Raw genomic sequence first — 109181 nt, 5'->3', positions numbered from 1 at the left:
GAGGATCATCGCTGTCGCCTCGCCGGGCGTGTTCAGGAGCGGCAGCAGATACTCGATCGGGAACGGCAGCGGCGCGTCAGCGATGACGGAGAGTGCGACCAGCCCGGGAATGAGGACGATTCCCCACGCCATCGCCGTCAGAAGGCCGTGCCACGCTCCGTCGTCAAGCCGCCCGCTGGCGAGGTAGCCCGCGAGCGCGCTGCCGGCCAGGCCCCCAACGAGCGTCACGCGGCCGGTACCGAGAAAGACGAGCGTCTCACTGCAGGCCGCGAGTGCGAACCCGGCCGCGACGGCTCGCCACCGTGTCATACCCGTCGCTCGTTTCTCTCTCTGCATAAACGTACGTATCAAATATTCAACCGTGATAACAGGAGCGGGACCGCAGACGCCTATATCGGGCCGTAGCCGCCCGATTACTCACGACGGTCGCGCATACTCTGTCTGGTGAACTGCGGTTTCGCCCGGATACCGCGTTTCCGCCGGAACGACCGGTAGAGTGCGAAAAGCGGTGGCAGCGTCAGCACTGCGGCGACGGCCGCCGGCAGAACGCTCGTTCCCTCGAACGCGTAGAGGATCGCCGTCGACAGCGCGCCGACGGCGACGAAGAGACCGTAGACGATCCGCCGTGCGAGCCGGTCTAAGACGTCGTTTTCGTCCTCCAGCCGAACGTTGACAGCGAGGTTCCCGTTCTCCACCCGGTCGAGCGTGCGGTTCAGTTTCGGCGGGACCTCGAAGAGGGCACGCGAGGTTTCTCGGACCTGCTGGCCGCCCTCTTGGATCAGTTGCCGCGCGGTCTCCTCGTAGTAGCCTTCCTCCTGCAGGTAGTCGGTCGCGACCGAAATGAAATCGAAGTCGGGATCCAGCGTCACACAGACGCCCTCGACGACGGTGGCGACCCGGAGGATCAAGGCGAGGTTCCGGGGGAGCCGCAGCGGGAACTCGTAGATCGTCGACTCGACCTGCTCTATGATCTGCTGGACGCGGTACTGTTCGATGTCCTCTCCGCGGGCGTCGGCGATGGCCAGTTCCATCACGTCGCCCATCACCTGCCGGTCGGCGTCCGGGGAGAGCGTGCCCATCTCGATGAGCGTGTCCAGGATCGCGTCGATATCCTGGTTGGCGACGGCGAGGTAGAAGTCGATGATCTTGTTCTGGATAAACGAATCGACCGTCCCGGACATTCCGAAGTCGTAGAAAATGATCTTTCCGGCGTCGTTCACCGCGAGGTTCCCCGGATGCGGGTCCGCGTGGAAGACGCCGTCCTCGACGATCATCTGCAGGTAGACCCGCTGGAGCGTCGTCGCGAGCTCCGTGCGGTCGATGCCTTTCCCGTCCAGGGTCTCGATGTCGTTGATCTTCGTGCCCGGGAGGTACTCCATCGTGAGCACCCGCGGGCCCGAGCGGTTGTCGATCGGCTCCGGGATGAGGATGCGCTCGTTGTCCGCGAAGTTCGCTTTGATCTCCTGGAGGATCCGCTTTTCGCGGCTGTAGTCCATCTCCTGGCGGATCGTCTTCGCAAACTCGTCGGCGAGGTTTTCGAGCGAGAACGCGCGTCCCTCGCCGATGAACCGGCGGACGATCGGCAGCGACCAGCGGATCACCCGGAGGTCGGCCTCGACGAGGTCCTCGATCCCCGGCCGGCGGACCTTCACCGCGACGGGATCGCCTTCGTATTCGGCGGTGTACACCTGGCCGAGGCTCGCACCGCTGATCGGGTCGCGATCGAAGTCGTCGAACGCCTCGTCGACCGGACCGAGTTCGTCCTCGATGACCACCCGGGATTCGTCCCAGGGCGCCGGCGGGACGTCGTCCTGGAGGCTCGATAGCACGTCGACGTACTCCGGCGGGAGGATGTCCGGCCGGGTCGAGAGCAACTGCCCCAGCTTGATAAATGTCGGTCCGAGCGTCAAAAGCGTCTCCAGCAGGATCTCCGCCCGTTCGAGTTGCGTCTCGGTGCCGACGCTTCGGCTGCCGCCGAAGAGGATGTACTTCCGGCGGTCCCGCGTGTACGCGACGATCAGCGGGAAGAACTGCCGGACGACGATCAGAAACCGCCAGTACGCACGGAGGTTCACTTGCGTGACCACCCGGCGGTTACTCGTCCTCGCCGGCCGACGAGATCGGAATCGTCTGATCGGGCGCGGCCCCGCGCTTCGGCACGCGGACGGTGAACACGCCGCGATCGACCTCGGCGGACGCGCCGGCACCGGTCGCATCTGGCGGCAGCGGGAGTTCGGCGTCGACGAACAACGGTCGATCCTCCTCGACGTAGTGGAACTCCGCCGGGACGTCCTTCGCGCGCCGTGCCTCGACGACGAGTCGCCCGCGTTCGACTGTGAGGTCGGCAGTATCGGCCGTCACGCCGGGGAGGTCGAGGACGATCAGATACGCCTCCTCGGATTCGAGTAGATCGGCGAACACCGACTCCGGTAGTTCCTGAAGCGCATCCCGCAGTGCAGACATATACGCCGGTACGGGCGGCGGATCGAAAAAGGCCGCGGTTGAACCGTCCGAGATCGGCCACAAGAGATACAATGCGCTGTTCTTCAGGCCGACGATCCGTCCCGGGATTGGGAGATCCCGGCAAAGGAAAGCGCCGCTGATAATGAATACTCTCGTCTCTTCCCGCCGAACGCCGCCAACGGGGGTGGCGCTCGGCGGGAAACAGTGAGAGTAATCATTATGAACGAGGCGGGCCGTGCCGCGGCTCTTTTTGTACTCGCGCGCCACCGTCCGGTATGGACTCCCCGGACGCAGACGAGACACCACCCGATCGGCGAACGGCCGGTTTCAAAGACCGGACGCGTATCGACGCGGCCCGCCGCCGGGTTCTCGACGCGGCAACGCCACACGAACGCATAGAACGACTCTCACTCGTCCCCGCGGACGGCCGGGCGCTCGCGGAAGCGGTCACCTCCCAGCGGGCCGTCCCGGACTACCAGCGCGCGGCGATGGATGGGTGGGCGGTCCGCGCCGAGGACACCTTCGGCGCCTCCGATCGCTCGCCTGGCATCCTCCGCGTCGCCGACGACGAACCCAGTTCGGTTCCGGAGACGTCCGTCGGCCCCGAGCGGGCGGTTCGCGTCCACACCGGAAGCGAACTGCCGGACGGCGCAAACGCCGTCGTGATGATCGAACACGTAGAGCGCGTCGGCGACGATCTGGAGGTGTTCGACGCCGTGACCGACGGGGAGAACGTCGCGCCGGTCGGCGAGGACGTCGCCGAGGGCCAGCGGCTGTTCGATCCGGGTCACCGCCTCCGCCCGTCGGATCTCGGGCTCCTGAAGTCGGTCGGGATCGACCGCGTGCAGGTGTACGAGCGCCCGACGGTCGGCGTGATCCCGACCGGCGAGGAACTGGTCCAGTCCGACCCCGCGCCGGGCGAGGTGATCGAGACGAACGGGCTCACCGTCTCCCGACTCGTCGAGCGCTGGGGCGGCGTCCCGACCTACCGCAACGTCGTCACCGACGACGAGTCGGCGCTCCGGGCGGCGATCCAGCGGGATCTGACGAAGGATATCGTCGTCACAACCGGCGGCTCCTCCGTCGGCGCCCGCGACCTCCTCCCGGAGGTCGTCGACGACCTCGGCGAGGTGTTGGTCCACGGCGTCGCGCTCAAGCCGGGGCACCCCGTCGCTCTCGGGGTCGTCGAGGAGACGCCCGTCGTGATGCTGCCGGGATATCCGGTCGCGGCGATCGTCAACGCCGTCCAGTTCCTCCGACCACTCGTGAAACACATCGGCCATCTCCCGGACGACCCGCCGCCGACCACGACGGCGCGCCTCGACCGGAAGATCCCGAGCGAGCCCGGCGTCCGGACGTTCGCGCGGGTCAAACTGGACGAGGGAGATACCTCCGACGACGGAGAGCGGGGGGACGACGGCGGCGGTCAGGAGGACGGGGAGCAGGACTCGCTCCCAACCGCGACACCGACTCGCGCGTCCGGGTCGGGTGTCCTCTCCTCGGTGGCGCTGGCCGACGGCTGGGTTGCCGTGCCCGAGGACCGTGAGGGGTACGACGCGGGCGAACGCGTCGCGGTCGAACACTGGGAGTGGTCGGCGTGAGTGACCGAAAGCAGTTCCGCGACCTCGTCGCTCCCGAGGTCGCACGCGAGGCCATCGCGTCACTGGACCTCACGCCCGAACCGGAAACCGTCCGACTTGCCGACGCGCGGGGACGCGTGCTCGCCGAGCGGATCGACGCCGACCTCGACGTGCCGGGGTTCGACCGCGCGAGCGTCGACGGTTACGCCGTCCGCGGGCGAGACACCTTCGGCGCCGACGAGGCCGACCCGGTCGAACTGAATCTTGTCGGAACCGTCCACGCGGGCGCCGAACCCGACGTCGCGGTCGGGGACGGCGAGGCGGTCGAGATCTCGACCGGCGCGGTGATGCCGGACGGAGCTGACGCCGTCGTGATGGTCGAGCGGACGGAAACACGTTCTGCGGGGAGCAAAGACACGGAGAACGGTGCGAGCGATGTCGTCGCGGCGCGCACCGCGGTCGCCCCCGGCGACAACGTGATGCTCGCCGGCACGGACGTCGCGGCGGGCGCCCGCGCGCTCGGTCCGGGCACGCGACTGACGCCGCGGGAGATCGGGCTGCTCTCTGCGCTCGGGATCGACGAGATCCCGGTCCGCGGGCGGCCGACGGTCGGGATCGTCTCCACCGGCGACGAACTCGTCCGACCGGGAGAAAAACTCCACAGCGAGCGCGGCGAGATCTACGACGTCAACAGCTACACCATCGCCGCAGGCGTCGAAGAGGCCGGCGGAGAGGCGAAACTCTACCCCCACGCCGGCGACGACTACGAGGAGATGGAGCGGCTCCTGCTGACGGCCGCCGAGGAGTGCGACCTGGTGCTCTCCTCGGGGTCGACCTCCGCGTCGGCGGTCGACGTCATCTACCGCGTCATCGAGGAGCGCGGCGAACTGCTCCTGCACGGCGTCGCAGTCAAGCCAGGCAAGCCGATGCTCGTCGGCGAACTTGGCACGAGCGCCTACATCGGACTACCGGGCTACCCCGTCTCCGCGCTCACCATCTTCCGCACGTTCGTCGCGCCCCCGATCCGCGAGGCGGCCGGGCTCCCGGAGCCGGAGACCGCGACCGTCAGCGGGCGGATGGCCGTCCGCGAGCGCTACGGCGAGGGGCGACTCCGACTGATGCCGGCGGGCCTCGTGACAGATGCCGACGACGAGATGCTGGTGTATCCGGTGGACAAGGGCTCCGGCGCGACGACCTCCCTCGTCGAGGCCGACGGCGTCGTCGCGGTCGATCCCGACACCGAGTACCTCGATCAGGGCGAGACTGTCGAGGTGCAACTGTTCTCTCCCGACGTCCGCGCGCCGACCCTGCTTGCCGTCGGCGAGGACGATCCCGCGCTCTCGCGACTGCTGGACCGCCTCGAAAACCCCCGGTTCCTGCCGGTGGGGAGTCGCGAGGGGCTGCGCCGCCTCGGTGGCGGCGTCCCGGACGTTGCCGTCGTCGCCGGTCCGGTCGAGCGCGACGTCGAGAGCGTCGACCTCGGCGGCTGGACGCGCGAGTGGGGGCTTGTCGTCCCGGACGGCAACCCTGACGGCGTCGAGGGGCTCTCGGACCTGGTCGACCGCGATCTCGCCTTCCTCAACCGCGGCGGTGACGCCGGCGTCCGCCGGAGTCTCGACGTGGCGCTCGACGATCTCGCGGCCGACCGCGACGTCGAACGCCGCGATCTCACGGAGTCGATCCGCGGCTTCGAGGTGGGAACGAAGGGGTTCGAGAGCCCCGCCCGGGCGGTCGCCCGCGGCGAAGCCGATGCCGGACTCGGGCTCCGGGCCACGGCCGTCGAACTGGGACTCGGGTTCGTCCAGGTCGGGACCGAGTCAGTCCGGGTACGCGCGAACCCCGACCGCGCGGCGAAGGCCGGGGTCGAGGAGTTCGCTTCGGTGCTCGGGACGGCAGCGGACGTCTTCGAGGGGCTCGCAGGCTACGACCACGAGCAAGAACAGAATTGAATTCGAGCGGGTCCCAGCGGAACGACTACTTGACGCTGCGGGATTCCGGTGGGATGGCTGCTGGACGCTGCCGGATCCCGGCAGAACGATTACTGGACGCTGCCGCCGTCGGCAGCGACGTTGTGGCCGCTTGGGCCCAGGGGCAGTTCGTCGAACGAGGAGACGCGGTGATCCGCGAGGACGCAGTGCCCGCGCCGCCGCGGCGAGTGCCGCTCCACGTGGATGCCGTCGAGGCCGGCGTTCCACGCGGCGCCGACGTCGCTTGCGCCGTCGCCAGCGAGAATCCCCCGACCGGGATCGGCGGGGTCCAAGCCGAGCCGTTCGATCGCGTGCTGGACCGGTGCGGGATCGGGCTTCCAGCCGAGTTCGGGCGTGCAGGTGACGAACGCGTCGAACCAGTCGCCGACGTCGAGCCGGTCGATCACTGGTTCCGCCAGAAACGCCTGGCAGTGGGTGACGACGCCGACAGGGACGTCCGCGGCGACGAGATCGGAGACGAGCGCCGCGGCGTCGTCGTGGAGATACGTCGCCTCTGCGCGGGCCTGCGGGTCCTCGATCGCGTGGAACGCCGGCCAGAAGGTGTCCGGATCGATCCCCACGCGCGGAGTTGGGCGTCACGCGCGCCGCCGAGGCCGTGCCAGAGAATCTCGGCCTCGCGATCGGTGAACTCCCGGCCGAGTCGCTGGCCGACCCGATCGAAGGTCTCGCGGGTGTACGACCATTCGACGTCGACGAGCGTGCCGTCGAGGTCGAACAGCCAGAAGTCGTAGGGGTCGTCCTGGGACTCGGGGGACATCGGGGGGAGATCTACGCAGGGCCGCCGTAAGTGGGTTTCGGCAGGGGGTGGCATCGGTTCTCGACACCCGCACTTGTCGCCGGGAATCGAGGTCGCTTCGAGGGTCAGTCAGATCCTCACAGTATCAGTATTCGGCGTTGAAGAGGTTCGCGAGGCGGATGTCCTTCTCGGTGATCCCACCCTCCTCGTGGCTGGAGAGTCGGATTTCGACCTCCTCGTAGCGCACGATCATCGTCGGATGGTGGAACTCCTCTTCTGCGACCTCGCCGGCCTGGGTGACGAAAGCGATGCCGCTCAGGTAGTCCCCGAACTCGTAGGTTCGGGTGATCTCGTCGCCGTCGAGCGTCCACCCCTCGGGGAGTTTCGAACGGATCTCGTCGTCGGACAGTAATTCGGCCATACATCAGGACTCGATCGCCTGCCGCATAATATTTCGCCCAGTTCGGGAACGCAGCGACGGTCCCTCGCCGACCTGCGAGAGTGGTCCCTCGAACCTGCGGGATCGATTTCCCGCGACTCTCGACCGCGGCCCTGGCGAAGCCGCACCGGTGACGGACGTCAGTCGTCGGAGACGCTCTCGAAAGCGTGTTTCGGGATGTCCTCGCGATCACCGCGGCATCGGGACTCCCCGTCGTTCTCGCCCTTCTCGTCGCCCCGCTCGGGGGCCTCCGCTTCGGTCGCCGAGACGTGGCCGCCGATGCTGTCCGAGTCGGTGATCGACTCCGCCACCGCCGAGAAGTTCTCGAACTCTGGGTCGAAAAGCGCCATCGCCGTCTGGATCGTCGACCAGTCGTCCTCGACGGCAGCCTCCCGAAGGCTCTGGGTCGGCGCCGAAAGCAACTGTCCGACGAGCGCGTCGGCCATCGACTCGACGACCTCGCGCTGCTCGTCGTTCAACTCGCCTTTCGAATCGAGTCGGGAGAGCGCGGTGTCGACCTCCCGGGATTTGATCCGCTCTGCAGATTCGTACATCGTGCTGATGACCGCGTCGGCCTGCCGCCGTTTGTAGTCCGCGAGCAGCCGTTCGAACTCCGCGTCGATCATCGCCTCGACCTCCTCGGCGGCGGCTTTGCGGGCCGCCTTCGTCTCCTCGGTCACCGATTCTAAGGCGTCCATATCGTGGACGACCGCATCCGCTACCGTCGCGGCCTCGGGGTGGACGTCACGCGGCTGTGCGAGATCGATGACGACCGTCTCGCCGGCGGCGACGAGGTCGACCGGATCGAGCAGATACTCCGAACGGCTCGTCGCGGTCACGACGAGGTCTGCCGACTCCAGCGCGTCCCGCAGCGAGTCCAGCGAAACCGCCCGCGCGTCGGTCTCGACTGTGGTCGCGACGTGTTCTGCGTGCGGGACCGTCCGGTTGGCGACCACCAGTTCGTCGACGGCGGTATCCGCGAGCGCTTCCGCGGCGAGCGTTCCCATCTCGCCGGCGCCGACGACCAAGGCGGTCGCCCCGTCGAGGTCGAGTTCGGTCGACGCGAGTCGCGCGGCCGCCGACCCGATCGAGATGGCGCCCTCGTTGATCCGGGTCTCGGTCCGCGCGCGCTCGCCGACGTGGACGGCCTTCGTCAGCCCGGTCTCCAGCGTCGGGCCGAGCGCGCCGACGCCACGTGCGGTCTCGACCGCGCGCTTGAACTGGCCAAGGATCTGGTCCTCGCCGAGCACCAGCGATTCCAGCCCCGCGGCCACGCGCATCAGGTGCCGGAGACTCTCCTCGTGGGTCATCTCGACGACCGCCTCGGGGCGGACGTCGGCGACGTACTCCGCCAGCGCGCGACGTCCAGCGTCCTCGCTCTCGGCGACGACGTAGGCCTCCGCACGGTTGCACGTCTGGAGCGCGAAGGCTTCGCTGACTCCGTCGGTGTCGAGGAGCGATTCGACGAACGTCCGGACGTCCGCGGCGGCGACGGTCTCGATCTCGTCGACGCTCGCTTGCTCGTGCGACACACGGACCCCACGGATCACTCCTGCGTCCATCGGTCACCCCCCGTTGTGTTGCGTATCACGCGTGTCGCCTCTTGGCGGGGATTGGACGTCCCCGTACGTAAAGCCTTCCAAACCTCCGGGTCGCGAACCACCGCCCGAATTGCATCACGGCGCGTCGACGGATCGAGGTCTGCGGTTCGCAACTCGGCGCGGAGTTCACCCGAGAGCGCCGCCATCGCCTCTGCCCCCTCGATCTCCGCTTCGATCCGTTCGCGCAGATACTTCGCGAGCGCTGGGCTCCGTCCCCCCGTCGATATCGCGACGCGGACGTCGCCGTCGGTGACGGTTGCGGGGACGACCACGTCGGCGACGCCGTCGCCGGCCGTCTCGCTCGCGCCGCTGTCGGCATCCGTCTCGCTCGCGCTGCTGTCGGCGCTATCGCTCGCACTGCTGTCGGCGCGGTTGACCAGCACATCCCGCGCGCTGGCGGCATCGGCGATTGCCTCGTTCACGCGGTCGTCGTCGGTCGCGGCCACCACGAGCGCCGGCGCCGCCCGCTCGATCCACTCCACGACGTCTTCGGGCGTCGGTCGCGCCCGAATCAACTCGGCGCTCCCGAACTCCGCGTCGTCGAACGCCGGACTGACGACGACGACGTCGGCCTCCGCCGCGAACCGGCGGGCCTTCCGTGCGCCGACGGGGCCGCCGCCGAAGACCAGCACCGTCTCGTCCGTGAAGTCGTGATACAGTGGGATCATCGGCCTCGCATCGCCCCCGTCACTCCGTGTTGGCCGCGGCGCGCTCGTCGAGGCGGATCCCCGTCTTCTTCAGGATCGCAGTCGAGAAAAGCGAGTCCCAGTCGTCGTCCCCGACGTCCCAGTACTCCGCCATCGTCTCGCGCACCTGCTCGATGCGGCGGTCGCTCTCGCCCTCGGAGCGGCCGTGCGTCATCGCGAAGAAGTTGTACGGCCAGACGCCCTCGTGGCGCGGGCGCTCGTAGCAGTGCGTCACAAAGGGGAGCGACGCCACCGCGGGACCGACCTCGTCGACGAGGTCGTCGGGGACGTCCCAGACGGTCATCCCGTTTTCGGTGTAGCCGAGCGCGTAGTGGTTCGGAACGACGCCGACGCGGCGGATCTTCCCCTCGCGCTCGAAGCGCTTGATCGTCTCGACCACCCACGCGGGATCGCGGTCGATCGCGGCGGCGACGTCGGCGTACGGCGTCGCGGTGATCGGCAGGCCACCCTGAATCTCGACGACGAGGTCGCGCTCGTCGGGTGTGAGCGTCTGCCGATCTGTCGGTGTCACGTCGGGCCCGAGCCCCGAGAGGTCGACGTCGCCGTCGGAAATCGGCCCGTCGAGGAGGAACTTCGCCTCGACGCGGAACTCCTGCTGTTTGGGCAGGTTGTACGTCTCCTGGCCGGTCTCGGCCTCGATTTCGTCGAGGACGTCCCGAACCCGCTCGTCGTCGGCAACGCTGACGACGAACCACATGTTGAGATGCGGGTGTTCGCGCTCGTAGTTGTGCGCGACCTCCCGGTGGGCGTTGACCGTTTCGGCTACTTCCTCGAAGCGATCCTCGGGGGCGTGCATCGCTACCAGCGTCGCCGTGCCGCCGATCTCCTCGGCGTTGACGAGCGCCCCGAACCGGCTCAGCGTGCCCGCCTCGTCGAGCGCCCGGATGCGTTCGAGCAGTTCCGTCGCCGATACATCGACCCCGCGCTCCCGCAGTTCGGCTGCGGCCGGCTCGAAGGGACGCTCCACGACGGGGAACCCCCCCTGGAAGGCGTTGACGACGGCGCGATCGAGTTCAGTCAGGTCCGCCGTCTCCGCGTCTGCCTCGCTCATACCGTCGAGTCGGGGTTCCGGGAGGATAAGCGTCTCGAAGGGCCGGATCGATCCCCGCCACGGGGCTGCCTGTCGCGCGCCGCTACGTCGACTCCGGCGAGAGATCGGCCACGGCCTCAAGCGGGAGTTCGATCCGGACGCGGCTGCCGGTCTCGGCTGGAGGGAAGGTCAGCCGCCCGTGGGAGTTCTCGGCGATCCACTTCACCATCCAGAGGCCGATCCCCCGGCCGTGCTGAAGCGGCGTCTCCTCGCCGGTCCGGAGCGCGCGCTTGTCGTCTTCCGGAATCGGCTCCCCGGGGTTACTGACTTCCAGAACCACCGCGCGATCGCCCTCTCGTCTGTCGAGCGAAACCGTTACTACCGGCGGCGAACGGTCCTGGTGTCGGACGGCGTTTTCGAGCAGTTCGTCCACGGCCTCACGGAGGTTCCGATCGGCCAGCAATGTGGGCCGGTCAGCTACCGACGTCGTGACGTCGACCGCGGGGTACTTCCGTCTGAGTTGCTCGACCGACGTGGAGACGACCGCCCCGAGATCGATCGGTTCGAGTTCGTCGTCGGTGAGGGTCGCCTCGACGTACCGGGCCTTCTCGGAGGTCCGGGAGATCTTCTCGACGTACTCCCGTGCGATCTCGATCCGGCGTCGTTCCTCCGGGGAGAGTCGATCCGATTCCAGCACCCCTTCAAGGTGGCCCAGAACGATGTTCGTCTCGTTTCTGATGTTGTGTCTGAGCGTCCGGTTGAGGACCTCGATCCGCTGCTCGCGGATGTCGAGATCCCGGCGCGCCTGCGAGAGGCTCCGTGCCTGCTCCAGCATCAGTCGGGCTTCCGACTGGGACGGTTCCGACTCCCGGAACTCCGCGGGCGGGACGTAGAAGGGGTTCTCACAGATCCGCCCGCGGTAGATGATCTGTTCGTGCGTCCACAGCGCCTTCCCGATCGACTCCTGGTCGAACCGGTCGAGACTGTACTGACAGAGGGTGGTGATCGGAAGCTCCGGCGCGTGGGCGTCGAACTGGGACTCGAAGTCGATGATGTGATCGAACGAGAGACTCGTGTGGAAACACCACGTGTTCTCCCCTGCGACGCTCAGCCCGTTGTATCCTGCATCGAGTGCTGCGCCCGTCGCGTCGTCGAGCGATTGGATCATCGAATCCGGGTCGAACTGCCCATTCAGATACACGTCGGCGGCGTCCTCGAGTTTGAGGTCGCCGTCGGCTAGCCGCGTTTCGACGTCGATATCGGCCATCCCCAGCGCCACCCTGACGTCGGCTTCGTCGTTGTCCTCGTACAGATAGAGGAACCGCCGCCCCCGCTGGAGCTCGTGTTTGGCGAAGGCTGCTGAGACGACGAGTTGCATCTCTCGGGAGTCGTAGAAGAGTGCGAGGTGGCGAGAGAGCTCCTTGCTGCGGAACTCCGAGAGGATCCGACTCGACTCGGGGACGCCATCCGGATTCGGCTCTTCCCGTGTCGTCGTCTCAGGATCCATATGCAGTCACACTCGCTGAAGCCGTATTTACCTTTGTTACTCAGATTTGAATGAATGCGATCGCCACCAGCATCGTTGCGGCGGGAGATGGTGTCGTCGCCGGGGGCGTTCCGGCGGCACAGACCTCTAACCGCGGGTCAGGATGGGACGCGGAACAGCGCAGGACGCTACGGGACTGTCGTCACGTCGTCGACCCCGTCGAGCGCAGTCAGGTCCTCCGCGAGCGCCCCCTGGTCGGGGCCGGCCTCGTAGTAGAATACGACGTCGAACGTTCCCTCGCGCAGGAGTTGCTGACACTCCCAGACGAACGCGTCGTCGTCGAGGGTCAGCCCCTGGAACTGGTTCGACGCGAACTCGTCGGTGTCGTTGCCGGCGTAGATGTAGGTCTCGCCCTTCCCGGCGTGGTCGGTGATGACTTCGTTCACGTCGACCGTGAGTTCCTGCAACTCAAGGTCCTCCTCGCTGGAGAGCGTAGTGTGGACGATAGCGCCGACGAGTTCGATATCGCCAGGTTCCAAAAGGTGCAGCGTCCGTTGGTAGAGATCGTCGTCGAGTGTCTCGCTCATACCCGGGAGTCGGCCGCGCCGGATAAACGGGTGGCGGTTTCGTCCGACGACGGCCCGCCGGACGGAACGCTTTTTTCGGCGCGCACCGCCGATCCGCTATGGCTATCGGTGATCTCGCCGCAGTACCGGGAACGGACGACGTCTACTACGTCGACGTTGGAACCCACGGCGTGCCGCGGTACGGCACGGTGTATCTCCTCGATGCGGCCCAGCCGGCGCTCGTCGATACGGGAACGGGCCAGAACCGCGAACTGGTGTTCGATACCCTCGACGAAGTCGGGATCGACCGCGAGGCGGTGCAGCATATCCTCCCGACGCACGTCCACCTCGATCACGCGGGCGGCGCGGGCTATTTCGCCGACGCCTGCCCGAACGCGACGGTCCGGACCCACGAGATCGGCGTCCCCCACCTCGTCGATCCCGACCGACTCGTCGCGGGCACGAAGGATGCTGTCGGCGACCAGTGGGAGTTCTACGCCGATCCCGAGCCCGTCCCGGAAGACCGGATCGAGGGACTCACCGACGGCGACGAGATCGATCTCGGCGACCGCACGCTGTCGGTGATCCACACGCCCGGCCACGCGCCGCATCAGACGGTCTTTCTGGATTCCCGCGATGACCTGCTCTTCACCGGCGACGCCGCGGGTATCTACGTCCCGGAGCGGGACACGATCCGGGAGACGTCGCCGCCGCCGCAGTTCGATCTGGAGGGCTGTCTCGCAGACGTCCGGACGATCGAGGATATCGCGCCGGAGACGCTGTGTTTCGGACACTTCGGGCCGCGGGAGTATGACCCCGAACTGCTCGAGGGGTACAAGCGGACCCTGGTCGAGTGGGTCGAGGCCGTCCGCCAGAAGCGGGCGGAACTCGGCGACGACGAGGCGGTGATCGAGCACTTCGCCGAGAACTCCGATATGATCGAGATCTGGGGCGAGCGGAAGGCCCGCGCCGAGGACACGTTGAATGTCCGTGGCGTGTTGGCCGCGCTGGATCGGGCCGGGAGCGACGACTGACGGGTCGAGGGGAGAGACGAGAAGAGACGGACGACAGGCACCGCTGCCGAGCGAGCGCAAAGAAAATGGGGTTCGTGAAGCCGGAGCGGAATCGGCTGCGTCCTCAGTCGTCGGCCGGGGCAGCGCCCTCGCCGCTTTCGACGCCGGTTCCGGGGCCGACGTCGATGCCGAGTTCGTCGAGCCGGTCGTCGGGGACGACGCCGTCGACCCACTGGCGCCGCTCGTAGTACTCCTCTTTCATCTTGTCGAGCTCACACAGCTCGCCCTCGGAGCCGCCCTGGCCGGGGACCGCCTCTTCGTGGCCTTCCACGAAGCGCCCCGGCAGCGAGTCGTCCTCGCCGTCGAAGCCGGCGAGGTTGTTGTAGTAGCGTTCGAGGGTGTAGATGCGGTCGCCCGCCTCCATCAGTTCGTCCTCGCTGAGGTCGAGCCCGGTCATCCCGTTGTACTGATCGACGTACTCGTCGATGCCCTCCGCGAAGGCGTTGAACTTGCAGATGTCGAAGGAGTCCGAGATGGCGTGGAGGTCCTGGAAGAGCGCGCACAGCTCGCCTTTGCCCTCCCACTCGGTCGGGTCGACCTTCTCCGGGATCCCGAGGATCTCCGCCGACGGCGTGTAGCCGCGGAGGTGACAGGCACCGCGGTTCGAGGTCGCGTAGCCGATGCCCATCCCCTTCATCGAGCGGGGATCGTACGCGGGGATCGTCTGGCCCTTGACGGCCAGGGAGTTGTCGTGGGCGTCGCGCGCCTCGGCGATGCGCCGGGCGCCCTGCGCGAGGAGCTCGCCCAGTTCGGAGCTGTGGTGACCGATCTCGTCGAGGAGATCGATCATATGCTCGGTGTCGCCCCACTCGAGGTCGTCGTCGAGGTCGTCGAGTTTGCCCTGCTCGGTCATCTCCATCGCCATCGCGAGCATATTGCCCGCCTCGATGGTGTCGATCCCGAGGTCGTTGCACTTGTTGATCATCACCGCGATGCTGTCGCGGTCGTCGTTCATCGAGTTCGGGCCGAGCGCGAACGCCGACTCGTACTCGTAGGACTCGCCGCGGACGTTCATCTCCTCGCCTTTGTGCTCGTAGGTGACCTCGGTCTCCTTCTTGCAGGCGACCGGACAGGAGTGACACGTCGGCTCGTCGACGAGGATGTTCTCGCGGACGTTCTCGCCGGAGACGTTCTCGGCGTCGATGTTGGGCTCGCTCGGGTCCTCGTCGGCCTCGGAGTGGGTGGAGGTGTACCGACCGTTCCGGGTCGGAAGCCCGTCCATCTCCTCGGTGAGGTTCATCAGCACGTTCGTGCCGTACATCGAGAGTCCGCCCTCGTTGGGCGCGGTGACGTCGGACTCGCGGATGAGTTGCATCGCCTGCTGGTAGCCCTCGGTGAACCGCTCGGGGTCCGCGGGCTTGGGCATCCGCGTGCCGGACTTCACGACGACCGCCTTCAGGTTCTTCGAGCCCATCACACAGCCGGTGCCGCCGCGACCGGACGCGCGGTCGTCCTCGTTGACGATGCAGGCGTACTTGGTGCCGTTCTCGCCGCCCGGTCCGATCGCCATCGCCGAGAGGTTCTTGCCGAACGCGCCTTCGTGTTCCTCCTCGAGCGCGTCCATCGTGTCGTGGACGCCGTTGCCCCACAGGTCGGAGGCGTCACGGAGTTCGACTTCGCCGTCCTCGACGTACGCGTAGACGGGATCGTCGGCCTGTCCCTCGAACAGCAGGCCGTCGAAGCCCGCCCACTTGAGTCGGGCGCCCGACCAGCCGCCGTGGTGGGAGTCGGTCACTGTCCCCGTGAGCGGGGATTTCGTACAGACCGCGATGCGTCCGCTCATCGGAGCCTGCGTGCCCGTGAGCGGGCCATTCATAAACGCGAGCAGGTTCTCCGGGCCCTCCGGATCGACGTCGGGACCCTGGTCGAACACGTATTTCACGCCGAGGCCGCGCCCACCGATGTACTTCTTCGCGTCCTCGTCGTCGATACTCTCGTATTGCACGTCGCCCTCCGTCAGGTCGATTCGTGCAACGTGGTCGTTGAATCCGCCCAGATCAGTCATAGTTAATATCCGTAGTTTACTACGGACTGAAATCAATTATGCGTTACCACGACTGAGTAACCAGAATAAGTTACGTTCGTCGGATCGTAACCGATTTTCGAAACCGTCAACAAGCGCGTATGTTGCGTCGGACCGGAGCGTGATCGACAGCCGACGGAGATTTACCGGCCCGTGGGTTACATCGGAGCAATGAGTCAACCGAGCCCCGAGAGCTACGAGCGCGGGCGGGGGATGGACGCCCACAATCAGGTGATGCGGGAGATCAGAGCCGAGAAGGACAAACACTACGATCCGCACGAGCCCACCCGCGTGTGGCTCGACGAGGACAACACGCCCGACGGGGTAGTCGACTCGCTGACGATCATCCTCAACACGGGCGGCTGTCGGTGGGCCCGCGCCGGCGGCTGTACGATGTGCGGCTACGTCGCAGAGTCCGTCGAGGGCGGCAGCGTCACCCACGATGCCCTGATGGACCAGATCGACGTGTGTCTCGAACACGAGGCCGAAAACGCCGACGAGCCCGCGGACCTGATCAAGATATACACCTCCGGATCGTTCCTCGACGAGCGCGAGGTGGGCGAAGAGACCAGAAAAGCGATCGCCGAGACGTTCGCCGACCGGGAGCGGATCGTCGTCGAGTCGCTTCCGGACTTCGTCGACCGGGAGAAGCTGGCCGACTTCACCGACGTCGGCCTGTCGACGGACGTCGCCGTCGGACTGGAGACCGCGACCGACCGCGTCCGGCACGACTGCGTGAACAAGTACTTCGACTTCGCGGACTTCGAGGCGGCCTGCGAGGAGGTCGCCGAGGCCGACTTCGACGCCGAAGACGTCGAGGCGGGCGTGAAGGCGTATCTCCTCCTGAAACCGCCGTTTCTCACGGAATCGGAGGCGGTCGAGGATATGATCTCGTCGGTCCGCCGGTGTGCCGCCGTCGACGGCTGTCACACGGTCTCGATGAATCCCACGAACGTCCAGCGGTACACGATGGTCGACGAACTGTTCTTCCGCGGCGGCTACCGCCCGCCGTGGCTCTGGTCGGTCACGCGGGTCCTCGAAGCGACGGCCGACGTCGACGCCATCGTCGTCTCCGACCCCGTCGGTCACGGCTCCGACCGCGGCCCGCACAACTGCGGCGAGTGCGACGATAGAGTACAGAAGGCGATCAAGGACTTCGACCGCCGGCAGGATCCCGCCGTGTTCGAGCAGGTCTCCTGTGAGTGTGAAGCCACCTGGGAGTACGTCCTCGACGAAGAGAGGAGCTACGGGATGCCGCTCGCGCGGTAGCGACCCCCTGTTCGATCCGGGGAGACGACGAACCGACGAGGATGGCCCTGCCAGTGACGGTGGCGACGTCGGCGAGAGGGATCTTGCTGACGAAGGTGACGTCGGCGAGAGGGATCTTGCTGACGAAGGTGACGTCGGCGAGAGGGATCTTGCTGACGATGCGGCGTCTGCGGCGGGGTGCTATCACAGTTCACTACGAGTATATCTCCTCAGCGCGCCTCTGTAGGGGTAGTCAGACGACGCAGGCGCCCGAGGTCGTCGTATCGGAGGCGAGTGCGCGACGATTTGACGAAGGAGTTACAACAATGTCCACATTCGAGCACACGATCGAGATTCACGCACCCGTCGAGACCGTCTTCGCCTTCGACACCGACCCGCAGAACTGGACGCGGACGATGTCCAGCCTGCGCGACCTCGAAATCGTCGAGGAGACGGAGACAGGAGCCCGGATGCACGCCGTCTACAAGATTCTGGGGATCGCCCAGGACGTCGAGATGGAGATGAAGATCGTCGAACCCAACGAGCACCTGCACATCTCGGTGGAAGGGTCCGGAATGGGTAGCGAGATCGATATCCACTACTCGGAGACCGACAACGGGACGCAGATCGCCCACGAGGCGACCTACGAGTTCGGCGATTCCGTCCTCGACAGCGTCCTCGAACCGGTCGCGACGCGCTACACCAACCGCCAGTTCGAGATGCATCTGGCGAACACGAAAGACATCGTGGAAGCAGAAGCAGAGGCAGAGGTGGAAGCAGAGGCAGAGGCAGAAGCCCAAGACGAGGCACGCCCCGCGGCCTGAACCGCGGGCCTCGGGCGTTCGCTACTGAGCCCTCCATTACACGGGGAGTCCCGTTTTTCCGACGGCAGTTGTTCTCTTCGAAAGACAGCGAATCGAGTTTCCGATAGGCCGCAGTCCGGTCAGGCGAACGTCGACAGCACGCCCTGGCCGTCGACGCTCCGACCCAGATCAGGGAGCGTCGCCCGCTCGGGATGCGGCATCATCACCGCGACGTGCTCGCGGTCGCCGAGGATGCCGGCGACGTTTCCGCGGGAGCCGTTGGGGTTGGCCTCGGCCGTGACGTTGCCGTCGGCGTCGCAGTACCGGAAGATGATCCGGTCCTCGGCGACGAGGTCGTCGTAGCGGTCCTCACCGATCTCGAACCGCCCCTCGCCGTGGGCGATCGGGATCTCGACGACGTCGCCCTCGTCGTAGGCGGCCGTCCACGGCGTGTCGGCGTTCTCGACGCGCAGGTGGACCGACTCACACTGGAATCGCGCGCTCGCGTTCGTGGTGAACGCGCCCGGCGTCAGTTTCGCCTCGCAGCCGATCTGGGCGCCGTTGCAGACGCCGAGAACGGGGACGCCGTCGGCGGCGACCTCGCGGACGTCCGCCATAATCGGCGAGTGGGCGGCCATCGCGCCCGCACGGAGGTAGTCGCCGTAGGAGAAGCCGCCAGGGATCACGACCCCCTCGACGTCCGCCGGCAGGCCGTCCTCGTGCCAGACCCGTTCGGCGTCGACGCCGACGTGGGCGAGCGCACGGACGGCGTCGCGGTCGCAGTTCGAGCCGCCGAAGGTGATGACAGCGACCGTCACGGTGATCGACCTCCGTGTCGTGCGAAGACGGTCGGTGTCAGTGAAGCGACCGTCACGGCGATCGACCTCCGTGTCGTGCGAAGACGGTCGGTGTCGGTGAAAGGACGCTCATCAGGCTTCTGCCACCTCGACGTCGTAATCGTGGATGGTCGGGTTCGCGAGTAGGCGTTCGGCCATCTCGTCGGCGCGGTCGGCGGCGGCCTCCGCCGAGGCGGCGTCGAGGTCGACCTCGAACTGGTCCGCCGAGCGGAGCGCATCCAGCTCGAACCCCAGCCGTTCGAGGGCGCGCTTCGTGGTCTCGGCTTCGGGGTCGAGAACGCCCCGTTTCAAGCGGACCGTCACCGTCGCGGTGTACGTCGTCATCGAATCGTAGTGCGCGGTCGTGTGTAAAAGACGTTTTGGACTGCTACGGGTATACACGAACGTGAGTTTCTCTGCGGCGAGCTCCGGAGCCGTCGGGGGCGTTACAGGTCCCGCACGCGGTCGACCGCCTCGTCGATATCGGGCGCATCGAACCACACCGCGCCGGTATAGGCGTTCGTGCCCGCCGCGTAGAGATCGGAGACGGCGTCGAGGACGTCGCTCGGGAGCGGGTCGGGCGAGCGGTCACAGAGGGATCGCCAGTCAGCGACGCCCGACTCGCGCGCTTCCGATTTGGCCGCACCGACGGCCTCGACCCAGTCGGGGTCCGTCCGCTTGTAGTACTGCCGGACGACTTCCTTCGAGACCTCCTGGCCCTGGTAGGAGAAGCGGTTCTCGTCGAAAGTGCCGACGACGTCGGCGACCTTGACCGTCCCGTCGTGGAAGAGACACTCGATCTTGCCGTCCTCGTGGACGAATCCCTGCGCCGCCGCGCGGTCGTTCAGCACGTCGTTCACCGCGAGTGCGAGATCCTCCAGGTCGTCGAGGTCGGCGATCCCGGCGATCCGGTCGGCCTCGGCCCGGGCAAGATAGCGGTCCTGCTCCTCGTACTTCGTGGAGAACTCCACGACTGGATCCGGAAGATCGACGGCCTCGTCGGGCCACTCGGCGATGTCGAGGCCGTACTCCGCGGGCGTGCCGCGGGAGCGGAGACTCGATCCCACCGGAACGGTGTTCCGGAAGACGATCTCCAGTGGGATCAGGTAGTTCTCCCCCGCCGCGTCGTGGTAGGCGTCGTAGTCGTACTCGTCGTCGCCGAGATAGGGGAGATCCGGCACCTGCGTGAGTTCGATCGCCATCTCGCGCGGGGGTTCGGTGCACTCGCCGAGCGTGATCGGACCGCGGTCGTCTTCCTCGGCCGCGTCGTCGCAGTCGCTTCCGTCCCTCTCACTGGGGGGAGACACGCCGGCGTAGTGCGTCGGGATCTCGTTGTCGGCGAGTAACTCGAAGTTGTACGCGCCCATCGTACACAGCGACGCCCCCTTCCGCGGGACGTGATCGGGCATCTCCCCCCAGTCGAAGACGGAGTACTGGTCGGTGAAGACGAACCGTCCGCGACCCAGTTCCGTGGCCGTCGGCTCCGTCTCGATGCCGAACTCTTTGACGCTGGTCATACGCCGAGTGGCGTCGCCGCAGCACAAGAAGGCTTCCACTCCCGGCGTTTGACACACCGGCCGCGAGATCGACCCGACCGGAAGCGACGGCACCGGCTCCGGTACCGCCTCACTTTTTGTCGACGGCCGCCCTGTCGCCAGTATGCGCGAGCCAGCAGGGCCGGCCGACGACGGGTCCGTTCCCGAGTTCGACTTTTCGGTCGTCCCCGAGACGGACCAGTCGTTCGAGAACGCGCTGGCGAAAGCCCGGGCAGGAGAGCGACTCACGGTCCCAGACGGGATCGAACTGCTGACCACGGGCACCGACAGCGAAGGGATCGATCCGGTGCGGAAGGAAGCGGTGCTCGAAGCGGCCGACAGACGGCGCGCAGCGGTCGTCGGCGAGGACGTGACGTTCGTCGCGAACCTGAACAACAACGTCACCACCGCCTGCAACACGGGCTGTCTGTTCTGCAACTTCAAGGACACCGCCCACCAGTTCGAGGCCGCCCACGACGGCGACCACGCCGGGTTCACGAAGACGCCCGCGGAGTCGCGGGCGATCGTCGACGACGCCGTCGAGATGGGAATCTACGAGGTGACGTCGGTTTCGGGGCTGCATCCGGCGTTCGCCCTGAACGAGGAGCACCACGAGATCCTCGCGGGCTACGGCGACCCCGAAAGCGAGGTCGACTACAAGCCCCCCGCGGTCTACGAGACGGATCCGGGAACGTACGTCGAACAGATGCGCGCGATGTCGGTGGGCGACGTCCACCTCCACTCGATGACGCCCGAGGAAGCCCAGCACGCCCGGCGCGGCACCGAGTGGTCCTACGAGGACGTCTACCGCGAGCTTTCGGCCGCCGGCCTCGACTCCGCGCCCGGGACCGCCGCGGAGATCCTCGTCGAGGAGGTCCGGGACGTCATCTGTCCCGGCAAGATCTCGACCGGTGAGTGGGTCGCGGCGATGGAAGGGGCGATCGCTGCCGGCCTCGACGTCACCGCGACGATGATGTACGGGCACGTCGAGAACGAGGCCCACCGCGTCGAGCACCTGAAAGTGATCCGCGACCTCCAAGATCGGACGGGCGGGATCACCGAGTTCGTGCCGCTCTCGTTTATCCACCAAAACACCCCCCTCTACGAGCGCGGCATCGTCGCCGGCGGCGCGAGCGACGCCGAGGACGAACTACTCGTGGCGGTCGCGCGCCTGTTCCTCGACAACGTCGAGAACGTCCAGTCCTCGTGGGTGAAGTTCGGCGACGAGAAGGGGCTGAAGCTGCTCAACTGCGGCGCGAACGACTTTATGGGGACGATCCTGTCCGAGGAGATCACCACGCGGGCCGGCGGCACCTACGGCGAGTTCCGCTCCTTTTCGGACTACGTCGAGATGCTGTCGGCGATCGGCCGGCCGCCGGTCGAGCGCTCGACGGACTACCGGAAAACGCGGCGACTCGATCCCGACGACCCCCCGCACGGGCCGCGACTGGGCCCGCACGCAGACGGGACGCCGCTGCTCGATGAGGCCGAACGCGGATCGAGGCCCGTGGCGAGCGCCGACGACTGATTCCGGCGAGAGACGGGCGTTTTCCCGCCGAGAGTTTCGGCGCAACTGTCCGACCTGACGACGCACCGTTTTCGACGTGACGATACACCGTTTTCCGACGTGACGACGCACCGGGATCGGGGGAAATCCGCTGCACCGATTTTGAGGAAAGTTCGATGCACCGGTTCTGAGGGAAATCCGAGACAGCAGGTCGGACGACCGGACGGAAGACGCTGCCGCTGATACAGCCGACACTTATTGATCTCGGCGGCGAACCTCGAACCGTCAATGAAGATCGCACTTCTGGGCGTCGGGCAGGCCGGCGGCAAGGTCGCCGACGCAATCTTGGACTACGAGGCGGCGAGCAGGGTCGACTTCGTCACCGACGCCGTGGCGATCAACTCCGCCAGGGCGGATCTGCTCGGGCTCAGAATGATCCCGGTGGACAAGCGCGTGCTCATCGGCCAGTCGCGCGTGAAAGGGCACGGGTGCGGGGCCGACAACGAACTCGGCGTGACCGTCGCCGAGGAGGACATCGACGAGGTACGGGGCGCGATCGACGATCTCCCTGTCCACGAAGTCGATGCGTTCCTCGTGATCGCCGGCCTCGGCGGCGGGACGGGCTCGGGTGCCGCACCCGTGATCGCTCGCGAACTCTCCCGGCTCTACACTGAACCCGTCTACGGCCTGGGAATTCTGCCCGGCAGCGACGAGGGTGGTATTTACACACTGAACGCCGCGCGATCGTTCCGGACGTTCGTCCGGGAGGTCGACAACCTCCTCGTCTTCGACAACGACGCCTGGCGGCGCTCGGGCGAGAGCCTCCAGGGCGGCTACGCGACCACCAACGGGGAGATCGCGCGACGCCTCGGCGTCCTGCTGAGTGCCGGCGAGGTGTCGGAGCCTCCGGTCCCGGAGTCGGTCGTCGACGCTTCGGAGATCATCAACACGCTCTCCGGGGGCGGCGTGACGACGATCGGCTACGCAAACTCCCGTCTGGATCGACCCTCCCGCGGGCTGTTTGGCCGGCGCGCCCCGGATCCCGACGAAACGGACGTCGTGAACCGGATCACGACCACCGTGCGCCGGGCGACGCTGGGAAACCTGATGCTCCCGGCGAACGTCGAGAGCACGGAGCGCGCACTCGTCGTCGTCAGCGGTCCACCGCAGTACCTCAGCCGGAAAGGGATCGAGGGATCGCGCCGGTGGCTGGAGGAGGCGACCGGCACGATGGAGGTCCGTGGCGGCGACTATCCGATCCCCGAATCGGACTACGTCGCGGCGCTGGTGGTTCTCTCGGGCGTCACCGACGTCCCGCGGATCAAGGAACTACAGCAGATCGGCGCGGAGACGCAGCGAAACCTCGAAGCCCGGGCAGCGGAGCGCCCGGAGGCCCTCCGTGACCTCATCTGGGGCGGCGACGGGGATATCGAACCGCTGTTCTAGCCCGCTTCGCGCGGTTTCGCTGCCGCTCTCACAGGACGGCGCACCCGACCACACACTCAAATCCGTCGCGCCCCTTCACCAGTTCGATGATGGTCACCACGCACGTGGCCGCCGGTCTCCTGCTCGCGGTGCCAGTCGCAGCCGTCGCACCACACCTCACGCTCCCTGCCGCAGTCGGGGCGATGCTCGGCGGCGTCCTCCCGGATCTGGATCTCTTCGTCGGGGTCCATCGCAAGACGCTGCACTTCCCGATCTACTACTCGATCTTCGGAGTTGGTGCCGCCGCCATCGCGGTAGTAGCTCCGGAACCGATCACTGTCGGGATCGCCCTGTTCCTGCTCGCGGCGGGCCTGCACTCGGCGTCCGACTGGCTCGGTGCGGGCGAGGAACTCCGGCCGTGGGAGCGGACCTCCGATCAGGCGGTCTATCTCCACCCGTGGCGGCGGTGGGTCCGTCCGCGTTACCTCGTCCGCTACGACGGTGCACCCGAGGACCTCCTCCTCACGGTCGTGTTGGCGGCTCCAGCCGCTCTCACGTTCGAGGGGTGGCTGCGCTCGCTCGTCGTCGGCGGGATCCTCCTTGCGGCAGCGTACACGCTCGTCAGAAAGCGGGTGCCCGACTGGATCGACCTGTAGGCTCGTCGATATCGACCATCAGTGTTTCATACTGATTACGCTCACTGTTAGCCGCCGAGTGCCACCTCCGTCGGCGGCGCTCGGCGGGAAGCGACGAGAGTAATCATATCAGTCGGCCGATCCGGACGATGGCTCGACTGCGAGCGGGCCGTCGCGCCGTGCGACACCCCGGTAGCGTTCGCCGTGGACGTCGTCTGCGGTGATCGCCTCGAGAATCTGCTCCGAGACCCACTGTCCCGTGGCTGGGGTACCGTCGAAGTCGTCCCGTCGGATCGGTGCCGGGAGATAGCGGTCGTACACCGGGAGCCGTTCGTAGAGCGGAACGCCGGCCGCGTCGGCGATGCCTTCGAGTTCCGCAAGTGCGGGCCAGGCGTACTCGGGGTTGATGTAGTCTTCGGTGACCGGGGAGACGCCGCCGAGGTCGTCGACGCCGCAGTCCAGGAGGTCTCGGGTCGGCGAGAGGTTCGGCGGAACCTGCACCGATACCGAAGGCGGGAGGGCCGCACGCGCCATCGCGACGGTTCGGCGCATCGTCCGAACGGACGGTCGCTCGAAATCCGAGCGCTCGTTGGGGACGACGTTCTGCACGATCACTTCCTGGACGTGGTCGTACCGATCGTGGAGGGCCACGATGGCAAGCAGGCTCTCGGCGCGGTCGCGCCACGTCTCCCCGATCCCGACGAGGAGACCCGTCGTGAACGGGACGCCGACCTCGCCCGCCGCACGGATGGTGTTCAGCCGTTGACCGGGCGTCTTGCGGCGGGTTCCGGAATGTGCGCGGACGTCTGCTGTCGTCTCCAGCATCACGCCCATACTGGCGTTGACTGGGGCGAGCCGCTCGAAATCCGCGACCGTCAGATCGCCGGGGTTCGCGTGCGGAAGCAGTCCCTCGTCGAGCGCCATCTCACAGCAGTCCCGGAGGTAGCCGAGGATGTCATCGTAGCCCCACTCGGCTAGCTGGTCGTGAATGGCGGTGTACCGTTCGTCGGGTTCGTCCCCGAAGGTGAAAAGCGCCTCCGTACAGCCGGCGTCGGCGCCGACGCGGAGCCGCCGCCGGACCTCCTCGGGTGAAAGCAGCGTCGCCTCGCCGGGCACGTCGTAGTAGGTGCAGTAGGTGCAGGTGTACCGGCAGGCGGTCGTCAGCGGGATGAAGACGTTCCGCGCGAAGGTGAGTTCCCCGGCCGCATCGACATCATCTGGCGTCACCGCCAGCAGCCGCTCGACTGCGGGCTCCGAAACGTCGACGTCGACAGGGTAGTCGTCGGCCGCGGGGAACATCGTGTGTACGTCCGGTGTCAGGGTACAGCTACAAAAACCGTCGTGCTTCCGGCGGCCTGTGCCGGGGTTCTGCGGGGATTCCAACACCGGTGGCTGCTCCCGGTCCGGCGGAGGTTATCATTGACTTCCTCCCCGCGCTGAAGCGCGAGGCTTTCTCCTCGTGCTTTTGTAAATCCCGACAAGAATCATACAATCGGACGTAATTTCGTGGAACATTTCGGCACCTCGTGGTGCCGAGAATTTCCGGATAGTTACGTTCGACAGTATCAGCATCGAGGTCTGATGGGTCGGCGATAGGAAGCCGTCATCGTCATCGTTTGCCATTTATCAGACTCATAATATGTGCTGTCCTTTAGATGTCGTTTACTCGTCTGTTGGTGTTCCTTCAGAAGAGTCGAATTCGTCGTCTGTCGCGGGCGTCACCGTAGACTCTCCGCCGGTCTGTTCAGGTTCGTCGGAATCATCTTTTGTCAGAAGGGAAGATCTTCCTTCACCGCGAGAGACTGATGGCTGATAGGTATAGAGGTAGCCGTCGTGGACCACGTAATATGCGCCGTCGTCCGGATCTTCGATGACGCTATTGTCGGTGTCGATTGCAAAGTCCACGAGTGCGCCAAGTGACGCCGCCTCGGCCCGTGGGAGGTCAAATGCTTCGTCCGGCAGTTTGATCGTCGAAATCCACTCATCAAAGTCCTCGCGCTCGTCTTCGTAGGCGAGCAATTCCTGTTCTGTTGAGGAGAGGGCAAGTCGGCCCCTGCTCCGGACTGCAACAAGACCCCCGAGGACCACGCCTGACCCGAAGAGGAGAGCAGGGCAACCAATAGTGCGTAATGGTCCGTATGTCTGCTGGACCGTTACTGTCCGAGTCGCCTCGTACTGATCGGTTATTCGTCCCTGATTGGCTGGCCGGTAGGTCCCCTGCTCCAGCGCGACTGGTAGCGTGTGCTCTACTACGTGGTCAACCTGCTGGCCGTTGACTGTTCCTTGGATATCGACAGTAGCGCGGATAACTACTTCCGGTTGTCCTGGCGCATTGTCGAGTTGTTCGTCAATTACCTCTGTTCGATTTGTCGTCTCGTTCATATTGACCGAGAACGGCACACGGATCGTCTCTCCGGGCTGGATCGAATCACTGGACGTTGTTTCTAACGATCTATTGGTCTGCCAGACCACAGTCGTGCTTTCCTGATTTTCCTCGACACTCTGCAAGACGAACTGGAGGGCCACTCTCCCGTTCAGGTCGCCACGCTCGCTCGCGTCGTACCTGAATGTGTACGTCCCGTTGAACCACGGCGAAATATCCGTAAAGTAGATCGAGCGGTTGGTGAGCGTGGTGCCGACAGGATACACGGAATTTTTCTCTGTGACAGTTGCGGAATGGTTGAACGAGCCTGTCGTCTGCCAGGAGGAGGCGATGCGCTCTTCAGTGGTGGTATTAGGACTGGCGTGGGTCGTGTAGGTGAGCCATCCGCCCACAAGCGCCAGCACGACGAGTGCAGCCACGACGACCACAAATTGCTCGTCGAGAAGCGCCCGAAGCCGAAGCAGCCAGTTGGCCATCTCGACAGACTACTACGACTCACGTATTTGTAATTGGATTCGTAATTGCTGAAAGAAAGTGTTACTCCGATTAAGGTGACCATATGTTGTAACCCTCTTCTTCCTAAATCGAGCTCTAGAGAGTGTTTGTTGTGCATAACTTTCCGTGTAGAGGGTATCCTCCTCCCGACGGAAAGCCAAAGATGAGGACAATCACTCGTCTCCCAAGTAGACCGCTCCGAAGACGAGACGTCGCTGCACTTGACGACGACCGCTTTCAGGTCAGCACCTATGGCGGTATCGTCGAGGAAGCCGAGATTCGCATCTACGCGATCAAAATCGCCGCGGGCGACACGGCCTATGCACTCTGCTTCGACGACTCACGGGAACAGTGGAAGCATCTCGCATCGGTGGACGCCGGCGACCTCGCTGCGGCCGACGAGCAACTGGACGCCGCGATCGACGACTGGGTGCAGGACAACTACGGTGGACGGTTCGAAGTTCTCAAGCCCCGATGAGGGACCGACGACTGCCGGTGGCCGGGCACCCTCGACATCACCGGTAGAGGCCCCGGACCGCCCGCCGGACGCGCGTGGCTGTGGAGACGTCCCGGTCCCGGGAGCGTCGCCGAATGCGACCCTTCCCGACGAGCGCCACGCCGACGAGGTAGAACGGCACCGCGATCAGCGTGTCGATGACGACGATAGGCGCCCACGGGTGGAACTCGTAGAGCCCCCGTATCAGGGGGAGAGGGAGTACGGCGAGGTACCGGTGTTCGGTCACGAACCGCCGGTAGTAGCCGGTCTCCGGTGGCGCGTGCAGTGTCACCGTCGCGTTTGCCACACTCTGCCCCTCGACGTATAGCTCGCGTGGCTGGACCTCGACGCCCTCGCTCGCGGGTTCGAGGTACGTCACGACCGGGAGGAGCCCGCCGTTCCCGACCGCGTACGGCTGAGTCTTGGATTCGCCGGCCGGGATGACGTTCGGGCGCTCGGAGGAGAACTCCGCGCTCACGACCTCATACTCCTGGGTGCCCGCGGGCGCGACCATCGCCGCCGTCGCCCCCACGACGAGTATCGCTGCGAACGCCCCCATCACGAGTCGGCTGTCGACGCCCGTCACCCGCGACGTGACGCGGTCCCGTTCCCCGTTCCTTCCCGTGCTTGGCACGCCACTCGCCCACGACGTACCAGAGCACCGTCCCCGCGAAGAGAAGATACGCGAGGCCCCGGGTTCCTGCAAGCGCGGATAGGTCCAGAAGGATGGCGAGTTGGCGCTGGACGGTCGAGAGGATTGACTGGATGCCCTCAACGGCGGTCCCGAGAGACGGGATGACGACGACGTGACCATTCACCTGGAAAGCTGTGGCGACTATCTGGGCACGTTTGACCGGTGGTTCCTCATCGCTCTGGTCAGTGAACGGGTTCGCGTCTCCCTTCGTTATGAATCCGCGCTCCGTGTCGTCCACGACGCGGTGGGTCGTGAGACCGCCGCCTTGGAGTTCCTCCGCACGAAACACGATGACGTCACCCGTACTTACGGAGGAATCGATCTGTACGGGGACGGCTATGAATCCGTCTCCGGGTTCCAGCGTCGGGGACATACTGTCTGTCTCAACGTACCCCAAGAGGATTGGTTGGCCGAGAACGGATCCAAGAATCAGGAATAGCACGATGAGAAGGACCGTGAGTTGTAGAACGACAATCCCCACCTTCCGCAGTCCCATATCGAGACAGAAAATGTCACTACAGAGGTTTTGTTATGCGGTTGTTTCGATTATCGGAGTAAATCCCTCTGAGCTTGAAAGTGGAGAAATTCAGAGACAGTTTGAAATGCCCAGTTAGGGAAAGACCCTATCGTCGCTGTGCTAACCAGTTCCGCGCGAACTCCTAGCGTGCCTCCTCTGTAGTCGCAGCCGTGTCAACAAATGTGAATTTACTTCTCTGTCGTGATGTATTACGCCAAAAAATAGAGGAGGACGGTCCAGCCGAGAATTACGCATTCAAGACGTTAGGCGCTTCCGTATGGCCCATCCTCATCCGTGACGGCGAATGTGATTTCGCCACCTTTGAGGCTGGTCTTGTCCCGCGCGTCAATCGCCACACCAACTAGCGTAGAGTTACCCGAGTCAAGACCGCCTCCACTTGCGTTGGTAGATTCGTACCCGCCGAAGTTGTCCCAACTCGGGTAGAAGCTATCTTCGGGGTAGCTTCCACTGTACTCTTCGTACACTTCTTTGGGGACGAAATGCCATCTACCGGGATTATTCAGTCCGGTTTTGTCGATAGTGATGTCGAGGTCGTTCGGGCCGTTATTGGTCATCCGGAAAACGCCATCGAAAGTCGTCACCGAGTCGGGATTGATACCGTTGCCGCCGTTATTGTTGTTAGTGAAGTCCAGAACGAGTTGATCCCCGCTAAACTCCGCGTACGGTGACGTCTCCTCCAGACCGAGATACGCGCTCGCGTCACCTGCCACATTAACGCCGACAGTCCGAGTCGCCTCAACACTGCCAAACGCCCCAGTGCCCATTGCAGCCGCCCCGCCGGCGGCGAGCGATCCGAGTCCGACCACGAATTTGCGTCGTTGCATTGGTTTTCTACCTCGTTTGTCGCGCCAGCGAGCCCGACATCGCCTCTGTAACCTCGTTTTCGTCGGCCGCGGCGCGCACTCATCGCATAGATGGCTAGGGATATCGTATTCCGCCGCGAGAAGCCGTTTCTCGGGGTTAACGACGTTTTTCTTGGAGTCCAAGCGACTTCCGCTACAAGTTTCGTGGAGGCCGAGAACAGTCGTTCGTACTTTTCAATTTACGATTACTATCGCCTTACTAAAAAAGCCTCAAAATAACATTGTACGGGGTACACGAAGGGTCTCTCCGTATGTCCCGGACGGGGGAGGTGGCCAGTTCAAATGTCCCTAGCAAAGCGGAGCCAGATAGTGAGAACCCTTCGACGAATGAACATAGTGAGAATCCTTCGGCTGATGAGTTATACGACATCTTCGCGAACAGACGACGGCGCTACACGCTTCACTATCTGCAGCAAGTGGACGGACGAACCGATTTGGGGGAGATGGCTGAGCAGATCGCAGCCTGGGAGCACAAGAAAGCACGACAGGAGATCACCTCGAACGAGCGGAAGTACGTGTACTCGGCACTCCAGCAACGGCATCTCCCGAAGATGCAGGACGTCGGTCTCGTCGGGTTCAACAAACGTGATGGCACTGTCGAACCCACTCCTACCCTAGACGAGATTGACGTCTATGCGGAAATCGTCGAGAAAGGCAACGTTCCGTGGGGGATATATTTCTCTGGTCTCTCTGCGGTGCATTTCGGTTTGCTCGTTCTCGTCGGCTTCAACGTGGCGCCGCTGACAGCGTTCTCCGACTTCGAATGGGCTCTTTTTTTCGCGGCCTCGTTTCTCGTGTCGTCTCTCGTGTTCCTGTACGACACGAAGCGTATGAAACTCGGCAACAGTGGCGCCCCACCGGAGGTTGAACGTCGATGACGTGGAGGCGATATTTTTTACTTGTCGTCGCGCTGCTTGTTGCAGGATCTCTCGTTGTCCCGGCTACGGCGTTTAGTTCAGTGGCTGCCGATCGGAACGTAGACGTTGCTGTTGTATCCGATGACGAGGCCTATCTTGGCATCCAAAGAGAGTGTAGTGACAATACATTACAGGTGACCGTAACCAATCGGTTTTCCGCCGGGACAACGCTGGATGTCAACATCACCATCAATGGAACAAGCAAAACAATCGACGACCTTACAGCAGGAGAGTCTCAGAGCAAGGCGTTCGATTCGTTCGGTACAAACGACACAGCTACGATTGCTGCGTCCGGTTCGGGGATCTCGGTTCATTTGACGCGGCCACTACCGACGAGATGCTGATTCCGCCCGGGTCTTTCAACCGGTTTCTACAGGCGGTTCATTACCCCCGACACGGTACGTAATGAATCCACTCGGACGGACGGCGTCTAACTTGGAATTCTGATACATCGGCTGAACAAGAATAATCAAAACGGATTATGTGAATGACTGAAAAGAACCCTCGGTAATTATTTCACCTCAAACAATTATACGCCGATACGGAGGTTTATATCCGATCGGGCGGCCAGCGACCGTGTGACGTAGGAACGGCCCCGCGTCGGGTTGCGGTATCGTCGCGTTTGCAAGTCTCCCCGTGATCGATCGCACGGCGGCGTGCAATCGGATCCGTTACCAGTTGCAAACGCGACGGTAGTTCGGCACGTCGGCGCGGGAAGTCGTGATGTGCCGACTGTTCGCCACTCTTCACGCGCTGCTACCGTCGGAACTGCCGCTAACCAACGCTGCTCGACTCACGACCGGGTGATACCGACGCGGCCGTCGTCGTCCGCGTCGATCTCGAATCCGGCGTCGACCAGCCACTCGCGGGCCCGACCGCGGCCGTGCAACAGCACTTCCACCAGATCGGGTGACTCGTCGACGTCGGTCGCGAGTCGCATCGAATCGACGACGTCGGCAGAGAGCCCCGCCGTCGCAGCGATCTCCCGGTGATCCCGGACGGACGCGCCGTGGTAATCCACCGAGAACGCCGGGTCCCGAACCACGAGCGCGTTCGTCCCCCCGCCGCGCCCCGGTGCGATGGCGACGTCGCCACCGGCGGCGAACAGCCGCCGCAGCGCGGTCGGCGTCGCGAGCGCGAGGTCGGCCATCACGACCGCCAGTTCCGACGCTTGGCCTCGATCGAGTCGGTCGAGTGCGGCGTTCACTGCGACAGTCAGCGGCCTGTCGTCGACGGTTTCGGGGACGCCGTCGAGAACGTCCGCCGACCCCCCGTTAGCGACGGGATCGTCCGCGGTGATCACGGGCTCGGGGACGAGGAGTTCGGGGGTCCCGCCGGCCTCACGGACCGCTTCGACGACGTCTCGGAGCATCGCGAGCGAAAACTGGCGGCGCTCGGGGGCTGAGAGAAGCGGAGAGAGTCTACTCTTCGGATCGCGGCCGGTGTAGGGAACCAAAACCAGCATCGAAAGGATGGTCCGGCGATCAGCCGAGTTTGTCGGGTTTGTTCTGCTGGGAGCGCCAGTAGAGGAACCCGCCGACGAGGAGCCCGATTACGACCAGTCCGCCGACGCCGTACAGCGCCAGCCGGAACCGCTGGTTCGATTGTTGGGTCTGTTCTGCCTGCTCTTGGGCCTGTCCGGCCAGGTCGGTCGCGAGGGAGAACTCCTCGCCGTTGTAGGCCTCTTTGGCGTTCTGTAGCCGTCGTTCCGCCTCCTCATCGTCGACCTGCTCGACTGCCGCGGCGGCGTCGTCGATCGCGGTCCGGGCCTCCCGGCTCTCCTCGGTGTAGTGCGTCGCAGACCAGGTGTCGATCTCGTTGGTCGACCCGCCCTCACGCGTCTGTTCGAGCGCGAGGACGGTGAAGGACTGCGCCGGGTCGTACGTGTAGTCGTCGACCGACGGGACGGTGCCGGTGATGCGGATCTCGACCTCGCTGGTACCGTCGTCGGCGACGATCGACGCGCCGGAGAAGGACTGGCCGTCGTAGGACTCCTGGGAGACCTTCGAGCCGGTCTGGTCGTAGTAGACGACCGTCCAGGTGACGTCTGTCAGTTCGGTGTTCCCGGCGAGCGTCCACTCCTCCAGTGAGGGGTTCTGGTACAATTCGGTCAGCGTGACTGTCGCGGTGACCTCGGTTCCGACCTCCGCGTCGCTCGTGACGGTCGAGTCCCCCACGGAGACGGCAGCGGCGGGGACCGTCGCGACGGAGAGGACGAAGAGACAGGCCAGCGCGAGCTTAGAAAAGCGACTCCAACTCGTCTTCGTCATCATTAACTAGATTTTCGAGGTTGTCTTCACTCTCCGATCGGATGTCGTCGATGTTGTCCTGTGCTTCGATGGCGACCTGCTGAAGCTCCTTGATTCGGGGGACGTTCGTCACACCCGAGAGCAGCACGACTGAGGCGACCCGATTCGTGTCTCCCATCGGGTAGTCACCGCCGCGGACTTCCATACTGCCGGTCTGCTCTTCGATCCATTTCCGCCCGCGCTCTATGCCTTTCCGGTTGAGATGCCGCGGGGGACCAGCCAGAACCAGCAGGGCGCGTTCGGAGCCTTCGATCTCGCAGGGAAGCGTCAGCCGGCCGAGTGCGGCCTTCCGGACCAGCGATGTGATCCGGTTGGTCGTGTGAGCGGTATCGAGGTTGTCGTCCTCGTCACTGCCCGTGATCCGCGAAAGTAACCCGCCGCCGGAGGAGTCGGTTTCGACCGTCTCGGAGGCGTAGCCGATCGTCGAGATGCCGCCGCCGGAGAGCGTGTTGATGATCTCCGAGGAGTCGACGACGCTTTCGGCGACCTCGCCACCCTGTCCGACCTCGCCGGCGCCGAAGAGGACGCCGAACCGGGTGACTATCTCCTCGTTGATCTCGTCGTAGCCGCCCTGGACGGACTCGCCGGTCTTCCGCCAGGCGTCGTTGTCGAAGACGAGGAGGTTGTCGACCTCCCGGACGAACGTCTGGAAGGATCGCGCGGCGTTCAGCGTGTAGATGCCGCCCTCGTCGCTGCCGGGCAGGACCCCCAGGCCGTAGACGGGTTCGGTGTAGATCCGCTGGAGGTGTTTCGCGAGCACGGGCGAACCGCCGCTTCCCGTGCCGCCGCCGAGACCGGCGACGATCAGGAAGGCGTCGATCTCGTGGACCGGGATGCTGTCGATTGCGCCCTGTACTTCGTCGATATCCTCCTCTGCGACTTCCGCGCCGAGTTCGTTGTCGGCGCCGACGCCGTGACCCTTCACGCGCGACTGGCCGATGAGGACCCGCTTGTCCTTCGGGATGTGCTCCAGTCCCATCAGGTCGGCCTTCGCCGTGTTGACAGCGATGGCCGCCCGGACGATGTTCGAGTTGTGGCGCTTGTCGTATTCGACAAATTTGTCGACGATCTTTCCCCCGGCCTGCCCGAAACCGATCATTGCAAGCTTCATATAATGGGTCCCCTCGCCATTGGGTGTATACCAGTGCGAAGGCGGACATAAACCTTGTGATGGGGTGAAATCGACGGCTCGGCCCTCAAACCACAGAAAACGCACGACAGCGGCGGCATCTTAATGACACCTTAGGGACGGTTCTGTCCCGTTGGCGACTCTATTTATCAGTCTTCATAATGAGCGAACGAGACACTCGGCAGAGGGCCTCCCTGTGCGGCCGGAACAGCGTCTCTGATTCGGCACGCGGAAACCGCCGCAGTAGGTGGCCGCTGCGAGCAGTACAGATAGTCGGGTGTCGTGTCACTCCGGTTCGATGTTCGAGAGAAACCGCCGTATCATACTGATTGCTCTTGTCTCTTCCCGCCGAAAGCCGTCAACGGGGTGACGCTCGGCGGGAAGACGTGAGAGTAACCAGTATCAGTCTGCCGCCGCGGCGGTGTCGCTTTTTCCCGTTCCGGCCCGACCGTTCAGATACGCGTCAAGCGTCGTGAGTTCGCCGGTGCCGATCCCGAACGCCTCGATATCGTTGTCGTCGGTGACGTTGTCGAACTGCAGCGAGCGGTACTGGTCTTTCCCCATCGGGAAGCCGGGGAGCACGTCGCCGATAGAGAGGCCGATCTTCGCGAGCGCCATCGGAAGCGGGACGACCGTGGTCGACCGTCCGTCCGAGCTGTGGATCAGCCGGGCGATCTCGGCGAGCCTGAGCTGATCCGGCCCGCCGATCTCGTAGATCTCGCCGACGTGATCGTCGCTCTCGATAGCATCAGCGAGCATCGGAACCAGGTCACCGACCCAGATTGGCTGAAAGCGGGTCCGGCCGCCGCCGGGAAGCAGGCTGATGTAGGGGGGCGCCAGCAGTTTCGTAAAGGAGACGAACTCGCCGCCGTCGCCGAACACGACCGAGGGGCGGAAGATCGTGTAGTCCAGGACCGAGTCGGTGACGATCTCCTCGGCTTCGCCCTTCGCGCGGATGTACGCCGTCGAGCCGTCGGGATCGGCGCCGAGTGCACTCATCTGGACGAACCGATCGACGCCGTGTTTCTCCGCCGCGCGTACGACGTTTTCGGTGCCGCGTCTGTGGACTTTGTCGTGCATCTCGTCGCCGCCGCTCGGCTTGAAAAGCGGCGAGAGCGCGACGAGGTTGTAGACGGCCTCTTTGCCCTCGAAGGCACTCTTGATCGTGTCATATTTCCTGATGTTTCCCATCACCTTGTTGACGCCCTTCGGCAGGTCGTCGCTGCTCGGACTGCGCGAAAGCGCCGTCACCTCGTGGTCCCGGTCGAGCAGTTCCCGGCAGAGCGTGCTGCCGATGAAGCCGCTGCCGCCGACGATTAGTACTTTCATACCCGTGATAACTCTCCGGGTGGATGTAAAGGTAATTGCCGGGGTCCGATCAGCGTCGAAACCGGGACCCAATGGGTTTTAACGAACCTGGCCGCCACGTCGAACTATGCTCATCACGCTGGAGGGACTCGACGGGAGCGGCAAAACCACCGTCTGGGAGTCGCTCCGGGAGGGACGGCCCGACGCGGTGTTCACCTGTGAACCGACCGAGTCGTGGTACGGCGACAGCGTTACGCGATCGATGCGGGACGACGACGCCGACCCGCTGGCGGAACTGTTTCTGTTCACCGCCGACCACGCCGATCACCTCTCGCGGGTCGTCCGCCCCGCGTTAGCCAACGGCCGGGTCGTGATCTCCGATCGGTACACCGACTCGCGGTTCGCCTACCAGGCGGCGGCGCTTGCGGACTCGCCACTCGCCGACGAACTGGACCCGCTCGAATACATCCAGTCGATCCACGCGCCCTTCACCCGCCCGCCGGACGCGACAATCTACCTCGATATCGATCCCGAGACGGGGGCCGAGCGAGCGGGCGCGACAAACAAGTTCGAGCGGGCCTCGTACCTCGAAGCAGTTCGAGAAAACTACGAACGCCTGATCGAGGCCGACCCCGAGCGGTTCGTCCGGGTCGATGCCGCCCGGTCGCCATCGGCGGTCGCCGAGACTGTCGAGCGACGCGTCGACGAACTGATCGACGGCGAGCGATCGTAGTCCTCTACGATTGCGACGACGCCGTGTGTTCTCCTACTGCCGGTCGGGAAGGTCGTACTCCTCGGGAGCCGGGACGTAGAGCGTATCGATCGTGAATCCGAGCGCCAGCGGAATGCCGATGGCGGCGCCGAGCAGCGCCGTCGCGCCGAGGTTCAACCCGGCGCCGATCGGGAAGACGCCGAAGAACACGAGCGTCGTCACGAGCAACACCACGGGGATGAGCACGAGCGAGTAGATCACGTACCCCCAGCGCGTCTGCAGGCGGAGGCGGAAGAACCGGGTCAACACCGCCGCAAAGAGCGTCTGGAGGGCAAGCACCGCCCCGAAGAGGACGAGTCCGAGGACCGAAACCATACCGGCGATAGGGGGGCAGAGAACTTTACGCGTTCGGCTCCTGGTCCCGGGGCTCCATTGCAGTCTGCGGTGCTGCCGGCTCACCCGACCGGGGGTAATTAATCGTCCATCGAGATGTAGGTCTTGGTGTCCGTAACGCCCGCCAACCCCTGAATCCCGCTTGCCGAGGCGTCGAGAATCTCGTACACCGCATCCGCACTCACCTCGGCGATGAGATCGTAGGCCCCCGCGACGACGTGTGCCTCGGTCACGTTTGCGAGCTTTCGGACGTCGTCGAGGACCCGTTCGGACTCCCCTGCGCCGGTTTTTACCAGTATGAACGCGTCGACCATACAGTCGCGGTACGTGATACCTTCTCATAGAGTTTGTGCCGTCGGTGGAATCCCGACCGGTCGTTCCGGAGAAACATTATTCACACCTGGCGGCGTACGTCGTTGTATGCGGTTCGTTATCATTGGTGCAGGTCGTGTCGGACTCCGGACCGCCCGGGTCCTCAGAGACGAGGGACACGCCGTCACGCTCGTCGAACGGGACCGCGACAACGCCGAGCGCGCCCGCGATCTGGGGTTCGACGTCGTCGAGGGCGACGGCTCCCGCGAGTCGGTGCTTTTCAATGCCGGCATCGAGGGCGCCGACGGTCTCGGCGCGCTGACGAGCGACCTGAACGTCAACTTCGCGGCGTGTTCGATCGCGAAACACCACCGCACGTGGACGGTTCTCCGGGTCGACGAGGACTACCGCGAGGAGGTCTACCGCGAGTACGCCGACGAGGTCGACGAGGTCGTCTACCCCGAACGCCTCGGTGCGATCGGCGCGAAGAACGCGCTGCTCGGCGGGTCAGTACGGGCGATCGCCGACGTCGCCCAGCACATTCAGGTGGTCCTGATGACGGTCACCGAGGATTCGCCGATGCTGGGCTACACGATCGAGGAGGTAGCGTTACCCGCGAGTGCCCGCGTTCTCGCGTTCGGGAAGGCCGACAATCCGATGGGGTTGCCGCTCTCGGACGACTCCCTGGAGGTCGGCGATCGGCTGGCCGTCATTGCGGACTTCGACGTGTTAGAGGAGGTCAGACAGCTGATCGTCGGTGAAACGCTCGCGCCCGAAGGGGGGACGGCCTGATGGTTATCGCCTACGTGATGGTGAAGGCGGCAACCGGGGAGGTCGACCGGCTGAAATCGGAGATGTCGGAGATCGACGGCGGCATCGAGAGCGTCAGCGTCGTCGCCGGCGACGTCGACTACATCGTCAAAGTCAAGGTCGGGGGCCCGAGCGACGTGAAGTCGATCGCGACGTCGATCCACGAACTGAGGGGGATCGAGGACACCCAGACGTACATCGCGATGGAGTAGCGCCCCACCGTCGACTGGAGCCGCTCATACTGGTTACTCTCACGTTTTCCCGCCGAGCGCCCTCAACGGGGGTGGCGCTCGGCGGGAAGAGACGAGAGTAATCAGTATCAAAGGGGCGTACCGCCCGGACTTCCGCCCGCAGCGTCGGCCGCCTGTTCGATCAGTCCCGTCACTGGCTCCGTGTACTGGTAGCCGGGGATCACCCCCTGGACGTACGTCCCTTCGACGTACTCGACGGCCGCGACGGCGTCATCGACTGCGCGTCGTGCGTCGAGACCGGTGAGCGTGATCCGGACGATCACGGCGTCCGCCGCCCGCTCGACGTCGACGTCCGGATCCGAGCCAGCGATCGCGCTGTCGACGTCCTCGGTCCGGAGCGCGAAGGTGTCGAACCAGCCGTCCTCGACGACGGGCGCGACCCGGTCTTCCGTCACAGCATCGAGCGTCGGAACCCGGACAGTCAGCGAAACGACTGCGGCGCTCCCGTCGCTCCCGAGTTCGATCTCCCCCTCGAAGGCTGTCGTCGTCACCGCGTAGTGGTCCTCCCGGCGCTCGATCGAGTCGTGGCTCCCGGCGGCGCGTTCAGCGCGCGCGAGTGCGTCGTCCTCGTCGCTTTCAGTCATTGTCTGCAACAGACGCCGCGACGACAAAAGGGTCCCGCGTCCGGGTCCCGCCCGGTCCGGTCGGAGGCAGCGGTCGAAAAAGCCGCCTGGAGGTTGTCGCGTCCTCACAGGAGATATTCGCATCACGGCGTCGTAGACGTATCAACCAGCTAATCGTCGTTTCCGAGTGCGGCACGTTTAAGTGTCTACCAGCCATTCGCCAAAACGACGCTTCGTCTGGAGGGCCGAAGCGTCAGCGGGGACCAATTCAGGGCGGCAGCGGCCGTCCGGGCTGTTCCCGGACGGCTGCTCCCTTTTCGAGGAACTACCGACGGAGAGCCGTCAGTGTCGTTCGGTCTGCTGCCACCAGCCCCGCGACGAGACGACAACAACCCGTAGCGGCGCGTGAGGCGACCGACTGCGGCCTCTGCCGGAGGGAGTTCGACACGTCCCCACTTCGAGCGATTGAAGTACTCACCCGGCCAGTTACCCCGTATGCAGGACCAAGGACGTTCCAAGCGGAAGCGAACCGGCGGTCGACGCCGACGCTCGCACGACAAAAAGCGCCACCAACTGGGCCGGCAGCCCGCCGAGACGACCGTCGGCGAGCCGCGGTTCCAGGTCATCGATGCTCGCGGCGACGACCACAAGATCCGGGCGCTCTCGGCGAACGTGGCGCAGGTCGCCATCGACGGCGAGGTGACCGAAGCCTCGATCGAGAACGTCGTCGAGAACCCGGCCAACGTTAACTACGCCCGCCGGAACATCATCACCAAAGGTGCGATCATCGAGACGGACGAAGGGCGCGCCCGCGTGACCTCCCGACCGGGCCAGACGGGACAGGTCAACGCCGTTCTGGTCGAAGAATAGCGTCGTTCGGACGGCGGCGTCAGGGCGACGGCGCGGCTTTCTGGAGCGCGGTCTCGGCGATGTTGCCGCCGTAGTCGGCGCTCCGCGAGACCGAGTCGACGATCAGCCCCAGCAGCTGCGCCCGTGCCGGATCCAGTTCCTGCAGCAGTTCGTCCACGTCGCGCGCCCGTTTGTCGATCCCCTGCACCGACTCCCGGGCGTCGTTCGCGAGCTCCGTCGCCTCGGTGCTATCCTCGGTGAAGAGCGCGTTCATTCCGTCGTCGATAATGGAGTGTGACTCCTCGCGGAGCTTCGTGAGCGCCTCGACGACCTCCTGGGGGAGCGGCTGCTCGAACTCCAGGGTGAGGTGTGCGATCTTCGTCGCGTGGTCGGCGATCCGTTCGAGCTGACGGGCCGCCGACTGGTAATCGAAACAGACCTCCCGAGTGACACCGAGTTCCTCGGCGGCCTTCGGCGTCCGGAGCGTCGATCGGAAGATACGCGAGACCACCATCCACAGCCGGTCGACGTCGTCGTCGCGCTGGATCACGTCGCGGGCCATCTCCTCGTCCAGTTCCGCGAGTGCGTCGACGGCGTCGGAGAGCATCGAAAGCGAGATGAGACGCATCCGCCTGACCGCGGTGTGGATCGAAAGCTCCGCCGAGTCCAGGAGGTCGCGGATGACCACCTCGTCTCTGGTCTCTTCGAGGACTTCGAGGCCGACGAGGCTCTGGGTCGCCTCCCTGATCGTCTTCCGTTGACCGGTCGTGATGCGTGAACTCTGCAGCGAGATGATGTCGAAGCCGCTGACGTACATCGTCGTCACCGCGCGCGTGAGTTCCTCGCCCTCGAGGTCGGTCACGTCAAGCGTTCCCTCGGTGCGTTCCTCGCCGTTTGCGGGCGCCAGAAACAGGGAGTCACCTTCCGGATAGAACTCGACGACGCTCCCGGCCGAAACGTCGTTTTCAGTCGCCCACTCCTTCGGAATCGACACCGTATACGTCGATCCGCCGGTGACCTGCACCTTCCGGGTTTCCACCATAGCCGGCGGTTGGGAAGCTCCCAATATAAACTTGCTCATATCTATATAGAGAGGTGATCTCCTCCCGTCGCTGGCGTCGGTAACGCGTCGAAATCACGGCGGCGCGACGCCGACCCGGAAGATCTGCCCAGTCTGAATCGAACCGAGCCGCTGCACGCCGGGATCTGTTTTCAGCGGAGGAGGCCGCCGGTTTCGGGGATATTTTCGCAATTTCGAGTTAATCACACCAACTCCGGAACGAGAACTGGAGGACTCTACCACGAGAAGGGTTACCAGGGATCTCGGGCACTCGGCAAAATATAGAACGGTATTTCATCTATATAGCCATATTAGTAGCGGTTTTATTATCCCTACGGATACGGAGAGATAATGAGTCGCGAACCCAGATGCGACCGGACTTTTTCGCGCCGCGATCTCCTCGCGGGGATCGGCGGCCTCGGCGTGCTCGGTCTTGCCGGGTGTACCCAGCGGAATCCGAATCTCGATACGAGCGCAGAGCCGACGGCAGCCGGTTCAGACGGCGGCGGGCGCGACGACGATTCGGGACCCCTCTCGGGCGATATCGACATTGCGGGCTCCTCGACGGTGTTCCCACTCGCGACGGCGATGTCGGAACGGTTCGAGGCGGAACACCCCGAGGTGGACACCAGCCTCCAGTCGACGGGCTCCGGCGGGGGGTTTGCGAACTACTTCTGTACGGGGCAGACCGACTTCAACAACGCCTCCCGGCCGATTCAGCCGGAGGAAGAAGACCAGTGTGCCGACAACGGCGTCGAGCCGGTCGAACTGAAGGTCGCGACCGACGCACTGACCGTCATCGTCAACAACGACAACGACTTCATCGGCGAGGGGCTGACCGTCGAGCAACTCCGGCAGATCTGGTCCGCCGAATCGGACACGGAGACGTGGGCCGACGTCAACGACGAGTGGCCCGCGGAACCGCTGGAACTGTACGGCCCCTCCGACGCGTCCGGAACGTACGACTACTTCAACGAGGCCGTGATCGGCGAGGAGGGACCGGGCCACCGGCAGGATTACTCGCCGACAGAGCAGGACCGGACCATCCTGCGGGGGGTCGCCGGCTCGACGTATGCGATGGGCTATCTGGGCTTTGCGTACTACAGCCAGAACGAGGAGACCGTTCAGGCGGTCCCGATCAGCGAGGGTGACGGCGACTACGTCGAGCCGTCGCTGGAGACCGCCCTCGAAGGGGAGTATACGCCGCTCTCGCGACCGCTTTTCACGTATCCGAAGGTTTCTGCGCTCCGGAAGGAGCACGTCGAGGCGTTCGCCCGGTTCTGGATCGACAACGCGACCAGCCGGGAGATCGTCGCCGACGAAGTCGGCTACGTCCCGCTGAGCGAGTCCGAACGGGAACAGATGTTGGGCCGGATCTACGCGGCTGTGGAGGGGCTGTCGGACGATGATTGACTGCATTCACGGCTGTCAGGCGATGACTGACCGCAGCCACTGCCGTCGGACAATGGTTGACTGCATTCACCGCTGGATGGACGCTCCCACGGAGGCACATAGATGAGCACGGACGAGTTGGAGACGGACATCACGACGCAGACGGCGAACGCGCCGAGAGAACTCCTGACGCGGACGTTCTTCTTTTTGTGCGCCGCGCTTTCGATCGTCACGACGGTCAGCATCGTCGTCTTGCTGGTCTCGGAGGCGTCGAAGTTCTTCACGATCACGGCGCCGCTCTTCGGCGTGACCGGGGAGACGGCGTCGCTCGTCGACTTCCTCACCGGCACGACCTGGGAGATAACGAACGGCGAGTTCGGCGTCCTCGCGCTCGTGTCGGCGACGGTGATGGTCACCATCGGCTCGGCGGTCATCGCGATCCCGCTCGGCGTCGCGACCGCGATCTACCTCAGCGAGTACGCCACCCCGAGAGCGCGGTCGGTGCTGAAGCCGGCCCTGGAGGTCCTCGCGGGCGTCCCGACGGTCGTCTACGGCTTCTTCGCGCTCATCTACATCACGCCCGCGCTCTCGGTCGTCTTCCCGTCGATCGGGACGTTCAATATGCTCTCTGCGAGCATCGTCGTCGGGATCATGATCGTCCCGATGGTCGCCTCGATCAGCGAGGACGCGATGTCGGCCGTGCCCGACGACCTCCGGCAGGCGGGCTACGGGATGGGGGCGACGAAGTTCGACGTCGCGACCGGGATCGTCGTCCCCGCGGCGCTGTCGGGGATCTTCTCCTCGTTCATCCTCGCGCTCTCGCGGGCGATCGGCGAGACGATGGCCGTGACCATCGCCGCCGGGTCGCGGGCGCAGTTCCTCAACCCGGTCAACCCCGCGTCGTTTCTGGACGGGTCGCTGCCGATGACGGCGGCGATGGTCCAGTTGCTCCTCGGGGACATCACCGGGGGCGGCCTGGCCTACCGCAGTCTGTTCGCCATCGGCCTCGTCCTGTTCGTGATCACGCTGATAATGAACGCCATCAGCGACCTCGTCGCACAGCGGTACCGGGAGGAGTACTGAGATGGCTGCCGAAACCGACACCATCGAGAGCTTCGGACAGGTGAGTCGGGTCGCGGACACCGTCTTCCGCTATCTGCTCTTCGCGGCGACGATGGTCGGGATCGTCACGCTCGCGATACTCGTCGTCTACGTCGCCAACGACGCGGTCCGGCCGCTGACCGCGGACCCCGGCTGGCATCTGACGTTCTTCCTCACGCTGGTCGCGCCGGCGCTGCTCGTCGGCTGGATGGTCCGCCGTCGTGACCCCGGCGCGCTCACGTTCGGTGCCCTGCTCGTCGGGATGCTGGTGGTCTCGCTGATGTTCAGCGGCGGCGTCGCGCTGCTTTTGATCGACGTCGTGTTCCCGATCGACGCCGTCGCCGTCGCGCTCGGAGTCGGCGTCCCAGCCGCGGTCACGGTCGTTCTCACCCGGTACGCCCACCGGATCACCTTCACCGCGCGGCTGCTCGCGACGACAGCCGCGTTCTACCTCTCGCTGTTCGGCCTGCCGGGGCCCGTGGGGAACGCCCTCGGCGTCCCGCAGTTGCTTCCGAGTCTCGTCCGGTTCGTCCGGTTCTATCCGGTGATCCCGCTCGATTGGATGCTCGTCGTCGCCGTCGTCGGCGTGGGCTCCGCCGCTGCAGTCGGTTCGTTCGTGGCTGGAGTCCGGAACCGAAAGGCAGGATTACTCGCGGGCGGCACAGCGCTCTTCGCCAGCGTCGTCGCCGGCCTCGGCGGCCCGGTCGTCGGCGTCGATCCGGTCCCGGCGGTCGTGATCACCGGCGTCGCCTTCGTGCCCACCGTGACGTACGCCTGGCGCGGGGCGACAGCCGAGGAGGGGTCGCCGCTGGGACTGGCGTTCGCCGCGACGGTCGGCGGCGGAGCGCTGGTCGGCGCCGCGGCCGTCGACGCCCTCGGGTTCGCCGGGCCGCAGTCGTGGGTCGACTGGGGCTTCCTGACGGCCGCCCACAGCGGTACTGCGGCGGAAGCGGGCCTGTACCCCGCCATCGGCGGTTCGATCCTCCTGATGGTGACGGTCGCGGCGCTGTCGTTCCCGCTGGGCGTCGGTGCGGCGGTGTACCTGGAGGAGTACGCGCCGGACAACGCCCTGACGCGCTTCGTCGACGTCAATATCTCGAACCTCGCTGGCGTGCCGTCGGTGGTCTACGGGCTGCTGGGTCTCGGGGTGTTCGTGACGTACCTCGGACGGTCGGCGGGGACGGTGCTCGTCGGCGGCGCGACGCTTGCGCTCTTGATTCTGCCGATCGTCATTATCTCCGCGCGCGAGGCGATCCGGTCAGTCCCGGCGGATATGCGGCAGGCCTCCTACGGGATGGGCGCAACACGGTGGCAGACCGTCAAGAACGTCGTGCTGCCGGAGGCGTTCCCCGGTATCCTGACTGGCACGATTCTCGCGCTCGGCCGTGCGATCGGCGAGACGGCGCCGTTGATTATGATCGGCGCGCCGAACGTCGTGTTCAACCTCCCGACCGGGTTCGGGTCGAAGGTGAGCGCGATGCCGCTGCAGGTGTACGCGTGGTCGACCCTCTTCGCGAGCGAGGACTTCTATACCAAGGCGGTTCCCGCCGGGGTAGTTGTCCTGCTTGCGGTGCTGCTTGCGATGAACTCCGTCGCGATCGTCCTGCGGAACCGATTCGAACGGACTGACTGACAATGAGCAAGGAAACACACAACGAGCGGACGGCACAGGAGAATCGAACGCGGGATCCGACCGACGATGGGATGTCGATCCGGACGGACGTCAGCGGAGGCGTCACCGCGAGTGAAACAGCCTTCCGGGACCGCGAGACGGTCGTCAGGGCCGAGGACATCAGCGTCTGGTACGGCGACGATCAGGCGCTTTCGGGAATCACGATGGACATCCCCGAACGGAGCGTGACCGCGATGATCGGTCCCTCGGGCTGTGGGAAGTCGACGTTCCTCCGGTGTATCAACCGGATGAACGACCTCATCGACAGCGCGCGCGTCGAGGGCGACCTCTATCTCCGCGGGAAGAACGTCTACGACGACGACGTCGACCCGGTGGCGCTCCGACGGCGCGTCGGGATGGTGTTTCAGGAGCCGAACCCGTTCCCGAAGAGCATCTACGACAACGTCGCCTACGGGCTGAAGATCCAGGACAAGCCCGGCGACTACGACGAGATGGTCGAGGAGTCGCTCAAGCGCGCTGCGCTGTGGGACGAGGTGAAAGACCGCCTCGACGAATCGGGGCTGGAACTGTCCGGCGGCCAGCAACAGCGGCTCTGCATCGCACGGGCGATCGCGCCCGATCCGGAGGTGCTCCTGATGGACGAGCCAGCCTCCGCGCTGGATCCGGTCGCGACCTCCCAGATCGAGGATCTGATCGAGGAACTTGCCGAAGACTACACGGTCGTCATCGTCACGCACAATATGCAGCAGGCCGCCCGCATCTCGGATCAGACGGCGGTGTTTCTCACCGGCGGCGAACTCGTCGAGTTCGACGACACCGGGAAGATCTTCGAGAACCCCGAGAGCGGGCGAGTCGAAGACTACATCACCGGAAAGTTCGGGTGACCGACCGATGCGTGTCCATCTGCCCCCGTCGGTATCGTTCGGTCTCCCCGCCTCGACAGTATTAAACCGCAATCGAGTGATCCGGTAATTATGCCCAGAGAGGAGTACCAGGAGTCGCTCGCGAGCCTCCGAGACGACGTTCTCTATATGAGCGAGGTCGTCGCCGAGCGGCTCCGCTTGGGCCTCGATGCGCTCGAACAGAAGGACAGCGAGGTCGCCCGAGAGGTCGTCGAGGGCGACGACGAGGTCAATCAGATGTACCTCGATCTCGAAGCCGAGTGCGTCGATCTGATCGCGCTACAGCAACCGGTCGCTTCCGACCTCCGCTTTATTGCGGCGTCGTTCAAACTCATCACCGATCTCGAACGCATCGGCGACCTCGCGGTGAACCTCGCGCAGTACGCCGAAGACGCCGACCGGGACGTCTTCCCGGAGGTCGACGTCCAGCAGATCGGCGTCGAGACCCTGGAGATGCTCGAATCCGCGATGGCCGCCTACGCCGACGAGGACGTGGAAGCGTGCTATGCGGTCGCCGAGCACGACGACGAGGTCGACGCGATGTGTGAGGCCGCGAGCGCGACGGTCGTCCGCGACCTCATCGAGGGCGACCCGTTCGGCGAGCGGACCGCCGACGCGGAGGCGTATATGGGGGATATCTCCAGGCTGTTACTCACGATCCGCGATCTCGAACGCGTCGGCGACCACGCGGTCAACATCGCCGCGCGGACGCTGTATATGATCGAAGACGACGCCGAACTCCTGTATTGAGAGCGTCGGAGAGTCCGTCAGAAGGCGGTAGTTTCACGCCAGCGGAGGACGAATCATCCGTCCGGAGAGTGCGGCCCGGAGGGGCTCATCGTCAGTACTGCACCGAGTAGCCTCGATCAATCCCGCTTTTCGCTGTCATCCAGCAGGGACGAGGTGATGAGTCGCTTGATTCCACGTCGGAGGAGACCGCTGGCTGCAGGTTGTGAGATGTCCAACTCAGCGGCGAGTTCGCCGAGCGTTGCGTTCCGTGGTTCCTCGAAGTACCCTGTCTCGAATGCGACGAGGAGTGCTTCCCGTTGGCTATCGGTCAACCCAGCGTCCGTATTACCCAGGCCGTCGTATTCGTTGACGCGCAGTAAGTCGATATCGATGTCGTTCTGTTGTGCGTAGTCCCAGAGGTGGACCAGATCCGTTCGTTCGGGCATCCATATCGTCAGGATCCAGGCACTCTCGTCGTTCTTCATATCGAGGATGACACCGTTCGCGGCCGAAACCACCGGTGAGAGGACCTTCGCTTCGTCCGTATACTCGAAGCTGTAGATCGCCTCCTCGTCTCTGGTCTCGATGACTCGTTCGAATGCACCGACGGTCCGATCGTTCCGTAATCCGTCTTCGAACCGGTCGAAATCAGCTGATTCGATACGATAGAAGAACTTTCCCGACGTTGGGTCAGTTCCGGCCTCCGAGACCGACGTGACCTTCGAGCTTCGGTCGTGAGTAACGGCCCCTGTGAGCACTATATCCGGATGTTTGGCTCTGACATCTGCCTTAATGTCGCTCATTGTTTTGTCGGGTGGGAGTGCTAGTACAGAAAACCATCCAATCGGGCGTTGTCTGGTGAAAATCTATATAGCGATACTCGCGACCGGGGTTGTAACGATGGCCGTGTAGTGGCTTAACTGAGTCGGTTGGTCGTGAGTCGTGGATACGAGTCGCATCTTGGAGTACTGCTCCGCCGAGACCGTCACCGCCCGCCTTCGGAGCAACGGCTCTCATACTGATGACTCTCGGCTCTGCTCCACGATCCCAACCCCCTTCGACGGCGCTCGGCGGGAAACAGTGAGTGTGATCAGTCTCACTCGTCCATATCGTCTCTGGCGTGAATCTTGGCCTGTTCGCGAGCGCTGGGATTGACCGACTCTTTGAACGGAACCGTCGCCACCGTCGCGTATACGGGTTCTCCGGGTTCCTCAGCGTATTCGTCCGGGAGGTGTACCTCGAACTCCACGTCTACATCCGCGTCGTAAATCGAGTCGTCGAGCGGAACGTCGGTCGCGGCCTGCAGTTTCGCCGCTGGCACGTATCCGAGCCCGATGTTGGTCTCAAGTTCCGGATTCCACCACGCCGACGTCAGGTAGCCACATTCCTCGCCCGTCTCCGGGTCCGAGACGAGCCAGAAGTCCGGTGGGTAGTCCCGGATCGGTTCGCCGGCTATCTTCAGGCCGACCAGTTTGTGCGTAAACGGGAATTCACCGTTCTCGATAGCCTCCTTCTGGCGTTCCAGTTCCGCTTTGCCGACGTAGTCCGCGTCCTTGTCGTCGGGAACCTGATAGCCGAGATTGACCTGGAACGGCGACGTCTCGTGGTCCATATCCTGCCCCAACGACAGGATTCCGGCAGCGATACGTCGTTGGTGGGATATCGCTGTCGCGGCACCGCCGTGGGCTTTGACCGTTTCGAGTACCGGATTCCACACTGCTTCGGCGTTCTTCGACGCCTCGCGGACGTATATCTCGAATCCTGCCTCTCCGGAGAAGCCCGTCTGACTCACCAACACCGGGACACCGGCGACCGTCGCTTCCAGCAGTCCGTAGTACGGAACGTCCTCGACCGCGTCACCGATGAGCGACTCCATCACGTCGAGCGATTTCGGACCCTGAATCTGCATCGGCGAGACGTCGATTTCGTCGATGTCGACCTCGAAGTCAGTTCCGAATGCGACCCCCTGCAGCCACTGCAGCAGGTCGGAGTCGGCGATGGAAAACCAGAACTCGTCGTCGTCGGGTCGCAACAGGACGAAGTCGTTGAGGATCCCGCCCTCTTGATTGCAGCAGATGGCGTACTTGCCTCGCATCGTCTCGATGTCGGTCGCATCCCGCGTGATGACGCAGTTGACGAACGCCTCGGCATCAGGCCCCGCGACACGAATCTGCCGCTCGACCGCGACGTCCATCAGCGTGACGTCGTTGACCAGGTGTTCGTACTCGGCTTCCAGTCCTCCCTCTTCGGGGTCGATGTACCCGCGAGGGTGGTACATATCGTTGTAGACCGTCGCCTGCCGACACCCCTCCTCGACGGAGAGGTGCCAAAACGGTGACTTCCGAACCCGGGTGGAGATCAGGAGATCAACGTCGGCGTCGCCTGTCTGACGGAGGTTTCTGGGAACGGTCCGATTCGATTGGTCGACACTGGGATGGTTCGGATGCTGTTGGTCTTCCGACATTAGAATCTACTTCCGCGGTCCGACCTGATGGTTGAATAGCGTCGCCCAGATACCCTCGAACCGGCTGCTTATAGACGACGGGCCGACCCCGGCGGGGAGGTAGAATTTCGATTCAGTCGCTCTGGCTCGGTCGCCGGTGTGGTTCCGCTGTGCCATATACGGAACAGAGGACCCGTACCCGTATTGTTCTGTATCTTAAGCGTTTAACCCACTTATACCGGGTTGGGGGATATCGTGCGTTCCTGACCTCTTCGGCCCGTTACCGTAGTAGCGTTTGCGAGCCTTCGCTCGCGCAATCGCACAGACAGCGTGCGCTCGGGTGCGTGACCCGTATCAAAAGATGTTCGCCTGCCGGTAGACGCTGATTCCATCTTCGGTGAGTTCGTAGGGCTTGGTCTCCCGGGAGTGGTTCGCGTCCCGGATCTTCTGAATCTCGATTGCGAGTCGCGTCTCCCGGAAGTCGTTCGGGCGGACGTACTGCAGCACGAACACCGCGTCGGCGAGGTATTCGACGATCCCGAAGCGGGAGACGTAGGAGTTCGATTTGCTCGCCTCGGACGTCAGAAGCGTGGTGATTCCGGCGTTCTTCAGCGACCGAGTGAACCCGAACACCTGGCTCCGGCGTTTTGGCGCGCTCTCGTACATCATCTCGAGCAGCGAGACGGAGTCGAGCACCAGTCGATCGGCTCCGAACTCCTCGATCAGGCCGGGCAGGTCGTTCTGAATGCTGTCGAGGCTGTTTGCCATCTCGACGGGGTCGATGTCGACGACGGCCAGTCGGTTCTCCTCGACGTACTTCTCGAACTCCCAGCCCTTCTCCTCGGCGGTTCCGACGATCCGGTCTTTGCTCTCTTCGAGGGTGATGTAGACCGCATTCTCGCCGTTTTCGAGCCCGTGGTTCAGAAACTGGAGCCCGAACGTCGTCTTCCCGGTCCCGGCGGAACCGATCGCCACCATCAGCGAGCGAATCGGGACACCGCCGAGGATCATCTGATCGAGACCGTCGATCCCGATGTCGATCCGATCGAGATCGGAGTCGAACTCCGCCTCCTCGAAGTCCTCGGCTCCCGAATCCCCGAAGTCGGCGAAGCCGAAGTCGTCGTCGCTGCCGGAGAGATCGAACGGCTGTTCGCCTCCCGGCCCCGCGGTGTCGGCCCCGCCGGACGAGCCAACTACCGTCCGGTCGGGGTCGCCCGAGTTTCCGGGGACCCCCGGGTCCGGAGCGTCCGCGAGTGCAGAGCCGAAGTCCTCCTCGAAGGGGCTCTCGGTGTCGTCGGCGCCAGCCTCGCTACGGGCGTCCAGTTCGGGCCTCTCCGCGTCGGCGCTACCGGCGTTCGCCGTGGTATCGCCTCCGGCGGATGGGCCAGCGCCCCTGTCATCGGCCTCCGCGTCCGCGAATTCGCCGGCGTCTGCGGCCTCGTCCCTGTCCGGTGTCTCCCTGGCATCCGCAGTCGTGTCCGTGGCTGCGCTTTCGTCGGTGGCTGCAGATTCGTCGGTGGCTGCGGCCTCATCGCTGTCCGGTGTATCCCTGGCATCCGCAGTCGTGTCCGTGGCTGCGCTTTCGTCGGTGGCTGCAGATTCGTCGGCGGCGTCGGCATCGTCTTCCTCCCGAAGCGCCCGCTCGAACCAGTCATCGTCGTCACTCACGCTTTTCACCCGCCTCTCGGTTCGAGGGACAGCACCGGCATTCGACTCCGCCCCCCCAGGCGCTTCCGGATCTGGACCATCTCCCTTGGCCTACCCGACGGGAGGCGAGGCTTTGAATGTTGCCCGTGTCGGTCAGGAGTCGCCGCCCCGTGACGGAGCCCTTTTTGCGCGGCGCGGTGAATCCGTCGACAGATGAAGGTGGCCATCGTCGCACAGTGGGGCAACGACCGGACCGCGAGCCTCGCAGAGCGGCTGAGAGACCAGCTCCGTGCCGAGGACGTCACGGTATGGCTCGACGCGGCGACGGCTGCCGAACTCGGCGTCCCGGGCCGCTCCGTCGACGAGTTCGACGCAGCGGACCTCGTGGTGAGCATCGGCGGTGACGGAACGTTTCTCTTTGCGGCCCACGGTGCCCGGACAACACCCATCATCGGCGTCAACCTCGGCGAAGTCGGCTTTCTCAACGCTGTCGCTCCTGACGAGGCCGTCGAGACCGTTCTCAGGGAGGTAGAGCGCTTCCGGACCGACGGCCGGGTGCCGACGCGGACGATGCCGCGGCTCGGGGTGCGGGGCGACGGCTGGTCACTCCCGCCCGCGATCAACGAAGTCGTGATTCAGGGCGCCCAGCGTGGCCCCGGCGGCGGCGCGTCGATCGAGGTGCGGATCGACGACTCGACGTACGCTGACGCTCACGCCGATGGCGTGTTGATTTCGACACCCACTGGCAGCACCGCGTACAACCTCAGCGAGGACGGCCCGCTGATCCACCCGGGCGTCTCGGGGTTCGTCGTCACCGAAATGGCCGCCGGGGAGGGGATGCCACCCCTCGTCGTCGACCGTGACGTGACGGTCTCGCTCACGGTCGAGGAAACCCCGGAAGCGGTCGTCGTCGTCGACGGTCGCATCCGCGAGTATCTGGAGCCGCCGGCGTCGATAACCGTCGAGCTCGCTAATGAGCCGGTACGGATGGCCGGCCCGGCCACCGATTTCTTCGAGGCGCTCGGCAAACTGGAGTAAGACTGTCGTACGGACCGGGGATGTGAGCCGTGATCGTCCGGGGGAACCGCACTGGTCGGGGCTGTGGTGGCAGATCCCGGTAGCGGTATGTGTAATAATTACACGCACGTCCAGCCGAACGTATAGCAATCCACATTAACCCCGAACCCGAATCGATCGATATGACCCAGTCGTACGTGATCATCGGCGACGGTGTTGCGGGGAGCTCCGCCGCCGAGACCCTCCGCGAGGAGGAGTCCGACGCCGATATCACCGTGCTTACGGACGAGGGCGAAGCCCTGTACAACCGGATTCTGATCAAGGAGTTCGCCAAAGGCAAACTCCCGGAAGCGCCCATCTCGATCCACGATGAATCCTGGTACGACGACCGGGACATCGACCTCCGCTTGAACACGCTCGTCGTCGATATCGACGTCGAGGGCCACACCATCGAGACGCACGAGGGCGAGGTGCTCTCGTGGGACAAACTGCTCGTCGCGATGGGTGGAACCCCGACACAGCTCCCCGTCGAAAACTCCGACGCCGAGGGGGTTCATCACTTCTGGACGTTCCAGGACGCCCGCGCGATCAAATCCCACATCGAGCAGGCGGACAACTCCGTCGTCGTCGGGGCGGGCCTGCTCGGAATCGACCTCGCGGCGATCACCGCCGCACAGGACGTCGACGGCAAGTATCTGATGCGCGGGGACTGCTGGTGGCGCTACGCGCTCTCCGAAGACGGAGCGGAGATTATCCACGAGGCGCTCCGGGAGCGCGGCGTCGACCCCGTCTTCCAGTCGGGCGTCGACCACTTCGAGGTCGACGACGACGGCCACGTGACGACTGCGGTCGACCCCAACGGCGACGAGTACGACGCGGACTTCGTCGGGATCGCGATCGGCCTGAACTTCAACACCGAAATTATGCAGGACACGCCGATCGAGTGCGACGACGGCATCATCGTCGACGAGTATATGCAGACGAACCACGATGACGTGTTCGCGGCCGGTGACATCACGGAGTTCAACGACCTGCTCCTCGGCGAACGCGCGCAGAACGGCGCGTGGGGCTCCGCGAAGGAGCAAGGGTCGATCGCGGCGCAGAATATGGTCGACTACGGTTCCGAACCGTTCGAGTGGGTCTCCTCGTACTCGATCACGCACTTCGATTTCCCCTTCCTCTCCTTTGGTCACCCGACGCTCGGCGACGACGAGGCCGAAGCGAAGTACTCCGACACGGAGTGGCGTCGGCTGGCGTTCAAAGACGGCCGGATCGTCGGCGGCGTTCTCATCGGCGACCTCTCCCCGCAGTCGAAGTACAAGAAGCTGATGCGCGAGGGACGGGTCGTCGCCGACCAGAAGGATGTTCTGATGCAGGAGACCTTCGAGCTCGACGAACTCTCCCTGGAAGCCGCCGAATAGCGTCGCGTCGCTCTCGGCTCGCGGCAGGGAGATCCGACTGTTCCATAGATTCCGTCTGAGAGATCCCAGCTCAGATCCGGGGGATCCCGACACTGTCTGTCGATTCGCCACAACCTTTATTTTCGACCGTGTTATTCGTTCTCGTATGTCACGATCACTTCGGAGTCCGGAGGCGCTCGACGGGGGGACGCTCGTCGAGTGTCGCCCGGCGGCTATCGACCCGACCGACCGCGTCCGGGATCTCGATCAGCTGTCGGCAGACGATCGGCGCGCGTTCCTGTCGGCCGTCGACGGATCAGCGCACTCGCCGGAAATGGACGGGCTCGACAGCGGCGACGTCGTCCGATTCACCGAGTACTACCGGGTTCGCTGAGGCTGAGTCTCGGTCGCGACACCGCTCTTCGATTGCGGTGCCGTGGGAGGATCCGGATTGGTGGGGTTTTCAGCAAGTGAGCGATCCGGACCTGTGGGAGTTCGGCGAATGAGCGATCCGGACCGATGGGGTTTTCGGCAAGTGAGCGATACAGGCGGGTATGAGCGACGAGCCCTCTGCGTCGGGCGGCCCCGGTGGGGACGCGGATATGACGCTGGCGTTCGAGCTGGAGGCACTCCAGAGCCTCGCGGATCCGAACGCAGTGTTCAACGACGCACGCCAGTGGACCGAATACGTCGGCGTCGTCAGCGAGAAACCGACCTACGTCGTCACGAACTTCACCCGGAAACACCGAGTTCGACAGGACTTCTTTTCCGGACCGCGCGGGGTAGCAGAGAGTCTCACGAACGTCAAAGAGCAGTTCGACACCGACCGACACGTCCTCGTCGGGACGAGCGACGAGGACGCCGAACTCGCCGAGTCGGTGGGATGGGAGTATCTCCCGCTCGAAGACGCCGCCGACGCCGCCGGCTGGGAACTGGCCGGGGAGTCGGAAGCGGCGGATCCCTTCGAGTCCGAAGAACGCGACGACTGGCCGTAGCGGCGCCGTCGCTGTCGGAGCCGGGCTCGTCGGCGATGGGAGGGTTGGGGCGTTCCGAACCCCTTAATTCCAGGACGGCGTAGCCTGAAGTATGGAACTACCACGCGCCGCGTATCGGGCCGCGTTCGATGACGCGCCCGACGGACTCGCGATCGTCGATCCCGAAACGGGGACGATCCGGGACTGCAACCGTCGGTATCGGGAGTTACACGGCGGCGGGGAGTGTCGCGGCCAGGACGTCACCGACCACGTGGTGCCGATCCGCGACGGAGAGGGGGAGCTACTGGATCGACTGGACGCGGCCGCGACCGACGATGAACCCACTAACTGCCGGTTGCGGGCGGCGGAGTCCGTCCCTGTCGAGTTGCGCCTGTCGTCGATCACCGTCGAGGCGGCCGACCTGCTCCTCGTCAGGGTGACCGAGATCGAAGAAGGGGCCGAGAAGCGGCGGGACCGCAAGCGGAAGGCCCGCGCGATCGACGAGGCGCCGATCGGGATCACGATCACGGATCCGGCACAGGCCGACAACCCGCTCGTGTACGTGAACGACGAGTTCGAGCGCCTGACTGGCTACTCGGCGGGAGAGGCACTGGGCCGCAACTGTCGGTTCCTCCAGGGGCCGGAGACCGACTCCGCGCGGGTGGCCGAACTGCGGGAGGCGATCGACGCCGAAGAGCCTGTCACCGTCGAACTCCGCAACTATCGGAACGATGGGAGCGAATTCTGGAACCGCGTGACGATCGCACCCGTCCACGACGAGACGGGCGAGCTGGTAAACTTCGTCGGGTTTCAGGAGGACATAACGGCACAGCGCCAGGACCGCGCGGAGTTGGAACTCGCCCACGAACTGCTGGAAACCGTCCCGAGCGGCGTCGCCCGCACGGATCTGACGCCCGAAGGGACCTTCGAGTACGTCAATCCCGCACTCGTGTCGTGTCTGGGGGCGGACTCCGCCGACCAGCTGTGCGAGTATGACTTCGCCGACTTCTACGTGGATCCGAGCGACCGAGCGGAGCTGCTGGAGGAGCTCAGCGAGGGCGACACGGACGACGTGAGCCGGGAAACGCAGCTGGTAACCCTCGACGGCGACGTCAGAGACGTGATCGTCACGGCCTCAGTTTCGGAGGACGATTCGGGAGAACGACACGTCCACAAGATCATCCAGAATATCACCGACCGGAAACGAAACGAGCGGGCACTGGAACGCTACGAGCGCCTGGTCGAGAGCCTCCCGATCGGCGTCTACCAGAACACGCCAGGGTCGGACGGGACGTTTACGCTCCTGAACGACGCGATGGTCGACATCTTCGACGCCGACTCGAAGGCGGAACTCAGAGAGCAGCCCGTGCGTGACCTCTACGTCGATCCTGAGAAGCGGGAGGCGTTCAGCGAGCGACTCCGCGAGGAAGGGGCGGTCACGGAGGCGGAACTCAAGCTCAGGACGCTCTCCGGGGAGGAGCTTTGGGCCGCCGTCACCGCGATTGCGCGTGATACCGAGGAGGGAACCGTTTTCGACGGCGTGCTGCAGGACATCACCACGCGGAAGGAGTACGAACAGCGGCTCAAAGAGCAGCGCGACAACCTCGACATCCTGAATCAGGTGTTGCGTCACGACATTCGAAACGATCTGCAGCTGGTGACCGCGTACACCGATTTCCTGGGGGAACACGTCGACGAAGAAGGAGAGGAATACGTCGAGACGATCCGACAGAGCGCCGATCACGCGGTCGAACTAACCCGGACGGCACGGGATATCGCCGACGTGATGCTGACCGCAGACCGAGACCGGCACCGCGTCGACCTCTGGCAGTCGCTTGAGAGCGAACTCGACGAGGTCCGCTCGAAGCACTCCGGCGCGGCCATTACAGTCACCGGGTCGGTCCCGGAGATATCGGTCGTCGCCGACGAGATGCTCGACTCCGTCTTCCGGAACCTGCTGACCAACGCGATCCAGCACAACGACTCGACGATCCCTGAAGTCGACGTCGCCGTCGAGGAACGGCCGGAGACGGCACTCATCAGCATCGCGGACAACGGGCCAGGCATTCCCGACAGACAGAAAGAGGGAGTGTTCGGGAAAGGCGAGAAGGGACTGGAAAGCTCGGGTACCGGGATCGGCCTCTATCTCGTCGAAACGTTAGTGGAGGCGTACGGCGGCGACGTGTGGGTCGAGGACAACGACCCGCGGGGAGCCGTCTTCTTCGTCGAACTCCCGAAGGTGGAATCGGCCGATAGCTAAATACAGCCCTTTCGAATCTGAGCGTTTCAGGCCTTCAAAAGACAGTTCTCGCAGAATTCAGGTAACGAAAGCGTTAATCAAACTGCGTCCTTCGGGAATGACAATGAGTCACCAGCTGCCTGACGTGCAGGCGAGCCAGCCCGACGTGACGGTGGGGCTGAGCCAGGTCGGTGTCACCGACGTCGAGAAACTTGTCAAGATCGCACGCGACGGGAAACGGCCGCTCGTGTTGATGGCCGATTTCGAGGTGTTCGTCGATCTGCCGAGCGGCCGGAAGGGGATCGATATGAGCCGGAATATGCAGGTCATCGACGAGACGCTCGAATCTGCGGTTTCGGAGCCGGCGTACCGCGTCGAGGATATGTGTGGCGACGCCGCCGAACGGCTACTTGAGAAACACGAGTACACCTCGACTGCCGAGGTCCGGATGACGGCGGACTTCGTCGTTCGCGAGGACACGCCCGCGAGCGAACTGCCGACCCAGAGCACCATCACCATCGTCGCCAGCGCGACGGCGACCGAGGAGGGGACCCGCGAGGAGATCGGCGCCGAGGTCGTCGGAATGACGGTCTGTCCGTGCTCGCAGGGGATGTCCGCCTCCCGAGCACGTGAAGTGATGCACGATCTCGACGTCGACGAGGAGACGATCGACGAGTTCCTCGAACAGGTCCCACAGCCGGGCCACTCCCAGCGCGGGCACGCGACGCTTACGGTCACGGCCGACGGCTCGCCGGACGTCGACCTGATGGAGATCGTCGAGATCGCCCGCGACTCGATGTCCGCCCGGATCTACAACCTCGCGAAGCGCCCCGACGAGGACTTTATGACGTACCACTCGCACGCGAACGCGAAGTTCGTCGAGGACTGCGTCCGCTCGATGGCCGAACAGGTCGTCGACGAGTTCGACCACCTCGCCGACGACGCCGTCGTGCGGATGAAGCAGTCGAACGACGAGTCGATCCACCAGCACAACGCCCACGCAGAGCGTGAGGTTACGCTCGAACAACTGCGCGCCGAACTGAACGGCCAGTAATCGACGGTCGCTCGCTCGGGCCGATTGCTCCGGGCTGACGATCATTCGCGTCTGAGCCGGTAGCTACGGGCCGACAGTCACCCGCCTGAGCCGATTGCTCCGGGCCGACAGTCACTCACCCGAGAACGACGACCGCGCGAGCGGCTCCGCTTCCTCCCATTGGGGGTCGAACCGCCCGCGGAGATCCCCGGCGAACTCGGGGTCTTTCAGATCGATCATCGCGAACGGTTCACCCGGGTCGAGCGGGTTCGGCACTTCGATACACACCTCCACGTTGTCGACGAGTTCGAAAGTCCCGGAGAGCCCCGGCGCCGTCCGGACCGAGAACTCGGGATGGTCTACCAGCTGCTCCGTGTAGCGTCTCCCGACGCTCGCCGGAAGGGATTCGACGAGCTCCGGCGCCATCAGCACGGAGACGTCGACGCCGCGGTCGAGGGCGGCCTCCAGCGCCTCCGTGACGCGTTCGCCGACCGCGCCCAGGTCGAACTGCGGCGAGACGCCGCCGGCGACGATGATCAGCGACTCCTCCGCCGCAGCGAGGCGTTCGACCAGGAGGTCGATCGAGTCTTCGGTGCCGACTGTCGCGGTCCAGAACTCGCCGTCGACCGGCCCGGCAGTTCCCAGTTCGTCGGTTAGTTCGTCGACGACGCGCTCGTACTGGTCGGCCTGTTCCCGGAGCTTCCGCCGCTGTCGTTCCAGGAGCCGGTCGAGCGCCGTATCCGGCTCGACGGCGACGTACTTCTTCGGTCGGCTCGCGGTCTGACTTCTGACGAGGTTGTGCTGTTCCAGCCCGTTGAGGACGTCGTAGATCCGTCCCATCGGGACGTCACTCGTCTTCGACAACTCCTTGGCCGTTGTCGGTCCGGTCCGGAGCAACGACCGGTACGCGCGGGCTTCGTACTCGGACAGACCGAGATCCCTGAGGCTCGCCATACCGACACCTCTTGGGCCACGAACAAAAACTAACCGACGGTTTACAGTGCCGGTGCGCTCTCCCTCCGACTCCGGTGCGTCTCACGCGTCACTGGAGAGGGCCGCGACCGCATCGAGCAGCGCCTCGGGCGCGGTCGACTCCCGGGTCTCCGAGCCACGGCGGACCACGGCGACGCCATCGTCGACCCCGGGAGCGTCCGGGACCACCACGGCCTCGTGGTCGGCGACGCGGAGCGCCGCGCGGTGAAGGTCCGTCCCGGCGGCGTCGCCGACGGCGATCACGAGATCCGGGCGCGTCAGCCGCGCTGCAACCGAACCGTAACCGGCCACCTGGACGCCGATCCGGTCGCGTGCCCCCGCGAACGCGGCGATGGCAGCGTGTGCGGCGTCGGCGTATCGCTCTCCTGCCGGCGCGTTGTCGTCGCCTTGGTCCTTCGCGTCCGCGTCTGCGGTCTCCGCCAGCAGCGCCGAGAGATCGAGGAGGGCCTCGGCGATCTCGACGGCTCCGTCGAGGGGTCGCAGCGGGCGATCGAGGAGGCCAACGCCCTCCGCGGGTCCGTCGCGGAACGCGCCGTCGGGTTCCTGCAGCGTCTCGATCGCCTGATCGGCGACGTCGCGGGCGACCGCGAGCGGATCTCTGCCGGAGCCCAGCGCCTCGGTGCCGAGCACCTGTCGGGCGCGCGTGATCGCGGCGACGACCCGGGCGTGGTCTTCGAGCAGGAGTTCGGGGGCCTGCGCCCCGTCATCGGCGGCGTGCGAGACGATGCCGTCCTCGTCGATGAAGTCCCTCGCGAGGGTGTCGAGCACCCGCTCGGCGTACTCCCGGGACTGCTCGTCGTCGGTGTAGGCTGCGAGCGTTAGCAAGGCATCCGCGGCCATCGCGTTCGCGCCCGCGTACGCGGTGAGGTCACGTCGGGGGTCGATATCGTCGTCAGCCGCCGGATCGTCAGGGGCGACGCTCCCGCCGAACGCGGACCCGTTCCAGAGGCGGTCGACCAGGAATTCCCGCGTTCCCTCGGCGGGAGCGAGCAGCGACTCGTCGCCGGTGTAGAGGTAGCCGTTCGCGAACGCCCGGACGAGCGCGGCGTTGGCGTCGAGGACCTTCTCGCGGTGCGGATCGGTCCAGTCTCTGCCCTCCGCGTAGCGGTAGAAGCCGCCGACGTCGTCGTCGTAGAGTGCTCCCCCGATGACGCCCAGCGTCTCCGTCGCCTGCTCGCGCGATCGTTTCAGCGCGAACTCGATCGTGCGCGGGAGCGGGAACTTCGCGCCGTCACCCCAGCCAGCGAAGCGGTCGTCCCACTTCTCGTCGAGTTGGCCCGCGATGTGGGCCTCGATCCGGTCGTCGACCGGCCCGGCGGGCGTCGGATCGCCGGTCAGCGCCCGGGGCACGCGACCCGCGTCGTCGCCGCGGTCGGCCCAGACCTCCCGGACTGAACTCAGCACCTGCCGCATTCCGTCGGGACCGAGGTACGTCGCACCCGTGATCACTTTCCCCGATGATGTACAGAAGACTGTCGAGGGAAAGCCGCCCATATTGTATCGCTCGCGAACCCGCGGGCGGCGGTCGACGTCGACTCTGACGGGAACGAACCCGTCGTTGACGTTGGCGGCGATCCGCGGCTCGCCGTAGGTCTCGGCGTCCATCTCGTGACAGCTGTCGCACCACGTCGCGGTCAGCGCGAGGAGGACGGGCCGGTCGGCCGCCTCGGCCTCCTCGAACGGCGCGGGGCCCCACTCCCGCCACTCGACGTGTGTCCGGTCGTCGGTCATACTCGCGTTCCGGCGTGCCCGGTGGTAACACTGTCGGACACGAGTCACTCGAGCGTTCCGTGAGGCGAATCTCGTGACACAGTCGTGTCCGATAGTGACGCCCTTCGAGGTGTGGTTGGGGCAGCGCTCACCGCCATAGCGCCCGGTTGTGACACAAGGGCTATCAACGGCGACCCCGAACAACTGGCTATGCGAACGCGCTGGGTCATCGCGCTGCTTTTGGCCATCCCGCTGGCCGACACACTCCTGTTGCTCCCGGTCGCCTCGGCGATCGGGTTCGTCCCGACAGTCCTGCTGGTAGTGCTCACGGGCCTGGTCGGAATGCTGCTCGTCCGCGCAGAGGGCCGCCACACGCTCGCGAAACTCCAGCGGAAAGCCGCGACCGGGGAGGTGCCGACGAACGAACTGCTCGACGGCGGGCTGTTGATCGCCGCGGGCGCGTTCCTCCTGACGCCCGGGATCGTCACCGACGCGCTCGGCTTCGCGCTCGCGCTCCCGGTGACGCGGTATCCGATCCGCGAACTCCTGAAGCGGTACGTCCTCGGCCCGTACCTGGACCGCCGGACCGGCGGCTTCGTCTCGGGCAACGTCTGGGTCGGCGGCTTTCCCGGCGACGACGACGTGGTGAATCTCGATCCCGAGGAGTACGGTCGGTCCGGCGAGGACAACCCCTGATCGGGGGACTGCGCCCCCCGGCGTTACCGAAAGGAAACGCTTAAACTACTCATCGATCAACGAATAAACGCGCTCACCTGGGCCAATAGCTCAGTCAGGTTGAGCGCTCGGCTGATAACCGGGAGGTCCACGGTTCAAATCCGTGTTGGCCCACCTCCTTCCCTGTCGGTCGCTGGCCGACCGGGAACTGGGGCCGCAACTCCCCAGCCACCTAACTTCGCTCACAACTCCCGTAGCACCGGCTGGCGCTAGTTCGCGACTCGCCAGTTGTCCGCCACCTGTTTACCCTGCTATCAAGTTTCGCTCACCGACTAGTCGAGAGAACTCTCACGGGCGAGGAGGCTTTACCCGTCGTCTCCACGTACGGATAGTATGTCGGACGTTCCCTCGGATTTCGACCCGGAATCCCCCGAAGACCGCGATATCGCCGGCGAAGCAGCGCGTGACCGCTCGGATTTCCTCTCGCTCATAGGTCACGTCTACCGCGGCGAACTCGGCCGGGCGACGTCGTGGCGGACGCGGATCGATCGAACGACGAACTGGGCTGTCGTGTTGATCGCGACGCTTCTGACGTGGGCGTTTTCCGGCGACGCGCGGCCACACTACATCCTCCTCGTCGGGATGGTGATGATGACGGTGTTCTTCTGGATCGAGGCGCGTCGCTACCGCATCTACGACATCTGGCGATCCAGAGTTCGGTTGCTCGAAGAGAACGTGTTCGCGAACGCTTTAGATCCTGAGGGGGCAAAACAGCCCGCCTGGCGAGAACTGTTGAGCGAGGACCTCCGCAAACCGGTGATAAAGACGCCGACGATCGAGGCGATCTCCCGCCGACTGCGCCGGATCTACTTCCCGCTGATCACGGTCCTGGTCGGCGCCTGGATCGTCCGGCTGACGGTGTTCGCCGACACCGACGTCGGCATCGTCGGTACCGCTGCCGTCGGTGGGCTGCCGGGACGGATCGTCCTCGTGGCTGTCGGGGCGTACTACGCCACCATCATCGCGCTCACTGTCTGGCCCGAGCGCCGGCAGGCGAAGGGGAAACTCCGATCCAAGAGCGATTCGGCGGAGTGGAAATAGACCCTGAGGCGGGTCGCTGACGGGTTTTTGCGAGTGAAGGCCCGATAAGACGCCGATCGAGGCGTTTCGAGCGAGCCACGAGGGCCACTGCTTAAGTCCGGTCCCATCCTTGCTGCGCCAACGAGCATATAACTATGACGGCCACTGGCGATCCGTCGGAGGTCGACGTGCTGCACGTCGACGACGATCCGAGCGTCGCGGAGCTGACGGCCACGTATCTCGAACGCAAGACCGACCGGATCACGGTCCGAATCGCGAGCGACGCTGCGGAGGGCCGGAAACTGCTGGCCGAAAACGACATCGACTGTGTGGTCTCCGACTACGAGATGCCCGGCGAGAACGGCATCGAGTTCCTCAGGGCGGTTCGCGAGAATCACGGCGACCTCCCCTTTATCCTCTATACGGGCAGAGGATCCGAAGAAGTCGCAAGCGACGCCGTCTCCGCCGGCGTGACCGACTACCTGCAGAAGGGAAGCGGGACCGAGCAGTACGAACTCCTCGCAAACCGGATCCTGAACGCCGTCGAGGCATACCGGTCCCGGCGGAAGCTTTCGGAACGAACACGCCGGCTGGAGACGCTCATCGACACCCTCCCGGGGATGGTCTACCGATGTCAGAACGACCCGGCGTGGCCGATGGAGACCGTCGAGGGCGACGTCGAATCGCTCACCGGCTACCCGGCCGACGCATTAGAGCAAAACGAGGTACGGTGGGGTGAGACGATCCTCCATCCCGAAGACCGCGAGCCGATGTGGGAGGCGGTGCAGGAAGCCCTCGATAGCGACCGAACGTTCGAGATCACCTATCGGATCATCACCAAAACCGGGGACACAAAGGTGATGTGGGAGCGCGGTCGGGGGATCTACGAGGACGGGTCGCTGCAAGCGCTCGAGGGGTTCATCACTGACATCACCGAACGAAAGGAACGGGAAGAGCAACTCGAACGAACCACCGCCCGGCTGGAAGCGCTGTTCGAGAACTCCCCGGATATGATCAATATCCACGACAAAGACGGGACAATCGTCGACGTGAACGGGCGGTTCTGTGAGGTGTTCGATCAGCCACCGGAGGAACTCGTCGGCAAGAAAGTCTGGGAGATCGATCGGGAACTCGATCCCGAGGGAATCCGTGAGATGTGGCAGACGATGGCTCCCGGGGACCGGTTCGAGGTCGAAACCGAGTTCGGGCGCGCCGACGGCGAGCGGTTTCCCGTCGAAGTGCACGTCACCCGGCTCCCCGAAAACGACGGCCAGCCCCGATTTATGGTCATCTCTCGGGACATCACTGAGGCGAAGGAACGCGAAGCGAACCTCCGGCGATACGAGCAGATGGTGAACGCGATGAGGGAAGCCGCCTGTATTTACGACGAAGCGGGAAACTACGTGGTCGTCAACGAACGGCTGGCGGAGGTGTACGGGACGGCTCCCGAAGCGCTAGTGGGAGAACCGAGCGCGTTCCTGAATACGGTTCGAGCGCGAGCGGACGGTGATCCGTTTTATGAACTCCTCGACGGCGACCGCGACGAGGTGCGCGGCGAGCTTGAATCGGTGTTCGGCGCCTACGGCGATGCCTTCGTCGAGTATCGCCTCACACCGCTCGTGCGGGACGGCCGCATCGATGGGGTGGTGAGCGTTACTCGCGACATCACAGAGCGGAAGCAACGCGAACGCGCCCTCGAAGAGGCCCGAAAGGAGTACGAGGATCTCATCAACGGGATGGAAGATTCCGCGTGGGTCATCGATACCGACGACGAGACCTTTCTCCAGGTGAACGACGCCGCCGTCGAACGGACCGGCTACACGAGAGCGGAGTTGCTGTCGATGCGGCCGCACGACATCGACGCCCATCTCGAATGCGAGGAGATTTCGGCCCTCATCGACGACATCGTCGACGACGAGATCCAGGTCTTCGAGACGGTCCACGAGACGAAAGACGGCGCGCGGATTCCCGTCGAAATCAGCGCGACGCTCATCTCGTATCGGGGGGAAACAGCCGTGTTGAGTATCGCCCGCGACATCACGGACCGGAAAGAACGGGAAAAGCGGCTGGAGCAGTTCGCGTCCGTCGTCAGTCACGACCTCCGCAATCCGCTCAACGTGGCGGAAGGACGTCTCGAACTCGCCTGCGAGGAGTGCGACACCGAGCACCTCGCAGAGGTCCAACGGGCTCACGAGCGTATGGAAGATCTTATAGAGGACCTACTGACGCTCGCCCGTGACGGCGACGACGATAGCCATCGGGAGTGGATCGAACTGGCGCCGTTCGCCAAGCGGTGCTGGCAGAGCGTCGCGACTGGTGATGCGCAGCTCCGGGTCGTCGACAACCGGACGATCCGCGCCGATCCGAGCCGTCTCCGGCGGCTGTTCGAGAATCTGTTGCGGAATGCCGTGGAGCATAGCTCCACGAGCCCCCGTTCGGACACTCACGGGGACGCCGACGAACACGACGGAGCGGTAACGATCGTCGTCGGCGCCCTCGACGACGGATTTTATATCGAAGATACCGGTCCGGGCATCCCCGAAAGACAGCGGATGGACGTCTTCGAGATGGGCTACTCGACAGACACGGACGGGACGGGATTCGGACTGAACATCGTCGAGCAGGTCGTCGAGAGTCACAGCTGGGAAATCGAGATCACGGAGGCGTCGGATGGGGGCGCCCGATTCGAGATCACCGGTGTCGAACACGAGGAATGAAAACCACCGGCCGTCGACCGAACGCGACGCGACAGCGCCGCCGGTAATCGATCACTCGGACGATAGCGTCTCGTCGTTTCAGTAAGTGATATTCTGGCGGAAACGACACTGTCGTGTCCGTGTCGATCGACCGCGTCCGGGATCGGAGCTTCAAACCATCGGCGAATAGTATTCCGTATTATATAATTTAAATGGTATTTTGGATAATGTCCACTACTATTTAAATAACCCCGACTAGTTTGGCTCCCACTTTATAAAAACGATATCAAGTTTTTAATAACTGATGTATCTAATATGGGACTGGAACGATGACGACAAATATAGATACACAGTTGCTGGGGCGCGACGTATCGTTCACCCTCTCGGAGCCGTGGCTAGCGTACTGGCTGGTGATAATGCGGCTCGCAGTGGGCTGGTGGTTCCTCCACGCGGGGCTCGATAAGTTCCTCGCGTGGCCGTTTGACGCCAGTTGGTTCGTCGGCGGCGCAGCAGCCGGGACCAGCCTCGCTCCCATCGTGACGCTGTTCTCGGGGGATGCGGGGTTGGCGTTGGTCAACATTATGGTTCCGGTTGGACAGACCCTGATCGGCCTCGGGATCGTTCTCGGAGCGCTCACGCGTCTGGCCGCGTTCTTCGGGGCGTTCCTGATGACGTTCTTCTACTTCATCAACGGGGAGACCGGCGGGTGGGCCCACGGCCTCGTGACGGGCGAGCTGATGGGTCTTTTGGTGTTCGCGATGATCGCCACGCTCGGTGCGGGACGCGTCCTCGGCATCGACGCCATTCTCGCACGGACCGAGTTCGTCAAGAACCATCCGCGGCTGCGGTACCTGATCGGCTAAGAGGTGAGATAGTATGAGTGAACTCAACACAATCGACAAGGTCGCAATGTACGGCGGCGGCGGGCTCGTAGTGCTCGGTGTCGTCGTGATCGGACTGATAGAAATCATCGCGGGCAGTCCCCACCCGGTGTCGGGCGAGGGTCAGATCGTCCACGAGGCGCTGATCCCGATCCTGCTCCGGTCGTACATCATCATCCTGGGACTGCTGATCTGGGCCGTCTACGCCGTCTACAAGTTCGTTGGCACCACGCCGGCCGCCGAACCGGCGGCGTAACGACGGTTCCGACACGGTCGCTTTCCAGCTGCCACCTCGCAGCGAATTTTTATTTGATCAGTTGTGTGATAGCGGAGCCAATGACGAGCCAGGTGGAGTGAAGAGAAGACTACTCGGGTAGAGATCATCACGGAACGGATCGTCAGAGTATCTTTGGCTGGACAGCCGTATCTACAGCGTCGTGCGCGGTCGCGAGGCGAGCGGCCTGATCGTCCTTGCGGAGCAGCCAGATGCCCATCACGCCGATGATGATCGTCAGCGCGACGAGAGCAACGATGTAGCCCGTAGGCATACTGGCTGCGTGAAGAGCGGTCACGTCGACGGCGAGATGCCAGACCACGAGCGGCCAGAGACTCTCCAACCGGAACGCGACTGCGGCGAGGCCGATCCCCATCGGAATGATCAGGATGATGCTGACGAGCCACTCTATGGCTGGCCCGCCGAGAATGATCTGTGACACGTGGGTCAGTCCGAACAGGGTCGCCGTCAGGAGGCCGGCGAACAGCCGCCCGCGGGGTTCCAGCGCGCGGAGGAGTACCCCGCGGTAGAGGAGTTCCTCAGATATCGCGGCTCCGAGAGCCACACCGACGACGATGAGCACGACAGTCAGCCAGGCAGGAAGGGTCTCGCCTTCGACGAGCGAAACCTCCGGGACTGCCATCCCGAAGACGACCGGCAGGAACACGATCGTGGCAAACGGCAGGAGATAGACGAATGCCCGACGGTTTACGCGGGCTGTGAGCCGTATCTTCCCCCACCACCCGAGCCAGGCGACGAGCCCGATGCTGAACGCGACAAACAGCCAGTTCAGGATGAGTCCGATCCCGGATTGCGTCAACTGCGGGAACAGTGGTTCGAGCACGAGCCGGCTGAAAACCGCCAGTGCGACGATACCGGCACCGATTCCGAGCGTTACCGCGACAGGACGACGTTCGACGATTGATTTCATCGGCCTCTATACGTCACAGGATTGCTTATAGATGATCTGACATTCTGTAGCAGACAAAAACGTCGGCAGCGACTGGAGCGTAGTTCGAGTCCACCACTGCGGATTCTTCCCTCCGTTTTTGCGATGGAGCAAAGCGACCGGGCGAAAAGTGGAAGTGGGACCGCCGAATGGGCAACAGACCGGGGTTTCGGTCCTCGTACTGATTGATGCTCCCGACGTCGGTGTCGGAGATCTTCGCACCCGGGGTGGCGAGGTCATCGTCGTCGCGGTCGACGAACTCCCGAAGTCTCTTGCACACGACGAGCCGAAGCACTATATGGAAGACTCGAACCGCAGTTGGTACTTCGTCGAACGACCGACAGGCGAACCAGACCCGGGCTGCTTCGATCTGAGAGACGAACCTCTACCAGAGGCCTCCGACGGTGAACTGCTCGTACGTGTCGAGTACCTCTCTGTCGACCCGTATATGCGTGGCCGGATGCGGGACAGCGAATCGTACGCAGAGCCCTGGGACGTCGGAGATGTCCTGAAAGGCGGCGTCGTCGGCGAAGTCGTCGAGAGCAACAGCGAGCAGTACAACACAGGGGATCTCGTGACCGGAGAGGGAACGTGGGCTGACTACAGCGTTCTCGATGCGGATGACGTCGCCCCTGTCGATCCCGATATCGCCGACCTGCCCGCCTACCTCGGTGTCCTCGGGATGCCGGGCCGGACGGCCTACTTCGGGTTGCTCGAGGTCGGCGACCCCAATCCCGGCGATACCGTCGTCGTTTCCGGGGCCGCAGGTGCGGTTGGATCGGTCGTCGGCCAGATCGCGAAATTGAACGGCTGCCGCGTCGTCGGGTTCGCCGGGTCGGACGAGAAGACTCGCTGGCTCACCGACGATCTCGGGTTCGACGCTGCGATCAACTACAAAGCGACCGACGACTATGGAACTGCACTCGAGGAGTCCGCACCGGGCGGCATCGACGTCTATTACGACAACGTCGGCGGACAGATCACCGACGCGGTGTTCACGCAACTGAATCTCGACGCTCGCGTGGCTGTCTGCGGACAGATTGCCCACTACAACGACGAGGACGTCCCGACGGGACCGCGGAAGCTGCCGCAACTCATCGCGCCACGCGCGAAAGTTCAGGGGCTTCTCGTCGCCGATTACGCGACACGGTTCGGGGAGGCGAGCGAACAGCTCGCGACGTGGGTTGCGAGCGGCCGGATCCAGCACCGTGAATCAGTCGTGGAAGGCCTAGAGAACGCTCCAGATGCGTTCCTCGGACTGTTCTCCGGCGACAACATCGGAAAGCAAGTTGTCCGAGTGGCTGAATGACCGTACAGTAGCCACTCGACACTGATAGCAAGCGCAGTTGTCGTCCGCGTATGGTCTCTCGACGCGGACCCAATTGTGCTTCGGCTGTCGACATCCTCGTCGGGCATTGCATCACTAGCGGCTTCACCGCAGTCTCATTCCTCCCATTCAACCGTTCATCGAGAGAGTGCCTCGAGAAGCCATTTGAATTCCACAGGAGTGGCTCGTGTCCCTCCAAACATCTATACTCGGAAGTGGCCCAACGTTAGGTAATGGATGATGCAGGAAAATCCTCCGAACCGGCGGACGATTCCTCTCTCAACGAGATGATGCAACACCTTGGGGAGGCGAAGAAACTGGACAAATCCAGGTTAAAGAGCAACCGGACTCAGTGGTCGGGTCTCCAACGCAAAGTCCGAAAGCAGCGGAACGTCGCGATTCTCTCCAAGAACTATTCAGATCGCTTGGCGGAACTCGTCGACCGTACCAAAATCACACACCGATCCGGGAGTCGGCTCGTGTCCGCAGCCGCTGCATTCGATGCCCACGGCCAGCTCCCAATCTATTATCGCACCGGCGATATGGTGACTCATACGGGGATCATCACAGATCTCATCCTCGACCCTGATCCCGAATCCCAGAAGGCAGAGAAGTTCAGATCGCAGATCAGCGAGGACGATGATTATGCGGATTACAACGAGGAACTCGACACGACGACGTACATCGTAGAGCACGGGCGCAGGCTCGATGAGCCGTTCCAGATGACAGAGCTGCGGAAGGTGAGTGATGAGGAATCCATCGACGAGGGTTTCTGGCGCTCTCCCGCGTACGTGTTCACCCGTGAAGGGGACTTTCCTTCCCTGCGCGAGTAGTGATAATCGAGTCCAGCGCTTCGCTGTAACGCGGAAAATCCACCGGAGCGGACGGCAAACTGATCGGCAATACAGAGGAGTGTCGCGTCTCGTCGACTCGGAAGCGCGTGCTCGTATGCGCTATCGAGCTGAGACGCGGCGGCGAGGCGAACAGACGTATCGAATCGTGCCCGGGACATTCACTCGGTGTCGACGCCCCACGCGTCGTGATCAGCAATCACGTCAGTCTCAGTCTCGCCACTGTCCCCCTCGAAGTCGGCGAAGGTACCCTGCTGGTGGATTACGGAAACGCGGGGAGAAAGCCTCGCACTTCAGCGCGGGGAGGAAGTCAAACTAGCCGATGGCGAAGTTCGCTGTTCCGCGCGAGTCAACGCCGACGCGGTGCCAACGCTCTCGTTCGCGATTCTGTGAGTCGTGCCTCTCAGCGAAGGCTTTTCGGCGTATGCACGAAAAAAGATAGTAATGCTTGTTCCCCACTCCGAGGGGTTCAGACGACAGTGGACGGGATCATCTCCGCGCACACGCGGCAGATAGTTTACTGACCTGTGCCGCCACCATTCGAGCAGTTTGCGAGCCAGTTCCGATCGCTTCCCCCCGACGAGCGAGCGGCTTTCGTCGCCGAGGTCCTGCGATCCCGAGAGTGGGACACCGACCGCGACGGCCGCCTCATCGTTGCGACCCGGGGCCAGGAAACGAAACGGATTCACGTCGGTCAAACTCCACCCGTGGCCGGCGATGTCGACGAAATAGTGGTCGTCCCGTCACGCTTCGAGTCGTTGGCTGCTCTCCTGCCCAGGCAATCCAGGCCGACAGTCGACGACCTCGACTGTGGGTCGGGGGTATCAGTACTCGATCCGGGCGCGCTCTACCAGCAACTCCTCTACGCCGTCGAACGGGAGGACGCAAAACGACTGTATCGAGACCACTTCGGCGCCGAGTTCGACACTGATCACGACGACAGCTCAGCGACACGACTGCCCGGGCGGGCCGCTGTGCTGGCAGGGTTCCTTATCGCCATCGCGGTCGCCTCACTAGTGCTCGCTGGCGTCGTTCCGGGCGTCCTCATCTGGGGTGAATCGACACCGGGTGGCGTGTCGAACCATAGCGGAGGGCAGCCGGACAGCGCCGTCACAGACGACCAGGTGGACGGTGAAACGCTCGCCACGCAAACTCCGACTGGGACCGCGGGCGTATCACCCGAGGTCATCCGCGATCCCGACCGCCTCGCGCGCGCACACACCGACGCAATCCAGGCTCACCCGGTCGCGATGGAGGCGACGTTCACCGGGCCGCGGTTTCTGACCGGGTTCGACACCCGTCGGTCCGGGTTCGACGCCAACGATACGGTCACGATCAGGGCCCACGTCGAGTCCGATTCGCGGTACTACGTTGTCCGGGAAACGAAGTTTACCGGGACCTCTCTTACGAGTACAACCGGGCGAATCGAGCGGTTCGCTGACGGGTCCGGGGTGTATCTCCGTATCGAACGCGGGAACACGACGACATTCCAGCGCCGGGGTCTCAGACCCCTCCGGAACGGTTCGATGGTGATCGACAGTTGGACACGGTTCGTCGTATTGCGGTATCTGAACACGACCGAGACAGACGTCGAGCAACACACCATCGGCGGGGGGACCCGATACCGACTCGTTGCGACCGGAGACCCGCTCACACTCGACCACGAAACGCAGGCGTATCGCGCCGTCGCGGTCGTCGAACCCGACGGCTGGATCCGTGGTATCCGGGTAACCTACCGACATCCGAACACCGGGTCCCGGGTCGTGGTAACGGTCAGATACGACCGCTCTCCGGGCGCTGTCGACGCTCCCGGGTGGTACGAGGACTAACTTCACGTCCGCTCTGGGCTTCGTGTTTGCTTCGATCCGCTCGGTCTCGGTCCTCTCATCGAACGACACGCATAAAACTGCCTGTGCCAACCGTCGAATCTCGAAAGATGGCTTGGATAAATTCGAACGGGGCGATCTACAGGACGATGGCCGAAGAGGAGCAATTGGGGTGGATCAACTCCAACGGAGCCATCTACGGAACGATGGCAGAGGAAGAACAGTTGGGATGGATCAACTCCAACGGAGCCATCTACGGAACGATGGCAGAGGAAGAACAGTTGGGATGGATCGATTCCAACGGTGTAATTTACGAGACGATGTTCGAAGAGACCGAACTCCAATCGTTCGAGTGACATTCTCGAAGATCCGGTTTTATAAGCACGAATAACTATGTCTTATTCCACCAAACCGAACGGCGAGACGTCGACCGGCGCGCTCGACTGTCGACTGGAGGTAGTAGATGCACCCTGAACCACCCAATGACGAAGAGCACTGGATTCGAGGAGAGGACGACGAATTGCACCTTCCAGACCAGAACGAAGCCCCGCTGTGTGGCCACGAGACCGACAAATCCCCTTTCCACTACCGTCAGATCGGGCTCAAAGTCGAGAGCATCGAAGATTGGCGACGAGAGCACGTCTGTCGGGACTGCGTGGACAGGTTCGACGGTTGAAAACGGTCTCAGTCGAACCGAGTCAAGAGGTAGCCACACGAACAGAAACGACTCGGCCCCAGAGATTGGATCGTGTCACAAAGTCCTCTAGAGTTCAGTAGCAACTGACTCCTCTAAGGAAGGGGTCGCCTCTGGTGTCCAACCCACGAGGCAACTCATACACGCCACAATCGACGTGCGATTCACGATTAGCATCGACGAGGACAAAACGGTACCGTTGGCCACGCTTGCCGAGTTCGTTACCGAGCAGAACGTCGAGTCTGTACTGCTCGAATCGATGGTCGAGAGCCTCGACGAGCCACGTCGTCGAGTTACCGTTGTGAGCCCAAATCTCCGCTCGAATACCGGCGCGTCCGGCCGCTGCTTCGAGGTTTCGACCCACTCGCTTTGCGTTCGTATCGAGGTGTTCGCTCAGGTCGCTGCTGTGCAGATAGGTGAGCGGTTCGTCGCTCAGTCGCTCAAGAAGTAGTGTCGCGAGATCGTCACGCAGTTGGTCAGACGAGTATATCGAATCTCTGTCGGAACCACCTGAATTCTTCGAGGCGGCCACGCTGACCACCCCCTGATACGACAGATGAGACTACCGGCAATAAATTCCTCTTTGTTTATAAGTAGAATGGGACCGCCCGGATTCGAACCGGGGTCACGGGCACCCAAGGCCCGAAGTATACCAGGCTAACCCACGGTCCCGTAGTCGAACATCGCTCCGGAGGCGAGTAAAGGATTTCGTTCGACCCGTCGGTCAGAACGCGTCCTGGAGTTCCATCTCCGCGACCAGGTCGTACGGCTCGGTGTCCGAGCGAATGCAATCGAGGATCCGGAACGCGTCCGACGGCGAGAGGAAGTGCCGACAGACCGCATCACCGAGCGGTGTGGGGGCGAAGCCGTCGATGAACTCCCACTCTAAGAGTTTGCCGAGCGCGTGTTTCGTCGGGACGTCGCCGACCATCCGGTCGTTCAGCTGCTTGGCGCGCTTGCCGGCGACGACGACGTTCGCGAGCGTCTCTTCGGCGGCCGCGGTCTCGTCGTAGCGGGTGAGGACGTCCTCCATCTCGCCTTTCAGGAGTTTGAACGCGACCTCGTCTTCGGTCATCTCCATCGTGTTGTGGTAGGTGCAGTCGGGCTCGACCAGCAGGTAGACTTTCCCCTGGTCGTGGTAGTCCGGGCGGCCCGCTCTGCCGAGCATCTGCTCGAACTCCTGGACCGAGAGCCACTCGATACCCATCGCCAGCGAGTCGAAGATGACCTGTGAGGCGGGGAAGTCGACACCCGCCGCGAGTGCGGCGGTCGTAACGACGGCCGCGAGATCCTGGTCGCCGAACTGTCGTTCGACGCGCTTCCGTTGCCCGTAGTCCAGTCCGGCGTGGTACGGCGCGGCGTCGTACTCCAGTTTCCGCGAGATCTCGTGACACCGCCGCCGGGAGTTGGTGAAGACGATGGTCTGCCCGCGGTAGCCCTTCGAGGACTTCGAGTCGAACTCCCGTCTCACGAGTTTGTTGATGATATCCGGCTTCTCGCGGCCGTCGGCGAACGTCACGTGCCGCTCGATCGGCACCGGGCGCTCCTCGAACTCGATCAGCGTCGCACGGAGTCGCTCGGCCAGCGACTCGGGGTTGCCGACGGTCGCGGAGAGATACACGTACTGGGCGCCGTCGTAGCTCCCGCGCCGCTCGGCTCGCCGCTCGTTGGTGTACTTCAGCCGGCTGATGAGCCCGTCGAGGCGGTGGCCGCGCTCCTCCTCTTTGAGCGTGTGGATCTCGTCGATGACGACAGTGCCGACGTCGCCGAGGTCCTTCCCCGTCCGCAACGCGTGGTCAATCCCCTCGTAGGTGCCGACGACGACGTCCGCGTTCGGGTCGAAGCGGTTGCCGTCGTCGTTGATCCGAGAGGCGCCGACGCGGATGGTGACGTCGAGGACGTCGCCGTAGCGCTCCTCGAAATCCTCGTGTTTCTGGTTCGCGAGCGCGACGAGCGGGACTAAAAAGAGGAGCTTCCCCTCGCCCTTCAGCGCGCGGTCGATGCCGGCGAGTTCGCCGACGAGCGTCTTGCCGGTCGCCGTCGCGCTCACGACGAGCTGGTCGCGTCCGTCGAAGAGCCCGTTGTCGACCGCGAGCGACTGAACCGGCAGCAGCGTGTCGAAGCGATCCTCGACCCGCCGCTGGAACTCGGGGTGGAGATCGAGCGTCGACGTCTCGACGAGGTCGACCTCGTCGGTCGTCGCGCTCACCGTGTCGAATTTGGTGAGGTCGGGGTCGAGCCCCCCGGAGAGGAGACTCGCGATCCGGTCGAGATCCTGGGTCTCCAGGAGGAGATCTTCGAGTCGCTCCTGGGCCGCTCCGGTCAGCCGGCCGGACGCCGAGAAGTCCAGTTCCCGCTCCAGTTCGCGTTTCGCACAGTCGGGGCAGATGTGTTCGCGGTCGGTCTTGATCGCGGTCTCCTCGGTGATCGGCGAGTACCGGCCGTCGGACGCGCAGTACCGGCAGGTCCGGACGACGAGCGCCTCCTGCTGGTAGCCGTCGAGCATCTCCTGTAGCTCCTCGCGGCGGTGTTTCGACGTCTGCTCGGAGATGCGGATTCGCGACGCGCGGCGGGCAAGTTCGACGAACTGGCTGGGGTCGCGGGGGTCCTCGGTCGAACCGCGCTTGACGCGGAACTTCGCGGGGCGGGGCCCCGCATCCGTCTCCTTCAGCTCCAGCACCGCACGGAAGACGCGTTCGCCGTCACGCTCGACGACGACGAGGAAGTCGTCGCCGACCTCGTGGAGGAAGAGGGTATCGACGCGGCCGACCTGTTGAGACACGCCTGACCGTAGGGCGAGGAGGTATTTCAGCGGTTCGTCTGCGATCCGGAAGGTGATCCGATCGGCCCGGCGGACGCGAGTCCGGACCGCTGTCGAGTGTCGCGGTTGGACTTAAGTCCCGTCCCCGATTACTCGTCGGTATGCGCGGAATCCGTATCGGCAGCGCGTTCGGTATCCCGATCAAGTTGGACCTCACGTTTCTTCTGGTTCTCCCGCTTTTCGCGTGGCTCATCGGAACCGACATCGCCCAGCTGGTCGGCGTCATCAACAACCTCTTCGGTTCGGTCATCGACCAGGGACCGCTCACGGCAGGCTCGATGCAGTGGGTGCTGGGAGCGGCCGCAGCGATCGGCCTCTTTGTCTGTGTCCTGTTACACGAGTTCGGCCACTCGCTCGTCGCAATGCACTACGGCTACGAGATCGACTCGATCACGCTGTGGCTCTTCGGCGGCGTCGCGAGTTTCGCAGAGATGCCCGAAGACTGGCGGCAGGAGCTTTTGATCGCGGTCGCGGGACCGATCGTCAGCGTCGGCCTGGGGGTCGCTTCCTATCTCGCCTTTCTCGTTCTCCCGACGGCACTCGATCCCGTGAAGTTCGTCGTCGGCTATCTCGCATTGACCAACATCGTCCTCGCAGTGTTCAATATGCTGCCCGGGTTCCCGATGGACGGGGGTCGCGTCCTCCGGGCGCTTCTGGCCCGCAACCGGCCGCACGCGCAGGCGACACAGATCGCCGCCGAGGTCGGCAAGGTGTTCGCGTTCCTGCTCGGGCTGTTCGGGCTGTTCGCCAACCTCTTTCTCGTCGCCCTCGCCTTCTTCATCTACATCGGGGCGTCCTCGGAGGCCCAGCAGAGCGTGATGAAGGCAGCTTTCCAGGACGTGACAGTCCGGGACGTGATGACGCCAGTAGACGAACTCGACGTCGTGACCGCAAACGCGAGCGTCGCGGAACTCCTCGATCGGATGTTCAGCGAACGGCATACGGGCTATCCGGTGCTCCGCAACGGTCGCCTGGCCGGAATGGTGACGCTCGACGACGCCCGCTCGGTCAAGGAGGTCGAACGCGACGCCTACCGCGTCGAAGACGTGATGTCGGGCGAGCTCTCGACCATCGGCCCGGACGCCGACGCGATGACGGCGCTTCAGGAGATGCAGGAGAACGGCGTCGGCCGGCTGCCGGTTGTCGACGACGACGGCGACCTCGTGGGGCTCATCTCGCGGACGGATCTGGTGACGGCGTTCAACATCATCCAGTCCCGCGGGACGCTGTCGCTCACCAGCCGGGAGCGGTCGAATCTCCCGAGGGCGCGGTGAGACGGCCGACTGTCAGGTTCTCTCGCTGGGCTCCGCTTCTCGCGTAGCCCCCTCGTCGCCGGGGTTGTCTCGCTCTGGATCCTCGTCGACGGAATCGTCTCGCCCGGTACTCTCGTCACCTGAATCCTCTTGTTCCGTACTCCCGTCGTCATAACTGTCCCGTTCCGTGTACTCCCCGGTCGAGAGCGCGACATCCGTCCGCTCGCGAAGCCACTCGACCGCGGTTTCGAGCGTCGCGGCGTCGTTGCCGGTGAGTTTGATCCGCGTCTGCCCGGCGCCCCTGTTCGGGTAGCTGCCGACGCGGACGCCGAACTGGTCCGCGACCGCCCCCAGGTGACTCGCGAGTGCGCCCTCGGGCTCCGGCGAGTACAGCGTCCGCGTCGCGACCTCGCCGCCGAACGCGTCGGCGACGTTCTCGAAGACCGCCTCCATCTCCTCGGGGATTCCAGGGAGCACGTACACGTTGTCCGCGACACAGCCCGGCGCGAGTCCCTCGGGGTTCGGAATCGGCGTTGCACCTTCGGGCATCGACGCGTACCACTCCGCACGCAGCTCGAAGTCGAGGTCGGGGTTCTCCTCGAAGATCCGCGCCAGCGTCTCCTCGACGTCGGCCTCGGCGACCGGATTCACGACGAGTTCGCGGTCGAGACCGGCCGCGACGGCAGGCATCGTCACGTCGTCCGGGGTCCCGCCGAGGCCGCCGGTGACCAGCACGGCGTCGAACCGCTCGGCCCACTCACGAATCGTCGCAGCGACCACCGTCTCCTCGTCGGGGACGACGATGATCCGTGCGACCTCGACACCGCGCCCGGTGAGTTCGTTCGCCAGCCACGTCGCGTTCGTGTTCTCGATGTCGCCCGCGAGGAGTTCGTTTCCCACGGTGACGATCGCCGCGTCCATATCCACGACCTCGGACGGCGCGGGCTTAAGCCCTCTCCGACGTGCGGGAAAAGCGGAAAGTCCATATCCTCGGACTCGTAGTGACCGGTATGGGACTGTTCGACAGCACTCGTGTGCTCGCCGGTATCGCCCTGATGGTCGTCGGGTCGCTTCTGTTTCTGCCGGCCGTCTATCCGATCTCCTCGCAGCTTTTCACGTACGCGCTCGTCGGGGGAACGGCGCTTCTGACCCTCGGGACCTGGCTCGTCGGGACCTCCGAAGGCGGGCCGGCCGTCTGAGCGGATCGAAAAGAGCATTGTGATCAGCGGAGAGGGCTGTTCGTCGCCAAATACGCCCTTCCGGAGCCGAAAAACCGATTTATACTGACGAAGGGCCCCGGTGCACTTTCGATAGCCCGAATTCAGCGGGGAATCAGACGAACACCGCGGAGCCTGACCGACGGGTGACACAAAGCCTATGTTGGAGTGTTGCGTGATTCTTTTTACAGCCGTCTCTGCGGCTCGAACGCCTCAGCTGTGCCGCCTCATCTGCCCCCGAAACCGAGGCGAGTTCGCCGATATCGGCCGCAGTCGACGACAGTCCCCGCTTGCGGCCCGGTCGTACCAACTGGCCGCCGATACGCAGTACGAACCCCCTCACTATGACACGAGCCACCTCCCAGATACGCGCAGTTTCGATCGCAGTACTCGTCGTGTTGTCGGTCGTCGCCGGCAGCGTGACGTTCGCCGGTAGCGTCGCCGCCGTAGATAGCAGCATCAACGGAGAACCGTCGTTCTCACCCACCAGTGTCGACGAAGACACGGAAGAAACCTACTCGTTCAAATACAACGTTACCGGCGTCAACACGACCGGCGAAACCACGGTCACGCTGTCGCTTCCGGTCGAGTTCGACCTAGTTAGTAGAGACGTCAATCTGACGAACGCCAGCGGAACGGTGTTGAACAGCACGCCAACGGTTAACAACAACGAATTGACGTTCACCGCGAACCCCTCCACTGACTACATTTACCTCGATGGTGACGTGAGGCTCCGGAGTCCGTCCGTCGATAGTGACGACACCTACCAGGTCAAAGTCAACGCGAGCGACAACGACGATACGACCGGCTCGACAGCTGAGACGATCACTGTCGAGAACGTTCCAGACACGCTCTCGATCGGCGACGGCGGGTTCTCGCCGACTGAGGTCGACCAGGAAACCGAGAACCGGCACGAATTCAACTACTCGATCGACGGCCTCGACACGAACGAGGACTCCACGTTCGAGATCGACGTCCCGAGCGAGTTCACGATAAACTCGCACGACGTCGTCGTCAAGAACGCTACCGGTTCCGAACTCGGATCGCTGACCGAGAGCAACAATACGCTCACGTACACCGATCAGCTGTCGACGGAGTCGGCCTACCTCGCCGGGAGCCTGAATCTGACGAGTCCCGCCGTACCCGAGGGACAGGAGGAAGCGACCTACGACGTCGCGGTTGACGTCAGCGACGACGGCGGGAGGTCCGAATTGAGGACCGAAGAGATCACCGTGGGATACGTCGGCGGCCAACCGGGCGATCCGGAGTTCCTGAGTGCGATCCAGTTCGTCCAGTCTGATGGAACGCCCGCAATCGAAGTTGCGTTCTCCGAAGACATCCAGGACTTCGATTCCAACTACGGCCTCTACGTCGACGAAGAAGAGGAGGTGACGGGTGATATCGTCACCAGCGTCGACGAGGCCCAGGGTCGCGTGATCATCGAACTCAACGAGACGGACAGTCGGGATCTGACGCTCCGACTCGAAGACGGGATCGTCGATTCCGACGGAAACTCGCTCGCGAACCCTGACAATCCGGAATACAAGCCGATCACGTTTGCTCCGACAACAATCGGAGCCGGTGACGATACGAACGTCTACAAAGGGTCGGTCGTCTCCATCGTGGCGGCGAACTCGGAGACGGACGTCACGCTCGAAGGGACAGACGACGACACGGACAACTACTTCTTCCAGGGATCGACCGGGGTCAACAGCCGTATCTTCCTCTTTGACACGGAAGGCGAGGAGACCGGTGACTACGAGGCCGACATCGACGGCGAGGGACCCGCCTCTATCACCGTCCGGAATCTCGATCTCTCGGTTTCGATCGACGATCGAAACGTGACGACGCTCGAAACGATCGACGGGACCGTCTCGGCACAGGTGAGCGGCCGCGAGATCCGCCTCGAACTCCTCGACGACAGCGACGAGGTCGTCGACGAGCGGTTCGTCGACCTCTCCGGACAGGGCGAGTACGACTTCAGCTACGATTCGGAATCGCTGAACCTCGAAACCGGCGAGTACACGATCCGCGCGACCGACACGGCAGCAGGCGTCACCGTCGAGTCCGACACGATCGAGGTCACCGAGGCGGGCGACACCGAGGTGCTCCTGCCGAGTAACGTCATCAGCGAGGCCCGCGGTGACGTCGTCGCCATTCCGCTCACGCTGGAAAACACCCGCGAAGCGACGCTGACTATCGGTGACGACGAGGCCGGCTACGAGGCGAGCGTGACGGTGCGCGATGGGGACGGTGACGACCGCGACGGCGAAGTGACCGTCTACTTCAACACCTACGAGGCCACGTCGTTCGGAACCGACACGTTCAGCGGCGAGAACGACCTGTTCAGCGTGAGCGACGACGACGAGATCGTCGACGGGGAGGTCACGATCGGCGTCTCGAACCTGCTCGACGCCGAGGCGTACCCGCTGTCAGCGCAGACCGGGGGCCGCGAGACGGACGTCCAACTCCTCACGCTGGAGGAGCGATCGACGACGTCGATCCGGACGCTGACTGCCCCGCGGAACGAGTACAGTAGCCTCAACGACCCCGAAGAGATCCGCGAGGGGACCGGCGAATACGTCACGGAAACCTCCGATGTCGCCGTCGGCGACACGGTCCTCTACGAGATCGAGGCGTCGGGGCTCGAAGGCGCCCTCGACGCCCGCGGCGAGGACACGGTCACCGCGGAGTTCTTCGACTTCGCGAACGGGAGCGAGGACAACCCCGCCGGGCAGTTCAGTATCGTCCAGCAGGATCCCGGCCCGAACCGCGATCCGCTCGTGCTCGAACTAAACAGCTCGAACGCGCGTGTGGTTGCGGACTCGGCCAACGACACCTACTACGTGGTCACGCGGACCGGCGACGACGGGCCCGACGGCGTCGAAGATGCCGACGGGGACGGCGTCATCGACCCCGACGAGACCGAGCGCGGTACGGTCGATGCCGACGACGACCTCCGCGCCACGTTCACCGTCTTCGGCGAGGACGAAAACGACCTCGACCTGACGGCCGACGGCGAGGACGAGAGCGTCGAGACGAGCCACTCGCTCACCGAACCGGAGATCGAGATCAACGATCCGTTCAACGTCACCGAGGTCAGCGGCCAGGAGATCTTCGGCGAGGCGACCGTCGCGCCCGGCACGGAGCTGAGTATTCGGGTCCGGAGCGGCGACGGCGTCCGGCCGGCATTCCTGAAGACAGCAGAGACGACCGTCGATTCGAATGGCGAGTTCCTGGTAACGCTCTCGTTCAACGACACCAGCCCCGGTGACACCTACACGATCACCGTCAGCGACATCGGCCCGGCGCCGGACGCCACCGCCGACGGCACCGTCCAGCCGGTGATCCAGACGGCGACGTCAGACACGCCCGCGGAGACGACCACCTCGGAGACGCCGACGACGACCACGACGGAGACGACGACGGAGACGACGTCCACGACGACGATGACTGAGATTCCGACGGTCCAGACGTCGACGACGACGCCCGGATTCGGCGTCATCGCGGGACTGATCGCCTTCGCCGGGGCCGCGCTCCTGGCGCTGCGTCGGGAGTAGGCTGACGGCCCCCGCCGGGAGCAACCGACGGGTCGCTGCAGGCGGTTCGGCCGCGATTTCTACTCCTCGCTGCGGGCGGGCCGGCCGAGGTGGTCCTCCACCACATCTACCTTCTCGCGTGCGCGTTCTTCGCTCGTCCGCTTGTCGTCGATCTTCAGCACCGTACTCACCCGATCAGCGTCGACGGCCCGGTGGGCCGCCTCCGCGGCCGCAAACAGCGTTCCAACGTCGTCGGCCTCGATGACTGTCCCCATCGGATTCGTCTCGTAGTCGACGTCGAACGCCTCCAGGGCGTCGACGGCTTTCGCCACTTCCGCGGACATACTCCCCTCGATCACGGGCGCGACGCTCAAAAGCGCGACAACAGTCATACTGCGGGATTCGGCCCCAGGTTGCAAAAACGTTCGTCGGCGGCGTCGGCAGCGGACCACGATGGGGCGATCCTCACCGCGGCCTTCCTGCCGTTATCGGGCCGAGATCCCGAAAGGCTACGGGCCTCCCTGTCGGGGTAGTCAGTACGCCGGTCGCTGGGCGCGGATGATCCCCGCGAGGTGCTGCTGTTCGTCCGCGAGGAGTTCCGTCAGGTCGTCGGCCGTGATGATACCGACGAGTTCGTCACCGTCGCAGACGGGGACGCGGCGGATCCCCTCGTCGCTCATAAGGTCTGCTACCTCGTAGAATCCGGCATCCCGATCGATCGTCTGGACGTCCTCGGTCATCACGTCGGCGGCGACCAGCCCGCTCAGATCGACTCCTTCCGCCAGCACGCGGACGGTCAGGTCCCGATCGGTGACGATTCCGACCGGTGTGTCGTCCTCGGTGATCACGACGCTACCGACCGACTCCTCGGCCATCGTGGCCGCGAGTTCAGCGACCGGCATCTCGGGATCGGCCGTTACTACGTCGCTCCGGGCAAGGTCTTCGACTGGCATAATTGTACCTCCATCAGTATCTCAATCGTCCGATAGGTAATCGCTGCCGGTTTTTCCTATACGCTGGGAAATGTGCCGGTGAGATTAGTACCGGGAACACGGTTGCAATCTGTCGATCACGAGTCGCTGTCGGGAGCCCACTCACCACCCACCCGAGAATTCACACTCGAGGCCCACCTTTTCGGGCAGTTCGGAGACGTAGCGCATCTTGTCGTCGGAACTCAGGTTCGTGAGGAGATAGTAACCGCCGGACACCCGCTGTTGGCCGCGCATATCCGACCCGTTCGGGTGTTCCGGCTCGTCGTTGAGAAGCGCTCGACTGCCGCGACCCGTACCCGGGATATACGGGATGTCGATCTCGTCCAGCAGGCCCTCCTCCGCGATGAGGTAGTGGCAGTATACATAAGTGGGTTTCAACATTCCCAGTAGAGGCTAAAGAAAAGGGTATAGATTTAGAGAGTGCAAGAAAGAGCACGGTTTTAGAAAATCTCAAGGAACTAAATGATGATCCATCAAATATATCGTCAATACTTGAAAAACTGGTTCACCCCAGACACTACATTTGGAATGATAAAGAAAGAGAACAAATAGTGGGAGATTTGGATATTGTCTTGGAATAGGAAGATTTGAGAATAGATGACCAAGGAGAATTAAAGAAGCTAACCTAAGCCGCTAGTCAACCAGGCTGATAACAGAATCGACTGTACTGAGCGAAATAGTTTTACGACACAATCGACTACATCAGATTACATATGCCTGTGTTCCTCGAAGATCACGATCCCGAAATCGACCTGCGACCAGACACTACCAAATCCGACATCGTGGTCTATCTGTATGAAAACCCCGAGTGGGGGTACTCCCCTCAGGAGATCAAGGAAACGCTCGACATTCCCCGGGGGACCGCTACAACCACACTCAAACGCCTCTACGACGACGGCTATATCGGGAAAACTGCGGACGGCTACTACCACGCCTTGAGTGAACGAAAAGACCTCCACCGGTATGTCTCTAGTCTGGATCAAGTCCACCGGATGTTCGGTCACCACCGCGATCCGGACACAACGCCCGAAGAACCCGAGAAACAGCTCGGCGAAGATCGGACTGACGAGGAGCTCGAAGCAGAACTCACGGCGTTAGAGGCAGATACCCACGACGGAAATGAGTAAACTGTCAGCAGGAGACGTTCGCTGGGCGCAGGACCCGACAGATGCCCACGTACAACGACCAATTATCGTCTTAGCACACGAAACACACCCGTTCAGCGCCACTGATTGTACGGTGATGTGTGTCGGAACGAGTGCTGGAGAATATCCGCAAACGACACCCGAACTCACGGACGAGCACCTCGACGGCATCTCCTTCACCGGCGCGTCATACCTGATGCCGTGGGCGCTGTACACGATCGCTCCAGCGACGATTATGAACGGCAAAGCGAAAGGAGAACTGACGGAGGAGGGGCGAAGACTGGTGAAAAAATCACTCATCTCTCTCCTCCCGTAACAACGGGAGGAGCCTGGCAGAGTTCACCGGACCCTTCGAGGGCGGCTCAGAAGTGCGTATCATACTCGGTACTGTGAGGTGAGTATCGGAGAAGTGCGCTGGCTGGGATGTTGAACCGAGCCGAGACGGTCCTGCTCGCTTCGCTGCGCGGGCTGCGACTCGTCGGGTTCAAATCCAGGTGTCGCACTCACTCGACCAGGATCGCGGCGCGACGAGACGCGCCGCTGAATGGTAGAGTTCGAGAGAAGTGCGCTGGCTGGGATTTGAACCACGGTCGTTCCGCTCGCATTCGCTCGCTTCACTCCCTGATTCAAATCCCAGGAGCTTCGACACCGATATTCACGAGTCCGTGCCGAGACGAGACTCGGCACTCGTGGGGTGAATATCGGAGAAGTGCGCTGGCTGGGATTTGAACCCAGGTTGTGACCATGGCAAGGTCACGTGATACCACTACACTACCAGCGCGCGTCCGTCGTCTGCACTCGAAACCAGACGGGATTGATAAATAAGACTTGCGACTCGGCGGGAAACCGGGTGATGGCGTGGGGGAGGCTCCCACGATTTGCACACCGTGAAACCGCCGCATCCCGGCGTGTGACGGCCTCACAGCCCCGGGTGGCTTTCGCTACTCTTTTAGGTTCCCCTCCGGTATCAGTGGTACAGTCTAGACGTGACGCAGAAGGGACCGGTATGACGCTGACCGTGCTCGTGCCGTCCTCTCTCGTCCGGGAGGCCGAAGACAAACGCGAGGCAACTCGCAAACTCGGCTACGTCGCCCGCGCGGCGACGGTGTTCCGGGCGGATCGGCTCGTCGTCTTCCCCGACCGGGAAGGCGAACGACGCCTAGGGGGCGAGTTCGTCGAAACGGTGCTGCGATACGCCGCCACGCCGCCGGACCTCCGAAAGGAGGTCTGGGGGCGACGCGACGAACTCGAGTACGTCGGCGTGCTGCCGCCCCTCCGTGTCCCGTCTATGACCGGCTCCGAATCGAACGGTTCGGGGTCGTTAACACAGGGAATCGTGACCGAGGTCGGACCTGACGGCCGCGTTCGGGTCAATTGCGGACTGCAACACCCGGTCTCCCTCTTTGTGCCTCCGTCGATGGAGGTCGAGGAGGGGGAACGCGTCGCCATCAGGATCTCTTCGCGAGAACCGGTCCGTGCACGGATCGTCGATCGGCCCGTTCCGGGCTTCGACGTGTCCCACACGGACCTCGAGGAAGCGCTCGACCGCGCCGATTCGGGTGTCGCTATCGCGACGTCCCGCCACGGCGAAGCGCTGACCACCACGCGACTGCCGGATCTCGCCGCCCGCATCGAACGAGACGGCGCGACAGTCGCGTTCGGGTCGCCCGGTCGTGGGCTTCCGGCCATTCTCGACATCGACGTCGAGGATGCGGTCGAACCCGCTGACGGTCCGGGGTTCGACCTCTGGCTGAATACGATTCCGCAGCAGGGAAGCGAGGTAGTGCGAACCGAAGAAGCGATGTTCGCCTCGCTCGCGCCCCTGACACTCACGGAGTGATCACATGCCACAACCAAGCAGACCACGAAAAGGTTCGATGGGCTTCAGCCCGCGCAAGCGTGCGACCACCGAGGTTCCGCGCATCCGGTCGTGGCCCGACGACGAGGGCGCACCCGGTATCCAGGGATTCGCCGGCTACAAGGCCGGGATGACCCAGGTGATGATGGTCAACGACGAGGCCAACTCCCCCCGCGAAGGGATGGAGGAGGCCGTCCCGGTGACCGTCGTGGAGACGCCGCCGATGCGCGCCGTCGCCCTTCGAGCCTACGAAGAGACGCCGTACGGAGCAAAGCCGCTGACGGAGGTGTGGACCGGCGAGTTCGCAGAGTCCCTCGATCGGACCCTCGATCTCCCCAACGAGAACACCTTCGAGGAGGACGCCGCAGACCTGCGTTCGGCCGTCGAGGCCGGCGACGTCGACGACGTCCGCCTCATCACCCACACCGTCCCGGCGGAGATGAAGAACGTCCCGAAGAAGAAGCCCGACGTTATGGAGACGCGCGTCGGCGGCGGCTCCGTCGAGGAGCGCGTCGACTTCGCGCTCGACCTCGTCGAAGACGGCGGGGAGCACGAACTGTCCGACGTCTTCCGCGCCGGCGAGTATCTCGACGTCGCCGGCGTCACGAAGGGCAAAGGGACGCAGGGCCCCGTCAAGCGATGGGGCGTCCAGAAGCGGAAGGGCAAGCACGCCCGTCAGGGCTGGCGGCGCCGGATCGGTAACCTCGGCCCGTGGAACCCCTCCCGCGTGCGCTCGACTGTCCCCCAGCAGGGGCAGACGGGCTACCACCAGCGCACCGAACTGAACAAACGCCTCATCGACTTCGGTGACGGCGACGAACCGACCGTCGACGGCGGCTTCGTCGGCTACGGCGAGGTCGACGGGCCGTACGCGCTGGTCAAGGGATCGCTTCCGGGGCCGGACAAACGGCTCCTGCGATTCCGCGGGGCCGTCCGCCCGGGCGATCAGCCGCGACTCGACCCCGAAGTACGCTACGTATCGACGGAATCGAACCAGGGATAAATTATGCAGGCAACAATTCGTGACCTGAACGGCGACGACGCCGGCACGCTCGACCTGCCGGAGGTCTTCGAGACGACCTTCCGGCCGGACCTCATCGAGCGCGCCGTCGTCGCCGCGCAGGCCAACCGAAAACAGGCGTACGGTGCCGACCCCTACGCGGGGCTGCGAACTCCGGCCGAATCGTTCGGCAGCGGCCGCGGGATGGCGCACGTCCCCCGCGAGAACGGGCGCGCACGGCGCGTCCCCCAGGCCGTCAAGGGCCGGAAGGCGCACCCGCCGAAGGCGGAGAAAGACCAGGGCAAAGACATCAACACCAAAGAGCGGAAACTCGCCGTCCGATCGGCGATCGCCGCCACGGCGGACGAAGATGTCGTCCGCGAGCGCGGCCACCAGTTCGACGACGACGTCGAACTCCCGCTCGTCGTCTCCGACGACTTCGAGGACCTCGTGAAGACCCGCGAGGTCGTCGACCTGCTCGAATCGCTCGGCGTTCACGCCGACATCGAGCGCTCCGACGAGAACAAGACGATCAAGGCCGGCCGCGGCAAGACCCGCGGGCGGAAGTACACGCGCCCGAAATCGATCCTCTTCGTCACGAGCGAGGAGCCATCGAAGGCGGCGCGGAACCTCCCCGGTGCAGACGTCGTCACCGCATCCGGCGTCGGCGCGGAGGACCTCGCCCCCGGCACGCAGGCCGGGCGGCTGACGCTCTTCACCGAGAGCGCGATCGAGGAGGTGGCCGACCGATGAGTTCGATCATCGAGCATCCGCTGGTCACCGAGAAGGCGATGGACGAGATGGACTTCGACAACAAACTCCAGTTCATCGTCGACCTAGACGCCACGAAGCCCGAGGTCGCCGAGGCGATCGAATCGCGCTACGAGGTGTCCGTCGAGGACGTCAACACGCAGGTGACACCGCAAGGTGAAAAGAAAGCGACCGTCCAGCTGGGCGAGGACGACGACGCGCAGGAAGTCGCCTCACGGATCGGGGTGTTCTGACAATGGGACGACGAATTCAGGGCCAGCGTCGTGGTCGCGGCACGTCCACGTTCCGGGCGCCGTCGCACCGCTACAAGGCCGAACTCTCGCACAAGAAAGACGAATCGAGCGACACCATCTCCGGTGAGATCGTCGACATCGAGCACGACCCCGCACGCAGCGCGCCGGTCGTGGCCGTCGAGTTCGAGGACGGCGACCGGCGCCTCGTCCTCGCACCCGAGGGCGTCGCCGTCGGCGACACGATCCAGGTCGGCGTCTCCGCGGAGATCAAGCCCGGCAACACGCTCCCGCTCGCGGAGATCCCCGAAGGGGTCCCCGTGTGCAACGTGGAGAGCCAGCCCGGCGACGGCGGGAAATTCGCCCGCGCGTCCGGGACGAGCGCACAGCTCGTCACCCACGACCGCCACGTGGCGATCGTGAAGCTCCCCTCGGGAGCGGTCAAGCGGCTGAACCCGCAGTGCCGTGCCACCGTCGGCGTCGTCGCCGGCGGCGGCCGCACGGAGAAACCGTTCGTGAAGGCGGGCAAGAAGCACCACAAGATGAAAGCGCGCGGCATCAAGTGGCCGCGCGTCCGCGGGGTCGCGATGAACGCCGTCGACCACCCGTTCGGTGGCGGCGGCCGCCAGCACCCCGGACAGCCGAAATCCGTCTCTCGGGACGCCCCGCCGGGACGGAAGGTCGGTGACATCGCCTCGAAGCGCACCGGTCGCGGTGGCAAAGGAGGCAAAGACAACTAATGAGTTCCGAATACCGAACCGGCCGCGAGGGTGAGTTCACCTACCGCGGCCACACGCTCGACGAGCTGCAGGAGATGTCGCTCGAGGAGGTCGCGGAACTGCTACCCGCACGACAGCGGCGAACCATCGAACGGGGACTGTCGGTCCAGCAGGAGAAGCTGCTGGAGAAGGCCCGCGAGGCCGGTCCTCAGGAGACGGCCAACGATCCGATCCGGACCCACCTCCGGGACATGCCCGTGCTGCCCGAGTTCGTCGAGAAGACGTTCGAGGTCTACACCGGGCAGTCCTTCGAGCGCGTCCGCGTCGAACCCGAAATGATCGGCCACTACCTGGGCGAGTTCCAGCTGACGCGGACGTCGGTCGAACACGGCCAGGCCGGCATCGGCGCGACCCGGTCCTCGAAGTTCGTGCCGCTCAAATAAATTATGGGTATCAACTACAGCGTCGAGGCCGACCCGGAGACCACCGCCAAGGGGATGCTCCGCGATCGGCCCATCAGCCTGAAGCACAGCAAGGCGGTCGCAAAGCAGATCAAAGGCAAGACCGTCGCGGACGCGGAGGCGTACCTGAACGACGTCATCGACGAGAAACGCTCCGTCCCGTTCAAACAGCACAACACCGGCGTCGGACACCGTTCCGACATCGACGGCTGGGATGCGGGACGGTACCCCGAGAAGGTCTCGAAGGCGTTTCTCGAACTCTTAGAGAACGTCTCGTCGAACGCCGACGAGCAGGGATTCGACGGCGAGTCGATGACGATCAAACACGTCGCCGCCCACAAGGTCGGCGAACGCCAGGGTCGCAAACCTCGGGCGTTCGGCAGTGCCGACCCCTGGAACACGACGGTCTGCGACGTCGAACTCATCATCGAGGATATCGAGGAGGTCGAAGCCTAATGGCCGACGAACACCAGTTCATCGAGGACGGACTGCAGCGCTCGCAGATCGACGAGTTCTTCGCAGACGAACTCGGTCGCGCCGGCTACGGCGGGATGGACGTCGCGAAGACCCCGATGGGGACCCAGATCGTCCTGAAGGCCGAAAAGCCCGGAATGGTCATCGGCAAGGGCGGGAAGAACATCCGGAAGGTCACCCGCGAACTCGAAGAGCGGTTCGACCTCGAAGACCCCCAGATCGACGTCCAGGAGGTCGACGAACCCGACCTCAACGCCCGCATCGTCGCGGACCGGCTGGCCAACGCCCTCGAGCGTGGCTGGTACTTCCGCAAGGCGGGCCACACGACGATCGACCGCATTATGGAGTCCGGCGCCCTCGGCGCCGAGATCGTCCTGAGCGGGAAGGTCACGGGTGCGCGCTCGCGCGTCGAGAAGTTCAACCGTGGCTACATCAAGCACAACGGCGAACCCGCCCAGGAGATCGTCGACGAGGGCCAGGGCGTCGCGGTGATGAAGCTCGGTACGATCGGCGTGACCGTCAAGATCATTCCGCCGGGCGCGAAGCTGCCCGACGACTTCGAGATCCACGAGGACGTCGACATCGAGCCCGTCGAACAGATCGCCGAAAGCGAAGGCGTCGAATCGCTCCTCGAGGAGGAGCCCGAGGAGATCCCGGACGTCGGCGAGGACGAGGACGTCGAAGTTCCCGACGAGACGCCTGAGGAGGTCATCGACGAGGAAGTCGTCGAGGAAGTCATCGACGAGACCGACGAGGACCCCGTCGAGACCGGCGACGCCGAGGAGGGCGAGGAACCCGACCTCGACGAACTCGACGAGGACGTCGAGGCCGAAGCCGAGGAACTGCTCGACGAGATGGAAGAGGCCGAGGAATCGGAAGACGCCGCCGACGAGGAGGGTGAGGAATAATGGCGATCCTCTACCCCGAAGAGATCCGCGACATGACGGCCGCAGAGCGCGACGCCGAACTCGAAGGGCTCGAGACGGAACTCCTGAATATGGAGGCCCAGCAGGCCGCCGGCGGCGCCCCGGAGAACCCGGGCCGCGTCGGCGAGCTGAAGCGGACCATCGCGCGGATCAAGACGATCCAGGCCGAAGAAGGCGACTTCGACGAGGACCAGGAGTAACACCGCAATGGCACTGACACCCGAGACGCTGACACGACACGAACTCAACGGCCTCCGCGTGGCCGTCGCCGACGCGCCCAACCCCGACCTCGTCGGGATCTGTGGCCGCGTCGTCGGCGAGACGATGCGGACGCTTCGCGTGGCTGTCAGCGACTGCGACGGACCGGCCCCGGACGGTCGGTCCGACTGCACTCGGGTGAAGCAGGTGCCGAAGCGCGGCTCGACGCTGGAGTTCGAGCTCCCCGCCCGGGGGGGTACGCCCGGACCGAAAGCGACGGATACAGATGAAGCCGCCGACGCCGCGAAGGCGTCGGGGACCGCGTCCGAACTCCGATCGGATACTGCCGGCGGATTGGAAGCCGGTCAGTCGGGTCGGCCCGCTGCGGACGACGCAGCGGCGTCCCCATCCGGGACGTGCGAGGGCGCGGCCTACGTTACGGTGGATGGCACACGTCTGCTCTCACGACCCGCCTTGCGGACCGAGAAGGCAGGTGACACACTATGGCGATAGGACTGAACGTAGAAGAACCGGAGGAGGCCTGCTCCGACGAGAACTGTCCGTTCCACGGGACACTTTCCGTGCGCGGACAGACGCTCGAGGGCACGGTCGCCTCCACCGACATGGAGAAAACCGTCATCGTGGAGCGTGAATACGACGTTCACGTTCCCAAGTACGACCGCTTTATGAAGCGGCGTAGTCGCATCCCCGCCCACGCACCCCCGTGCGTGGAGATCGAGGAGGGCGACACGGTACGCATCGCGGAGACCCGACCGCTGTCGAAGACCAAGGCTCACGTCGTGGTCGAGACCCTCGGAGGTGAGGAGTGATGGAGGCCCTGAAAGCCGACGTCACGAAAGGCCTCGAACGAGGCTCGCTCATCACGTGCGCCGACAACACTGGCGCGCGCCAGTTGAAGGTCATCAGCGTGAAGGGCTCCGGTGGAACGAAGAACCGACACCCCAAGGCGGGCATCGGCGACCAGGTCACCGTCTCGGTGACCAAGGGGACGCCCGAGATGCGCCGCCAGGTGCTCGAAGCCGTCATCGTCAGGCAGCGGCAGTCGATCCGCCGCCCGGACGGCACGCGCGTGAAGTTCGAGGACAACGCCGGCGTCATCATCGACGAGATGGAGGAGCCGCGCGGGACCGAGATCAAAGGACCGATCGCGCGTGAGGTGGCCGAGCGCTTCGGGAGCATCGCATCGACAGCGACGATGATCGTGTGAACAGTATGACCAAACAACCACGCAAACAGCGACAACGCACGCAGAACGCGCCTCTGCACGAGCGGCAGGACCAGGTCCGCGCGACGCTGTCCGAGGACCTCCGCGAGGAGTACGGACAGCGCAACGTTCGCGTCAACGCGGGCGACACCGTCGAGGTGCTCCGCGGCGACGACGCCGGCACGGAAGCCGAAGTCGTCGACGTGGACCTCCGCGATACCGCCGTCCACGTCGAGGACGTGACCATCGAGAAGGCCGACGGCGAGGAAGTGCCGCGGCCGCTCGACGCCTCGAACCTCCGCGTGACCGAACTGGACCTCGAAGACGACCGCCGCGAGGAGCGCCTGCAGGCGACGGAGGACGAACAATGACGCGACACCAGAAGCGACTGTCGGCACCGAACGCCTGGCCGGTCGAACGGAAGACGGAGACGTTCACCGTCAAGGCCGGCGCAGGTCCGCACGGAGAGGCAGGGGTCCCCCTGCTTGTCCTGCTGCGGGACGTGCTCGGCTACGTCGACTCGAAGAAGGAGGCGCGCTTCGCACTGAACGAGGGCACGGTCCTCGTCAACGGCGACGCCGTCTCCGACGAGCAGCGCCCGGTGGGGATGTTCGACATCCTCGCGTTCACCGAGCGCGAAGAGTACTACCGCGTCTTCCCCGAGGAGGGCGGCCGGCTCTCCCTGACGCCGATCGACAGAGAGGCGGCGGGGAGTCGTCTCGGCAAGATCGTCGGAAAGCAGGACGTTCACGGCGGCGAGACGCAGCTGACGCTGCACGACGGCACGAACGTCCGCATCGACGAAGGGGGCGACGAGTACGGCACGAACGACTCCCTCGTCGTCGACAACGACGACAAGGAGATCGTCGCGCACTTCCCCTTCGAGGAGGGTGCGCTCGTGACGGCCGTCGACGGCACCCACTCCGGTGACATCGGCGAGATCGACGAGATCACCGTCACCGCCGGGAGCGGCGACAACACCGTCACCGTCGAAACCGACGGCGGCAGCTTCGAGACGATCGAAGACTACGTCGTCGTGATCGACGAGAACTTCGTCGACGACGACGAGGATGCGGCCGCTGACGCGGACGCCGACGAGGCGGACGCGGACGAAACGGACGAGGCGGCCGACGACGAGTCGGCCGACGGAGGTGACGACGAATGAGCGACGCGACGTTCCACGAGATGCGCGAACCGCAGATCGAGAAGGTCGTCGTCCACATGGGCGTCGGCGAGGGCGGTCGCGAACTCGCAAACGGCGAGGAGATCCTCGAAGAGATCACCGGACAGGAAGCCGTCCGCACGACGGCGACCCGCGCCGCGACGCAGTTCGGCGCCCGCACCGGCGATCCGATCGGCGCGAAGGTCACCCTTCGCGGCGAGAACGCCGAAGCGTTCCTGGAGACGGCGCTGCCTTTGACCGAGCTTTCGGCGCGGCAGTTCGACGAGACCGGGAACTTCAGTTTCGGTGTCGAGGAACACACCGCCTTCCCGTCTCAGGAGTACGACCCGCAGATCGGAATCTACGGCCTGGACGTGACGGTCAACCTCGTCCGTCCGGGCTACCGGGTGAAAAAGCGCGACAAGGCGTCGCGCTCGATCCCGTCGAGCCACCGGCTGACGCCGGCGGACGCGAGGGCCTTCGTCGAGGAGACCTTCGACGTCACCGTCGACGCGGAGGAGACAGCATGAGCGAATCAGAGACAGAACAGACGGGCGAGCACGCGACCCGCCGCACGGGCCAGAGCCACGAGTGTCGACGCTGTGGCCGCAATCAGGGTCTCGTCGGTAAATACGAGATCTACCTGTGCCGGCAGTGCTTCCGCGAGGTCGCCCGCGAGATGGGATTCAAGAAGTATCGATAACGATGACAGGAAACGATCCACTGGCCAACGCGCTCGCCGGCGTCGACAACGCCGAGAGCGTCGGCCACCTGTCCCACGAGATACAGCCCGCCTCCAACGTCATCGGCTCCGTCCTCGAGGTCTTCTACGACCGCGGGTACATCGACGGCTTCGAGTTCGTCGACGACGGCAAGGCCGGACGGTTCGAGGTCGAACTGAGCGGCGCGATCAACGAATGTGGCGCCGTCAAGCCCCGCTACTCAGCGGGCGCAGACGAGTTCGAGAAGTGGGAGAAGCGATACCTCCCCGCCCGCGACTACGGGACGCTCATCGTCACGACGAGCCACGGCGTGATGAGCCACTACGACGCCCGCGAGGCGGGTATCGGTGGCCAAGTAATCGCCTACGTGTACTGAGACTATGACCAGCAAAGAAATCGAAATTCCGGACGAGGTCTCCGCCGAGGTGTCGAACCTCGATCTGACGATCGAGGGGCCCAACGGCAGCGTCACCCGGACGCTGTGGTACCCCTCAGTCAGCGTCAGCGTCGAGGACGGCGCAGTCGTCATCACCGCCGAGGAGACGGACGCGAAGACGAACGCCACCGTCGGGACCTTCGAGAGCCACGTGACGAATATGATCCACGGGGTCACCGAAGGCTGGGAGTACGAGATGGAAGTCTACTACGCCCACTTCCCGATGCAGGTCGACGTCGACGGCGACGAGGTCGTCATCGAGAACTTCCTCGGTGAGCGGTCTGAACGGCGGACACCGATCCGCGGAGACACGGACGTACAGGTCGACGGCGAAGTGGTCACCCTGACGGGCCCCTCGAAAGAGGACGTCGGGCAGACCGCCGCCGACATCGAACAGCTCACTCGCGTGACGGACAAGGACACGCGCGTCTTCCAGGACGGCGTCTACATCACGCAGAAACCGCAGACGGGTGGTGCCTGATATGGCCGACGAAGACGAAATCGAAACACTCGAAGACATCAGCGGCGTCGGCCCCTCGAAGGCCGAGGCGCTCAGAGACGCCGGCTACGAGTCGGTCGACGACGTCAAGGCGGCGAGCCAGTCGGAACTGGCCGACGTCGAGGGCGTCGGGAACGCTCTTGCGGCCCGGATCAAGGCCGACGTGGGTGGCCTCGAGGTCACCGACGAGACCGAAGCCGAGGTCGAAGAGGAGACCGACGAAGCGGAGACCGAGGAAGTCGAAACCGAACTTCGACCCCGCGGTCACGCCGACAAGACGCCGGAACTGGACGAGGAAACCGCCCGCGCGCTCGGACAGAAACACCGCGAGGGCAAGCCCGCGTTCCGCCGGCAGAAGTACCACGCCAAGAAGCGCGTGCCCGAATCCTGGCGGAAGCCCCGCGGCAACCTCTCAAAGCAGCGCCGGGGAATTAAGGGCAAAGGCGACTCCGTCGAGGCGGGCTTCCGCTCGCCGAAGGCCGCTCGCGGCCTGCACCCCTCGGGCTTCGAGGAGGTGCGCGTCCACAACGTCGACGACCTCGAAGGCGTCGACGGCGACACGCAGGCGGTCCGCATCGCCTCGAAGGTCGGCGGACGGAAGCGCGAGCGAATCGAAGAGGTCGCCGAGGACCGCGAGATCCGCGTCCTCAACCCGACCTACGTCGAAGTGGAGGTCGAAGAATGACGGATCTGAAAGCACAGAAACGGATGGCCGCCGACGTCTTAGACGTCGGCAAGAGCCGAGTCTGGTTCGATCCCGAACAGCAAGACGAGATCGCGGAGGCAATCACTCGCGAGGATATCCGCGACCTCGTCGATCAGGGAACCATTCGCGCCACGGACGCGAAGGGTAACTCCAAGGGTCGTGCCCGCGAGCGCGCAGCGAAGCGCGCCTACGGCCACCGCAAGGGTCCCGGCTCCCGCAAGGGGAAGGCCGGCGGCCGGAAGAAACGGAAGGACGAATGGGTCAGCCGCATCCGCGCTCAGCGTCGTCGCCTGAAGGAACTGCGCGACGACGGTCCGCTCGACCCGACGCAGTACCGCGAAGTGTACAACAAGGCGTCGGGCGGCGAGTTCGAGGACGTGGCGCGGCTCGAAGCATACATTCGGAACAACTACGATGTGGAGATAGAATAATGGCAACAGGACCACGCTACACGGTGCCGATGCGACGTCGGCGCGAGGTCCGGACGGACTACCACCAGAGGTTGCGCCTGCTGAAATCAGGCAAGCCACGCCTGGTTGCTCGCGTGAGCAACCAGCACGTCAGGGCGCAGCTGATCACCCCCGGACCGGACGGAGACGAAACGCACGCGGCCGCATCCTCCGAGGATCTCGCAGAGTACGGCTGGGAGGCCCCAACCGGGAACCTTCCCAGCGCGTACCTCACGGGCTTTCTCGCAGGGACGCGCGCCGTCGAGGCCGGCCTCGACGAGGCTGTCCTCGATATCGGGCTGAACACCGCGACACCCGGCAACAAGGTGTTCGCGATCCAGGAAGGAGCGATCGACGCTGGCCTCGAGATCCCGCACAACGAGTCGGTACTCGCAGACTGGTCTCGGAACCGCGGCGAGCACATCGCCGAGTACGCCGAGCAGCTGGAGGAGCCGCTCTACAGCGGCGATTTCGACGCCACGCAACTCCCTGAGCACTTCGACGATGTGCTCGAGCGACTACAGGAGGACGCATGAGCCAACGCAACGACAACGGCTGGACGCCGCGCACGCGGCTCGGCCAGATGGTACAGGACGGCGACGTCACCACGATGGAGCAGGCCCTGGAGTCGGGACTGCCGCTGAAAGAGCCGGAACTCGTCGATCAGCTCCTGCCGGGGCTGGACGACGAGGTGCTGGACATCAATATGGTCCAGCGGATGACCGACTCCGGCCGCCGGGTGAAGTTCCGCTGTGTCGTCGCGATCGGTAACCGCGACGGCTTCCTCGGTTACGCCGAGGGGCGGGACGACCAGGTCGGCTCCGCGATCCAGAAGGCGATCGACGTCGCGAAGCTCAACATCATCTCGGTGGATCGCGGGTCGGGCTCGTGGGAAGACTCCGCCGGCGGCCGCAACTCCCTCACCCGGAAGGCAGAGGGGAAGGCCGGCTCGGTGACAGTCGAGATTATGCCCGCACCGCAGGGGCTCGGCCTCGCGGCCGCCCCGACCGTCCGCAACATCCTCGAACTGGCGGGCGTCCAGGACGCCTGGACCCGCTCGAACGGGAACACGCGGACGACGGTCAACCTCGCGAAGGCGACGTACAACGCGCTGAAGAACGCCTCGCAGTCGCGGACGCCCCGACGCGCCAGGGCCAAGCAACGTGAGGGCGAGGTGAGCGAGTGATGCAGGCGATCGTTCAGATCCGCGGTGAGGTCAATATGAGCGGCGCCGTGCGGGACACGCTGAAGATGCTCAACATCCACCGCGTGAACCACTGCGCTCTCGTTCCCGAGACGGAGACCTACCGCGGGATGATTACCAAGGTCAACGACTACGTCGCCCACGGCAAGCCCAGCGTCGAGACGGTCGAGACGCTTTTGGCCACGCGGGCCGAGCCCGAGGAGGGCGACGCCGAGGTCGACGAGGCGTGGCTGACCGAGCACACCGACTACGACGACTTCAGTGCGCTCGCCGAAGCGCTGGTCGACGAGGAGACGACCCTGCGCGAGCAGGGACTCTCGCCGGTGCTCCGCTTGCACCCGCCGCGCGGCGGCCACCGCGGCCAGAAGCACCCGACGACCGAGGGCGGACAGCTCGGAAAACACGACACCGACGGGATCGACGAACTCCTGGAGGCAATGCGATGACCTCGAAGAAACGACGCCAGCGCGGCTCCCGAACGCACGGCGGCGGCACGCACAAGAACCGGCGCGGTGCCGGCCACCGTGGCGGCCGCGGCCGGGCAGGTCGCGACAAACACGAATTCCACAACTACGAACCGATCGGCAAACACGGCTTCAAGCGGCCGGAAGACGCCACGCGAACGGTCGCGGAGGTCAACGTCCGTCAACTGGACGAAGACGCCGCGCTGCTCGCAGCCGAGGACCTGGCCGAACAGACGGACGGCGGCTACCACATCGACGTCCGTGACGTCGTCGAGGACGACGACGCCGACATCGTCAAGGTGCTGGGCGGCGGACAGGTCCGACAGGAGCTTTCGGTCGTCGCCGACGCGTTCACCGACGGCGCGGTCGAACTCATCGAGGGCGCCGGCGGGAGCGTCGAACTCACCGAACGCGGCGAGGAACTCGCCGCCGAGGACGACGCAGACGAAGACGACGACACCGAGGAGTAAACTATGGGATGGAAGGAGGCCGCCGAACCGGTGCTGACGCGGATGCCGTCAGTCGCGCGTCCGGAGGGACACGTCCCGTTCCGCCGGAAGCTCGGCTGGACCGCCGGGATCCTCGTGCTGTATTTCTTCCTGACAAACGTGACGATGTTCGGGCTGCAGACCGGCGGGCCGGGCGGGGACTTCTACGGGCAGTTCCGGAGTATCCTCGCCGGGTCGCAGGGGTCGATCCTGCAACTTGGCATCGGCCCGATCGTCACGGCGAGCATCGTTCTCCAGTTGCTCGGCGGTGCCGACCTGCTGGGCCTGGACACTGACGATCCCCGCGACCAGATACTGTATCAGGGCCTCCAGAAGCTCTTGGTGGTCGTGATGATCTGTCTAACGGGGCTGCCGATGGTGTTTGCCGGCAACTTCCTGCCGCCGAGTGAGGCGCTCGGGCAGTCACTCGGGATCGGGACGGGCGGTGTGCGGGGTATCATCTTCGCCCAGATGTTCGTCGGCGGCGTCCTCATCCTGTTTATGGATGAGATCGTGAGCAAGTGGGGCGTCGGCTCCGGTGTCGGGCTGTTCATCATCGCGGGCGTGAGCCAGCAGCTCGTCGCCGGGCTGTTCAGCTGGCAGAGCCTGGGCGGGCAGAGCGGGTTCTTCCCGACGTGGATCGGTATCATCACCGGTGCCGTCGAGATCGGCTCGCCGCTGACCCCCGGCGGACTCTCGGATCTCTTCCTCGGTCAGGGACAGATCCTCGCGTTGATCACGACGGTGCTGATATTCGGGATCGTCGTCTACGCGGAGTCCGTCCGTATCGAGATTCCGCTCGCACACGCGAACGTGAAGGGCGCCCGGGGCCGCTTCCCGGTGAAGCTCATCTACGCCAGCGTCCTGCCGATGATCCTCGTTCGCGCGCTGCAGGCGAACCTCCAGTTCCTCGGCCAGATCCTCAACAACTGGTGGGCGGGGATGCCCGCCTGGATCGGTCAGTACAGCCAGGGCCAGGTCACCGGTGGCCTGTTCTGGTATCTCGCGCCGATTCAGACCCGACAGGACTGGATGTGGTTCCTCGGATTCACCTCCCAGGAACCCGCCGCGATCGCCGCTCGCGTAGCGATCGATCTGACCTTTATGATCATCGGCGGCGCCATCTTCGCCATCTTCTGGGTGGAGACGACGGGGATGGGCCCCGAGGCGACCGCAAAGCAGATCCAAAACTCCGGGATGCAGATCCCCGGCTTCCGGCGGAACCCGCAGGTCATAGAGAAGGTGATGGAGCGGTACATCCCGCAGGTGACCGTCATCGGCGGCGCCTTAGTCGGCCTGCTGGCCGTACTCGCGAATATGCTGGGCACGATCGGCGGCGTCTCCGGAACGGGACTGCTGCTTACGGTCTCTATCACGTACAAGCTGTACGAGGAGATCGCAGAAGAGCAGCTGATGGAGATGCATCCGATGATGCGCGAGATGTTCGGCTAACCTTCTACACGATTTCTACATAGCTTTTTGTAGGTGGCCTACATAGCCGTGGGTATGCCGGATAACGAGCAGATCCACATCAGTGTCCCTGCCACGACGAAAGAGGTGTGGCAACGGAAAGCCCGAGAGGAGGGCTACGGGACGCTAACGAACCTGATTACAACAGCGGTCGAGCACGAACTCGACGACGATTACGTCCGTCAGGACGTTTTGGAGGAATACGGTGCCGGAGCAGCAGTAGACATAGATCTGTCTGAGATTGAAAGCGAGTTTGATACTGTTCGGAAGGAGATTCAGTCGCTTAGAGAGGAGGTGATGAACGTAGCAGGTGAGGAAGGTAAGCTTAGTGACGAGGAAATCAAAGATGTAGCGTTTGAAGTACACGATATTCTCCCGAGCTATCAAGATGAGAAAACGGGTTTGACTCTCTCAGAGATAGTTGACCAAGTGCGGAGTGATGTTGATGAAGAGGGGGTCAAAGAAGCACTCCTGTTCCTCGAGAGTAATCCGCATGTAGAGGTGGACTCCGATAGTATTGACAATGAACGGAGGTGGTTCCGTGCGTAACGAGAAGGGTCAGTTTTCGAGTCCAGACTCAAAACAGCTGAACGAATATACTGATCTCCATCAGCGGTTCTGCGAGGAGTTCCTTGCACGAAAGGATCCGCCGGAGACCACGTTTGAAACGCGGAAAAGAGAATCGCGGTACTGGTTGGCTTGGTGTGAGCAGAACGACGTTGATCCACGCGATGCGACGGAAGACGACGTGAAACGGTATATCAAGGGGATCCGGAATGAGAAGGCGGGAACGACCGTAAGTAGCTACTTCAATTCCATCCGCGTGTTTTATAGAGAACTATCTGAATCGGTGGACGTGGATGAGCTGGATTTCGACGAGTTACCGACTTCCGATCTAGATATCGGTGAGGAGTACGATATCAGTCAAACACCGGAGTACGTGCAAGTTCACAAGGTCGAAAAGGAATCCGATATCATCGCTATTGAGCCAGACACTATCCGGGAGTTGTTTGATCATGTCCCGGGAGAGAACCCAGTAACAAAACTGCGAAACAAGGTGCTGCTGAAGCTGAGCTGGTTTACTGCCTGTCGCGCTGACGAATTGTCCCGGATGGAGGTAGACAAGATCAACCATGACGACTACACTATCAAGATTCGGTCGTCGAAATTGAATCCTGACGACCATCCCGATTTGTACATTAGAAACGTCTGTTACCCAGCAGATTTTGACTACCAATTGCGACGGTGGATCAAGAAGCGAGAATCGTATAGCCGCTACGCGGATCAAAGTTCGCACCTATTCTTGACCACCCATAAACCTCAGATGGAGCCTGCTCATATCAGCGATATCGTGAAAGAGGCTGCACAAAATGCAGGCGTGCAGGAACCTCTGCGTCCTGCGAATCCGGCACGAATTCCAGAGGATGTTGATGAATGGCTCATCACTTCCCATCGGGTTCGTCGTGCTGCCATCAGTCACTGGGTGAATAACTGCGACTCAATCGATCTGCATCAAGCCCGTCGAATGGCCGGACACGCTGACATCCAACGAACGATGGAATACTTAGAGCCCGATGAGGAAAAACTCATCAACAACTACCAGGCGAGTTTTTAGTCTAGCTCTTGTGTTGGGGGATTATTGGTGGAGCCATTTTGAGGCCTGCAAGATACAACGCACGAATTCAGCAAATCAGTCAAAATAGCTTGAGCCGGTAGTCAATACGGTACTCTCGTTCGAATTGGTTCCTGAGATCCAGTTATTTGGATCGCAGAAATGATCGCGCTTAACTGGACTGTCACAATTTATTCAGATAAGCGAAGTGGGGTCAGCAGAGGTGCTTCCATCATTGAGTTCTACAGTTGGGGTAGACGACACGAAAACCGGGTATGAGTGTGTTCGTAATAACTGAACTCTATCCGGGCCGGAAACGAATTCATCGTTCAAGACCTGCGTAATTTGGTCGGCTTGCTAGGAATCGATATATGGGTGCCTGACGACTTGTTCTCCCTTTTCAGTAATAGACCACATTGGGCCGTCATTGGTAATGAGTTCTTTGCGACGCAATGATTTCAGGTGAGATTGTACCTTCTCACGTTCGGCGTTCCACCCCTCACCATAATCCGGTGAAGAATCGAAGGTCGAATATGGTAGCTCCGTGACTTTTTGATGAACCTCTCGTAGATAGGATTCTGAATTAACCCACACAGCTAACAACACGAATTGATCGTCATCAGATAAATCGTATTTTTCTGGGGAATGTTTTTCAACTCGATATAACTGCATTCCATCCTTAATGATTTCACTCACACCATCCGCGACCTTCTTCGGTCGTGTCCTATCCGGCTTAGCGTCGAGCCTTGACCTATCGACGAATATTTCCAAATCGTATGTGTCTTTCATATCTGAAATAAGGTCAACGACCCATTGGCTGGTGCCGGGTGCAAGTATTACCCTGTCAATTAGCGTGTTTGGGTCGATCGGAACCCTGATTCCAGGAGAGTTTGTGACATCAACTTCAATACTACCCGATGTCTCAATATTGTAAGATACTTCATCGGCCTCACTCCGAATTAACGCTCTTAATTCTCTTTCATCTGTAAACCCATTTCTTTTGTGAAAAACCTGTGCAACAGGATTTACTGGAAATGTCTTTGTTCGATAATCAATATATTCGACTTTCCCTATAACGAATTCAAAATCCGAATTCTCCAGAACTTCCCGGAGGTTATCAAATGTAGTTTCAATAGCCAACCCCTCATTTTGAATGTATGCGTCCCAAAATACAGCTGATTCATCTCCACCCCATCTCCAACAGGAAGTAAATGACTGTTTTCTAATTATTTCGTCCCTGGCCTTCCGATAATCATAGTCATTGTAAGGTACTTGTGGGTCTCCCTCCATTTCATTATATTCGTATGTTCTCCACCGGCGTCTGAGAATTTCTCCGGGATACTTACCCTCAAAGCTATCACTATAATTATCTACTCGGCTAAACCATAGTCCAGACTCAATCAATGATTGAAAACTAGATAAATCCATATATCGGCGGACAATATTCAACTCCCCATCATCGCGTGCATGTGGTGGATCTGGGGTCCAATTAGGATCAGCAAGGTCAGTAACTCCCTCCAAGCTTTGCTCCATATCGGTTTTAACGGCATATCGAATAGCTATTTCATGGAGTTGGTCTTTCACCGACTGTTCAATCTCAGCATCGGACAAGTACTCCTCCAAAAACTCTGTAACAGCTTGGGAATTGGTCTGAGCTACTCGTTCCAAAGCCTTTGACAAGGTCATGGCTAATTGTATTCCATAGGGGATATAATTCCTGTGCGGCTCTGTGCCCTCACATCTTTATATTGAACCAGACTACTCCATCTGTTCAAAGGTGTCTCTGTACTGCAATTTATATTTGTATTAAAGTTTTTCTTCTGACGGGTTAAGGTCTGATATTGAACAAGCGATTCTGTAGGAAGTTGGAATATTTGACCCGCTGTGGAGTGAAGTATTCGCAAAGAGAGATTTAAAATGCCAATTAGTGACCGTCGCGTTCACTCAGAGGTTCGTAGAAAGAAGAGATTCTTAGTGACGACTTGTTCTATAAGTCGCCACTGAACCTCACTATCTCCGGCATACCATCCCGAAAAGCAGGCTATCCCCAAGCCATTAATAGTATCTTATTATAATAAGTTAGTATGCCAAGGCTGGACGACCAATTCGACGATGAGGATGAACGAAAAGCAGAGTTGGTCACGGAGTTTAAGCACGGAGAAAAGGATGTTGAAGATGTCGAAGATATGCTGTATGAGGCTGTTGAATCGCTCCAGAACATTCAGTTCGATCACAAAGAAGAGGCGAATTTCTACGAAGCGTGGCAGCACATCGAGATCGCTTGGTGGATGATGCGTGACAACGCGGACAAGTATGAATCCAAATAGGCAGCATCAACCGAATTTTTGATGAGATTAGAAGCAACCGACAAAGAGGGACAGTACAAGGTATGGCTCACTGATGACGAATTGAATCAACTACGCCGCCATGCAGGGAGCACTCGTAACGACCTGATCATTCAGTTGGGTGGATATGTTGGTCTCCGGGCGTTCGAGATCCCTCAAGTATGTCCAAAACACGTGAAGCGGACGTCTGATGGTGAACACTATCGGCTTCGAGTACCAGAAGGCAAGGACACGAGCGGTTCAGGCGGAAAGCCACGCGACGCATACCTACCAGTAGATGTTGAACGCGACCTTCACCAATATCAACAGGAACACGACATAGCGCCGAGTGACCCGTTCATTAATCTTACCGAAAGTGGGATCCGCGCTGCTGTGAAACGGATCGCAGAACGGACGGCCGGTGAGACAGGTGATGACGACTTTCGCCACGTGGCCAGCCACGACCTACGGCGACGGTTCGCTCAACGTCTACTGGTAGATGAATCAATGAACCCGAGAGTGGTTATGGCTGTAGGTGGATGGGATAGCTTCACCGCGATAGAACCATATCTAAATGCACCAAGTGAAGAGGTTGTGAATGACGCCTTTAGTAACGTAGATTTAGGGGTGTGAGATTTGTAGAAACAGCGGAGGAACGAATCATCATACATGTCCGACGATTCAGAGACTTCGCCTTCGTTTCTTTCGTCGCTCCCGAACCAACCCATTACGGACGACATCGTGAGGCAAATTGCCGAAAGCGACAATCCGAAAATCCGCGGAGCGATGGGATTCCCGGGTTCAACACCTGGGGCAATCGAAGCGTTCCTCCTGAATATGGAAGCGAAGACGCACGTGATCGTCTTCGATCCGAGCGCGGAACGATGGCGCGTCTACGAGTCCTTCGAGAGTGAAGAACTGAGTCACGACGAGATGGTTGATCGTGCGAGCGACCTCGCCAACGAATGGCTCACGGAAAGCCTCTCGGATCGTATCGCAGCCGAAGAAGAAACTGATCCGGACGCATGATCCTCCGCTACTACGCCGACGCCGATGTCCGCGAGTGGCACGACCACGCGCTCCGACTCTTGCAAAGGCTTCACGACGAGCACGGTATCGTCGTCGAGATCAACCGGATCGACGACCAGCACGGAACAATCACGGACTTCCCGGGCGACGTACGGTCGCTGACACCCGAGGATATCTACGAGCGCGACCTGAAGCGAAACTCCGACCTGAATCAGCGCATCGACCAGACCCCGTCAGAGGCGTTCAAGCGCTACGGGAAACTCGACATCGCCGGGAACGTCGCGGTCGTCGATGACGACGGAACCGTCCAGTGGGCCTCGACGCTGCCGGGCTACGCTGACGGCTATGGACCGGGTGCCGAGTCGCAAACTGCGATGGATTTTCTTGAAGATATCGCCACCTCGCCGAGCAATCGAATCTGTGTCGAATGCCTCTCGCTGCTGGAGGGTGACGAGATCTTCTGTCCGAACTGCGGCCACAAATTGTCGTAGTGTCACACGCTGGCATCTCGCCGACCGCTCTTCCCAGCGGTCGTCCATCGATGTCTGTCCTCGGCCCCCGCGAACCTGCACGTCGGTAGCTACCCGAATCTCGGTGTCGTTCCTCCCTGAAGTTCTCCCTGTACATCTTACACTCGGACTTCCTACTATGAACTATGGCAAAGGTAGACAAGGACGAGGAACGCGAGGAGCGGATCAAGATGGAGATCGTCGTCGATGCCTACGACCGGCACGAGCGGGCAATCGGCTGGTACACCTATCTCGAGGATACAATCCGATTTCCGTTCGAAGCACGCTGTATCGAAGAGCGGGAAGTGTCGCCGCTGGAGGAGGGCGAAACCGTGCAGGTCGTGGAGATGTCTTCGGTCGAGGCATCGGAGAGCGAGATGTTCGTTACCATCGAGTGGATGGACAGGGAACTCGGCGTGCCGCTGGCACAACTGGAGCCAATCGACGCCGACCCCGACACGGAGCAAGCGGTCGCGGACTGGCACTACTGGGACGGACGTGGCTATATGTTTTGACGAGAACAGCGACTAATGGCGTGGCCATCGAACGGCCGGATATGCTTGACAGTCTCCCCGACCGCCCCCTCGCCAAGGCGGAAGCCGACGCACTCTCCGATGGGGACGGGATTGACCTCGTATTTCCAGCGACACCGGAGGGCATCAGGGAGGACGACGGCCACCAACGGATACACGATGTCCTGCTGTTCATGGAGGAAACTGTCGTCGCCCTCGCCTATCTCGAAGCTGAGAGGGGCTGGACCGTCGTCGCTACGGAAGACGATGAGGACGGCAACGGGTACGAGGCAGCGTATGATTCCCTGCTCGAATATCGTGGCTACGACGACATCGACCGCGAGGACGCGATGCGGCGCATCATCACCGAACTGTACGGTATTCCGCCCGAACTGGTCGAATCGAACCCGGAGAAATTCGACGCCCTCTCGGACACCTGACCACAGATGACCGAGCAACTCGACGGGTTTCGGGACGCACTCGCGTCAGGCGACCCAGACGAGGTGAACCCAGCGATCGAGGAACTGAAAGAGATGGAGGCGGAGGAGCGGGCCGAGTTGTTCGACGACGCCTTCGAGATGTGTCTGGAGCTCTACGAGGAGGGCAACGGGTATCAGCGGCAGTCCGTCGTTCGATTCGCACGGGAACTGGCGCCACGGCGGCGACTTTTCGAGGTGGTCGAACAGGCTGACTCCGAAGCCGAGGTATCGGACCACTTGATGCCGGGAGACACGAAGCAGGCTCTGGACCGTCTCGAGGAATTCTATTTGGCGGCTCTGGATGACGACGACGGGCGCGTGCGACGGGCCGCTATCAAGGGACTCAAGAATCTCACAGTAACGTATCAAATGGCGGGGTTCGAGGATCGAATCGACGAGATTCTTGCTCGTCTAAACGAGCTGATGGCCAAGGTAAGCGGCAAGAAGCTAGAACACATCCAGCAGGCACGACAGAACGTACAATTCAGCAAGGGCCCGACACTCAAAGAGATGATTTCTGATGGGCTAAACGACGAGTAACCGGTCCCGTCGTAGACTTCGGCTCCTTGACCCACACGACTTTGGCTGTCGCTGCCAACAGACTCAGGTATGGCCTTCAGCGTCTCGTGGCACACCCTTCTGGACGAGCTTGAAGAACTTCCTGGCGATGCGACGCTCATCACGCCGCTATCGCATAACCGATTTCAGGTCACGGACGTACAGGAGCAACGGGTCATCATTGAATTCCTCGACCGCGACATCGACGAGACCCGTCCGCTCCAACGAGACCAGTTTGAGACACTCTACCATCGTATCACCGATGAGCCGGACGGATTCGAACTTGACCGCCTCCCTCCCGATGCCGACCCGTATCCGGCTGTCTTGAGCGTGCATCCACGCTTCGAGATCGACGAGGACAGGGGCATAATCGTCGAGAAAGAGGGGTCCACCACCAGCCAACTACTCGACGACGAAGGCAACTCCGCGGAGGAGGACCGCACGGAGCCGGATTTGGACGTGTACGCGGACGCGCTGTTGCTCGTGGATGCGCTCGAGCGCCACGAGGTAGACGTATTGGAGGACGTGGAAACGGACGCGCTGGTGAACCTCTACACCCTGCTCTCAGATGTCCAGCGGAACGCAAACGATCTTCGCCAAGCCGTGGCCGACGTGTTGTTGAACCGCCTCCACCACGATCGACCCGTCAGCGGGCCATTCGGGTCCGTCCAGCGGACAGCACGCCGAAACCGCTCGCTGAAAGACGAGGAAGAGGTGCTGGAGACGCTCGAAGACGCTGGCATCGACCGCGAGCGCGTGCTGGGCGTGGACCGCGACAAGGTAGATGACGCCCTGGAGGTCACGGAACTGTCAGCGGACGACGTGTACGACATCGAAGAGTCCGAGTACGTCCGGAAGGCCGAGGTAGACGAGGAACGGAAAGAGACCCGTCTTCAGGGGCTCAAGGATCAACTCGCCGGCACAGAGGACGAGGAAACAGAGGAGCTCCGACAGGAGATCGAGGACCTAGAACGCCGCATCGACGAACTCACAAGTTTCCGGACAGGATCGGAGATAGAGAGTTGATGACGCCGTATGCAGACAACCCCTCTATCTATTAACCAGCTTTGTACGTTGAAATTGGTGCGTGTTATAGATAGGAGCAAAAATGGCTCATGCCGATCACCGGGATTATCCATTGCTAACGTACGGAGGAGCTGGGTTAGTCTTCGTCCGGCTCAAGAATCTCCTTGATGAGTTCAATATATTCCTCCTCAGCTGTCCCATTAGTAAGGGTCTCAGCCAAAGCCTGATGTACTGTTTCCATCCCTTCTTCCTCAAACAAACAGGCCCCGACAAGTTTTCCAAATGTCGTCATCTCCCACTTTCGCCCTCTCCGCTGAGGATCCTCAACAACGAGAGGATAATCTGCCCACAACTCAGCGTCTTTTTCACCTGCTAACGTGTCCATCAGATATGAGACAATCTTTTTATGAGTTCCACAGTCCGCGGCAATCTTCCCAGAATTCATAGCTCCATCCGCGTCATACAGGGTTTGGAATGGGTCTTGAGCGGGGACCTTCCGACGACTTGTCTCCTGTATTTCGTGAATACTTCGGCGAATACGCCGTGAAAGGTTTGAAGCAGAGATTATCTTCTCACTATCTGCTTCTATTACTTCGTTTAGCAATTGGAAAAATTCAGATTCTGTAGGTTCATTCGAATTCTTAATTCGTTGTCTTTCTTCTGCCGCCTTTTCTTGGTATTCTCGAAACGCACTTCCATCGAAAAGAGTGGGGACCGAGGTTGAAATACTGAGATCGTCCTCAAGACGTTGAGACTCAGTCTCTACTTTTTGCTCTTCAACAGTCTCCTTTCGACGTGAAAATTGTTTTTCAATAGTTCTTAGAATTTCTTCTATTTCGCGGTGTTCTCTTCGATAGTTCCCTTGTGGTCGGCCAACAGCTCCAAGGAGGAATCCCCAAGTCAGTTGAGCTGAATCATAGTCTGGCCCGACATCGCTACTTACAGTTCGCGCGAATTGACCTAGAACGAATCCGATCCGCGTGAATCCGCTAAGTTCTGTGTTTGGAAGCCACACAGGGGGATCTCGTAATTCAGGCCGGTACTCTAGATCTTGCAGCTGATCCCATCCATCTTCCCAAATTTCGGAGGTTAAAAAATCCCGATTATTGAGGAGCGCAACGTCGTCAATCAGGTGCTGAATCCGGTTCGTGAGCCTTGGAAGGCGTTCAGATCTGATTTGCTTTCGAATTTCCCCCTCGGATCTTGACCCAGTCCCCTCAGACAGTAGATATTTCCGCTCGTTTTGATACAAGTATTGTTTCTGTGGGCTCCGAGATTCCTCAGGATCCATCGATTAATCCCACTCCCGCTGTTCTGGTTTAATAGACTTTACGCTTACCCCGGGGAGAGGAACGCCCTCACTAGAATTGTGCACTGAATTGGTGGTGATGGCAGGAATACTGTGCCGCCGATTGAATCGCCCCTGGCCTAACGCTCTGGTGTTGCTGTACGATCCATTGGGCAACACGACTGCTGCGAGGGAGGTGTTGGTCCTATGAGTCCGCAGTTAACAGACGAACAATACGACCTGAGCGACGATTTCGCTGCACAGCTCAAGTCCCTCGTCGAAGACGCACGCATCACTGAGGAAAAAGCCGCAACGAAGAGGATTCTGGGAGAGAAACTGAAACAGAAGTCCTACACCATTTCGGTTGAAGGAACTCAGGTCTCTGGGTTTGAAACGATTTTCCCTGGTGGGGTAATGATGAGCCTAGAGGGAGACCTGGGCCTCGCATCCGCATACATCTTAGCAAACGCAGCGGTTTACGGGAAAATCTCACAGGCCTATCTCGACCAAGGGACTCAATCGTCGATCGTTCCAGCATCGTATCACGACCTGACCGCAGAATGGTATCGTCCCGCAATCAACAAGACAGACTTCGCAAAACGACGATTAGAGTCTCGGGGTGTTGAGTACGACACCGAACGCGTCGAGGTTAGTGAAATCGAAGACTGGGCTCAGAAGTGGCTGTCTTTGAATCGTGATTAGCAGTCGATGACATTTGAATAATCGCCTCACAAACCCGGCCTGACGCTTCTCGGTTGTAGGGTTACCTGTGACACTATCGATCGTCAAAGCTGTGAATCGATACCGGAGGCCGTCACAGAATACTTGTCACGTCTCACGTTAACAATTCACGTATTTTGTCTTTGGTCAGGCGATTAGTCGTTCCTACCCTCACTTAAAGATCCCAATTTCGCGGATACTGACCACCAGACGGCGTCGGGGTGTGTGAATCTTTCTGTGACGGCTTGAATCGATACCGGTCTACCGGACATTCCGAAGGTAGTTCTTGTACTGCTAACGTAGACTATCTGCCCGGCAGAACTAGTCATGGTTCTTTTGACGATACAGTATCAGTGTAGTTGATACACCTGCTTACTCAGCTATGAGGGTATTGTTGGAAAATGAATATATAGTCCTAACCACCGACCGGACATTCGTTAGGAACAGTTAACTCAACTAACGCTGCTGCAATTTTCAATACCTACCATCATCCCGCAAATGCCTTCGACCAAACATACCCAGCAATATGTGCCAGTGAAATATCTGACAACCTACGGCAGTGCCTTCCCTGTGCGCAATTCGTCCTCTGACTAATTCGAATCACCCAGAAGTACTTGTGAGACAGCATTTGTGGTCTGGGCACGGGCCTTCTCTTCGAGTAGATTCATCAGTTGCGTATGTTGAGTTGGATTTCTGATCTGATTCACGGTGACGTCGTTTTGGTTTTGACTTGACGGAATTGATGTCGCCGCCTGAAGGGGGATACTCAATACCCACTCCGGGTTGGTTTCGTTGAGCAAGCCGAGTTCCGAGAGTCGCGTCTCGTTCCGACGCAATGAACGAGGTTTCACATCTGCTGCCTCAGCTGCGTCGGCTTGCGACAACGTCGGGCCTGTTTGGAGTAGGGCATGGGTGACGCTAGAGATTGTCGGATTCTCGTCAGGGAAAATCCGATTCCTACCCAGCGTAGCGATTCCGGTATGGAGTTCCGTGGGTGTCAAATCAGCGAGATCTTGATATGCCGTGGAGAGATACTGAGCAACACGGGCCGCATCGTATGGAGTTCCCGTGTATGCGTGAATGAGCAGCTTGCATAACGGTTGGAGTGAGCTTTCTTGTTCGGATAGCGCTTGACGGATCGCTGTCTCAGACGCGGAACGCATCCGTGTCCGGTTATGGACTGGAATTTGAATTGCAATCTCTGGTGCCTCATCGTGAACCGTGTACGGTGTCTGGAAGTCGGTTGCCAGTGATGACTGAAGCTCGGTGACTCCGTCACCAACGATAGTGAATCCTCCAATGAGCTCACCAACGGGGTCGTCTGTCTCATCAATTGCTGGTGTCAGGGCTGTCTGTCGTTTTTTCTCACGTGGTTCGTACAGTTGGCGGAAAGCAGCAAACGCGCCATACTTTGATTGAATACTGGCCATCATCGCCAGGTTCGTGAGAACGTCTTCCCGTCGATCGGGGCCATAGTCACGGGTGAAGTCAGGGAGACGGATTTCGCGGGTAAGATTGATGCCGACGAGATCCAGCAGATGGACGATTGTCCCAGTCAGCCCGAGGGCGTTTCGGAGAATTGCTGCGCGGTGTTGATTGCGATCATCATAGTTGCCGTGGTGAAGATTCTTAGTCATTGCGAGCAGTTCGTCACGGGCGTCGCCTAGTGCTGCAAGGAATTGTTCTCCAGTCTCGGTGGCGTCGCTCAGATACCCGAGACAACGAGCATCACGGAGGAGCGCTGTATCGCTGATTGCGAGGTTGTCGAGTGAGACCGTTTCCTCGAGTCGAGATGGTGGGAGGACAGTAGTCCAGATTTGGGAGTGAGAAAGGGCGTGTGTGATTGCAACGAGGTACTGCATCGGGTTGTGCCATTCTGCGCTGACGACGAGTCGATCAGTAGCAGCATCGTAGTACCAGCTTGGTTCTCGACCGTCATCTTTGCGGTCGATCGGGTGGTCCACGAGACCAATGCCTTGTTGAGGGGCGCCAGCAACGATTGCGGAGAACTCGTGCCGATCAAGGCGGGTGGCCGCGACTTTGCCGGTCTCGTTGGTTCGGGGCTGCGCACGGTGGTTGTCTTTTTCCTCCCTTGCAGAGACACGGCTATGGTCTGACGAATGTCCGGTCGGTTGGTCCGCGTCTGAATCCTGGTCACTGAGTTGTTCGAGATATGCCTCGCCTAGTGCGGTCAGTTTGATATGATGTCCGTTCTGACGCTGGATTTTTCGAACCAAGTCAAGATCGGCGAGCGTATTGAAGCACTGTCGCATCCGCGAAGGCGAGACATCATGCGATTCGTAAAGCGTGCTGTATGAGACTGTCTGCGATTGGTGAGTAGCGAGCTCGCGTAGAATCCGTACTTCTCTACTTGCTGGCTTGAGCTGTGCATGGGCCTCTGCGATGAGTTCTTCAAAGCGGGATCCCTCATGCACCCGAATACTGCACTGCTCACTAACGCACTCC

Annotated in this window: 117 protein-coding genes, 3 tRNA genes and 3 pseudogenes (2 of these 123 only partly in view); 78 read left to right on the top strand and 45 right to left on the bottom strand. The window is 62.9% G+C overall.

The features are described from left to right. The 3 genes from RJT37_RS18250 to RJT37_RS18240 all read right to left on the bottom strand — a co-directional run. Positions 1-309: the 5' portion of a DUF5518 domain-containing protein gene (locus tag RJT37_RS18250; protein ID WP_313686725.1), read on the bottom strand. Its footprint begins 132 nt before the window's first position; 309 of the gene's 441 nt are visible here — the first part of the coding sequence; its start codon is at positions 307-309; its stop codon lies beyond the left edge, outside the window. A gap of 104 nt (positions 310-413) precedes the next feature. Beyond that, on the bottom strand, positions 414-2087 hold the full coding sequence (locus tag RJT37_RS18245) for an ABC1 kinase family protein (protein WP_313686723.1): 1674 nt from the start codon (positions 2085-2087) through the stop codon (positions 414-416). Positions 2088-2094: 7 nt separating this feature from the next. Then, positions 2095-2463, bottom strand: a complete 369-nt coding sequence (locus RJT37_RS18240) for an Hsp20/alpha crystallin family protein (protein WP_313686721.1) — start codon at positions 2461-2463, stop codon at positions 2095-2097. Positions 2464-2738: 275 nt separating this feature from the next. Here RJT37_RS18240 and RJT37_RS18235 point away from each other — a divergent pair, with 275 nt between their 5' ends. Then, positions 2739-4064 (top strand): molybdopterin molybdotransferase MoeA, encoded by a 1326-nt coding sequence (locus tag RJT37_RS18235; RefSeq protein ID WP_313686720.1) that lies wholly within the window; start codon positions 2739-2741, stop codon positions 4062-4064. Beyond that, a complete protein-coding gene (locus tag RJT37_RS18230) occupies positions 4061-5992 on the top strand; it encodes a molybdopterin biosynthesis protein (protein WP_313686718.1) in 1932 nt (643 codons plus the stop codon). Before RJT37_RS18235 ends, RJT37_RS18230 begins: the two co-directional genes overlap by 4 nt. Before the next feature lie 89 nt (positions 5993-6081). On the opposite strand, the pseudogene RJT37_RS18225 reads toward RJT37_RS18230, so the two are convergent. The 7 genes and pseudogenes from RJT37_RS18225 to RJT37_RS18195 form a co-directional block, all read right to left on the bottom strand. Then, positions 6082-6788 (bottom strand): annotated as a pseudogene (locus RJT37_RS18225) (HAD family hydrolase). Between the two features lie 124 nt (positions 6789-6912). After that, the gene (locus RJT37_RS18220) at positions 6913-7188 is read right to left on the bottom strand and encodes a 4a-hydroxytetrahydrobiopterin dehydratase (RefSeq protein WP_313686717.1); all 276 of its coding nucleotides are present in this window, start codon (positions 7186-7188) and stop codon (positions 6913-6915) included. 158 nt (positions 7189-7346) lie between these two features. Continuing rightward, positions 7347-8768 carry a glutamyl-tRNA reductase gene (gene hemA / locus RJT37_RS18215; RefSeq protein ID WP_313686715.1) on the bottom strand — a complete coding sequence of 474 codons (1422 nt, stop codon included), beginning with the start codon at positions 8766-8768 and terminating at the stop codon, positions 7347-7349. Then, entirely contained in the window at positions 8753-9475 is a 723-nt protein-coding gene (locus RJT37_RS18210; protein ID WP_313686713.1) for a precorrin-2 dehydrogenase/sirohydrochlorin ferrochelatase family protein, read from the bottom strand. The genes hemA and RJT37_RS18210 overlap by 16 nt, the downstream gene beginning before the upstream one ends. 19 nt (positions 9476-9494) lie before the next feature. Further along, positions 9495-10565 carry a siroheme decarboxylase subunit beta gene (ahbB, locus tag RJT37_RS18205; RefSeq protein ID WP_313686712.1) on the bottom strand — a complete coding sequence of 357 codons (1071 nt, stop codon included), beginning with the start codon at positions 10563-10565 and terminating at the stop codon, positions 9495-9497. Positions 10566-10647: 82 nt separating this feature from the next. After that, a complete protein-coding gene (locus tag RJT37_RS18200; protein WP_313686710.1) occupies positions 10648-12051 on the bottom strand; it encodes an MEDS domain-containing protein in 1404 nt (467 codons plus the stop codon). A 167-nt stretch (positions 12052-12218) separates the two neighbouring features. Next, positions 12219-12617: a DUF5778 family protein gene (locus RJT37_RS18195; RefSeq protein WP_313686708.1), complete on the bottom strand. Its 399-nt coding sequence runs from the start codon at positions 12615-12617 to the stop codon at positions 12219-12221. A 98-nt stretch (positions 12618-12715) separates the two neighbouring features. Between RJT37_RS18195 and RJT37_RS18190 the strand changes: the two genes are divergently transcribed. Beyond that, entirely contained in the window at positions 12716-13630 is a 915-nt protein-coding gene (locus RJT37_RS18190; RefSeq protein WP_313686706.1) for an MBL fold metallo-hydrolase, read from the top strand. A 103-nt stretch (positions 13631-13733) separates the two neighbouring features. Here the strand turns inward: RJT37_RS18190 and RJT37_RS18185 are convergent, their stop codons facing one another. Then, on the bottom strand, positions 13734-15674 hold the full coding sequence (locus RJT37_RS18185; RefSeq protein WP_313686704.1) for an aldehyde ferredoxin oxidoreductase family protein: 1941 nt from the start codon (positions 15672-15674) through the stop codon (positions 13734-13736). A 189-nt stretch (positions 15675-15863) separates the two neighbouring features. On the opposite strand from RJT37_RS18185, the gene RJT37_RS18180 reads away from it, so the two are divergent. Further along, complete coding sequence (locus RJT37_RS18180) at positions 15864-16961, top strand: archaeosine biosynthesis radical SAM protein RaSEA (protein ID WP_313686702.1); 1098 nt, start codon at positions 15864-15866, stop codon at positions 16959-16961. 305 nt (positions 16962-17266) lie between these two features. Further along, positions 17267-17764: an SRPBCC family protein gene (locus RJT37_RS18175; protein ID WP_313686700.1), complete on the top strand. Its 498-nt coding sequence runs from the start codon at positions 17267-17269 to the stop codon at positions 17762-17764. Between the two features lie 119 nt (positions 17765-17883). Here the strand turns inward: RJT37_RS18175 and purQ are convergent, their stop codons facing one another. The 3 genes from purQ to RJT37_RS18160 form a co-directional block, all read right to left on the bottom strand. Next, positions 17884-18561 (bottom strand): phosphoribosylformylglycinamidine synthase I, encoded by a 678-nt coding sequence (gene purQ, locus RJT37_RS18170; RefSeq protein WP_313686699.1) that lies wholly within the window; start codon positions 18559-18561, stop codon positions 17884-17886. Positions 18562-18672: 111 nt separating this feature from the next. Beyond that, positions 18673-18924: a phosphoribosylformylglycinamidine synthase subunit PurS gene (gene purS / locus RJT37_RS18165; protein ID WP_311172434.1), complete on the bottom strand. Its 252-nt coding sequence runs from the start codon at positions 18922-18924 to the stop codon at positions 18673-18675. 101 nt (positions 18925-19025) lie between these two features. Continuing rightward, positions 19026-20096, bottom strand: coding sequence for a phosphoribosylaminoimidazolesuccinocarboxamide synthase (locus RJT37_RS18160; RefSeq protein WP_313686697.1), 1071 nt, complete (start codon positions 20094-20096; stop codon positions 19026-19028). Positions 20097-20238: 142 nt separating this feature from the next. On the opposite strand from RJT37_RS18160, the gene cofH reads away from it, so the two are divergent. The 3 genes from cofH (at position 20239) to RJT37_RS18145 (ending at position 23702) form a co-directional block, all read left to right on the top strand. Beyond that, positions 20239-21642 carry a 7,8-didemethyl-8-hydroxy-5-deazariboflavin synthase subunit CofH gene (gene cofH / locus RJT37_RS18155; protein ID WP_313686695.1) on the top strand — a complete coding sequence of 468 codons (1404 nt, stop codon included), beginning with the start codon at positions 20239-20241 and terminating at the stop codon, positions 21640-21642. Positions 21643-21909: 267 nt separating this feature from the next. After that, on the top strand, positions 21910-23067 hold the full coding sequence (locus tag RJT37_RS18150) for a tubulin/FtsZ family protein (RefSeq protein WP_313686693.1): 1158 nt from the start codon (positions 21910-21912) through the stop codon (positions 23065-23067). 86 nt (positions 23068-23153) lie between these two features. Then, positions 23154-23702, top strand: coding sequence for a metal-dependent hydrolase (locus RJT37_RS18145; protein ID WP_313686691.1), 549 nt, complete (start codon positions 23154-23156; stop codon positions 23700-23702). Positions 23703-23810: 108 nt separating this feature from the next. Here RJT37_RS18145 and cofG read toward each other — a convergent pair whose 3' ends face one another. Then, positions 23811-24980 carry a 7,8-didemethyl-8-hydroxy-5-deazariboflavin synthase subunit CofG gene (gene cofG / locus RJT37_RS18140; protein WP_313686689.1) on the bottom strand — a complete coding sequence of 390 codons (1170 nt, stop codon included), beginning with the start codon at positions 24978-24980 and terminating at the stop codon, positions 23811-23813. A gap of 363 nt (positions 24981-25343) precedes the next feature. Beyond that, entirely contained in the window at positions 25344-26540 is a 1197-nt protein-coding gene (locus tag RJT37_RS18135; protein ID WP_313686687.1) for a DUF5305 domain-containing protein, read from the bottom strand. A 182-nt stretch (positions 26541-26722) separates the two neighbouring features. Between RJT37_RS18135 and RJT37_RS18130 the strand changes: the two genes are divergently transcribed. Continuing rightward, a complete protein-coding gene (locus tag RJT37_RS18130) occupies positions 26723-27037 on the top strand; it encodes a DUF7964 domain-containing protein (RefSeq protein WP_313686685.1) in 315 nt (104 codons plus the stop codon). 37 nt (positions 27038-27074) lie between these two features. On the opposite strand, the gene RJT37_RS18125 is transcribed toward RJT37_RS18130, so the two are convergent. The 3 genes from RJT37_RS18125 to RJT37_RS18115 form a co-directional block, all read right to left on the bottom strand. Further along, the gene (locus RJT37_RS18125; protein WP_313686683.1) at positions 27075-27614 is read right to left on the bottom strand and encodes a hypothetical protein; all 540 of its coding nucleotides are present in this window, start codon (positions 27612-27614) and stop codon (positions 27075-27077) included. Continuing rightward, complete coding sequence (locus RJT37_RS18120) at positions 27538-28245, bottom strand: signal peptidase I (protein WP_313686681.1); 708 nt, start codon at positions 28243-28245, stop codon at positions 27538-27540. The genes RJT37_RS18125 and RJT37_RS18120 overlap by 77 nt, the downstream gene beginning before the upstream one ends. Positions 28246-28529: 284 nt before the next feature. Next, on the bottom strand, positions 28530-29111 hold the full coding sequence (locus tag RJT37_RS18115; protein ID WP_313686679.1) for a DUF1102 domain-containing protein: 582 nt from the start codon (positions 29109-29111) through the stop codon (positions 28530-28532). A gap of 290 nt (positions 29112-29401) precedes the next feature. Here RJT37_RS18115 and RJT37_RS18110 point away from each other — a divergent pair, with 290 nt between their 5' ends. Next, positions 29402-30028: a DUF7344 domain-containing protein gene (locus RJT37_RS18110; protein ID WP_313686677.1), complete on the top strand. Its 627-nt coding sequence runs from the start codon at positions 29402-29404 to the stop codon at positions 30026-30028. 832 nt (positions 30029-30860) lie between these two features. On the opposite strand, the gene cofC is transcribed toward RJT37_RS18110, so the two are convergent. The 4 genes from cofC to RJT37_RS18090 all read right to left on the bottom strand — a co-directional run bounded on the left by cofC (position 30861) and on the right by RJT37_RS18090 (position 34834). Then, the gene (gene cofC, locus RJT37_RS18105; RefSeq protein ID WP_313686675.1) at positions 30861-31532 is read right to left on the bottom strand and encodes a 2-phospho-L-lactate guanylyltransferase; all 672 of its coding nucleotides are present in this window, start codon (positions 31530-31532) and stop codon (positions 30861-30863) included. 19 nt (positions 31533-31551) lie between these two features. After that, positions 31552-32337, bottom strand: a complete 786-nt coding sequence (locus tag RJT37_RS18100) for a hypothetical protein (RefSeq protein ID WP_313686673.1) — start codon at positions 32335-32337, stop codon at positions 31552-31554. Continuing rightward, positions 32306-33487, bottom strand: coding sequence for a tubulin/FtsZ family protein (locus RJT37_RS18095; protein WP_311172420.1), 1182 nt, complete (start codon positions 33485-33487; stop codon positions 32306-32308). Before RJT37_RS18095 ends, RJT37_RS18100 begins: the two co-directional genes overlap by 32 nt. A 420-nt stretch (positions 33488-33907) precedes the next feature. Next, positions 33908-34834: a complex I NDUFA9 subunit family protein gene (locus RJT37_RS18090; RefSeq protein ID WP_313686671.1), complete on the bottom strand. Its 927-nt coding sequence runs from the start codon at positions 34832-34834 to the stop codon at positions 33908-33910. 106 nt (positions 34835-34940) lie between these two features. On the opposite strand from RJT37_RS18090, the gene tmk reads away from it, so the two are divergent. Further along, the gene (tmk, locus tag RJT37_RS18085; protein WP_313686669.1) at positions 34941-35546 is read left to right on the top strand and encodes a dTMP kinase; all 606 of its coding nucleotides are present in this window, start codon (positions 34941-34943) and stop codon (positions 35544-35546) included. 33 nt (positions 35547-35579) lie between these two features. On the opposite strand, the gene RJT37_RS18080 is transcribed toward tmk, so the two are convergent. Next, complete coding sequence (locus RJT37_RS18080; protein WP_313686667.1) at positions 35580-35900, bottom strand: DUF7991 family protein; 321 nt, start codon at positions 35898-35900, stop codon at positions 35580-35582. A gap of 98 nt (positions 35901-35998) precedes the next feature. Next, complete coding sequence (locus RJT37_RS18075; protein ID WP_313686665.1) at positions 35999-36232, bottom strand: Lrp/AsnC ligand binding domain-containing protein; 234 nt, start codon at positions 36230-36232, stop codon at positions 35999-36001. A 106-nt stretch (positions 36233-36338) separates the two neighbouring features. Here RJT37_RS18075 and RJT37_RS18070 point away from each other — a divergent pair, with 106 nt between their 5' ends. Continuing rightward, on the top strand, positions 36339-37022 hold the full coding sequence (locus RJT37_RS18070) for a potassium channel family protein (protein ID WP_313686663.1): 684 nt from the start codon (positions 36339-36341) through the stop codon (positions 37020-37022). Further along, a complete protein-coding gene (locus tag RJT37_RS18065) occupies positions 37022-37252 on the top strand; it encodes an Lrp/AsnC ligand binding domain-containing protein (RefSeq protein ID WP_313686661.1) in 231 nt (76 codons plus the stop codon). The genes RJT37_RS18070 and RJT37_RS18065 overlap by 1 nt, the downstream gene beginning before the upstream one ends. A 107-nt stretch (positions 37253-37359) precedes the next feature. On the opposite strand, the gene RJT37_RS18060 is transcribed toward RJT37_RS18065, so the two are convergent. After that, positions 37360-37875: a DUF5813 family protein gene (locus RJT37_RS18060; RefSeq protein WP_313686660.1), complete on the bottom strand. Its 516-nt coding sequence runs from the start codon at positions 37873-37875 to the stop codon at positions 37360-37362. Positions 37876-38349: 474 nt separating this feature from the next. On the opposite strand from RJT37_RS18060, the gene RJT37_RS18055 reads away from it, so the two are divergent. Then, complete coding sequence (locus tag RJT37_RS18055; RefSeq protein ID WP_311172412.1) at positions 38350-38724, top strand: 30S ribosomal protein S8e; 375 nt, start codon at positions 38350-38352, stop codon at positions 38722-38724. A gap of 19 nt (positions 38725-38743) precedes the next feature. Here the strand turns inward: RJT37_RS18055 and RJT37_RS18050 are convergent, their stop codons facing one another. Continuing rightward, positions 38744-39745, bottom strand: a complete 1002-nt coding sequence (locus RJT37_RS18050; protein WP_313686658.1) for a PhoU domain-containing protein — start codon at positions 39743-39745, stop codon at positions 38744-38746. A 369-nt stretch (positions 39746-40114) separates the two neighbouring features. Here RJT37_RS18050 and RJT37_RS18045 point away from each other — a divergent pair, with 369 nt between their 5' ends. From RJT37_RS18045 to phoU, 5 genes are all read left to right on the top strand, one after another. Beyond that, on the top strand, positions 40115-41176 hold the full coding sequence (locus tag RJT37_RS18045; RefSeq protein WP_313686656.1) for a PstS family phosphate ABC transporter substrate-binding protein: 1062 nt from the start codon (positions 40115-40117) through the stop codon (positions 41174-41176). A gap of 102 nt (positions 41177-41278) precedes the next feature. Next, positions 41279-42238, top strand: coding sequence for a phosphate ABC transporter permease subunit PstC (pstC, locus tag RJT37_RS18040; protein ID WP_313686654.1), 960 nt, complete (start codon positions 41279-41281; stop codon positions 42236-42238). A 1-nt stretch (position 42239) separates the two neighbouring features. After that, positions 42240-43889, top strand: coding sequence for a phosphate ABC transporter permease PstA (pstA, locus tag RJT37_RS18035; protein ID WP_313686652.1), 1650 nt, complete (start codon positions 42240-42242; stop codon positions 43887-43889). Between the two features lie 2 nt (positions 43890-43891). Continuing rightward, on the top strand, positions 43892-44773 hold the full coding sequence (pstB, locus tag RJT37_RS18030) for a phosphate ABC transporter ATP-binding protein PstB (RefSeq protein ID WP_313686650.1): 882 nt from the start codon (positions 43892-43894) through the stop codon (positions 44771-44773). A 90-nt stretch (positions 44774-44863) separates the two neighbouring features. Next, entirely contained in the window at positions 44864-45541 is a 678-nt protein-coding gene (gene phoU, locus RJT37_RS18025) for a phosphate signaling complex protein PhoU (RefSeq protein WP_313686648.1), read from the top strand. 116 nt (positions 45542-45657) lie between these two features. Here the strand turns inward: phoU and RJT37_RS18020 are convergent, their stop codons facing one another. The 3 genes from RJT37_RS18020 to RJT37_RS18010 all read right to left on the bottom strand — a co-directional run bounded on the left by RJT37_RS18020 (position 45658) and on the right by RJT37_RS18010 (position 49631). Further along, complete coding sequence (locus tag RJT37_RS18020) at positions 45658-46323, bottom strand: helix-turn-helix domain-containing protein (protein WP_313686647.1); 666 nt, start codon at positions 46321-46323, stop codon at positions 45658-45660. Between the two features lie 293 nt (positions 46324-46616). Beyond that, entirely contained in the window at positions 46617-47984 is a 1368-nt protein-coding gene (locus tag RJT37_RS18015) for a glycine cleavage T C-terminal barrel domain-containing protein (RefSeq protein WP_313686646.1), read from the bottom strand. Positions 47985-48317: 333 nt separating this feature from the next. Beyond that, a complete protein-coding gene (locus RJT37_RS18010) occupies positions 48318-49631 on the bottom strand; it encodes a KaiC domain-containing protein (protein ID WP_313686644.1) in 1314 nt (437 codons plus the stop codon). 192 nt (positions 49632-49823) lie between these two features. On the opposite strand from RJT37_RS18010, the gene RJT37_RS18005 reads away from it, so the two are divergent. The 6 genes from RJT37_RS18005 to mptA all read left to right on the top strand — a co-directional run bounded on the left by RJT37_RS18005 (position 49824) and on the right by mptA (position 56294). Continuing rightward, positions 49824-50648, top strand: a complete 825-nt coding sequence (locus tag RJT37_RS18005; RefSeq protein WP_313686643.1) for an NAD(+)/NADH kinase — start codon at positions 49824-49826, stop codon at positions 50646-50648. A 161-nt stretch (positions 50649-50809) separates the two neighbouring features. Further along, positions 50810-52048, top strand: coding sequence for an NAD(P)/FAD-dependent oxidoreductase (locus tag RJT37_RS18000; RefSeq protein WP_313686641.1), 1239 nt, complete (start codon positions 50810-50812; stop codon positions 52046-52048). Between the two features lie 145 nt (positions 52049-52193). Further along, positions 52194-52421, top strand: coding sequence for a DUF7979 domain-containing protein (locus tag RJT37_RS17995; protein WP_313686639.1), 228 nt, complete (start codon positions 52194-52196; stop codon positions 52419-52421). A gap of 208 nt (positions 52422-52629) precedes the next feature. Beyond that, positions 52630-53022 carry a DUF7124 domain-containing protein gene (locus tag RJT37_RS17990; RefSeq protein ID WP_313690040.1) on the top strand — a complete coding sequence of 131 codons (393 nt, stop codon included), beginning with the start codon at positions 52630-52632 and terminating at the stop codon, positions 53020-53022. 91 nt (positions 53023-53113) lie between these two features. Continuing rightward, on the top strand, positions 53114-55261 hold the full coding sequence (locus RJT37_RS17985; protein WP_313686637.1) for a PAS domain S-box protein: 2148 nt from the start codon (positions 53114-53116) through the stop codon (positions 55259-55261). A gap of 103 nt (positions 55262-55364) precedes the next feature. Beyond that, positions 55365-56294, top strand: coding sequence for a GTP cyclohydrolase MptA (gene mptA / locus RJT37_RS17980; RefSeq protein ID WP_313686635.1), 930 nt, complete (start codon positions 55365-55367; stop codon positions 56292-56294). Between the two features lie 111 nt (positions 56295-56405). Here mptA and RJT37_RS17975 read toward each other — a convergent pair whose 3' ends face one another. After that, positions 56406-57227: a TrmB family transcriptional regulator gene (locus RJT37_RS17975; protein ID WP_313686634.1), complete on the bottom strand. Its 822-nt coding sequence runs from the start codon at positions 57225-57227 to the stop codon at positions 56406-56408. A gap of 81 nt (positions 57228-57308) precedes the next feature. Beyond that, on the bottom strand, positions 57309-58997 hold the full coding sequence (locus RJT37_RS17970; protein WP_313686632.1) for a DUF255 domain-containing protein: 1689 nt from the start codon (positions 58995-58997) through the stop codon (positions 57309-57311). A 189-nt stretch (positions 58998-59186) separates the two neighbouring features. Between RJT37_RS17970 and RJT37_RS17965 the strand changes: the two genes are divergently transcribed. The 6 genes from RJT37_RS17965 to RJT37_RS17940 all read left to right on the top strand — a co-directional run bounded on the left by RJT37_RS17965 (position 59187) and on the right by RJT37_RS17940 (position 64564). Then, complete coding sequence (locus RJT37_RS17965; RefSeq protein WP_313686630.1) at positions 59187-59672, top strand: FxsA family protein; 486 nt, start codon at positions 59187-59189, stop codon at positions 59670-59672. A 79-nt stretch (positions 59673-59751) separates the two neighbouring features. Beyond that, a tRNA-Ile gene (locus RJT37_RS17960) sits at positions 59752-59825 on the top strand. A gap of 219 nt (positions 59826-60044) precedes the next feature. Next, the gene (locus RJT37_RS17955) at positions 60045-60752 is read left to right on the top strand and encodes a DUF2270 domain-containing protein (protein ID WP_313686628.1); all 708 of its coding nucleotides are present in this window, start codon (positions 60045-60047) and stop codon (positions 60750-60752) included. Between the two features lie 134 nt (positions 60753-60886). After that, the gene (locus RJT37_RS17950) at positions 60887-63448 is read left to right on the top strand and encodes a PAS domain S-box protein (RefSeq protein WP_313686627.1); all 2562 of its coding nucleotides are present in this window, start codon (positions 60887-60889) and stop codon (positions 63446-63448) included. 308 nt (positions 63449-63756) lie between these two features. Next, positions 63757-64290 carry a DoxX family protein gene (locus tag RJT37_RS17945; RefSeq protein ID WP_313686625.1) on the top strand — a complete coding sequence of 178 codons (534 nt, stop codon included), beginning with the start codon at positions 63757-63759 and terminating at the stop codon, positions 64288-64290. Between the two features lie 13 nt (positions 64291-64303). After that, the gene (locus tag RJT37_RS17940; RefSeq protein WP_313686623.1) at positions 64304-64564 is read left to right on the top strand and encodes a hypothetical protein; all 261 of its coding nucleotides are present in this window, start codon (positions 64304-64306) and stop codon (positions 64562-64564) included. A gap of 142 nt (positions 64565-64706) precedes the next feature. Here RJT37_RS17940 and RJT37_RS17935 read toward each other — a convergent pair whose 3' ends face one another. Further along, a complete protein-coding gene (locus tag RJT37_RS17935) occupies positions 64707-65513 on the bottom strand; it encodes a CPBP family intramembrane glutamic endopeptidase (RefSeq protein WP_313686621.1) in 807 nt (268 codons plus the stop codon). Positions 65514-65538: 25 nt separating this feature from the next. Beyond that, positions 65539-65826, bottom strand: coding sequence for a hypothetical protein (locus RJT37_RS17930; protein ID WP_313686620.1), 288 nt, complete (start codon positions 65824-65826; stop codon positions 65539-65541). A 3-nt stretch (positions 65827-65829) separates the two neighbouring features. Here RJT37_RS17930 and RJT37_RS17925 point away from each other — a divergent pair, with 3 nt between their 5' ends. The 6 genes and pseudogenes from RJT37_RS17925 to RJT37_RS17895 all read left to right on the top strand — a co-directional run. Next, complete coding sequence (locus RJT37_RS17925) at positions 65830-66840, top strand: NADP-dependent oxidoreductase (RefSeq protein ID WP_313686618.1); 1011 nt, start codon at positions 65830-65832, stop codon at positions 66838-66840. Between the two features lie 251 nt (positions 66841-67091). Continuing rightward, the gene (locus RJT37_RS17920) at positions 67092-67691 is read left to right on the top strand and encodes a hypothetical protein (RefSeq protein WP_313686616.1); all 600 of its coding nucleotides are present in this window, start codon (positions 67092-67094) and stop codon (positions 67689-67691) included. Between the two features lie 545 nt (positions 67692-68236). Continuing rightward, entirely contained in the window at positions 68237-69538 is a 1302-nt protein-coding gene (locus RJT37_RS17910) for a hypothetical protein (protein WP_313686614.1), read from the top strand. A gap of 146 nt (positions 69539-69684) precedes the next feature. Then, the gene (locus RJT37_RS17905) at positions 69685-69891 is read left to right on the top strand and encodes a hypothetical protein (RefSeq protein WP_313686613.1); all 207 of its coding nucleotides are present in this window, start codon (positions 69685-69687) and stop codon (positions 69889-69891) included. Positions 69892-69998: 107 nt separating this feature from the next. Beyond that, a complete protein-coding gene (locus RJT37_RS17900; RefSeq protein WP_313686611.1) occupies positions 69999-70211 on the top strand; it encodes a hypothetical protein in 213 nt (70 codons plus the stop codon). A 157-nt stretch (positions 70212-70368) separates the two neighbouring features. Beyond that, positions 70369-70515: pseudogene (locus tag RJT37_RS17895) on the top strand (ISH6 family transposase); the annotation flags it as partial. A 45-nt stretch (positions 70516-70560) separates the two neighbouring features. Here the strand turns inward: RJT37_RS17895 and RJT37_RS20815 are convergent. From RJT37_RS20815 to RJT37_RS17885, 3 genes and pseudogenes are all read right to left on the bottom strand, one after another. Then, positions 70561-70761, bottom strand: a pseudogene (locus RJT37_RS20815) (hypothetical protein); the annotation flags it as partial. Positions 70762-70828: 67 nt separating this feature from the next. Then, positions 70829-70901: transfer RNA gene (locus RJT37_RS17890), tRNA-Pro, on the bottom strand. 52 nt (positions 70902-70953) lie between these two features. Next, positions 70954-73011, bottom strand: a complete 2058-nt coding sequence (locus RJT37_RS17885; RefSeq protein ID WP_313686609.1) for a DEAD/DEAH box helicase — start codon at positions 73009-73011, stop codon at positions 70954-70956. Between the two features lie 140 nt (positions 73012-73151). On the opposite strand from RJT37_RS17885, the gene RJT37_RS17880 reads away from it, so the two are divergent. Next, entirely contained in the window at positions 73152-74324 is a 1173-nt protein-coding gene (locus RJT37_RS17880) for a CBS domain-containing protein (RefSeq protein WP_313686607.1), read from the top strand. Between the two features lie 12 nt (positions 74325-74336). On the opposite strand, the gene RJT37_RS17875 is transcribed toward RJT37_RS17880, so the two are convergent. Further along, positions 74337-75224: a competence/damage-inducible protein A gene (locus tag RJT37_RS17875; RefSeq protein WP_313686605.1), complete on the bottom strand. Its 888-nt coding sequence runs from the start codon at positions 75222-75224 to the stop codon at positions 74337-74339. A gap of 89 nt (positions 75225-75313) precedes the next feature. Between RJT37_RS17875 and RJT37_RS17870 the strand changes: the two genes are divergently transcribed. Together RJT37_RS17870 and RJT37_RS17865 are read left to right on the top strand one after the other, a co-directional pair. Continuing rightward, the gene (locus RJT37_RS17870) at positions 75314-75502 is read left to right on the top strand and encodes a DUF8178 family membrane protein (protein ID WP_313686604.1); all 189 of its coding nucleotides are present in this window, start codon (positions 75314-75316) and stop codon (positions 75500-75502) included. Positions 75503-75864: 362 nt separating this feature from the next. Then, positions 75865-79080, top strand: coding sequence for a DUF7827 domain-containing protein (locus RJT37_RS17865; RefSeq protein WP_313686602.1), 3216 nt, complete (start codon positions 75865-75867; stop codon positions 79078-79080). Between the two features lie 59 nt (positions 79081-79139). Here RJT37_RS17865 and RJT37_RS17860 read toward each other — a convergent pair whose 3' ends face one another. The 3 genes from RJT37_RS17860 to RJT37_RS17850 all read right to left on the bottom strand — a co-directional run bounded on the left by RJT37_RS17860 (position 79140) and on the right by RJT37_RS17850 (position 80432). After that, on the bottom strand, positions 79140-79451 hold the full coding sequence (locus RJT37_RS17860; protein WP_313686600.1) for an MTH1187 family thiamine-binding protein: 312 nt from the start codon (positions 79449-79451) through the stop codon (positions 79140-79142). 141 nt (positions 79452-79592) lie between these two features. After that, complete coding sequence (locus tag RJT37_RS17855) at positions 79593-80012, bottom strand: CBS domain-containing protein (RefSeq protein ID WP_313686598.1); 420 nt, start codon at positions 80010-80012, stop codon at positions 79593-79595. 141 nt (positions 80013-80153) lie between these two features. Continuing rightward, the gene (locus RJT37_RS17850) at positions 80154-80432 is read right to left on the bottom strand and encodes a hypothetical protein (protein ID WP_313686596.1); all 279 of its coding nucleotides are present in this window, start codon (positions 80430-80432) and stop codon (positions 80154-80156) included. Between the two features lie 332 nt (positions 80433-80764). On the opposite strand from RJT37_RS17850, the gene RJT37_RS17845 reads away from it, so the two are divergent. Then, the gene (locus tag RJT37_RS17845) at positions 80765-81178 is read left to right on the top strand and encodes a helix-turn-helix domain-containing protein (protein WP_313686595.1); all 414 of its coding nucleotides are present in this window, start codon (positions 80765-80767) and stop codon (positions 81176-81178) included. Between the two features lie 115 nt (positions 81179-81293). After that, complete coding sequence (locus RJT37_RS17840; protein ID WP_313686593.1) at positions 81294-81512, top strand: hypothetical protein; 219 nt, start codon at positions 81294-81296, stop codon at positions 81510-81512. Between the two features lie 394 nt (positions 81513-81906). Here the strand turns inward: RJT37_RS17840 and RJT37_RS17835 are convergent. Beyond that, positions 81907-81977 (bottom strand) — tRNA-Gly (locus RJT37_RS17835). A 225-nt stretch (positions 81978-82202) separates the two neighbouring features. Here RJT37_RS17835 and RJT37_RS17830 point away from each other — a divergent pair. The 27 genes from RJT37_RS17830 to RJT37_RS17700 are packed head-to-tail and all read left to right on the top strand — an operon-like array spanning position 82203 to position 98273. Then, the gene (locus RJT37_RS17830; RefSeq protein ID WP_313686591.1) at positions 82203-83036 is read left to right on the top strand and encodes a putative RNA uridine N3 methyltransferase; all 834 of its coding nucleotides are present in this window, start codon (positions 82203-82205) and stop codon (positions 83034-83036) included. Between the two features lie 4 nt (positions 83037-83040). Continuing rightward, positions 83041-84057, top strand: a complete 1017-nt coding sequence (locus tag RJT37_RS17825) for a 50S ribosomal protein L3 (RefSeq protein ID WP_313686589.1) — start codon at positions 83041-83043, stop codon at positions 84055-84057. A gap of 3 nt (positions 84058-84060) precedes the next feature. Then, on the top strand, positions 84061-84807 hold the full coding sequence (gene rpl4p, locus RJT37_RS17820; RefSeq protein ID WP_313686587.1) for a 50S ribosomal protein L4: 747 nt from the start codon (positions 84061-84063) through the stop codon (positions 84805-84807). Then, on the top strand, positions 84804-85058 hold the full coding sequence (locus RJT37_RS17815) for a 50S ribosomal protein L23 (RefSeq protein ID WP_313686586.1): 255 nt from the start codon (positions 84804-84806) through the stop codon (positions 85056-85058). The genes rpl4p and RJT37_RS17815 overlap by 4 nt, the downstream gene beginning before the upstream one ends. 2 nt (positions 85059-85060) lie before the next feature. After that, on the top strand, positions 85061-85795 hold the full coding sequence (locus RJT37_RS17810; protein ID WP_313686584.1) for a 50S ribosomal protein L2: 735 nt from the start codon (positions 85061-85063) through the stop codon (positions 85793-85795). Then, positions 85795-86217 carry a 30S ribosomal protein S19 gene (locus tag RJT37_RS17805; protein ID WP_313686582.1) on the top strand — a complete coding sequence of 141 codons (423 nt, stop codon included), beginning with the start codon at positions 85795-85797 and terminating at the stop codon, positions 86215-86217. Before RJT37_RS17810 ends, RJT37_RS17805 begins: the two co-directional genes overlap by 1 nt. 3 nt (positions 86218-86220) lie before the next feature. Continuing rightward, positions 86221-86691: a 50S ribosomal protein L22 gene (locus RJT37_RS17800; protein WP_313686579.1), complete on the top strand. Its 471-nt coding sequence runs from the start codon at positions 86221-86223 to the stop codon at positions 86689-86691. Further along, positions 86691-87617 (top strand): 30S ribosomal protein S3, encoded by a 927-nt coding sequence (locus RJT37_RS17795; protein WP_313686577.1) that lies wholly within the window; start codon positions 86691-86693, stop codon positions 87615-87617. The genes RJT37_RS17800 and RJT37_RS17795 overlap by 1 nt, the downstream gene beginning before the upstream one ends. After that, positions 87617-87835 carry a 50S ribosomal protein L29 gene (gene rpmC / locus RJT37_RS17790; RefSeq protein ID WP_311172363.1) on the top strand — a complete coding sequence of 73 codons (219 nt, stop codon included), beginning with the start codon at positions 87617-87619 and terminating at the stop codon, positions 87833-87835. Before RJT37_RS17795 ends, rpmC begins: the two co-directional genes overlap by 1 nt. A gap of 7 nt (positions 87836-87842) precedes the next feature. Continuing rightward, positions 87843-88346: a ribonuclease P protein component 1 gene (locus RJT37_RS17785; protein ID WP_313686575.1), complete on the top strand. Its 504-nt coding sequence runs from the start codon at positions 87843-87845 to the stop codon at positions 88344-88346. Then, entirely contained in the window at positions 88337-88663 is a 327-nt protein-coding gene (locus RJT37_RS17780; protein ID WP_311172361.1) for a 30S ribosomal protein S17, read from the top strand. Before RJT37_RS17785 ends, RJT37_RS17780 begins: the two co-directional genes overlap by 10 nt. Beyond that, entirely contained in the window at positions 88663-89061 is a 399-nt protein-coding gene (locus tag RJT37_RS17775; RefSeq protein ID WP_311172360.1) for a 50S ribosomal protein L14, read from the top strand. Before RJT37_RS17780 ends, RJT37_RS17775 begins: the two co-directional genes overlap by 1 nt. Positions 89062-89066: 5 nt before the next feature. After that, a complete protein-coding gene (gene rplX, locus RJT37_RS17770; RefSeq protein ID WP_313686572.1) occupies positions 89067-89429 on the top strand; it encodes a 50S ribosomal protein L24 in 363 nt (120 codons plus the stop codon). Further along, complete coding sequence (locus RJT37_RS17765) at positions 89426-90223, top strand: 30S ribosomal protein S4e (RefSeq protein ID WP_313686570.1); 798 nt, start codon at positions 89426-89428, stop codon at positions 90221-90223. Before rplX ends, RJT37_RS17765 begins: the two co-directional genes overlap by 4 nt. Further along, entirely contained in the window at positions 90220-90750 is a 531-nt protein-coding gene (locus RJT37_RS17760) for a 50S ribosomal protein L5 (RefSeq protein ID WP_313686568.1), read from the top strand. Before RJT37_RS17765 ends, RJT37_RS17760 begins: the two co-directional genes overlap by 4 nt. Further along, complete coding sequence (locus RJT37_RS17755) at positions 90747-90923, top strand: 30S ribosomal protein S14 (protein WP_311172356.1); 177 nt, start codon at positions 90747-90749, stop codon at positions 90921-90923. Before RJT37_RS17760 ends, RJT37_RS17755 begins: the two co-directional genes overlap by 4 nt. Before the next feature lie 2 nt (positions 90924-90925). Next, entirely contained in the window at positions 90926-91318 is a 393-nt protein-coding gene (locus RJT37_RS17750) for a 30S ribosomal protein S8 (RefSeq protein ID WP_313686566.1), read from the top strand. 4 nt (positions 91319-91322) lie between these two features. Further along, positions 91323-91859, top strand: coding sequence for a 50S ribosomal protein L6 (locus tag RJT37_RS17745; RefSeq protein ID WP_313686565.1), 537 nt, complete (start codon positions 91323-91325; stop codon positions 91857-91859). Between the two features lies 1 nt (position 91860). Then, positions 91861-92562 carry a 50S ribosomal protein L32e gene (locus RJT37_RS17740; protein ID WP_313686564.1) on the top strand — a complete coding sequence of 234 codons (702 nt, stop codon included), beginning with the start codon at positions 91861-91863 and terminating at the stop codon, positions 92560-92562. After that, positions 92559-93014 carry a 50S ribosomal protein L19e gene (locus RJT37_RS17735; protein WP_313686562.1) on the top strand — a complete coding sequence of 152 codons (456 nt, stop codon included), beginning with the start codon at positions 92559-92561 and terminating at the stop codon, positions 93012-93014. The genes RJT37_RS17740 and RJT37_RS17735 overlap by 4 nt, the downstream gene beginning before the upstream one ends. Next, positions 93014-93568 (top strand): 50S ribosomal protein L18, encoded by a 555-nt coding sequence (locus tag RJT37_RS17730; RefSeq protein WP_311172351.1) that lies wholly within the window; start codon positions 93014-93016, stop codon positions 93566-93568. Before RJT37_RS17735 ends, RJT37_RS17730 begins: the two co-directional genes overlap by 1 nt. Then, on the top strand, positions 93565-94218 hold the full coding sequence (locus tag RJT37_RS17725; protein WP_313686561.1) for a 30S ribosomal protein S5: 654 nt from the start codon (positions 93565-93567) through the stop codon (positions 94216-94218). Before RJT37_RS17730 ends, RJT37_RS17725 begins: the two co-directional genes overlap by 4 nt. Continuing rightward, entirely contained in the window at positions 94218-94682 is a 465-nt protein-coding gene (locus RJT37_RS17720) for a 50S ribosomal protein L30 (RefSeq protein WP_313686559.1), read from the top strand. Before RJT37_RS17725 ends, RJT37_RS17720 begins: the two co-directional genes overlap by 1 nt. Next, entirely contained in the window at positions 94679-95170 is a 492-nt protein-coding gene (locus RJT37_RS17715; protein ID WP_313686558.1) for an uL15m family ribosomal protein, read from the top strand. Before RJT37_RS17720 ends, RJT37_RS17715 begins: the two co-directional genes overlap by 4 nt. A gap of 3 nt (positions 95171-95173) precedes the next feature. Next, positions 95174-96640, top strand: coding sequence for a preprotein translocase subunit SecY (secY, locus tag RJT37_RS17710; RefSeq protein WP_313686556.1), 1467 nt, complete (start codon positions 95174-95176; stop codon positions 96638-96640). A gap of 33 nt (positions 96641-96673) precedes the next feature. Then, entirely contained in the window at positions 96674-97207 is a 534-nt protein-coding gene (locus tag RJT37_RS17705; protein ID WP_313686554.1) for a hypothetical protein, read from the top strand. Then, on the top strand, positions 97200-98273 hold the full coding sequence (locus RJT37_RS17700; protein ID WP_313686552.1) for a tyrosine-type recombinase/integrase: 1074 nt from the start codon (positions 97200-97202) through the stop codon (positions 98271-98273). The genes RJT37_RS17705 and RJT37_RS17700 overlap by 8 nt, the downstream gene beginning before the upstream one ends. Before the next feature lie 354 nt (positions 98274-98627). Here RJT37_RS17700 and RJT37_RS17695 read toward each other — a convergent pair whose 3' ends face one another. Next, entirely contained in the window at positions 98628-99956 is a 1329-nt protein-coding gene (locus RJT37_RS17695; RefSeq protein ID WP_313686550.1) for a hypothetical protein, read from the bottom strand. Positions 99957-100354: 398 nt separating this feature from the next. On the opposite strand from RJT37_RS17695, the gene RJT37_RS17690 reads away from it, so the two are divergent. The 8 genes from RJT37_RS17690 (at position 100355) to RJT37_RS17655 (ending at position 104707) form a co-directional block, all read left to right on the top strand. Then, positions 100355-100597 (top strand): hypothetical protein, encoded by a 243-nt coding sequence (locus tag RJT37_RS17690; protein ID WP_313686548.1) that lies wholly within the window; start codon positions 100355-100357, stop codon positions 100595-100597. 21 nt (positions 100598-100618) lie between these two features. Then, entirely contained in the window at positions 100619-101227 is a 609-nt protein-coding gene (locus RJT37_RS17685; protein ID WP_313686546.1) for a site-specific integrase, read from the top strand. A 36-nt stretch (positions 101228-101263) separates the two neighbouring features. Next, positions 101264-101623: a DUF7964 domain-containing protein gene (locus RJT37_RS17680; protein WP_313686544.1), complete on the top strand. Its 360-nt coding sequence runs from the start codon at positions 101264-101266 to the stop codon at positions 101621-101623. Next, entirely contained in the window at positions 101620-102114 is a 495-nt protein-coding gene (locus RJT37_RS17675; RefSeq protein ID WP_313686542.1) for a DUF8045 domain-containing protein, read from the top strand. The genes RJT37_RS17680 and RJT37_RS17675 overlap by 4 nt, the downstream gene beginning before the upstream one ends. Before the next feature lie 164 nt (positions 102115-102278). Beyond that, positions 102279-102647: a calcium-binding protein gene (locus tag RJT37_RS17670; protein WP_313686540.1), complete on the top strand. Its 369-nt coding sequence runs from the start codon at positions 102279-102281 to the stop codon at positions 102645-102647. Positions 102648-102688: 41 nt separating this feature from the next. After that, positions 102689-103084, top strand: coding sequence for a DUF7964 domain-containing protein (locus RJT37_RS17665; RefSeq protein WP_313686538.1), 396 nt, complete (start codon positions 102689-102691; stop codon positions 103082-103084). 6 nt (positions 103085-103090) lie between these two features. Beyond that, positions 103091-103663 carry a hypothetical protein gene (locus RJT37_RS17660; RefSeq protein ID WP_313686536.1) on the top strand — a complete coding sequence of 191 codons (573 nt, stop codon included), beginning with the start codon at positions 103091-103093 and terminating at the stop codon, positions 103661-103663. 69 nt (positions 103664-103732) lie between these two features. After that, on the top strand, positions 103733-104707 hold the full coding sequence (locus RJT37_RS17655; protein WP_313686534.1) for a DUF7983 family protein: 975 nt from the start codon (positions 103733-103735) through the stop codon (positions 104705-104707). Positions 104708-104843: 136 nt separating this feature from the next. Here RJT37_RS17655 and RJT37_RS17650 read toward each other — a convergent pair whose 3' ends face one another. Then, positions 104844-105998 (bottom strand): hypothetical protein, encoded by a 1155-nt coding sequence (locus tag RJT37_RS17650; protein WP_313686533.1) that lies wholly within the window; start codon positions 105996-105998, stop codon positions 104844-104846. Between the two features lie 204 nt (positions 105999-106202). Here RJT37_RS17650 and RJT37_RS17645 point away from each other — a divergent pair, with 204 nt between their 5' ends. Next, positions 106203-106697, top strand: coding sequence for a hypothetical protein (locus RJT37_RS17645; RefSeq protein ID WP_313686532.1), 495 nt, complete (start codon positions 106203-106205; stop codon positions 106695-106697). 608 nt (positions 106698-107305) lie between these two features. On the opposite strand, the gene RJT37_RS17640 is transcribed toward RJT37_RS17645, so the two are convergent. After that, positions 107306-109181, bottom strand: partial view of a hypothetical protein gene (locus RJT37_RS17640; protein ID WP_313686530.1) — the 3' portion only. The gene runs 662 nt beyond the window's last position; only the last 1876 of its 2538 coding nucleotides appear in the window; its start codon lies off the right edge, out of view — the gene reads right to left on this strand; its stop codon occupies positions 107306-107308.

The sequence above is a fragment of the Halobellus marinus genome (assembly GCF_032113415.1).
GTDB classification, from domain to species: domain Archaea; phylum Halobacteriota; class Halobacteria; order Halobacteriales; family Haloferacaceae; genus Haloquadratum; species Haloquadratum marinus.
This window is presented reverse-complemented; position numbering and strand designations above follow the sequence as displayed.

What these genes read in the sequence shown, in the direction of transcription:
- RJT37_RS18240 (WP_313686721.1), bottom strand. Translation starts at nt 2,463, where the DNA reads ATGTCTGCACTGCGGGATGCGCTTCAGGAACTACCGGAGTCGGTGTTC.
- RJT37_RS18235 (WP_313686720.1), top strand. Translation starts at nt 2,739, where the DNA reads ATGGACTCCCCGGACGCAGACGAGACACCACCCGATCGGCGAACGGCC.
- RJT37_RS18220 (WP_313686717.1), bottom strand. Translation starts at nt 7,188, where the DNA reads ATGGCCGAATTACTGTCCGACGACGAGATCCGTTCGAAACTCCCCGAG.
- hemA (WP_313686715.1), bottom strand. Translation starts at nt 8,768, where the DNA reads ATGGACGCAGGAGTGATCCGTGGGGTCCGTGTGTCGCACGAGCAAGCG.
- RJT37_RS18210 (WP_313686713.1), bottom strand. Translation starts at nt 9,475, where the DNA reads ATGATCCCACTGTATCACGACTTCACGGACGAGACGGTGCTGGTCTTC.
- ahbB (WP_313686712.1), bottom strand. Translation starts at nt 10,565, where the DNA reads ATGAGCGAGGCAGACGCGGAGACGGCGGACCTGACTGAACTCGATCGC.
- RJT37_RS18200 (WP_313686710.1), bottom strand. Translation starts at nt 12,051, where the DNA reads ATGGATCCTGAGACGACGACACGGGAAGAGCCGAATCCGGATGGCGTC.
- RJT37_RS18195 (WP_313686708.1), bottom strand. Translation starts at nt 12,617, where the DNA reads ATGAGCGAGACACTCGACGACGATCTCTACCAACGGACGCTGCACCTT.
- RJT37_RS18190 (WP_313686706.1), top strand. Translation starts at nt 12,716, where the DNA reads ATGGCTATCGGTGATCTCGCCGCAGTACCGGGAACGGACGACGTCTAC.
- RJT37_RS18185 (WP_313686704.1), bottom strand. Translation starts at nt 15,674, where the DNA reads ATGACTGATCTGGGCGGATTCAACGACCACGTTGCACGAATCGACCTG.
- RJT37_RS18180 (WP_313686702.1), top strand. Translation starts at nt 15,864, where the DNA reads ATGAGTCAACCGAGCCCCGAGAGCTACGAGCGCGGGCGGGGGATGGAC.
- RJT37_RS18175 (WP_313686700.1), top strand. Translation starts at nt 17,267, where the DNA reads ATGTCCACATTCGAGCACACGATCGAGATTCACGCACCCGTCGAGACC.
- purS (WP_311172434.1), bottom strand. Translation starts at nt 18,924, where the DNA reads ATGACGACGTACACCGCGACGGTGACGGTCCGCTTGAAACGGGGCGTT.
- RJT37_RS18160 (WP_313686697.1), bottom strand. Translation starts at nt 20,096, where the DNA reads ATGACCAGCGTCAAAGAGTTCGGCATCGAGACGGAGCCGACGGCCACG.
- cofH (WP_313686695.1), top strand. Translation starts at nt 20,239, where the DNA reads ATGCGCGAGCCAGCAGGGCCGGCCGACGACGGGTCCGTTCCCGAGTTC.
- RJT37_RS18150 (WP_313686693.1), top strand. Translation starts at nt 21,910, where the DNA reads ATGAAGATCGCACTTCTGGGCGTCGGGCAGGCCGGCGGCAAGGTCGCC.
- RJT37_RS18145 (WP_313686691.1), top strand. Translation starts at nt 23,154, where the DNA reads ATGATGGTCACCACGCACGTGGCCGCCGGTCTCCTGCTCGCGGTGCCA.
- cofG (WP_313686689.1), bottom strand. Translation starts at nt 24,980, where the DNA reads ATGTTCCCCGCGGCCGACGACTACCCTGTCGACGTCGACGTTTCGGAG.
- RJT37_RS18135 (WP_313686687.1), bottom strand. Translation starts at nt 26,540, where the DNA reads ATGGCCAACTGGCTGCTTCGGCTTCGGGCGCTTCTCGACGAGCAATTT.
- RJT37_RS18130 (WP_313686685.1), top strand. Translation starts at nt 26,723, where the DNA reads ATGAGGACAATCACTCGTCTCCCAAGTAGACCGCTCCGAAGACGAGAC.
- RJT37_RS18125 (WP_313686683.1), bottom strand. Translation starts at nt 27,614, where the DNA reads ATGGGGGCGTTCGCAGCGATACTCGTCGTGGGGGCGACGGCGGCGATG.
- RJT37_RS18120 (WP_313686681.1), bottom strand. Translation starts at nt 28,245, where the DNA reads ATGGGACTGCGGAAGGTGGGGATTGTCGTTCTACAACTCACGGTCCTT.
- RJT37_RS18115 (WP_313686679.1), bottom strand. Translation starts at nt 29,111, where the DNA reads ATGCAACGACGCAAATTCGTGGTCGGACTCGGATCGCTCGCCGCCGGC.
- RJT37_RS18110 (WP_313686677.1), top strand. Translation starts at nt 29,402, where the DNA reads ATGTCCCGGACGGGGGAGGTGGCCAGTTCAAATGTCCCTAGCAAAGCG.
- cofC (WP_313686675.1), bottom strand. Translation starts at nt 31,532, where the DNA reads ATGCTGGTTTTGGTTCCCTACACCGGCCGCGATCCGAAGAGTAGACTC.
- RJT37_RS18100 (WP_313686673.1), bottom strand. Translation starts at nt 32,337, where the DNA reads ATGACGAAGACGAGTTGGAGTCGCTTTTCTAAGCTCGCGCTGGCCTGT.
- RJT37_RS18095 (WP_311172420.1), bottom strand. Translation starts at nt 33,487, where the DNA reads ATGAAGCTTGCAATGATCGGTTTCGGGCAGGCCGGGGGAAAGATCGTC.
- RJT37_RS18090 (WP_313686671.1), bottom strand. Translation starts at nt 34,834, where the DNA reads ATGAAAGTACTAATCGTCGGCGGCAGCGGCTTCATCGGCAGCACGCTC.
- tmk (WP_313686669.1), top strand. Translation starts at nt 34,941, where the DNA reads ATGCTCATCACGCTGGAGGGACTCGACGGGAGCGGCAAAACCACCGTC.
- RJT37_RS18080 (WP_313686667.1), bottom strand. Translation starts at nt 35,900, where the DNA reads ATGGTTTCGGTCCTCGGACTCGTCCTCTTCGGGGCGGTGCTTGCCCTC.
- RJT37_RS18075 (WP_313686665.1), bottom strand. Translation starts at nt 36,232, where the DNA reads ATGGTCGACGCGTTCATACTGGTAAAAACCGGCGCAGGGGAGTCCGAA.
- RJT37_RS18070 (WP_313686663.1), top strand. Translation starts at nt 36,339, where the DNA reads ATGCGGTTCGTTATCATTGGTGCAGGTCGTGTCGGACTCCGGACCGCC.
- RJT37_RS18065 (WP_313686661.1), top strand. Translation starts at nt 37,022, where the DNA reads ATGGTTATCGCCTACGTGATGGTGAAGGCGGCAACCGGGGAGGTCGAC.
- RJT37_RS18060 (WP_313686660.1), bottom strand. Translation starts at nt 37,875, where the DNA reads ATGACTGAAAGCGACGAGGACGACGCACTCGCGCGCGCTGAACGCGCC.
- RJT37_RS18055 (WP_311172412.1), top strand. Translation starts at nt 38,350, where the DNA reads ATGCAGGACCAAGGACGTTCCAAGCGGAAGCGAACCGGCGGTCGACGC.
- RJT37_RS18050 (WP_313686658.1), bottom strand. Translation starts at nt 39,745, where the DNA reads ATGGTGGAAACCCGGAAGGTGCAGGTCACCGGCGGATCGACGTATACG.
- RJT37_RS18045 (WP_313686656.1), top strand. Translation starts at nt 40,115, where the DNA reads ATGAGTCGCGAACCCAGATGCGACCGGACTTTTTCGCGCCGCGATCTC.
- pstC (WP_313686654.1), top strand. Translation starts at nt 41,279, where the DNA reads ATGAGCACGGACGAGTTGGAGACGGACATCACGACGCAGACGGCGAAC.
- pstA (WP_313686652.1), top strand. Translation starts at nt 42,240, where the DNA reads ATGGCTGCCGAAACCGACACCATCGAGAGCTTCGGACAGGTGAGTCGG.
- pstB (WP_313686650.1), top strand. Translation starts at nt 43,892, where the DNA reads ATGAGCAAGGAAACACACAACGAGCGGACGGCACAGGAGAATCGAACG.
- phoU (WP_313686648.1), top strand. Translation starts at nt 44,864, where the DNA reads ATGCCCAGAGAGGAGTACCAGGAGTCGCTCGCGAGCCTCCGAGACGAC.
- RJT37_RS18020 (WP_313686647.1), bottom strand. Translation starts at nt 46,323, where the DNA reads ATGAGCGACATTAAGGCAGATGTCAGAGCCAAACATCCGGATATAGTG.
- RJT37_RS18015 (WP_313686646.1), bottom strand. Translation starts at nt 47,984, where the DNA reads ATGTCGGAAGACCAACAGCATCCGAACCATCCCAGTGTCGACCAATCG.
- RJT37_RS18005 (WP_313686643.1), top strand. Translation starts at nt 49,824, where the DNA reads ATGAAGGTGGCCATCGTCGCACAGTGGGGCAACGACCGGACCGCGAGC.
- RJT37_RS18000 (WP_313686641.1), top strand. Translation starts at nt 50,810, where the DNA reads ATGACCCAGTCGTACGTGATCATCGGCGACGGTGTTGCGGGGAGCTCC.
- RJT37_RS17995 (WP_313686639.1), top strand. Translation starts at nt 52,194, where the DNA reads ATGTCACGATCACTTCGGAGTCCGGAGGCGCTCGACGGGGGGACGCTC.
- RJT37_RS17990 (WP_313690040.1), top strand. Translation starts at nt 52,630, where the DNA reads ATGACGCTGGCGTTCGAGCTGGAGGCACTCCAGAGCCTCGCGGATCCG.
- RJT37_RS17985 (WP_313686637.1), top strand. Translation starts at nt 53,114, where the DNA reads ATGGAACTACCACGCGCCGCGTATCGGGCCGCGTTCGATGACGCGCCC.
- mptA (WP_313686635.1), top strand. Translation starts at nt 55,365, where the DNA reads ATGAGTCACCAGCTGCCTGACGTGCAGGCGAGCCAGCCCGACGTGACG.
- RJT37_RS17975 (WP_313686634.1), bottom strand. Translation starts at nt 57,227, where the DNA reads ATGGCGAGCCTCAGGGATCTCGGTCTGTCCGAGTACGAAGCCCGCGCG.
- RJT37_RS17970 (WP_313686632.1), bottom strand. Translation starts at nt 58,997, where the DNA reads ATGACCGACGACCGGACACACGTCGAGTGGCGGGAGTGGGGCCCCGCG.
- RJT37_RS17965 (WP_313686630.1), top strand. Translation starts at nt 59,187, where the DNA reads ATGCGAACGCGCTGGGTCATCGCGCTGCTTTTGGCCATCCCGCTGGCC.
- RJT37_RS17955 (WP_313686628.1), top strand. Translation starts at nt 60,045, where the DNA reads ATGTCGGACGTTCCCTCGGATTTCGACCCGGAATCCCCCGAAGACCGC.
- RJT37_RS17950 (WP_313686627.1), top strand. Translation starts at nt 60,887, where the DNA reads ATGACGGCCACTGGCGATCCGTCGGAGGTCGACGTGCTGCACGTCGAC.
- RJT37_RS17945 (WP_313686625.1), top strand. Translation starts at nt 63,757, where the DNA reads ATGACGACAAATATAGATACACAGTTGCTGGGGCGCGACGTATCGTTC.
- RJT37_RS17940 (WP_313686623.1), top strand. Translation starts at nt 64,304, where the DNA reads ATGAGTGAACTCAACACAATCGACAAGGTCGCAATGTACGGCGGCGGC.
- RJT37_RS17935 (WP_313686621.1), bottom strand. Translation starts at nt 65,513, where the DNA reads ATGAAATCAATCGTCGAACGTCGTCCTGTCGCGGTAACGCTCGGAATC.
- RJT37_RS17925 (WP_313686618.1), top strand. Translation starts at nt 65,830, where the DNA reads ATGGAAGACTCGAACCGCAGTTGGTACTTCGTCGAACGACCGACAGGC.
- RJT37_RS17920 (WP_313686616.1), top strand. Translation starts at nt 67,092, where the DNA reads ATGGATGATGCAGGAAAATCCTCCGAACCGGCGGACGATTCCTCTCTC.
- RJT37_RS17905 (WP_313686613.1), top strand. Translation starts at nt 69,685, where the DNA reads ATGGCCGAAGAGGAGCAATTGGGGTGGATCAACTCCAACGGAGCCATC.
- RJT37_RS17900 (WP_313686611.1), top strand. Translation starts at nt 69,999, where the DNA reads ATGCACCCTGAACCACCCAATGACGAAGAGCACTGGATTCGAGGAGAG.
- RJT37_RS17880 (WP_313686607.1), top strand. Translation starts at nt 73,152, where the DNA reads ATGCGCGGAATCCGTATCGGCAGCGCGTTCGGTATCCCGATCAAGTTG.
- RJT37_RS17875 (WP_313686605.1), bottom strand. Translation starts at nt 75,224, where the DNA reads ATGGACGCGGCGATCGTCACCGTGGGAAACGAACTCCTCGCGGGCGAC.
- RJT37_RS17870 (WP_313686604.1), top strand. Translation starts at nt 75,314, where the DNA reads ATGGGACTGTTCGACAGCACTCGTGTGCTCGCCGGTATCGCCCTGATG.
- RJT37_RS17865 (WP_313686602.1), top strand. Translation starts at nt 75,865, where the DNA reads ATGACACGAGCCACCTCCCAGATACGCGCAGTTTCGATCGCAGTACTC.
- RJT37_RS17860 (WP_313686600.1), bottom strand. Translation starts at nt 79,451, where the DNA reads ATGACTGTTGTCGCGCTTTTGAGCGTCGCGCCCGTGATCGAGGGGAGT.
- RJT37_RS17855 (WP_313686598.1), bottom strand. Translation starts at nt 80,012, where the DNA reads ATGCCAGTCGAAGACCTTGCCCGGAGCGACGTAGTAACGGCCGATCCC.
- RJT37_RS17850 (WP_313686596.1), bottom strand. Translation starts at nt 80,432, where the DNA reads ATGTTGAAACCCACTTATGTATACTGCCACTACCTCATCGCGGAGGAG.
- RJT37_RS17845 (WP_313686595.1), top strand. Translation starts at nt 80,765, where the DNA reads ATGCCTGTGTTCCTCGAAGATCACGATCCCGAAATCGACCTGCGACCA.
- RJT37_RS17840 (WP_313686593.1), top strand. Translation starts at nt 81,294, where the DNA reads ATGTGTGTCGGAACGAGTGCTGGAGAATATCCGCAAACGACACCCGAA.
- RJT37_RS17830 (WP_313686591.1), top strand. Translation starts at nt 82,203, where the DNA reads ATGACGCTGACCGTGCTCGTGCCGTCCTCTCTCGTCCGGGAGGCCGAA.
- RJT37_RS17825 (WP_313686589.1), top strand. Translation starts at nt 83,041, where the DNA reads ATGCCACAACCAAGCAGACCACGAAAAGGTTCGATGGGCTTCAGCCCG.
- rpl4p (WP_313686587.1), top strand. Translation starts at nt 84,061, where the DNA reads ATGCAGGCAACAATTCGTGACCTGAACGGCGACGACGCCGGCACGCTC.
- RJT37_RS17815 (WP_313686586.1), top strand. Translation starts at nt 84,804, where the DNA reads ATGAGTTCGATCATCGAGCATCCGCTGGTCACCGAGAAGGCGATGGAC.
- RJT37_RS17810 (WP_313686584.1), top strand. Translation starts at nt 85,061, where the DNA reads ATGGGACGACGAATTCAGGGCCAGCGTCGTGGTCGCGGCACGTCCACG.
- RJT37_RS17805 (WP_313686582.1), top strand. Translation starts at nt 85,795, where the DNA reads ATGAGTTCCGAATACCGAACCGGCCGCGAGGGTGAGTTCACCTACCGC.
- RJT37_RS17800 (WP_313686579.1), top strand. Translation starts at nt 86,221, where the DNA reads ATGGGTATCAACTACAGCGTCGAGGCCGACCCGGAGACCACCGCCAAG.
- RJT37_RS17795 (WP_313686577.1), top strand. Translation starts at nt 86,691, where the DNA reads ATGGCCGACGAACACCAGTTCATCGAGGACGGACTGCAGCGCTCGCAG.
- rpmC (WP_311172363.1), top strand. Translation starts at nt 87,617, where the DNA reads ATGGCGATCCTCTACCCCGAAGAGATCCGCGACATGACGGCCGCAGAG.
- RJT37_RS17785 (WP_313686575.1), top strand. Translation starts at nt 87,843, where the DNA reads ATGGCACTGACACCCGAGACGCTGACACGACACGAACTCAACGGCCTC.
- RJT37_RS17780 (WP_311172361.1), top strand. Translation starts at nt 88,337, where the DNA reads ATGGCGATAGGACTGAACGTAGAAGAACCGGAGGAGGCCTGCTCCGAC.
- RJT37_RS17775 (WP_311172360.1), top strand. Translation starts at nt 88,663, where the DNA reads ATGGAGGCCCTGAAAGCCGACGTCACGAAAGGCCTCGAACGAGGCTCG.
- rplX (WP_313686572.1), top strand. Translation starts at nt 89,067, where the DNA reads ATGACCAAACAACCACGCAAACAGCGACAACGCACGCAGAACGCGCCT.
- RJT37_RS17765 (WP_313686570.1), top strand. Translation starts at nt 89,426, where the DNA reads ATGACGCGACACCAGAAGCGACTGTCGGCACCGAACGCCTGGCCGGTC.
- RJT37_RS17760 (WP_313686568.1), top strand. Translation starts at nt 90,220, where the DNA reads ATGAGCGACGCGACGTTCCACGAGATGCGCGAACCGCAGATCGAGAAG.
- RJT37_RS17755 (WP_311172356.1), top strand. Translation starts at nt 90,747, where the DNA reads ATGAGCGAATCAGAGACAGAACAGACGGGCGAGCACGCGACCCGCCGC.
- RJT37_RS17750 (WP_313686566.1), top strand. Translation starts at nt 90,926, where the DNA reads ATGACAGGAAACGATCCACTGGCCAACGCGCTCGCCGGCGTCGACAAC.
- RJT37_RS17745 (WP_313686565.1), top strand. Translation starts at nt 91,323, where the DNA reads ATGACCAGCAAAGAAATCGAAATTCCGGACGAGGTCTCCGCCGAGGTG.
- RJT37_RS17740 (WP_313686564.1), top strand. Translation starts at nt 91,861, where the DNA reads ATGGCCGACGAAGACGAAATCGAAACACTCGAAGACATCAGCGGCGTC.
- RJT37_RS17735 (WP_313686562.1), top strand. Translation starts at nt 92,559, where the DNA reads ATGACGGATCTGAAAGCACAGAAACGGATGGCCGCCGACGTCTTAGAC.
- RJT37_RS17730 (WP_311172351.1), top strand. Translation starts at nt 93,014, where the DNA reads ATGGCAACAGGACCACGCTACACGGTGCCGATGCGACGTCGGCGCGAG.
- RJT37_RS17725 (WP_313686561.1), top strand. Translation starts at nt 93,565, where the DNA reads ATGAGCCAACGCAACGACAACGGCTGGACGCCGCGCACGCGGCTCGGC.
- RJT37_RS17720 (WP_313686559.1), top strand. Translation starts at nt 94,218, where the DNA reads ATGCAGGCGATCGTTCAGATCCGCGGTGAGGTCAATATGAGCGGCGCC.
- RJT37_RS17715 (WP_313686558.1), top strand. Translation starts at nt 94,679, where the DNA reads ATGACCTCGAAGAAACGACGCCAGCGCGGCTCCCGAACGCACGGCGGC.
- secY (WP_313686556.1), top strand. Translation starts at nt 95,174, where the DNA reads ATGGGATGGAAGGAGGCCGCCGAACCGGTGCTGACGCGGATGCCGTCA.
- RJT37_RS17695 (WP_313686550.1), bottom strand. Translation starts at nt 99,956, where the DNA reads ATGACCTTGTCAAAGGCTTTGGAACGAGTAGCTCAGACCAATTCCCAA.
- RJT37_RS17690 (WP_313686548.1), top strand. Translation starts at nt 100,355, where the DNA reads ATGCCAAGGCTGGACGACCAATTCGACGATGAGGATGAACGAAAAGCA.
- RJT37_RS17685 (WP_313686546.1), top strand. Translation starts at nt 100,619, where the DNA reads ATGAGATTAGAAGCAACCGACAAAGAGGGACAGTACAAGGTATGGCTC.
- RJT37_RS17680 (WP_313686544.1), top strand. Translation starts at nt 101,264, where the DNA reads ATGTCCGACGATTCAGAGACTTCGCCTTCGTTTCTTTCGTCGCTCCCG.
- RJT37_RS17675 (WP_313686542.1), top strand. Translation starts at nt 101,620, where the DNA reads ATGATCCTCCGCTACTACGCCGACGCCGATGTCCGCGAGTGGCACGAC.
- RJT37_RS17670 (WP_313686540.1), top strand. Translation starts at nt 102,279, where the DNA reads ATGGCAAAGGTAGACAAGGACGAGGAACGCGAGGAGCGGATCAAGATG.
- RJT37_RS17665 (WP_313686538.1), top strand. Translation starts at nt 102,689, where the DNA reads ATGCTTGACAGTCTCCCCGACCGCCCCCTCGCCAAGGCGGAAGCCGAC.
- RJT37_RS17660 (WP_313686536.1), top strand. Translation starts at nt 103,091, where the DNA reads ATGACCGAGCAACTCGACGGGTTTCGGGACGCACTCGCGTCAGGCGAC.
- RJT37_RS17655 (WP_313686534.1), top strand. Translation starts at nt 103,733, where the DNA reads ATGGCCTTCAGCGTCTCGTGGCACACCCTTCTGGACGAGCTTGAAGAA.
- RJT37_RS17650 (WP_313686533.1), bottom strand. Translation starts at nt 105,998, where the DNA reads ATGGATCCTGAGGAATCTCGGAGCCCACAGAAACAATACTTGTATCAA.
- RJT37_RS17645 (WP_313686532.1), top strand. Translation starts at nt 106,203, where the DNA reads ATGAGTCCGCAGTTAACAGACGAACAATACGACCTGAGCGACGATTTC.